Raw genomic sequence first — 105,111 nt, forward strand, 5'->3', positions numbered from 1 at the left:
GAGCTAATCGCCCGGACGCACCGCAAACATTACCGCATGTCAGCGGTGCTCCGTGACCACCCTCGGGCGGGCGGCGGACCGGCTCACTGGTCCTTGATGTTCCACGGCATGGTGAGGCCGTACTTCCACAGGTAGAACCCGATCAGCGCCGCCGCGATGGCGAGGCCGACGCTGGTGAGGATGATGTTGCGGCGCCGGACCTTCGGGTCGAGCGCCTTCTGCGCGGCCTCGGTGACCTTGCGCTTGGTCCAGCGCAGGACGAGGGAGGCCCAGGCGAACTCGGTGGCCCAGATCGCGAGGCCCGCGAAGATCGCGACCCAGCCGGGGCCGGGCAGGACGAGCATGGCGACGCCCGCGCCGATGACGGCGAGGCCGACGATGAAGACGCCGACCTGCCAGCTCAGGTGCAGGCTGCGGTTGGCCTTGATGAAGGCGGGCGCCTTCGACTCGTGCGGCGCCTCTTCGGCGGCCGGCTCGGTGTTGGCGGACTCGTTGGTTCCGCGGTCACTCCCCGTATTCATGGCTCGAATCTACCGGAGCCGGAAGCACACGTGAATGCCGGTTTGGATCCGCCGTCCGAGGGACCCAGAGGTCCGCAAAACGGTCAGAGGGGTTTACAACGGCACCGTAGGTGGCATGTCGATTTCGCCGACGTGCGAATCCCCGAGCGCACACTGAGCGAAAGGCCCTGGCGCTTATGAACACCACGGTCAGCTGCGAGCTGCACCTGCGCCTCGTTGTGTCGAGCGAGTCCTCACTGCCTGTTCCCGCGGGCCTGCGGTATGACACGGCCGACCCCTACGCCGTGCACGCCACCTTCCACACCGGCGCAGAGGAAACGGTCGAATGGGTGTTCGCCCGCGACCTCCTCGCGGAGGGCCTCCACCGGCCCACCGGTACCGGCGACGTCCGCGTCTGGCCGTCCCGCAGCCACGGTCAGGGCGTCGTCTGCATCGCCCTGAGCTCACCGGAGGGAGAAGCGCTGCTCGAGGCACCCGCCCGAGCCCTCGAGTCGTTCCTCAAGCGGACGGACGCCGCGGTCCCACCCGGGACCGAACACCGGCACTTCGACCTCGACAAGGAGCTGTCCCACATCCTGGCCGAAAGCTGAGCCAGGCCCCCAGCCCAGCACCGTCCGACTCGGGGCGACGGTGCGGGACGGACAACCACATACGGCAGTGCCGGCGCTGTCTCCGCGGAAGCCATCCGCGGGGGCGGCGCCGGTGTGCTCGGGTACCTTTCCCGCGGTAAGCGCTATTGTCGGCCCCCAGCGGGCGGCAGCGGCCCGCCGCCGCAAGGCCCGGCACCCAGGGAGCGACCCCGTGCAGATCCCCCACGACACCCGTCGCGCGCTCGACGTCGTCGTCGCGCTGGTGAACACCGCGGCCGAGCCGGAGCACCCCGACGGGCTGTCCGACATCGGGGCGCTGCGCGGCTTCGTCGAGGAGCACGCGATCAGCGACGTCGGCGAGCTGAGCGCCCGCGACCTCGCCGGGGTGCGGACGGTCCGGGGCAAGTTCGCCCAGGTCTTCGCGGCACCGAACTCCCGTGCGGCGGCCGCACTGATCAACGAGCTCGTGGCCACGGCCGGCACCACCCCGCAGCTGACCGACCACGACGGCTACGACTGGCACGTGCACTACTTCGCGCCGGGCGCCTCGGTGGGCGACCACCTGGCGGCGGACGGCGGCATGGCGCTGGCCTTCATCGTGGTCTCCGGCGAGCAGGAACGGCTGCGCCGCTGCGAGGCCCCGGACTGCCGGCGGGCCTTCGTGGACCTGTCCCGGAACCGCTCTCGCCGCTACTGCGACAGCCGGACCTGCGGGAACCGGCTGCACGTGGCCGCGTACCGGGCCCGCCGCAAGGAGGCGGACGGTCGGCCCGAGGTCTCAGAGCAGGTAGAGGTCGTGCAGGGCGGCGAGCAGCAGCAGGGTCCCGACCACCGCTAGGAAGATCATCAGCGGCGGCTGGGAGAGCGCGAAGAGACATCCGCGCGCCTCCGAAGCGGCGGAGGCCGTGGCGACGGTCGCGGCCTGGGGGGCCTCGGGAGCCAGAGTGGCGGCGGCCCGGGCGATGGGGGCCTCGGGGGCGGGAGCCGGCGGCTCACCCTGCGATGTGTCGAGCATGTCGGGGCGATGATCGCGCAGCGCGCCCCGGTCCCGCCCTCAACACGCCATGATCGCCCCGGCAGTTCGCCGTCTCTCGTCAGATCAGGTGGTTCCCCGCCGTTTCTCCCCCGCACCGGGCCCCGCATCCGCTACGAGGACCCGGTCGGCCGTGTGTCGGTCGCGGGCCCGGCCGCCGGTGTGCGGGACGGTGGGCGCGGTGGGCGGCCGTCCGCACGCGACGGCCCCGGGCGCACGCGCGAGAGGCTCCGCATGACCGACGAGGACACCTTCCCGACCAGCCGGCGGGCCCTCCTGCTGACCGCCGGATCCGCCGGGATCGCCGCGCTGACGGCGGCCTGCGCCCGCCCGGCCACTCCCGGCAGGGCCGCGCCGGCGCCGTCGGGCGGCGCCACACCCGGCTGCGTGCTGGCGGTGACGTCGGGCGCGGGCCCGAACTACGTCGGCCGGGGCCGGACCCGCTCGGACGTCACCGAGGGGCGCGAGGGCGTACCGCTGCGGCTGGAGCTGACGGTGGTGCGCGTGGAGGACGGCTGCCGGCCGCTCGCGGGCGCCGCCGTCGACATCTGGCAGGCCGACGCGTCGGGCGTGTACTCGGAGGGCGGGCAGACCTGGCTGCGCGGGGTCCAGGTCACCGATGCCTCCGGCCGCTGCGTCTTCGGGACGATCGTGCCGGGCTGGTACGCGGGGCTGGCGCCGCACATCCACTTCAAGGTCCGCCCCGACGAGCGCTCCGAGACCACCTCCCAGTTCTTCCTGCCGGACGCCTTCCTGAAGGAGGTCTACGGGCGGCAGCCGTACGCGCGCCGCAAGGCCCCCCGCGACCCGAACGGCCACGACGACCGCTACCGGGCCGCCGGCGGGAAGATGACCCTGAGCCCCGCCCCGGACGGCACCGGCTACCGCGCGGCGTTCACCGTGGGCCTCGCGTAGGGGGTCAGATCCCGTGCTTCTTGAGGATCGCCTCGATGTCGGAGAAGTCGTCCGCCGGGGCCGCCGCGGGGGCCGGCCCGGCGCCCTGGCGGCCTCCCGTGCCCAGGGAGGGGACCGAGGCGCCCGGGGCGACGGCCTCCCGGCCGGGGGCGCCCTTGGCCGCCTTCGGGGCCTTGGGGGCCCTTCCCAGGCCCCGGCGCTCCACGGCCCGGGTGGTCATGAACAGCACCCAGGCCAGCCCCAGCAGGCCGAAGCCGATCCAGACGGTCGGCTTGAAGACCATCCCGGAGACCCACTGCACCACGCCGGTCAGCACCAGGCCCACCGGCACCAGCGAGTACGCCGCGATCCGCGCCGCGGCGAGGAAGCGCTTGCGGTACGCGGTCAGCGCGGCGATGCCCAGGCCCGCCGCGGACACCGCGGAACAAATGGTCTCGGCGAGCATGCGGTCCTCCGGCGGTCGGCGGTGGGTGATCTGTCCCTTCCATCCTGCACCGGCCCCCGCCGCGGAGGCCATGTCCACGGGCCCGCGCAGGCGGATCTCCGGGACATCTCGGGGTCGGATCTCCTCCTCAGGGGGTCTGGGAGACTGTCCACATGACCGATTCCGTGATCCTCGAAGTCTGGTGCGAACTCCAGTGCCCGGACTGCCACAGCGCCCTGGACGACGTGCGCGCCCTGCGGGCCCGCTACGGCGACCGGCTGGACGTCCGGCTGCGGCACTTCCCGCTGGAGAAGCACAAGCACGCCTTCGCCGCCGCGCAGGCCGCCGAGGAGGCCGCGGAACAGGGCCAGGGCTGGCCGTACGCGGAGGCCGTGCTCGCCCGCACCGCCGAACTGGGCGAGCGGGGCGAGGCCGTACTGCTGGACGTGGCGCGTGAACTCGGCCTGGACGCGGAGGAGTTCGACACCGCGCTGATCGACGGCCGGCACATCCTGATCGTCGACGCCGACCAGGCCGAGGGCAAGGCCATCGGTGTGACCGGCACCCCGACGTACGTGATCGGCGGCGAGCGCCTGGACGGCGGCAAGAGCCAGGAGGGCCTGCGCGCCCGCATCGAGGAGATCGCGGACCGGCTGCTCGCGGAAGGGACTGCCTAGGACCCGTCCCGCGCCACGGCGGGCGCGCCCGCTTCCGCCGTGGCGGGCGCACGGCCCGCGAGCCAGGCGGCGATCCGCCGCCTGAACTCGGGGTTGCCGTAGGGGTGGTCCCAGCCCGCGATCCACTCCAGGTGCCGCAGGACCTCCGCCGAGCGGTACGGGTGGGCCACCGCGACCACGTCGACGCCCCTCTCGCCCGTCGAGCAGATGATGTACACGCTGCTGTCGAGCGCCATCATGCCGAAGCCCGGGTGGCCCGCGTGCACGCCGAGGAACGCCGACCCCGCGCCCCGGCCCATGACGTCCCAGCTCTCCAGCAGCCGCACCCGCGTCCAGAGCGCGGGCGGCGCCACACGGGAGCTCTCGTGCGCGTACCGCAGGGAGGCGCTGTGCGTCCGGGTGCCCTGCGGGAGCATGACGAGGAACTCGCGCCGGTGGTCGAAGAGGCCCGTGGAGGCGGCGAGCCCGTACCACTCCTCGTTGAGCCGCTCCACGAGCCGCGGGGTGTCGTACGGGAGGGAGAAGGCCCCGGCGACGTCCTCGGCCCCGTACGAGGCGACGAACGGCATCACACCGTCCGGCACGGCGTCCGGGACCACCTCCAGACCGGCCCGCCGCAGCGGCCGGTACACCTTGCGCTCACGCTCTTCGATACCCATCGGTCACCGTTCTAGCAGGGCCGCCGCGCCGAGCGGCCGCCGGCCTAGATCAGCTCCTTGGCGTAGTTGAGGTGGGTCGGCCGGTAGCCGAGGGACTCGTACAGGCGCAGGGCCGGGGTGTTGGCGGTGAACACGTGGAGCGCCAGCGTCCGGTGGCCGGCGGCGATGGCCGTGCGCTCCGCGAGCAGCATCAGGTCGCGGCCGTATCCGTGGCCGCGGTGCTCCTCGGCGACGGCGACGTCGTAGACGTACGCGCCCTCTCCGGCGGCCGCCACCCACACGTGGCCGACGGGGGTGCCGGCCGCCTCCAGGACGGCGAAGGTGACCCCCGGGGTGGCGAGTCCCCGGGGGAGCTGCGCGTCGTGGTCGGCCTGCGATTTGGCCCGGGCGGCCTCCTGGGGCATCCCCCGCGCGACCCAGCTCGCCGCGTAGTCGGCGCGGGCCCGTGCGTCCCAGGCCTCGTACTCGTCCGGCGCCATGGGCCGGCCCAGGACCCCCTCGGAGAGGGCGGGCGGGGCGGCGGGGAGCTCCTTGGCCATGTTCCGGCTGTACTCGGCGTACCCGAGGGCCGCGGCGAGCCGCAGCCCGCCCGCGGAGCCTGCCGGGACGCGGATCCCCACCCGGCGGCACCCCCAGCCGCGCAGCACCTCCTCGGCGGCGAGCGCCGCGACGGTGGCGCGGCCGCGGCGGCGGTCCGGCTCGTCGATGGCCAGGTCCCGGATCTCCCCCACCGTCGGCCCGAAGGGCGTGTCGGCGGCGATCAGCAGCGCCCCGACGCGCCTGCTGTTGACGCGGACCTCGTACGGGCGCGAGCGCGCGCCGGAGTCGCTCTTCTGAAGCGGCCCGCTCGGCCGCAGGGTGGTGGTCATCGTCGAGTTCTACCCGCCCCGCGCCGCCGTGACCACGGGGCGTGGGACGCTCAGGGGTCGATGTCGGACGCGGCGCGCTCGTCGAAGACGCGCATGGCCTTGGCCGTGACGGGGCCGGGAGCGCCGGTCAGGACGCGCCCGTCGACGCGGTGCACGGCCTGTACGTCGCGCAGGGTGGAGGTCAGGAAGACCTCCTCGGCGCGCTCCAGGACGTCGAGGGGCAGGTCGGTCTCCTTCGCGCCGGTCCATTCGACGGCCAGCGCGCGGGTGATGCCCGCGAGGCAGCCCGAGGCGACGGGCGGGGTGTGGAGCTCGCCGTCGAGGACGACGAAGACGTTGGAGCCGGTGCCCTCGCAGAGCTGTCCGACGGTGTTGGCGAAGAGTGCCTCGGAGGCTCCCGCGCTGTTGGCCCGGGCGAGGGCGACCACGTTCTCGGCGTAGGAGGTGGTCTTGAGGCCGGTCAGCGCGGAGCGCTCGTTGCGGACCCACGGGACGGTGATCACGGCGGTGGTGTCGGGGCGGCGGGCGGTCTCGCCGACGGCGACGACCAGGGTGGGTCCGGTCTCGCCGCGGTCGGAGCCGAGCGGGGAGAGTCCGCCCGTGTAGGTGATCCGGAGCCGGCCGAGCGGGACGGGGTTGGCCTCCAGTACGGCGGCGCAGGCGCGGCGCACCTCGTCGAGGTCGGGGTCCGGCAGGCCCAGGCCGCGCGCGGAGCGGGTCAGCCGCTCCAGGTGGCGGGTGAGGGCGAAGAGGGTGCCGTCCTGGGCCTTGAGCGTCTCGAAGACCCCGTCGCCCACGGTCAGCCCGTGGTCCAGTACGGACACCCTCGCGTCATCGGCGTCGCGCAGCGTGCCGTCGAGCCAGATCCTCACCGTACGGTTCCTCCACTCAGGTCGTGCGTCTCGTGTACGCCGGGCAGGGGCCCGCCGGAGGCCAGTGCGACCAGCCGGGCGGCCTTCAGCTCGGTCTCGGCCCATTCCCGTTCGGGGTCGGAGCCCCAGGTGATCCCGGCGCCGGTGCCGAAGCTCAGGCGGGGGCCGCCGGGTGCCTCGCGGTCGATCCAGAAGGTGCGGATGCCCACGGCGAGCGCGGCGGTGCCCCGGTCGGCATCGACCCAGCCGATGCCCCCACAGTAGGGGCCGCGGGGGGCGGTCTCCAGCTCTTCGATGATCCGCAGGGCGGAGGACTTGGGGGCGCCGGTGACCGAGCCTGGCGGGAAGGTGGCGGTGAGCAGCTCGGGCCAGCCGGCGTCCTCGGCGAGCTCGCCGCTGACGGTGGAGACCAGGTGGACCAGGCCGGGGTGCTCCTCCAGGGCGCACAGCTCGGGGACGGCGACGGAGCCGGTGGAGCAGACGCGGCCGAGGTCGTTGCGCACGAGGTCCACGATCATCACGTTCTCGGCGTGGTCCTTGGGCAGCAGGTCGGCGGCGGTGCGGCCGGTTCCCTTGATGGGGCCGGACTCGATGTGGCGGCCGTCGCGGCTCAGGTAGAGCTCGGGGGAGGCGGTGGCGATCTCGACGCCGTGGGCCCTGAGCCGAATCGTTCCTGCATAGGGAGCCGGGTTGCCGCGCGCGAGGAGCGAGGTCAGGGCGTCCACGTCGGCGGCGGCCGGGTCCGGCAGGGGCGCGGACATCACACGGCAGAGATTGGCCTGGTAGACCTCCCCCGCCGCGATGTACTCGCGGATCCGCCGGACGCCCGCGACGTACGCGGAGCGGTCGAGCGAGGAGGACCACCGGTCGGCGGCCGGTCCGCGCCAGGCCCCGGGCACGGGCGCGGGTACGGGGTCGGCGCGTATGTCGCCGAAGCGCGCGCAGACCAGCCGGCCTTCGAAGTCTGCGGTCACCGCCCAGAACCCGGTGGAGTCGAGGGCCGAGGGGTCGCTGGTGACGTCTCGGAGGTCGGTCGCGAGAAGGCCGCCGAAGCGGGCCAGGGGAGGCAGGTCGTGCACGGCTGCGAGTCTATGACCGGTGGCGCGACGGCGCCGGTGAGGTGACCGACGGGTGACCTCCGGTGATCGGGTGGCAGCACGCTGCGGAAACGCGTTTTTGAGCTGGCCCGGGAATCCGCTAGAGTTCAACACGTCGCCAGGGAGCGCCGGGAAAAACCCCGGAGCGAACACGGTGACACTGCGGACGTAGCTCAGTTGGTAGAGCACCACCTTGCCAAGGTGGATGTCGCGAGTTCGAGTCTCGTCGTCCGCTCTGAGTGGGGGATCTTCCCGAGAACCCCTGCGCACTCCGAGGTGGAGTGGCCGAGAGGCGAGGCAACGGCCTGCAAAGCCGTCTACACGGGTTCAAATCCCGTCTCCACCTCCAAGGACGATTAGCTCAGCGGGAGAGCGCTTCCCTGACACGGAAGAGGTCACTGGTTCAATCCCAGTATCGTCCACTGGTCCGCAAGGACCTGATCCGCAAGGATCCCCCGCGCGATTAGCTCAGCGGGAGAGCGCTTCCCTGACACGGAAGAGGTCACTGGTTCAATCCCAGTATCGCGCACGCAACACCTGCAACACCTCGTTTGACCTGCGGTTCTTTACCGCAACCCGCGCGATTAGCTCAGCGGGAGAGCGCTTCCCTGACACGGAAGAGGTCACTGGTTCAATCCCAGTATCGCGCACCGCACCGGAAGCCCCGGCCGTCACGACGGCCGGGGCTTCCGCGTTGCAGCGCTTCCGTCGGCGCCGGGGAACGCGAAAAAGGGTGCTGCCCGTCCGACTCCCCAGTCGTACGGGCAGCACCCTTCACCTGCCGTCCGTCGCGCCCCCGTCCCCACGGGGTGCGACAGGCCGATGGCCCGGCCCGGACCGCTCTTCCGGGCCCGGGGCGCCGCTCAGCGCCCCAGCATCACGCCCACGGACGACGCCTGCGCCGCCACCTGCTCGAAGCCTCCGAAGAGGAAGAGCAGGAGGGCGGCCAGGGGGAGGACCATGGCCGCGGCCACCAGCGGGTGGCGCGTACCGGACTCATGGCCGTTGAACGCGAATGCCTTGCGTCCCTGCCGTGCGATGTCCGCCATGGTCCTCTCCCTGTCGTCTGGCAGCGGCGGGCTCGTGACCTCGGGGGACGAGTGCGCCACCCGCCGCTTGTCTTCAACACTAGGCGGCCTGAAGGCTCCTGGCCTCATGCCCTCGTACCCATTGCCGGGCCTCCAGGAGGATGACGAGGCCGGCTCCCGCGTACTCCCCTGGGTGGAGATCCCTCCCCCGTAGTGGGGGTCCTCCCGGAGGGGATTATCGGAGGGTAGTGACTTCGCTCACTTCCGTCACTCCCCGCACACACGTGTCTTCTTACGGGGTGTTGACGGCCCCGCCCGCCGGACCGGGCCGACCCCTCGGAGACAGGGCCGGTCGCGGGACCGACGGGGACGCCAATCCCCTTGGCCCGAGGGCCGTTTGGGACGGAGCGCCGACGTCGGGCGTCGGGCGGGGCCGGGAGCTGTCACACCCTCAAGTGGCCTGCCCGCACTGACAATCGAATCCCTTCGGGAGGGCGCGGCCTCTGAGCGCTCGTGCCGGATGGTCCGTAAGCTGTGCCAGGTCAGCAGGACGACCGTCAGCGGGGTGGACATGGCGATGATGCGGCTCCGGCGCGAGGACCCGCGTGTCGTCGGCTCGTTCAGACTGCACCGGCGGCTCGGTGCCGGCGGCATGGGCGTGGTCTACCTGGGGTCGGACCGGCGCGGCCAGCGCGTGGCCCTCAAGGTGATCCGGCCCGACCTGGCCGAGGACCAGGAGTTCCGCTCCCGGTTCGCCCGCGAGGTGTCCGCCGCCCGGCGGATCCGCGGCGGCTGCACGGCGCGGCTGGTGGCCGCCGATCTGGACGCGGAGCGCCCCTGGTTCGCCACCCAGTACGTGCCCGGCCCCTCGCTGCACGACAAGGTCGCCGAGGAAGGGCCCCTGGCGGCAGCGCAGATCGCCGCGATCGGTGCCGCGCTCTCCGAGGGCCTGGTCGCCGTGCACGAGGCGGGGGTGGTCCACCGGGACCTGAAGCCCTCGAACATCCTGCTCTCCCCCAAGGGCCCCCGGATCATCGACTTCGGCATCGCCTGGGCCACCGGGGCCAGCACCCTCACCCACGTGGGCACCGCCGTCGGCTCCCCCGGCTTCCTCGCGCCCGAGCAGGTGCGCGGCGCCGCCGTCACCCCGGCCACGGACGTGTTCGCGCTCGGCGCCACCCTCGCCTACGCGGCCACCGCCGACTCGCCCTTCGGGCACGGGAGTTCCGAGGTGATGCTGTACCGCGTGGTGCACGAGGAACCGCACCTGGTCGGCGTACCGGACGCGCTCGCGCCGCTGGTGCGGGCCTGCCTGGCCAAGGACCCCGAGGAACGGCCGACCACGCTCCAGCTGTCGATGCGGCTGAAGGAGATCGCCGCCCGCGAGGCGCAGGGGCTGGGCGACGGGCGCCCGCCGGCTCAGCGGGCCCGGGTCGAGCGGCCCGCGGCGCGGCCGGACGGGCGGGGGCCGGGCCAGGCGGACCGCAGCACGGAGCGGCGTACCGGGGGCGCGACCCCCGTCGCCAGGCCGCAGGGGCCCCACAGCGGGCCCCAGTCGCGGCCCTCGTCGTCCCGCAACCCCGGATCCACCGCCGGGCGTACGGGGGGCCGCCCCGGCCCGCGTACGACCGGCACCGGGCGCCGCCCGTCGCGGCCGGACCCGAAGCTGCTGCGGCAGCGGCTGATCGTGTTCGTCGTGGTCACCCTGATCGTGGCGCTGGGCATCGCCCTCGCCCAGAAGCTCTGAGCCGGGACTCCGTGCAGGAACCCCGAAGGGGGTGCCCCGCCTCGTCGGCGGGGCACCCCCTTCGGTCCGTTCCGGTGACTACGCGCGGCCGCTGCCGGCCACCGCGTAGAAGGCGACGGCCGCGGCGGCGCCCACGTTCAGCGAGTCCACGCCGTGCGCCATGGGGATGCGCACCCACTCGTCGGCGGCGACCAGTGCCTGCGTGGACAGCCCGTCGCCTTCCGCGCCCAGCATCAGCGCGACCCGGTCCAGGGTCTGCGGGGCGGCCACGTCGATCGGCGAGGCCTTCTCGTGCGGGGTGAGGGCGAGGAGCTTGAAGCCCGCCTCCCGTACCGTGTCCAGGCTCTTGGGCCAGGCCTCCAGGCGGGCGTAGGGGACGGAGAACACCGCGCCCATCGACACCTTCACCGAGCGGCGGTACAGCGGGTCCGCGCAGTCGGGCGACAGCAGCACCGCGTCCATGCCGAGGGCGGCGGCGCTGCGGAAGATGGCCCCGATGTTGGTGTGGTCGTTGACCGCCTCCATGACGGCGACCCGGCGGGCCGAGGCCAGCAGCTCCTGCGCCGTGGGCAGCGGCTTGCGCTGCATCGAGGCGAGGGCCCCGCGGTGCACGTGGTAGCCGGTGACCCGCTCGGCGAGGTCCGGGCTGACGGCGTAGACCGGGGCGGGGAGCTCGTCGATGACGTCGCGCATGACGTCGACCCACTTCGCCGAGAGCAGCATCGAGCGCATCTCGTACCCGGCGTCCTTGGCCCTCCGGATGACCTTCTCGCCCTCGGCGATGAACAGGCCCTCGGCGGGCTCGCGGCGGCGCCGGAGCTCGACGTCGGTCAGGCCCGTGTAATCGCGCAGGCGCGGGTCGTCGGGGTCTTCGATGGTGATGAGATCAGCCACAGGGTGATACTGCCTTGTCCTGGGTGCGGTGCCAACGGCCTGTCAGGCGCCGGCGAGGGGTGCGTTGACGCGGACGACGTCGCCGATCACGATGACGGCGGGCGGCCGGACCTCCTGCGCCTTGACCGTCTCGCCGACGGTCGCGAGGGTGGCGTCCACCCGGCGCTGGGTGGCGGTGGTGCCTTCCTGGACGACCGCGACGGGCGTGTCGGCGGAGCGGCCGTGGCGGACCAGGGCCTCGGCGATCAGGCCGATCTTGTCGACGCCCATGAGGATGACGATCGTGCCGGTGAGCTTGGCGAGGGCCGCCCAGTCGACGAGGGAACGCGGGTCGTCCGGTCCGACGTGACCACTGACCACGGTGAACTCGTGCGCCACCCCGCGGTGGGTGACGGGGATGCCGGCGGCGCTCGGCACCGAGATGGAGCTGGAGATGCCGGGCACGACGGTGCACGCGATCCCCTCCGCGGCGAGGGCCTGCAGCTCCTCCATGCCGCGGCCGAAGACGTACGGGTCCCCACCCTTGAGCCGGACCACGGCCTTGCCGGCCTTGGCGTGCTCGATCAGGGCGTTGTTGATGGCCTCCTGGGCCATGAAACGGCCGTACGGGATCTTCGCGGCGTCGATCACCTCGACGTGCGGCGGGAGCTCGTCGAGCAGGTCGCGGGGGCCGAGCCGGTCGGCGATGACCACGTCGGCCTCGGCGAGCAGGCGGCGGCCGCGCACGGTGATCAGGTCCGGGTCGCCGGGCCCGCCGCCGACGAGGGCGACACCGGGGACGCGGGGACGGGCGGCGGTGAGGGAGCCGTCGCGCAGCCCCTCGACGACCGCGTCGCGCACGGCGGCGGAGCGGCGGGGGTCGTTGCCGCTGAGCACCGCCACGGTGACGCCCTCCACCCGGCCGGTGGCCGGGGTCCAGGCGGTGGCGGCGTCGGCGTCGTCGGCGCGCACGCACCAGACGCGGCGGCTCTCGGCCTCGGCGGAGGCGGCGTCGTTGGCGGCCCGGTCCCGGGTCGCGATCAGCGCGTACCAGGCCCCGTCGAGGTCGCCGTCCTGGTAGCGGCGGCGCTCCCAGCGGATCTCGCCGGTCTCCGCCATCACGTCCACGGAGGGGGTCGCGGAGGGGGAGATCAGCAGCACGTCGGCACCGGCCGCGACGAGCGCGGGCAGCCGGCGCTGGGCGACCTGCCCGCCGCCGATGACGACGACGCGGCGCCCTGCCAGACGGAGTCCTACGGGGTAGGCGGGGTGTGCCGGGTTTGCCATGGCGGTTGCGGCTCCTGATGCGGCGGGTGTGGACGGCGGCGGCCGCTGCTGCGCTGGAGCGGCTGGTCGGGCACGCGGTGCGGGGCGCCCGTCCGGGACCACGATACGACCCATCGGCGCTGCTGGTACCTGCGGGGGCGAAGTTCGGGGAGGGGGTTTCGGCTGGTCGGGACCACGGGCACGGGATCCCCGCCGGCCCGGATCGGAGAAGGTCCGGGGGGTTCCCGTCAGTCCCATCGTCCTTCCGTGTCGTGCCGGCCTGTCAAGGGCGCTCCTTCGTCGCGTCGCTCCGCGATGGCCTTCGGCCACCTTTGACAGACCGTCCCGCCCCGGAAAGACAAGGACTGCCGGGAACCCCCCGAAGGAACGGTCACGGTCCAAGGGGGAGGGACGGCCCCTCAGCGATGAGGCGAGGGCCCGGGCGTCGGCCGGCCGGGCATCCGGGCCCCTGGATCCCTGGCCCGGGGCCGGGGCCGGGGGCCGGGGCCGGGGGCCGGGGCCGGGGGCCGGGCCCAGGGCCGGGATCGGGGCCGGGGCCGGGGCAGTCTGCTACCCGCGCCAACTGCCGACCGGATCCCCCTGCGGAGCACCCAGGCGCAGCAGATCGCTACGCGCTCCTCATTGCCTGGCGTCCGACGGCCGTCTTGTGCCGATACCCGCACGAGAGGACGACGAGACGGACCGCCGGACCCGACAGGCGCGGCGAAGGCTGTCCGGTTTGGCGTCCGAAAGCCCCTCCCGCTCCCTACCATCAGGGGCATGGCCTCTGAGTGGGAAGTTCGGTTCCGGTCGCTCGACGGTACGGAGCTGGAGGGGACGGTGACGGCTCCGTCCACGGCGGAGACGGCGGGGCTGGCCGTGCTGGTGCACGGCGCCGGTGTGACGAGAGAGGAAGGGGGCTTCTTCGGCCGACTGGCCAAGGGCCTCGCCGCAGTTGGCGTGCAGTCCCTGCGGTTCGACCTGCGAGCGCACGGGGCGAGCGGGGGCCGGCCACAGGACATCACCATCGCGGGGGTCGCCAACGACATCAGAGCCGCCGGAGATCACCTTCGCCGGGAAACGGGAGCAGCCGGCCCGCCGCACGTGATCGCAGCGTCCTTCTCCGGTGGAGCGGCCGCGCTGCACGCGGCGTGGCGGCCGCAGGACGTCGAGCGGCTGGTGCTCTTGAACCCTCGCCTGGACTACCGGGACCGCTACGTCGACAGCCGCCCGTACTTCGACGGTGACTACATCTCCGCCACTGCCGCCCGTGATCTGAACGCGCACGGCTATACCGAGAAGTCGCCGTTCGAGCTGGGCCGGGCCCTGCACAACGAGGTGTTCTACCTGGATCCGGAGGTCTACCTGAAGACGGTCCGAGCGCCCGTCCTCCTGGTGCACGGGACGAAGGACACCTTCGTCCCGGTGGAATCCTCCCGACGGTACCTGCCCGTCTTCGCGGCGGCCGAGCTGCTGGAGCTGGACGGTGCCCAGCACGGCTTCGCGATCCACGACGACCCCGGGTACGCCCACCCGCAGACGCAGATCTGGCAAGCCCAGGTCATCGACCGGGTGAGCGGATTCCTGTCCGCCTAGACGGTCACTGCTGTCAACGCCTGCCGGAGTTCTCGTACGGCGGGTCGTCGTGCGTGGGGGCGTAGCTGGGCGGCAGCGCGGCGAAGCTCGCCGAGGGCTTGTCCAAACCCAGGAGCGGCGGCGAGACGGAGCGCGGACATCCCGATGGCGGCTGCCTGGTCGGGTTCGCCTGCGGCAGCAAGGGCGCCGGAGAGGTGGGCGGTGAAGAACGCGCGGTCCCTCGGGGCGAACGCGCCATGGGCGAGGTGCTGTTGGAGGAGGTCGACGGCGCGGCCGGGCTGCCCGGCTTCGCGATGACTGATCGCGCTCTGCGCCATGAGCCGGTCCCGGGTGTATCCCGCGCACAGGGGTCCGGTGCAGCTCGCGGGTTCGGCTTCTCCTGCTTGGTCAAGCGCCTGATGGGCTCGGTCGAGGGTACGGGCGACGGTGTCCGGCGGCGCTCCGGTGAGGGCCAGAGCGCGTGCTTCTTGCTGAAGGGCCTCGGCCTGAGCCCGGGGCGGCAGCTTCCAGGGTCCATGGGCGGCAGCATGGGCGAGGTCGAACATGCGGGCGGCGTCGTGGCGATCGGTTGCCTGCGCCTTGCGCAGCAGAACGTAGGCGTGCATGGAACCGTCGCCGGTCACGGTCGCCCACTCGACGGCCCGGTCGTGGAAGAAGACCGTGACGTGCGCCGGGGCACCGGCGTCGCGATGGAGCCAGGCTGTGAACTCGGCCGCCCTCGCGCCTACTCCCAACAGCTCCTTCCGTACGGACGGGGAAGCCTCACGAGCAAGGTGGTCGACGACAGCCAGGAGCTCCGTCGCAGCCGGAAGGGCCTGCCGAGGCCCGGTGCTCCCATCAGCGCGGGCCGCCGCGTCCAGCGCGGTACGGAGGTGCCCGACCAGGGCGTGGTCACTGTAGCGGCGGGCCTGGGCCAGCGCGGCGGCCAGCCGGTCCTGCCCGGCCGGCCCGAGCAGGGATGCGGCGCCGAGTACCCCTTGCAGGAATGAACGCCTGCGCACCGCATCCTCCCCGGTCAGGTCCGAAGACTCCGCCCTCGCACTGTGGGGCGGGACGAAGCCGAGCTGCTCCAGTGGCAGCCCGAACATGGCGCGCAGCACCCGCCTCGCCTCGGTGTTGGGCCAGCCCGGCTTCGCCGACTCCCACCGTCGCACCTGCCGTACGTCGATGTGGCCCGGCTCGCCCAGGGCAGCCGCGTGGGCGGCGTAGGCGGCGGTCACGTCGGCCTGGCTGTGCCATCCGCGCTCCAGCCGGGCGGCACGAAAGGCCGGGTTTCCGGGAATCCGGGACATCGCTCCCCCAAGGGCGGACTGCAGCCGAGCTGCCAGATCTGAAGACGACGGTACTCCCGCGAGATGTCCTCTGATGTGTCCTCGTTGCATCCCACTGCCGCATCTACGGTCCCAGATGAGAGATCTGACGGGCCGCCCAACGGCCCCTCCGAGAGAGGATCCGGATGACCGCTTCCGCGCAGACCCGTACCTTCCGTGCCACGACGTCGGGGACCCCGATCGACACCACCTGCCGGCTCCACCTCGGACTGGCGGGCGACCTCTACGAAGGAGGGCGATGAACGACAACCCGCCATCTCCATCGCCTGGCTGCTGCGAACCGTCCTGCGAACTGATGGCCCGCGCCGCGCGCGGCCTGCAACGGTTCTTCGCCACGTTCCCCAGGCCGAACGACGACAACGGAGAACTCCCCGCAGGGGAAAGGCCGCCCAGTGCCTGACCACTACGAGTACGTGCCGCACCGCCTCCTTCGCCGCCGTGTCCGCGACATCGCCTCGGGCGTCGAAGGCGAGCTGATGGCCGTGATCAACGAGAACGTGTCGGACACCGGAATCGAACGCTGGATGGAGCTGGCCTACATCCGTGGAGCGTCCGGCCGGGAGTTCACGACCGCTGTCGACAACGTCCAGCCCGCCGACGACCAGCCCCAGACGGGCCGCGGACGCCCGGCCGGCAGGAGCGCGTAGCGATCTGCTGCGCCTGGGTGCTCCGCAGGGGGCTCTGGTCAACCTCTCGTGCAGGTAGCCGCACCCGCCGACCCGGAATCAGGACCATGTGGGCCCGGATGCCCGGCAGGCCGACCCCCGGCCCCGTCGCCTCATCACTGACAGGCCAGTCCCTTCCCTGTCCACCGTGACCATTCCTTTGGGGGCTTCCCGGCAGTCCTTGTCTTTCCGGGGCGGGACGGGTTGTCAAGGGTCGCCGAAGGCGATCACGCAGTGACGCGACCGCAGGGAGCGCCCTTGACTGGCCGGCCCGACACGGAAGGACGATGGGACTGACGGGAAGCCCCCAAACCATCCCTGACACCGCCCAGCCGGCACCCCGCTCCCCCACCCACCGCACCCGCACCCGCACCCGGGGAGGCGGGTGGGCAACCACCGCCCCGCCCCGGGGGGTCGAGGGGGAGATGGCGGGCCCGCACCGTGGCCGCGTACGGCAAAGCCCCCGCCCCCCGTTGAGCGGGGCGGGGGCTCAGGCCGGTGCCGGGGCTACTTCTCCGTCACGCCCGCCGAGTCGAACGTGGCCACCTCGTGCATCGCGCGGGCCGCGCTCTGGACCAGGGGGAGGGCCAGGAGGGCGCCGGTGCCCTCGCCGAGGCGGAGGTCCAGGTCGACCAGGGGGCGCAGGCCGAGCTTGTTGAGGGCGGCCACGTGGCCCGGTTCCGCGCTGCGGTGGCCCGCGATGCAGGCCGACAGGGCTTCGGGGGCGATGGCGCGGGCCACCAGGGCGGCCGCGCCGGCGCTCACGCCGTCCAGGATGACCGGCGTGCGCAGGGAGGCGCCGCCCAGGAGCAGGCCGACGATCGCAGCGTGCTCCAGGCCGCCGATGGCCGCCAGGACGCCGATCGGGTCGTTCGGGTCGGGCTGGTGCAGCTCCAGTGCACGCCGGACGACGTCGACCTTCCGCGCGTGCGTCTCGTCGTTGATGCCGGTACCGCGCCCGGTGACCTCGGCCGGGTCGACGCCCGTGAAGACCGAGATCAGGGCCGCCGACACCGTCGTGTTGGCGATGCCCATCTCGCCCGTCAGCAGCGCCTTGTTGCCCGCCGCGACGAGATCGCGCGCCGTCTCGATGCCGACCTCGATGGCCGCGATGGCCTCCTCGCGGGACATCGCGGGGCCGACGGACAGGTCGTCCGTGCCGGGGCGGACCTTGCGCGGCAGCAGGCCCGGGGTGGCGGGGAGGTCGCCGGCCACGCCGACGTCGATGACGCAGACCTCGGCGCCGACCTGGTTGGCGAAGGCGTTGCAGACGGCCCCGCCGCCGAGGAAGTTGGCCACCATCTGCGTGGTGACCTCCTGGGGCCACGGGGTGACGCCCTGGGCGTGGACACCGTGGTCACCGGCGAAGATCGCGACGGCGGCGGGCTCCGGGATCGGCGGCGGGCAGACCCGCGACAGGCCGGACAGCTGCGCGGAGATGATCTCCAGCATGCCGAGCGCGCCCGCCGGCTTCGTCATGCGCTTCTGCCGCTCCCAGGCCTCGCCGAGCGCCTTCGCGTCGAGCGGGCGGATGCTGGCGACGGTCTCGGAGAGCAGGTCGTGCGGGGCTTCGCCCGGCAGCGCGCGGCGGCCGTACGTCTCCTCGTGGACGACCCAGGCCAGCGGGCGGCGCTGGGACCAGCCAGCCTGCATCAGCTCCGGCTCCTCGGGGAACTCGTCCACGTACCCGACGCACAGGTAGGCGACGACCTCCAGGTGCTCGGGGAGCCCCAGCGCGCGGACCATCTCGCGCTCGTCGAAGAAGCTGACCCAGCCCACGCCGAGGCCTTCGGCGCGCGCGGCGAGCCAGAGGTTCTCGACGGCGAGGGCGGAGGAGTACGGGGCCATCTGCGGCTGGGTGTGCCGGCCGAGGGTGTGGCGGCCGCCGCGGGTGGGGTCGGCGGTGACGACGATGTTCACCGGGGTGTCGAGGATGGCCTCGATCTTCAGTTCCTTGAACTGCTTGGCCCGGCCCTTGGGCAGCGACTTGGCGTAGGCCTCGCGCTGCTTCTGGGCGAGCTCGTGCATCGTCCGGCGGGTCTCGGCGGAGCGGATGACGACGAAGTCCCAGGGCTGCGAGTGGCCGACGCTGGGCGCGGTGTGGGCCGCCTCCAGGACGCGCAGCAGCACCTCGTGCGGGATGGGGTCGGTACGGAAGCCCTTGCGGATGTCGCGGCGCTCGCGCATCACGCGCAGGACGGCCTCGCGCTCCGCGTCGGCGTAACCGGGGGCGGGCTCGCCCACGGGCTCCGCCGGGACGGCCGCCGCCTCGGCGGCTTCGGCGGCCTCGGCGGCTTCGGCTTCCGCGGGCTCCGGGGCCTCGGCGGGCTGCTGTACGGCCTCCACCGGCTCGGGCTGCGCCTCCACCGGCCCGGCGGCTTCGGCCGCGGGCTCAGGGGCGGCTTCGGCGGGGGCCTCGACCGGGACCTCGGCCTGCACCACCGTTTCTGCGGGGGCCTGCTCGACGCCCTCGGCCGGGCCCAGCGGCTCGGCGGGGACGGCCGGCACGGCGACGGGCGCCTCGCCCGGCCCGGCGGCCTGCGCCGGTTCGGCGGGCTCCGGGGCCTCGGGCGCGGCCTCGGCGGCGGGTGCGGCCTCCGGGGCCGGCGGCACGGCCTCGGCCGGGGTGTCGGCGGCGGGAACGGCGGCCTCGGGAGCCGCGGGGGCCTCCTCGACGGCCGGAGCGGCCTCGGCGGCGGCCTCCGGCGCCGGCTCGGCGGGAGCGGCGGGAGCGGCGGGAGCCTCGGCGGCAGCGGGAGCCTCGGCGGCCGGGGCGGCGGCCGGAACGGCGGGGGCCAGGACCACGACGGGCTCGGCGGCGGCAGCGGGGTCGGCCGGCGCGACCGTCCACGGGGTGCCGGCCTGCGGCGGGACCTCGCCGAGCTGCGGCGGGGCGGCCGGCAGGTCCAGGTACTCGGGGCCGGGGACGGCGGCGGGAGCGGCGACGGCAGCCGGGTCCACCGGCGCACCCTCGGGCCCCGGAACGGCCTCGGGACCCTGCGCGGCGGCCTCGGCGGCAGCCGCGACAGCGGCGGCAGCGGCTGCGGCCGCCACCTCGGGGGCCAGCACCACGACGGGCTCCGCGGCAACGGGCTCCGGCGCGACGGCGGCGGCTTCGACGGCTTCGACCGCCACGGCGGGCTCCGCGGCAACGGCCTCGGCCACGACGGGCTGCGCCTGCACAACGGCCTGCTCGGCGGGGACGGCCTGCTCGACGGGCGCCGCCTGCTCGACGGGAACGGCCTGCTCGGCGGGCGCGGCCTGGGGCACACCCGGGGCCGGCTGCGGCACCGCGGCGGCCATCGGCACGCCGGGGGCCACGGGCGCGGCCGGTGCCACGGCGACGGCGGGCGGCACCGGCGCGGCGGCCGGGCCCCGGTCCGCGAGGGAGCGTACGACTCCCCCGGTGGCGTCGGGCACGGGCGGGCCCATGTGCAGCGGGCGGCGCGGCGGCATCACGGCGGCGGCGGGCGGAACCTGCGCGGCGGCGGGGGCCGGGGGCGGGACCACGAGCCCGCCGAGGTCCAGGGAGCCGGAGTCGCGGCCGCCGGTCTCGTGCGCGCCCGCGCTGTACGCGGCGGGGTCGGCGAAGGAGCCGGGGGCGGGGTAGCCCGCCTCGGGGAAGCCGGGTGCGGGCTGTCCGGGCGCGGGGAAGGCCTCGGGGTAGCCGGGGTCCGGGAAGCCGAGGTGCCCGGGCTCGGGGTAACCGGCGGCGGGGGCCTGCGGGTACTCGGTGTAGACGGGCTCCGCCGGGAACTCGCCGGGGAAGGCCGGGACCGGCGGGACCACCTGGGGGTCGCTCCAGGAGCCCTGCCCGTGGCCGCTCGGCATCAGGAGCAGTTCCTCGTCCTCGGCCTCGGACGGGTCGTCCACGAGGTCCTGGAAGGCGTAGCCGGCCGGGGCCTGCGGCGGCATCGGGGGCAGGGGCGGCATCGGCGGGACCGGAGCGGGGATGCCCTGCTGATCCACCATGCCCGTGTTGTCCGGGTGACCCTCGCCCGGGACCTGGCCGGTGTCAGTCATGCGTACCCCTCGCCCATCGGTGTTGCCTCTTCGATCGCCCGGCCGCCCAACGGGCCCGCCGCGCGGACTTTGCCGTGCGGGGTCGTCGCGCGGTGCGCCGTCTCGCGTGCGCACGCACAACAACTCCTGAGCATTGTCGCGCTCGTCGGCCTCCGTGTCGGCCAGAAACCGGCACGGTCCGCTGTGGACTGCGCCACGTCGCGCGTCCACCAGGGCGGTACGACGATCGGCCAGCCTACCCCGGGCTCCGCGTCAGCGGTTCACGGGGCGTTCGCCTGCCAGCAGGAACACCACGGAACGCTCCTGTTCCGCCCAGGTCCGGGGGTCGAGGCCGACGGACTGGAGCAGCGCGCACTCGACGGCGTACCCGTGTTCGGTGAGGGTGCGTCCGATGGCCTCGGCCTCGTCGCGCGTGGAGGCGTGGCTGACGATCCGTTCGGGGCGCCGTTCGGCGACGGCGGCGATGACGGCGGGTCCGCCGCCGCCGACGCGGACCACGTCGGGTTCGGGGAGGTTCTCCAGTACGTGTGGAGCGCGGCCCGTGATCACCTGGATCTGGACACCGCGCCTGCGGGCGGCGGCGGTTACGCGTTCGCAGGCGCGCGGGTCGGCGTCGACGGCGATGACGGCGGCGCCGTGGGCCGCCGCGTCCACGGCGAGGGCTCCGGAGCCGGCTCCGATGTCCCAGACGAGGTCTCCGGTGCGGGGGCCGAGCCGGGCGAGCTGGGCGGCGCGCAGCTGGACGGATTCCCCTTCGCCGGGCCGGGGTCCGTCGGCGGCGGGCTGCGGGCGGGCCCAGCCGCGTACGGGGGCGGGTCCGGGGCCGCGGCCGAGCAGCCAGCCGGGGTCCGCGGTGGCGGGGGCGTGGCCGGCGCCGCCGATGACGATGACGACGTTGGGGTCGCGCCAGCTGTGGTCGGCGGCGGCGTCGGAGGTGAGGACGGTGACGCGTTCGCGGTCGGTGCCGAGTTCCTCGCAGATGACGAAGGTGCGGTGGATCCCTTCGAGGAGCAGGGCGAGTTCGGCGGGGCCGGCCCCGGGTGAGGTGAGGACGGCCACCTTGGTGTGGGCGCGGCAGACGTTGACGGCGCGGCGCAGGGTGCGGGGGTGGGCGACGACGACCTGCGCGTCGTCCCAGGGCATTCCGGCGCGGGCGAAGGCGGCGGCGACGGCGGAGACGGCGGGGACGACTTCGACTTCGAGGCCGTGTTCGGGGGCGCGCAGGGTGCGGACGACGCCGAAGAAGCCGGGGTCGCCGTCGGCGAGGACGACGGCGGTGCCGCGGTGGCCGGCGATGCGGCGGGCGGCGAGGCCGAGGCTGCCGAGGCGGATGCGTTCCGCGCCGGGCGGGATCTCGGGGAGCGCGAGGTGGTGGGCGGCTCCGGCCACGAGGGTGGCGGCGGAGAGCGCGGAGCGGGCGGCCGCGGTCAGGGGGGAGCCGTCCCATCCGATCACCGTGACCCGGTCGGCCATCGTCGTCGGTCTCCTGAGGTGGGGGGTGGGGGGCTGGGGGCGTCTCCGGCCGTGCCTTGCGGCGGCCGCGTCGGCGCTTCGGCCTCGTCAGGGGGTTTCAGGGGGGCACGGTGAGACTACCCGGTCATCGGGTCAGTGCCGGTCGGCGCCGACGGCGTAGCCGTGCGCGTCGGCGCGCTGGCGCAGGGGGTACCCGTCGTCGTGGCCGGGGCGCCCGGAGGGGCCGGGGTGGGCGTGGCGGCTCTCGTACACGTCGTACTCGTCGGCGTCGTCGAGGTCCTCGGGGACCAGGCTCCAGACGATGAGGTCGGTGCGGGCCTCGGCCCAGGCGCCGTCGGCCGTCTGGGTCCGCACTATCGCCACGTTGCGCAGGACGCCTTCGCTGATGCAGCCGATCTTCTGGGCCACCTGCTGGGAGGCGGTGTTGTCGGCGGCGGTGCGCAGTTCGAGTCTCTCGAAGCGCTGGTCGCGCAGGAGCCACTGGGCCACGGCAAGAACGGACTCGCTGGCGTAGCCCTCGCCGCGGGCCCAGGGGGCGGTGACGTAGCCGGCCTCGGTGGTGCGGGTGCGCCAGTTGGTGTTCTGGAGGTGCACGATGCCCACGAGGCGCTGGGTGAGGAACTCGGTGACGGCGAAGACGATGCCGCGGCCCTCGGTGCGCTCGGCGTGGGAGAGGAGGGTGGCCCAGGCGCGGGCGTCGGCGTGGGTGTAGGGGTGCGGGACGGTGGTCCAGGCGGTGACCTGCTCGTCGTTCATCATTTCGGCGAGCGCGGTGACGTCTTCCTCGTCGAAGGGGCGCAGCACCAGCCGGTCCGTGCTGATGGTGACGTCCGGGAAGGTGGTAGTCATGCGCAGCTCCATGCCTGGGACCGTGGTGCGGGACCGTTCGTGCGGGACCGTTCGTGCGGGTCGTAGGCCACAGCATGCAGCATCGGCCCGGTGATGTGCAGGGCCGGGCTGCCCGGAAGCGGGCAGACCCCGGGCAGCCCGCGGCCCCGCGCGCCCGAGGGGGTGCGCGGGGCCGGGAATCCGGCGTCTACCAGGCGGTCTTGGGTCAGGCGCCGGGGGTGCCGAAGGCCGGGATGACCGAGCCCTGGTACTTCTCCTCGATGAACTTCTTGACCTCGTCGGAGTTCAGGAGCTTGGCGAGCTTCTGGATGCGCGGGTCGTTCTGGTTGCCGTCCTTGACCGCCAGGAAGTTGGCGTACGGGTTGCCCTCGGCCTTCTCCAGGACCAGGGCGTCCTTGGCGGGCGAGAGCTTGGCTTCCAGGGCGTAGTTGCCGTTGATGACGGCGGCGTCGACGTCGTTCAGGGCGCGCGGGACCGTGGCGGCCTCCAGCTCCTTGAACTCCAGGCCCTTCTTGTCGGTGATGTCGGACAGCTTGGCGCTGGTGCCGACCCCGTCCTTGAGGGTGATCAGCTTGTTGGCGGCGAGCAGCTGGAGCGCGCGGCCCTCGTTGGTGGTGTCGTTGGGGACGGCGATGGTCTGGCCGGGCTTGATGTCCGAGAGGGCCTTGACCTTCTTGGAGTAGAGGCCGAGGGGCTCCAGGTGGACGTTCACGACGGGCACGATGTGCGTGCCGTTCTTCTTGTTGAAGTCGTCGAGGTACGGCTTGTGCTGGAAGTAGTTGCCGTCGACCTGGCCCTGATCGGTGGCGGTGTTGGGCAGGACGTAGTCCGTGAACTCCTTCACCTCCAGCTTGAGGCCGTCCTTGGCCGCGAGCTTGTCCTTGACGAAGTTCAGGATGTCGGCGTGCGGGCTCGGGGAGGCCGCGATGACCAGCGGCTTGGTCTCGTCGACCTTGCCGCCGTCGGTCTTGGCCGCCGTGGACGGGTCCGAGGAGCTGCCGCAGGCGGTGAGGCCGAGGGCGAGCGCGGCGGAGACGGCGGCGATGGCGGTGAGCTTGGTGTTCTTGCGCACGAAGAGTGCCTTTCTTGCTTTTCGCGGGTGTTTCGCGGGGTGGTGGCCCAAGCACGACAAGTGCGGGCTTTCCTTTGTGGGGAAGTCTGGGAGGTTCTCTCAGGCTGTCCGGCCGCGGCGCGCGAGGACGCGTACCACGCCGTCGCCGATCAGCTGGATCACCGTGACGAGGGCGATGAGGACGGCGACGGTGGCGAACATGAAGCCGGTCTCGAAGCGCTGGAAGCCGTAGGTGATGGCCTTGGAGCCGAGTCCTTCGCCGCCGACGGCGCCGGCCATGGCGGAGTAGCCGACGAGGGTGATCACGGTGGTGGTGACGCCGGCGACCAGGGAGGGCAGGGCCTGCGGGAGCAGGACCTTGCCGACGAGGGTGGGGACGCCGCCGCCCATGGACTCGACGGCCTCGATGAGGCCGTGGTCCACCTCGCGGACGGCCGTCTCGACGAGCCGGGCGAAGAAGGGGACGGCGCCGATGGCGAGCGGGACGATCATGGCGGTGGGGCCGATGAAGGTGCCGACGACGGCGGTGGTCACCGGGATCAGGAAGATCAGCAGGATGATGAACGGCAGCGAGCGGCCTATGTTCACGATCACGCCGAGGACCTTGTTGAGCGGCTGGTTCTGCAGGAGGCCGCCCTTGTCGGTGAGGACGAGGAGGATGCCGATGGGCAGTCCGCCGAGGACGGTCACCAGGGTGGACCACAGCACCATGTAGAGGGTGTCGTAGGTGCCCTGGGTGAGCAGGGGCTGCATCTCGGACCAGGTCACTTGGCACCATCCTTGACCAGTGCGGCGATCTCGGAGTCGAGGTCGGAGTCGTCGTCGACGATGTCGACCTGGAGGCCCTGCTCGCGCAGGAAGCCGACGGGCACCACGTTGTCCTCGTAGCGGCCGGGCAGTTCGATGCGCATGCGGCCGATCTGGCGGCCGGCGACGGTGTCCATCGCGGCGCCGAGGATCGAGATGTCGATGTTGTACGTGCGCGAGAGCTGGGAGATGACCGGCTGGGTGGCGGCCTCGCCGTGGAAGGTGACGTCGACGACGGTGCGGTCGGGGCCGGTGGCGGCGCCGCTGACCGGGAAGAGTTCGCTCGCGAGCTCGGAGCCGGGGGTGGCGAGCAGTTCGGCGACGGTGCCGGACTCGATGATCCGGCCCCGCTTCATGAGGGCGGCGGAGTCGCAGACGGCCTTGACCACGTCCATCTCGTGCGTGATGAGCAGGACGGTGAGGCCGAGCTGGCGGTTGAGGTCGCGCAGCAGCTGGAGGATGGAGCGGGTGGTCTCGGGGTCGAGGGCGCTGGTGGCCTCGTCGGAGAGGAGCACCTTGGGGTCGCCGGCCAGGGCGCGGGCGATGCCGACGCGCTGCTTCTGGCCGCCGGAGAGCTGGGTGGGGTAGGCCTTGGCCTTGTCGGCGAGGCCGACGAGGTCGAGGAGTTCCAGTGCCTTGCGGGAGCGTTCGCGGCCGGAGACGCCGAGGATCTCCAGGGGGAGCTCGATGTTGGCCTGGACGGTGCGCGAGGACAGCAGGTTGAAGTGCTGGAAGACCATGCCGATGCGGCTGCGGGCCTCGCGGAGTTCCCTGCCGGCGCGGCGGCCGCGGCCGGCGAGGGCGGTGAGCTCGACCCCGTCCACGGTGACGGTGCCGCTGGTGGGGCGCTCCAGCAGGTTCACGCAGCGGATGAGGGAGGACTTGCCGGCGCCGCTCTGGCCGATGACTCCGTAGACCTCGCCCTCGCGGACGTGCAGGTCGACGCCGTCCAGGGCGGTGACCTCGCGGCCACGGGACTGGTAGACCTTCGTGAGGCCCGATGTGGTGATCACAGGATTTCCGTCGCTGTCGAGTGCACGGGGTGCGGATGCCGTGCACGGGGCAAACATCTGGGGACGCGATACGGGTCTAACCGTCACAAAACGATGGGGTCGACGCGTGCGCGGGGCAGGAGCGGTCCGTACCGGGGATCAGTCGGCGGTGTGGTGCGACTGGGGTGGCGGAGTTGCTCGGCCGGTCTCGCTTCGGGGCGCGGGACTGCGTGAAGGGGCCCTCAGAAGGCGCACATTCGACACATACAACGAGCACCGGGCGTCATCGTCGCCTCGGTCGCAAGGGTGCGGCTGCTCGTCGTGGTCATGTGCCCCAGTAAAGCAGACATGGCGACTCACCGATCAATGCTGTCCGGATAGCGGACGTAATCCGGTCACATTCCGGACGGGATTGGACTGAACCAGTCAGCTTCGGCCCTCCGGCTCCAGCGCGAGTCCAGCACCGCTGACCAGCGCGGACACGGCCGGGAAGCCCCTGACGGCCGCGTCCGCGCCGGGCTCGGCGGCCGGGTGCCTTGTGGTCAAGGCCACGGCCCGCACGCGTTCCGGGGAAGCACGCGCGAGGGGCGGGCGCATCGGGTGTTTAGGCCCGTAATACCCTCGCTGCATGCTCGTCGCCCTGACGGTCGCCATCGGTGCGGCCGCACTCGCCCTCGCCGCCTGGTGCGGCCACGCCGCATGGCGGGACCAGCCGACCAAGGACTGGCACTTCATCGGCATGGCCGTGGTGACCGTGCTGGTCCTGGCGCAGCTGGTGATCGGCCTGGTCCAGCTGGCCCGGGGCGAGAAGCCCGGACAGGGCACGGTGATCTTCGTGGCCTACCTGCTGGGTGCCTTCGCGGCGGTCCCGGCGGCCGGAATGCTCTCGCTGACCGAGCGCACCAAGTGGGGCTCGGTGACGGTGGCCGCGGGCGCGGTCGTCCTCGCCGTGCTGGAAGTACGGCTCTACGACATCTGGGGATCCGGTGCCTGACACGACGACCGCCCCGCCCGCCGGGCGCAAGCGACTGGTCTCCGGTCCGGGGCTGCTGCTGGTGTGGCTCTACGGGGTGATGGTGGTCGGCGCGCTCTCGCGCTCGGCCTACCAGATCTCCACCGAGTTCGACCGGGCGCCGCTGGCGTACTCCCTGTCGGCGGCGGCGGCCGTGGCCTACGCCTTCATCACGTACTCGCTGGTGCGCGGCGGGGAGAAGGCCCGCCGGGCGGCGCTCGTGTGCTGCGCCGTCGAACTCGCCGGCGTGCTGGCCGTCGGGACCTGGACGCTGGTGCGGCCCGAGGCCTTCCCCGACGCGACCGTGTGGTCGGAGTTCGGGATGGGCTACCTCTTCATCCCGGTGATCCTGCCGGTCACCGGAATGCTCTGGCTCCGCTCCAAGCGCTGAGCCGTGCGGTCCCGGTGCCCTGAGGCCCCGGGACCGTGGAACCGGTCCGGGGGCGTCCCGCCGTCGCTGCGGAACACCCCCGGACCGGACGGCCGCTACGCGCTGACGGCGTAGTCGGTGTCCTTGGCGTCCTTCTCCAGGATGACCAGGCGCACGCCGTCGGAGGCGGTGCGGTTGCCGACCTGCGCGTAGCCGGCCTTGCGGTAGAGCCGCAGGTTGGACTCGCTCTTGTGGCCCGTGTGCAGGCGGAAGCGGGTCGTGCCGCCGTGCCCGGCGAGGGCCTCCTCGACCCCGCGCAGCAGCCGGGCGCCCAGCCCGTGGCCCTGCAGGCGCGGGTGTACGCACAGCTTGGCGATGCTCGCCGTGCCGTCCTCGCCGACGCTGCCGCGCACCGCGCCCACCACCTCGTCGCCGAGCCGGGCCACCAGGACGGTGTCCTCGGCCAGCTCCGCCTTCAGGGAGTCCAGGGACTGGGTGAGGGGCTGGATGAGGTAGTTGCCGTACAGCTCGGCCTCCCGCTGGAACGCCAGATACTGCAGCTTGAAAATCTGCTCGGCGTCTTCGGCGGCCGCCGCCGAAATGGTCACGCTCATGCCCATGTGCGCATGCCTCCCGCTCACCTGGTGGCTCTCCGGTCTACCGCTCCTTTCCCCACGGGTCAGGAACCGCAACCTCGACAGCCAGCATTCTGCGCAGACATCCCAGGCAACGGGAACGTACCGGTCCCAAACTTCCTTGTGAGATACCCAACTCTCCTGCGATTTCACGGTAAGTCAGGTCCCTGGGCGACAGAAGTGCGGCCATCAGCTCCGGACAGCGTCCCGGCAATCGGGCGACCGCCGATCGGAGGGCCCGGTTCTCCTCGCCGTGCAGCAGGGCGTCTTCGGGCTCGCCGGCCACGTCCGCCGGGGTCGCGCCGTACGGGACCTCCCGCCGCGCCCGCCGCCGGGCGAGCCGGGCCTCGGCACGCACCGCCCGCCGCAGCCAGCGGGCGCGGCCCGTGGGGAAGGAGGCGCGCGGGCCGCGCTCCAGCAACCGCACCCAGACGGCTTGTTCCAGGTCGGCGGCTTCCACTCCGGCGGCCGGGGCCTCCGCGGCGGCCTCGGCGGAGAGCAGCGGGCCCAGTTCCGTGAGCAGGTCGGGTTCCTGTATCAGGTCCATGCCGGGCGGGACGCGGGTGCCGGGCCGGGCGGTTTCCCCGCCGGGCCCGGCCCACCCGTTCGGGGGCGGGGGCCTAGCGGTTGACGCCGCGGCCGGGGCGGAAGGCCTCCGCGGCGAGGAGTCCGGTGTCCGGGTTGTCGGTGAAGATGCCGTCGATGCCCAGTTCGAAGTACTTCTTGAAGGCGCCGAAGGCGTCTCCGTAGCCGGCGGGGTCGGTGCCCTTGCGGTACTCGGCCGGCAGGAAGCTGTTCTCGTTGCGCGCGGTGTAGGGGTGCAGGACCAGGCCCTGTGCGTGGGCGTCGCGCACGAGGGTGGTGGGGGTCCCGAGCTTGCCGGCCGCGTCGCGCGGCACGACCAGGTCGAGGGTGGGGCCGATGCCCTGGGCGAAGCCGGCGATCCACTTGAGGCCTTCGGGCTTGACCAGGTCGGCGACCGTACGGGGGTCCTTGGCCACCTCGAAGTCCCAGGGGCGGGTGCCCGCGGCGGAGAGCAGCACCACGCGCGGGGCGGACACCAGGCGGGAGAGCCGCTGAACGCTGGAGGGCTCGAAGGACTGGAGGAACACGGCGGCGTCGCGGCCGTCACGCCCGTAGCGGCGCAGCAGCCTGGCGAGGGGCTCCTCCAGGCCGAGGCCCAGTCCCCGGAAATAGGTGGGGTGCTTGGTCTCGACGTGCAGCCAGATGCGCTTGTCGCGCAGCCGGCCCTCGCGGTTGGCCCAGCGCAGCACCTCTTCGAAGGTGGGCACCGCCCACCGCCCGTCGTAGAGGGTGTTGCGCTGGCGGACGGCGGGGATGCGTTCCTTCGCGCGCAGGGTCTTCAGCTCGGCGAGGGTGAAGTCCTCGGTGAACCAGCCGGTGACGGAGACCCCGTCGACGGTCTTGGTGGTGCGCCGGGCGGCGAACCCGGGGTGGTCGGCGACGTCGGTGGTGCCGCCGATCTCGTTCTCGTGGCGGCAGACGAGGTGGCCGTCCTTGGTGGGGACGAGGTCCTGCTCGATGACGTCGGCGCCGAGGTCGAGGGCCAGCTGGTAGGAGCCGAGGGTGTGCTCGGGGCGGTAGCCGCTCGCGCCGCGGTGGCCGATGACCAGCGGGACGGGCAGGTCGCGGTAGCCGCCGCCGTCGCCGTGTCCGTTCTCGCCCTGCCGCTCTCCCTGCTCGCCCGGGGCGGCCGAGGCGGTGCCCGCCGTCAGTCCGGTGATTCCGGTTCCGGCCGCCAGTACGGCCGCTCCGAGCACCGTGCGCCTCGCTGCCCCACCCTGTGTCATCAGTGCCACTCCTCGTTCTGGACCGGGCCCGCGGCCCCGGGATCTCCGGGGGGCGTGGAGGCCCCGATCGGCGTGGCGATGGTAGGCAAAGGAGGGTGGCGCGGGGGTGGGCTCCGCCGGAACATGGCGCAAACGTGTGTCAACACTGCGTATCCACCTCGTGAACCCGATGTGCCAACAGGGGCGACCCGCGAGTATCGTCCTCACCTGCACTACCGCCGTGTGGTGCGAAAGCCGCTTTTCGATGCCGGAGGGCTCACGTTGTTCCGTACCGCGCTCATCAAAGCCACTGTCGGACCGGTCATGCGCCTGATGTTCCGTACCAAGGTGGAGGGGCTCGACAACATCCCGGGGACGGGTCCGGTGATCCTCGCGGGCAATCACCTGACCTTCATCGACTCGATGATCCTGCCGCTGGTGTGCGACCGCACGGTCCACTTCATCGGCAAGGACGAGTACGTGACGGGCAAGGGCCTCAAGGGCCGCCTGATGGCGTGGTTCTTCACCGGCTCCGGCATGATCCCGGTGGACCGGGACGGTGCGAACGGCGGCGTCGCCGCACTGATGACGGGCCGGCGGATCCTGGAGGAGGGCAAGATCTTCGGGATCTACCCCGAGGGCACCCGCTCCCCCGACGGCCGGCTGTACCGCGGCCGCACCGGCATCGCCCGCCTGACCCTGATGACCGGCGCCCCGGTGGTCCCGTTCGCGGTGATCGGCACGGACAAGCTCCAGCCCGGCGGCGCGGGCATGCCGCGCCCGGGCCGGGTCACGATCCGCTTCGGGGAGCCGATGGAGTTCTCCCGCTACGAGGGCATGGACCGCGACCGCTACGTGCTGCGCGCCGTGACCGACTCGGTGATGGCCGAGGTCATGCGGCTGTCGGGCCAGGAGTACGTGGACATGTACGCGACCAAGGCGAAGGCGGCCTGAAGCCGGCTACTGCCGCTGGAGTGACCGGCTGACGCCCGCCGCCGTGGTGGTGGCGAGGACCCAGCCGGTCACGATCAGCAGGTACGACAGCCACTGGTACCAGCCGGCCGGCGCGAAGGCGCCCTCCTGGCCGAAGCCGATGATCGGCAGCATCAGGTCGAGGGTGTAGAAGAGCGGGTTGAACTCCGGCGCCTCCCCCGCCTTCAGCGCCCGCGGCGGTGTGATCCCGTACGCGACGGTCCCGGTGACCGTCAGCGCCAGCAGCCAGGCCGCCGCGCGCATCGGCCGGAAGCCGTAGCCGACGGTGGCGTCCTGGAGCAGGCCCCACAGCCGGGTGTGCCGGGGCTGGGTGCGCCGGTGGCGGCGCAGTTTGGCCAGCTGGGCGGTGCGGGCGCCCGCCTCGTCGCCGACGGTGCGGTAGGCGGCGGCCAGCTGCTCGTAGGCGTACGGCAGGTAGCCGTCCTCCTCGCGTTCCAGCAGCGGCAGGCGCTCCTCGGCCGGCAGGTGGGGGTGGAGCAGCCGGTAGCTGAGCCCGTCGGTGCGGACCAGGGGCGGCCAGACGGACGGTTCGGCCCAGAGCATGTCGAACTGGCTGCGGCGCAGGTTGACGATGCCGTCGATGGTGGGGGCCTTGCGCAGCCAGAACTCCCCCATGACCGCGGAGCTGGCGCGCAGCGCCACTTCGCCGGGGTTGGACAGGCTCGCGCGGCCCAGGAAGAGCTGGCCGGGGATGCGGGCGCCGGTGAGGTTGACCATGCCCTCGGCGTGCAGCCGGTGGCCGCGTACGTCGCTGCCGACGGTCAGCGTCTCGGCGTGCAGGGCGATGCCGCCGGGGTTGACGAGCCTGGCGCCGTCGAGGCTGATCTGGCCGGCGACGCCGGCTCCGTTGATGCGGAACTGGCCGTGGACGGTGAGGCCGTCGGCCATGATGTCCGTGCCTATCTCGGCGTGGTTCAGCTGGAGCGGCGGCTCGTCGGCCTCGTCGGGCTGGCTCCCCTGCCGGATGACGGCCCCCTGGAGGAAGAGACCTCCGGCGATCTTCGCGCCGGCGAGCCGGACGGGGCCGTCGATGCGGCAGCCGGAGAGCCTGAGCACGATCTCGACGCGTACGGTGGCGGCGGTCAGGCCCGGCAGGGTGGAGTCGCCGAGGACGAGGGCGCGCAGCTGGGCGCCGTACATCATGGGTTTGCGTTCGAACCAGCAGGACCGCATCCGGATCGGGTGGTCCACGACCGCGTACTTCAGGTCGAGCTTGCCGGTGATCCTCGCGCCGTAGAGCTTGATCCCGGCGACGTGCCCCTCGTCGGCGGCGCCCCCGACGAGGAGGTTGCGCAGCACCTCGGCGCGGACGGTGCGCCCGGGGCCCCAGGCGGCTCCGTCGTGGGAGGTCTCGTCGGGGTTCTCGCGGAAGTCGACCGCCTCGCCGCGCGGGAAGGCGTCGACGACGCGGCGTTCGGCCGGGGTCAGGTCGTTGATCTCCATCGCCGGGATGGTGTCCCGGCGTCCGACGGGCTGTCAATTCCGCGAAATCCGTCCGGGGTAGCGCCGCCTGGCGGTGCGTCAGTGCTCGACGCCCTCCTGGAGCTCCTGGCCCTTGAGCAGGAACCAGGCGGCCGCGGCGGTGGCCAGCAGGACGGCGGCGCCGACGCCCGAGGCGAGCCGCAGGCCGTCCACGAAGGCCTCCTGGGCCGCGCCGACCATGGTGTGGGCGGTCTGCGGGTCCAGGGCGCGGGCGGCCTCCACGGCGCCGCCGAGCGATTCGTGCGCGGCGTCGGCCACCGGGGCGGGGACCGAGGCCGGGGCGGTGAAGCCCTGGTAGACGCCGGTGACGACGGAGCCGAGCAGGGCGATGCCGAGGGCGGCGCCGAGTTCGTACGCGGTCTCGGAGACGGCGGAGGCCGAACCGGCCTGCTCCTTGGGGACGCTGGAGAGGATCACGTCGGCGGTGACGGTGAAGGAGAAGCCCGCGCCGAGGCCGACGACGAGCAGGGCGGCGCCGAGCAGCGGGTACCCGGTCTCGCGGTGGATCACGGTGAGCGCCGACAGGGCCAGGCCTATGGCGGCGAGGCCGCCGGTGACGATGACGCGTACGGAGTACTTGCGGGCGTACTTGCCGGCGACCAGGCCGGTGGCCACCGCGCCGATGGCGGCGGGCAGTTCGGCGAGTCCGGCTTCCAGGGGGTCGCGGCCCTGCACCAGCTGGAAGAACTGGGAGAGGAAGAAGACGAGCCCGGAGAGGCCGAAGACGGTCAGCAGGTCGGCGAGGACCGCGCCGGAGAAGCCGCGGTGCTTGAAGAGCCGCATGTCGAGCAGCGGGGAGGCCAGGGCGAACTGGCGGCGTACGAAGGCGTAGAGGCAGGCGGCGCCGAGGGCGGCGGCGGTCCAGACGCCGGGGGTCGCGCCGTGGGTGGCGGCTTCCTTGACGGCGTAGACGACGCCGATGACGCCGACGAGGGACAGGGCGACGCTGATCAGGTCCCAGGGGCCCGCGACGGGGTTCTTGGACTCGGGCAGCAGCCGGATGCCGACGAGGACCAGGGCGATCATCACCGGGAGGTTGATGAGGAAGACCGAGCCCCACCAGAAGTGCTGGAGCAGGGCTCCGCCGACGACGGGGCCGACGGCCGCGCCGGCGGAGGCGGTGGCGCCCCAGATGCCGATGGCGAGGCTGCGTTCGCGCGGGTCGTGGAAGATGTTGCGGATCAGCGCGAGGGTGGACGGCATCAGCGTGGCGCCGGCCACGCCGAGCAGGGCACGGGCGGCGATCATCATCTCGGGGCTGGTCGCGTAGGCGTTCAGGACCGAGACCGCGCCGAAGGCGGTGGCGCCGGCGAGGAGGAGCTTCTTGCGGCCTATCCGGTCGCCGAGGGAGCCCATGGAGACGAGCAGGCCGGCGATGACGAAGGAGTAGATGTCGCCGATCCACAGCAGCTGGGTGCCGGACGGCTTGAGGTCCTCGCTGAGGGAGGGGGTCGCGAGGCCGAGTACGGTGGCGTCGACCGCGACCAGCAGGACGGCCAGGACGAGCACGGAGAGGGCGAGCCAGCGCCCCCTGCTCTTCTCCTCCGCCCCCGTCCCCCGCTTCAGCTGTTCGGTTCGGCTCATCACTCCACACTCCGTCGTGCGCCACCGAGCAGCAACTCGGTGATCATGTACTGGAAGTCCTTGGCCGCGACCCGGCCGTCCATGACGGCCCAGGCGCAGCTGCCGACGAGGCCGTAGAGGGCCTCGGTGAGCCATGCGGGGCTCAGGTCGATGCGGATGTCGCCCTCCTGCTGTCCGCGCTTGAAGAGCGCGTTGACGCGGGTGTCGAGGCGGGCCCAGCCCTCGTTGACCTGGTCGCCCTCGAAGAGCTGGTTCTCGGTGACGAGGAAGGCCAGCAGCTGGGCGTTGGGCTCGGTCTCGGCGATCAGCCGCCTGATGGCGTCCACGGCGGTGCCCTCGTCCAGGCGGGCCCGGTCGAAGGCCCCCTCGAACTCGCGGATGCCGAGGTCTTCGAGGGCGCGCACGAGGGCGTCGCGTCCGGCGAAGTGCCGGTGGAGGGTGGCGCGGCCGATGCCGGCGGCGCGGGCGACCTCGTCCATCGTCGCGGTCGACTTGCGGGAAAGCAGGGCCGCCGCGTCGCGGAGCACCTGGTCACGATCCATGGCCATGAGACAAGCATAACCCGAATGAGACGTCACCGTCTCATTCCTTCAACCGGATCAAGGAAAACAGGCTGCCCGAGGGGCAGCCCGAGAGGAAACCTGGAGTCATGAAGCCACTGCTGCTGATCGACGTCGACGGCCCCCTGAACCCTTACGCCGCCCAGGCCCAGCGCCGCCCCGAGGGCTACACCACCCACCGGATGCGGCCCACGGGCTTCACCGAGGGCAAGCCGCTGCGGGTCTGGCTGAACCACGGCCACGGGGCGGAGCTGCTCGCGCTGGCCGACTCGTACGACCTGGTCTGGGCCACCACCTGGAAGGACGAGGCGAACGACTGGATAGGGCCGCACCTGGGGCTGTCCCGGCTCCCCTTCATCGACTGGCCGGTGATGCACGGCCGGGCGCCGCGCGGCACCTTCTGGAAGACGCAGTACGTCCTGGAGTACGCGGGCCCGCGGCCCTTCGCGTGGATCGACGACGACATCACGGCCATGGACCGCGAGTACGTGGACCAGCGCCACCCGGCACACGCCTTGCTGATGTACGTGGACGAGCGGATCGGCCTGACCGGGGCGGACTTCGACGCCCTCGCGGACTGGACCGACGGCCAGACCGGTTGATCTTCTCGGGTGAGGCCCCGTGACCGGTCACCGTCGTCCGCCGGCAACGCCGAAAGGGCGGGGGAGCCCCTCGGCTCCCCCGCCCCCGGCGCGCCGGCTACTGCTTGTGGATCGCCCAGGCGTGCTGGATGACCAGGTCCGCCTTCAGCTCGGTGAGCTGGACCGCGACCGCCGAGGGGGCGGTGCCGCCCCGGCCGTTGCGGGAGGCCAGCGCGCCGGGCACGTTGAGGACGGTGCGGACCTCGGGGGTCAGGTGCTCCGAGATCTTCGCGAACTGCTCGTCCGTGAGTTCGTCCAGCTCGATGCCGAGCCCCTCGCACTCCTTGACGCACTCGCCGGCGACCTCGTGCGCGACCCGGAAGGGCACGCCCTGCTTGACCAGCCACTCGGCGATGTCGGTGGCGAGCGAGAAGCCCGCCGGAGCCAGCTCCTCCATCCGCTCCCGGTTGACCGTGAGGGTGGCCATCATCCCGGTGAAGGCCGGCAGCAGCACCTCCAGGGTGTCGCAGGAGTCGAAGACCGGCTCCTTGTCCTCCTGGAGGTCCCGGTTGTAGGCGAGGGGCAGCGCCTTGAGGGTGGCCAGCAGGCCGGTCAGGTTGCCGATGAGGCGGCCCGACTTGCCGCGCGCCAGCTCCGCGATGTCCGGGTTCTTCTTCTGCGGCATGATCGACGAGCCGGTGGAGAAGGCGTCGTGGAGGGTGACGAAGGAGAACTCCTTCGTGTTCCACAGGATGATCTCCTCCGCGATCCGGGACAGGTTGATCCCGATCATCGCGGTGACGAAGGCGAACTCGGCGACGAAGTCGCGCGAGGCCGTGCCGTCGATCGAGTTGCCGACCGAGCCGCGCTCGAAGCCGAGGTCGGCCGCCACCGCCTCCGGGTCCAGGCCGAGCGAGGAGCCGGCCAGGGCGCCCGAGCCGTACGGGGAGACCGCGGTCCGGGTGTCCCACTGCCGCAGCCGCTCCGCGTCCCGGGACAGGGACTGCACGTGGGCCAGTACGTGGTGGGCGAACAGGACGGGCTGGGCGTGCTGGAGGTGCGTCCGGCCCGGCATCGCCACGTCCGGGTGCGCCTCGGCGAGGCCGACCAGCGCGTCCTGGAGGTCGGCCACCAGCCCGCCGATGATCCGCGCGTGGTCGCGCAGGTACATGCGGAAGAGGGTGGCCACCTGGTCGTTGCGGGAGCGGCCGGCGCGCAGCTTGCCGCCGAGGTCGGGGCCGAGCCGCTCCAGCAGGCCGCGCTCCAGGGCGGTGTGCACGTCCTCGTCGGCGATGGTGCCGGTGAAGGAGCCGTCGGCCACGTCCGCCTCCAGCTGGTCGAGGCCCGCGGTCATGCGGTCGAGCTCCTCGGCCGTGAGCAGGCCCGCCTTGGCGAGCACGCGGGCGTGGGCGCGCGAGCCGGCGATGTCGTACGGCGCGAGGCGCCAGTCGAAGTGGACCGACGCGGACAGCTTCGCGAGGGCCTCGGACGGGCCGTCGGCGAACCGGCCGCCCCAGAGCCGGACGTCACCGTTGTTGCTGCTCACAGCTACTGCTCCTCATGAGGGTGGTGGTGCGACGGTCTCCCCGCCGCGCAGGAAGCGGGGAGGCCGTCTCGGTACAGCGTCAAACGATTCACGGCGCGACGCGACGCGCCGTCGTGACCGGCCGCAGTATTGGCATAACTATGCATTGCTCCGTATGTTTCGTCAATCGAGGGGTGGGGCCACGCCGCTGACCTGCCCGTATATCGGGCGCGTGCTCCGCCCGCGGCCGCCTACGATCGGGCGCAAACGATCCGGGGAGGGCGCATGTGGAGCGCGGCCGAGAACGCGTCATGGGGGCACAAGGTGGCCGAGGGGCTGCTGGAGGGGGACGCCTCCCGGGTAGCCGACCGGCTCCGGGGCAACGGCCCGGAGGCCTGGATCGCCTTCGACGAGGAGGTGCGCCGCCTCCAGCGTTCCTCCCACGGGCCGACGGCCGGCAGCGGCCGGCTGGAGGCCCGGCTGTGCCACCCCGACGGGCGGATGCGCGCGGCCGCGCTCGCCGCGTGGCGGTTCCCGCCGCTCGAGCTCGTCCTGATCCGGTGCGCCGACTGGGTCCCGCAGGTCCGCGACCGCGCCCGCAGGGTCCTCGGCAGGCTGGTGGCCAAGTACCCCGCCGAGGTGCTGACCGGCATCACCCCGTTCGTCCTGCGGATGGGCGGCCGCGAGCACGGCGGCTGGGCGGTGGAGCAGCTGGAGGCCGCCCTGTCCGGGCGCTACTCCCTCCTCGCCGCCTGGTGGCGCCCCGGTCGGCCCTGTACGACGTGGAGCTGGAACGCGCTGACGCCCGGGCAGCGCGACGGCCTGCTGGAGCGCATGTGCGGGGCGGCCGACCTGACGACCCGCCGCTTCGGCGCCCGCCTCACCCTCGCCGCCGGGCGGCTCGGCGTACGGGAGACGGCCCGGCGGGCCGCCACCGAGCCCGACCCGGTGACGGCCCGGGCGTGGACCGACGCCGCGCTGGCGGCGATGGCCGCCGGCGGGCCGGACGACGGGGCGGTCGACGCCCTGCTCGGCTCCCGCTTCGCGGCGGTGCGGGCCGCCGGGGTCACCGCGCTGCGCCGGGCCGGGCGGGCGGCCGAGGCCGTCGACCACCTCGCGGACCCGTCCGTCCGGGTCCGGGCCTGCGCGCGCTGGCTGCTGGGCCAGGACGGCGGCGACCCGTACGCGCACTACCTCGCGCTCGTCACGGACCCGGACCGGGTGACCGGGCACGCGGTGACCGGCTTCCGCGAGGTGGCCGAACACGACGACGACGGGCCGCAGCTGTACCCCCTGCTGGACCACCCCGACGGCGCGGTACGGGCCGCCGCCCTCGCCGCGCTGCGCCGGCTGGGCCTCGCCGTCGAGGACGCGGTGCTGCTCGCGCTGCTGGAGGACCCGTCGGCGGCGGTGGCCCGGGAGGCCGCGCTGTGCCTGTGCACGTGGCCCGCGCCCGAGCGGCTGGACCCCGCCGCGCTGGCCGCCCTGACCGGCCCCGAGCGGCCCGCGCACACCCGCAGGGCCGCGTTCCGGCTGCTGCGCGGCCGGGGCGGGAGCGCCGAACTGCGGGCCGCCGTCGCCATGCTGACGGACCCGGATCCGGGCCTGCACCGGCAGGCGCAGAGCACCGTGGTCCACTGGAACTGGCTCAGCACCCTCGACGAGGGGGAGGCGCACCACGCGGAACTCGGCGTTCTGCTGGCGCGGGCGGCCCGGATCCTGGGCGTCCGCCACCTGTACCTCTGACGCCGCCGCGCGGCCTGCCTGCGCGTCCGGCGCCCCCGCCGGCCGTACGGTCTGACATGTGCTGCGTACCGCCCTGCTCACGGGCTCGCTGATCCTCGCCGGGCTCTTCCCGTACGGCCCCGACCCGCTGCCCGAACGCCTCGCCGACACCGGCGGCGGCACCCAGCTGATCACCGCCGTCGCCCCCGCGCCCGGGTCCACGACGGGGGTGCTGACCTGGTGGGACCGGCGCGCGGGCCGCTGGTTCGAGGCGGGCAGCGCGCCCGCCCGGTTCGGGGCGAACGGCCTGACCGAGGGCACGACCCGGGTCCAGGGCACGAACACCACCCCGGCGGGCCTGTACGGGCTGCCGTACGCCTTCGGCATCGCGCACGCCCCGGCCGGAACGGAGTACGCCTACCGGCGGGTGACGGACCGTTCGTGGTGGTGCCAGGACAACGCCTCGGCCGCCTACAACCGCTGGACGGAGCCGCTGCCCGCCGACTGCGCGCCGGGCGAGTCCGAGCACCTGGTGACGTACGAGCAGCAGTACGCGCACGCCCTGGTCATCGGCTTCAACTACGAGCAGCCGGTACGCGGCCGCGGCGCGGGCATCTTCCTGCACGTGGACGGCAAGGGCGCCACGGCCGGCTGCGTCTCCGTCCCCCGTGGCGCCATGCGCGAGCTGCTGCGCTGGGCCGACCCGCGCCGCCGCCCGCACATCGCGATCGGCACGGAGACCGGCGCCCTGGCGGTCACCCGGTACTGAGGACGGCCTAACCCTCCTTCTGCGCCAGGCGCAGCAGGTGGTCGGCCAGGGCCTGGCCGCCGGCCGGGTCGCGGCTGATGAGCATCAGGGTGTCGTCGCCCGCGATGGTGCCGAGGATCGCCTGGAGTTCGGCCTGGTCGATCGCCGAGGCGAGGAACTGGGCCGCGCCGGGCGGGGTGCGCAGGACCACGAGGTTCGCGGAGGCCTCCGCGGAGATCAGCAGTTCGCCGGAGAGGCGCCGCATGCGCTCCTCCTTCGCCGACTCGCCGAGCGGGGCCTGCGGGGTGCGGAAGCCGCCCTCGCTGGGGACCGCGTAGATCAGCTCGCCGCCGGTGTTGCGGATCTTGACCGCGCCCAGCTCGTCGAGGTCGCGGGAGAGCGTCGCCTGGGTGACGCTCAGCCCGTCGTCGGCGAGCAGTTTGGCCAGCTGGCTCTGGGAGCGGACCGGCTGCCGGTTGAGGATGTCCACGATCCGGCGGTGGCGGGCGGTGCGGGTCTGCGGAACGGAGGGACCGCCGTTCTGCTCGGGTTCCTGCGCCTGGCTCATCGTCGTCTCATTCTCCGGATCGTCCCGCTTCGTCGAGGATGCCGGGAAGTGCCCGGACGAACGCGTCGACCTCGGCCTCGGTGATGACGAACGGCGGCATCAGCCGTACCACGTCGGGGGCGGGCGCGTTGACCAGGAATCCGGCCTGCTGGGCCGCGAGCTGCACCTTCGGTGCGAGCGGCTCCGTCAGCACGATACCCAGCAACAGACCCGACCCGCGGACGTGGGAGACCAGCCCGTGGCCGGAAGCTTCGATTCCGGAGCGCAGCCGCTCACCCCGGGCCTTGACCCGGTCGAGCAGTCCCTCGGCGGCGATGGTGTCGATCACGGCGAGGCCGGCGGCACAGGCGACCGGGTTCCCGCCGAAGGTGGTGCCGTGCTGGCCGGGCTGGAGCAGGTCCGCGGCCGGGCCGAAGGCGGCCACCGCGCCGATGGGCAGGCCGCCGCCGAGGCCCTTCGCGAGCGTGACGAGGTCGGGCTCGACCCCCTCGTGCTGCTGGTACTCGAACCAGCTGCCGCAGCGGCCGATGCCGGTCTGCACCTCGTCGAGGGCGAGCAGCGTCCCGGTGGCCCGGGTGATCTCGCGGGCGGCCGTCAGGTAGCCGGCGGGCGGGACGACCACGCCGTTCTCGCCCTGGACCGGCTCGATGAGGACGAAGGCGGTCTCCTCGGTGACGGCGGCCCGCAGGGCCTCCACGTCGCCGTAGGGGACGTGCGTCACATCGCCGGGCAGCGGCAGGAAGGGCGTCTGCTTCCCGGGCTGGCCGGTGAGGGCGAGGGCGCCCATGGTCCGGCCGTGGAAGCCGCCGCCGGTGGCGACCATGTGGGTCCGCCCGGTCAGCCGACCGATCTTGTAGACGGCCTCGACCGCTTCCGCACCGGAGTTGCAGAAGAACACGCGCCCCTCGCGGCCGAAGAGCTGGAGCAGCCGCTCGCCGAGCGCGAGGACCGGCTCGGAGGCGTAGAGGTTGGAGACGTGGCCGAGGGTGGTGATCTGCTCGGTCACGGCGGAGACGACGGCCGGGTGGGCGTGGCCGAGGGCGTTCACCGCGATGCCGCCGACGAAGTCGGTGTACTGCTTGCCGTCCGCGTCCCAGACCTGCGCGCCCGCACCGCGTACGAGGGCCAGCGCGGGGGTGCCGTAGTTGTTGGTCAGCGCCCCCTTCCAGCGGGAAGCGTAGCGCTGGTTGCCGGTCTCCTGGTTGCCGCTCACTTGCTGTCCCCTCCCTGTGCGTCGGGCACGACCATCGTGCCGATTCCCTCGTCGGTGAAGATCTCCAGCAGGATCGAGTGCTGGACCCGCCCGTCGATCACGCGGGCGGTGCTGACGCCGCCGCGCACCGCGTGCAGGCAGCCCTCCATCTTCGGCACCATGCCGCTGGACAGCTCGGGCAGCAGCTTCTCCAGCTCGCTGACGGTGAGCCGGCTGATGACCTCGTCGCTGTTGGGCCAGTCCGCGTAGAGGCCCTCGACGTCGGTGAGGACCATCAGCGTCTCGGCGCCGAGCGCGGCGGCGAGCGCGGCGGCGGCCGTGTCGGCGTTCACGTTGTACACGTGGCCGTCGTCGGCGCTGCGCGCGATGGAGGAGATGACCGGGATCCGGCCGTCCGCGAGCAGGGCCTCGATGGCGCCGGTGTCGATGGCGGTGATCTCGCCGACCCGGCCGATGTCGACGGCCTCGCCCTCGATCTGCGGGGTGTGCTTGGTGGCGGTGATGGTGTGGGCGTCCTCGCCGGTCATCCCGACGGCGAGCGGCCCGTGCTGGTTGAGCAGGCCGACCAGCTCCCGCTGGACCTGGCCCGCCAGGACCATGCGTACGACGTCCATGGCCTCCGGGGTGGTGACCCGCAGGCCGGCCTTGAACTCGCTGACCAGGCCCTGCTTGTCGAGCTGGGCGTTGATCTGCGGGCCGCCGCCGTGGACGACGACGGGCCGCAGGCCGGCCTGGCGCAGGAAGACCACGTCCTGGGCGAAGGCCGCCTTCAGGTCCTCGTCGATCATGGCGTTGCCGCCGAACTTGATCACGACGATCTTGCCGTTGTGCCGGGTGAGCCAGGGCAGCGCCTCGATGAGGATCTCGGCCTTGGGGAGCGCGGTGTGGCGCCTCGCGGTGCTCATGAGCTGTACGCGCTGTTCTCGTGGACGTACTCGGCCGTCAGGTCGTTGGCCCAGATGACCGCGGACTCGGAGCCGGTGGACAGGTCCGCGGTGATGCGCACCTCCCGGTCCTTCATGCTCACCAGGTCGCGGTCCTCACCGACGGAGCCGTTCTTGCAGACCCAGACGCCGTTGATGGCGACGTTGAGCCGGTCCGGGTCGAAGGCCGCCCCAGTGGTGCCGATGGCGGACAGGACGCGGCCCCAGTTGGGGTCCTCGCCGTGGATGGCGCACTTGAGCAGGTTGTTGCGGGCGATGGACCGGCCGACCTCGACCGCGTCCTGCTCGCTGGCCGCGCCGACGACCTCGATGCGGATGTCCTTGCTGGCGCCCTCGGCGTCGCCGATCAGCTGGCGGGCGAGGTCGTCGCAGACGGTCCGTACGGCGTCGGCGAAGGCCTCGTACGCGGGGACCTGGCCGGAGGCGCCGGAGGCGAGCAGCAGCACGGTGTCGTTGGTGGACATGCAGCCGTCGGAGTCGACCCGGTCGAAGGTGGTGCGGGTCGCGTCCCGCAGCGCCTTGTCGAGGGTGGCGCTGTCCAGGTCGGCGTCCGTGGTGAGGACGACGAGCATGGTGGCCAGGCCCGGGGCGAGCATGCCCGCGCCCTTGGCCATGCCGCCCACGGTCCAGCCCTCCTGGGTGACGGTGGCCGTCTTGTGCACGGTGTCGGTGGTCTTGATGGCGATGGCCGCGTCCTCGCCGCCGTCGGCGGAGAGGGCGGCGGCGGCCGTCTCGATACCGGGGAGCAGCTTGTCCATGGGGAGCAGGACGCCGATCAGGCCGGTGGAGGCCACGGCGATCTCGCCTGCGTTGTGCTCGCCACCCAGGACCTCGGCCACCTTCTCGGCGGTGGCGTGGGTGTCCTGGAAGCCCTTGGGGCCGGTGCAGGCGTTCGCGCCGCCGGAGTTGAGGACGACCGCGCTGACGGTCGCGCCGCGCAGGACCTGCTCGGACCAGCGCACGGGGGCGGCCTTGACGCGGTTGGAGGTGAAGACGCCCGCTGCGGCCAGTCGCGGCCCGTTGTTGACCACGAGGGCCAGGTCGGGGTTGCCGTTCGCCTTGATCCCGGCGGCGATGCCCGCCGCCGTGAATCCCTGTGCAGCCGTCACGCTCACGGCGCCACTCCAATCGTGGAAAGACCCAGCGCCTCGGGGAGCCCGAGGGCGATGTTCATGCTCTGCACCGCACCGCCGGCGGTGCCCTTGGTGAGGTTGTCGATCGCGCTGATGGCGATGATCCGCTGGGCGGACTCGTCGTACGCGACCTGGACGTGGACGGCGTTGGAGCCGTACACGGCCTTGGTGGTGGGCCACTGGCCCTCGGGGAGGAGCCGGACGAAGGGCTCGTCGGCGTAGGCCTTCTCGTACGCGGCGCGCAGCGAATCCGCGGTGGTGCCGGGCAGGGCCTTGGCGGAGCAGGTGGCGAGGATGCCGCGCGGCATCGGCACGAGGTTCGGGGTGAAGGAGACGGAGACCCGCTCCCCGGCGAGCGGGGAGAGGTTCTGCACCATCTCGGGGGTGTGCCGGTGGACGCCGCCGACGCCGTACGGGGTGACGGTGCCCATGACCTCGGAGCCGAGCAGGTGCGGCTTGAGCGCCTTGCCGGCGCCGGAGGTGCCGGTGGCGGCGACGATCACGGCCTCGGGCGCGGCGAGGCGCGCCTGGTAGGCGGGGTAGAGGGCGAGCGAGACGGCGGTCGGGAAGCAGCCGGGGACGGCGATGCGCTTGGTGCCGGCCAGGGCGGCGCGGCCGCCGGGGAGCTCGGGGAGCCCGTAGGGCCAGGTGCCGGCGTGCGGGGCGCCGTAGAACTCGTCCCAGTCGGCGGAGTCCTTCAGCCGGTGGTCGGCGCCCATGTCGACGACGAGGACGTCATCGCCGAGCTGCGCGGCGACGGCGGCGGACTGCCCGTGGGGCAGGGCCAGGAAGACGACGTCGTGGCCGGCGAGGACCTCGGGCGTGGTGGCCTCCAGGGTCCGTCCGGCGAGCGGGACGAGGTGCGGCTGGAGGGGGCCGAAGGGCTGTCCGGCGTTGGAGTGGCCGGTCAGCGCGCCGATCTCCACCTCGGGGTGCGAGAGCAGCAGGCGCAGGACTTCACCGCCCGCGTATCCGCTCGCTCCGGCCACCGCTACACGTACCACCATCGGACCCTCCTCCTCGATGGCATGACTATACGTACCTATGCAGTTTTATGCAAAGAGCTTCTTCCGGTGGCGGGACGGCGTGCCCGGGGTGCTCGCGCCGCTCGCAGAACCGGGCCGCTGCGGCACCGGCTCCTTCGCCGTGGCCCTTGCCTGTAGCCCTGGTCGTGCTGCGACACCTTCCCGTTCCATGCTCCCGCCCCGGACAGGGGGTGTCGACCGGGCGGGCGCCCGCCCCGCAACCCGGCTCCGTCCTCCGCTTCCGCGCATCCGCGCATTCAGGGAGTGGCGCTCGCCCTCGCGAGCGAGCGCTGCAAGGCGCCGTGGCACGGGTCCCGGCTCAGCACTCCCGCTCGTACTCGACCTGTTCGAGCGGGCGGCCGTCGCCGAAGTCCGTACCCCGTACCGCCCCGGTCCCGGCGAAGCCGCACTTGGCGTAGAAGCCGCGGGACCTCGGGGTGTCCCGCAGCGTCCACAGGTGGGCGCGGGCGAAGCCGTCCGCGCGCAGCCGGGCCAGCGTCGCGTCCATCAGCACGGCGGCGACGCCGGTGCCCCAGCCGTCGGGGTGGGCGTAGAAGCTGAGGATCTCCGCGAGGCCCTGCCGGGTCCCGGAGGCGGTGGACCAGGACATGGCCAGGGGGCGGCCGCCGGCCTCGGCCAGCAGGAGCGTCCGCGGGTCCTCCACGAGCCGCGCGTGCCAGCGGGTGCGCCTGCCGCGGACGCCCTCGGCGGCGAACTCCGGCGCGAAGAAGGGGGCGTACGCGGCCTCCCAGGCGGCGGCGTGGATCTCGCCGAGGGCGTCGCCGTCGCCCGGGCCGGCGGCCCGGACCGTGATCATCCGGACACCGTCGCGGCGGCGCCGAGCGGGTGGCGCACCCAGATGTTCGGCTCCACGTAGACCGCGCGGTCGTGCTCCGGGTCGCAGTGGACGGTGCTGAGCGCCCCGGGTACGCGGACCGGGCCCGGGGTGTCGAAGGGCAGTCCGGTCCACTGCCGCCACTGGTCGAGGGTGCCGCTGATGGTCATCGACACCGGGGCCACCGAGTCGATGACCGCCCCCGCGCGCACGTGGACCCGCAGCCACGGGTCGTACGGCAGCCCGTCCTCGCGGGTGCGGTACGCGTACTCCGCCATCGGGGTCTCGGGCTCGGCGTGCTTCCCGCTGGGCCGGAGCGGGGCCACGACCTCGGTGAACCCGCCGGCGCGGGCCCCCTCGCGCATGGCGGTGAGCATCCGGCCGGACAGGCCCTCGCCCTGCCGGCCGCGGGCGATCGAGATCTCCAGGGCGCTGACCGTGTCCGGCCGGACGCCCCGCCGCTGGTCGGAGAAGGCCCACAGCAGGACCCGGTCCCAGCCCTGCCCGGGCAGCACCCCGCCGCGCTCGGGCGTGTGCAGCGCGAAGGGGACGCTGAAGGCCCGGGCCACCACCTCGTCGCCGTCGGTGGCGATGAAGACGTACTCGGGGAACTCGGCGACCAGGCGGGGGTAGAGGAGCCAGGCGATGGGATCGTTCTGGGCGAACTCCGGCCAGGAGTCCTCCATGTCCCAGAGCCGGGGGGCCAGTTCGGGACGGACGGCCAGGGAGGTGATCACTATCTCGGTCATACCCGCAGGTTAGGGCCGCTTCACTCGCCGTTCAACGGGGATTGCGCGCCCCGGCCGCCCCGCCGAGCAGCCCCCCGGGCAGCCCGCCCCGCAGCCGCTGCACGGCCTCCACCAGCTCCCCCGGCCCCGACACCCCGGCGAAGCTCAACCGGACGTGCGCGGCGGGCGGTTCGGCGCAGAAGTACGGGCGGCCCGGCGTGACCGCGACTCCGGCGCGCAGGGCGGCCGCCGCGAAGCCTGCGTCGTCGCCGTCCCCGCCGGGGCGCACCCAGAGCTGGAAGCCGCCCGAGGGCAGGTGGGTGAGCTCGGCGCCGGGCAGCTCCCGCCGCAGGGCGCCCGCGAGGACCTCGCGCCGGTGGCGCAACTCGGCGGCGACGGCCCGCAGGTGGCGGGGCCAGGCGGGGGCGCCGACGAGTTCGAGCGCGGCCTCCTGGAGGGGCCGGGGCACGAAGAAGCTGTCGACGACCTGGATGGCCCGCAACCGGTCCAGCACCGGCCCCCGGGCGGCGAGCGCGCCGACCCGCAGGCTGGGCGAGGTGGCCTTGGTCAGGGACCGGACGTGGACCACGACCCCGTCGGAGTCCTGGGCGGCGAGCGTCGCGGGCAGCGGGCCCGCGTCCTCGTGGGCGAGGTTGCGCGCGTAGTCGTCCTCGATGACGAAGGCCCCGGCGGCCCGCGCGATGCGCAGCACCTCGGTGCGCCGCGCGGCGGACAGCACGGCCCCGGTCGGGTTCTGGAACAGCGGCTGGCATACGAAGACCCGCGCGCCGGTGGCTTCGAAGGCGGCGGCCAGCAGCTCCGGCCGGACCCCTTCGGCGTCCATGGGGACGGGTACCGGGCGGCAGCCGGAGGCGCGGGCGATGGCCAGCAGCCCGGGGTAGGTGGGCGATTCGACCAGGATCGGCGCGCCGGGCGGGGCCAGCGCCCGTACGGCGGTGGTCAGCGCGCTCTGCCCGCCGGCGGTGATCAGCACGTCGGCGGCGACGACCGACCCGACGGCGCCCCCGATCTCGCGGGCGAACCAGTCGCGCAGCTCGGGCAGCCCCTCCATGGGCGGCCGCCCCCACGCCCCGGGCCGGCGTCCGGCGCGGGCCAGGGCCGCCGCCATGGCCCGCTCGGGCTGGAGCGAGGGGTGCAGGTAGCCGCCGTTGAGCTCGATGACCCCGGCGGGCGGTACGGCGAGGGAGTTCGCGACCCCGGTGGCGTCCACGGAGCGCGGGACGACCTCCCCGGCGCCTTCGGCGCTGAGGGCGACTTCCTGCCAGGAGGTGTCCCCGGGCGCGGGGCCGCTCGTGCGCGGGTGCGCCCGGAAGGCCCCGGCGCCGGGCCGGGTGACGACGAGCCCCTCGGCGGCGAGCTGCGCGAGGGCCCGGGAGACGGTGACGGGGCTGACCCTGTATCGCTCCACCATGGCCCGGCTCGACGGGAGCTTTCCACCCACCGGGTAGCGGTCGAGTTCCGATCGCAGGGATTCTGCCAGCTCGGCCACACTGCTACGCTCATACATGACAGCACAGAATAGCGCTACTCACCCGACCTCGATAGCGGTGCAGGTGGGGGGCGGTCGTACCGCCGCGCGCAGCGGTACGACCCTCGCCATGCTCGGAGTGGTCACCTTCTCGCTGACCTTCCCCGCCACCGCCTGGGGTCTGGAGAGCTTCGGCCCCTGGTCCCTCGTCGCGCTGCGCAGCGTCCTGGCCGCCGCCGTCGCGGGCGCCTTCCTGCTGGCCGGGCGGGTGCCGCTGCCGGCCCGGGAGCACTGGGCCGGGCTCGCCGTGGTGGCGGGCGGGGTGGTGGTGGGCTTCCCGCTGCTGACCACGCTGGCCCTGCGGACCTCCACCACCTCGCACGCCGCCGTCGTGGTGGGTCTGCTGCCGCTGACCACCGCCGCCTTCTCGGCGCTGCGTACGGGCAACCGCCCGTCGGGCCGCTTCTGGGCGGCGGCCGTCGCCGGGGCCGTGGTGATCCTGGTCTTCACCCTGGCCCAGAGCGGCGGCGCCCCCTCCGCCGGCGACGCCTGCCTGTTCGGGGCCCTGCTGGTGTGCGCGGCCGGCTACACCGAGGGCGGGCGGCTGGCACGCTCGCTGCCCGGCTGGCAGGTGATCGGCTGGGCGCTGGTGCTGTGCCTGCCGCTGGGCCTGGCGGGCGCGGCGTTCGCGCTGGCGTCCGAGCCGGTGCACCTGACCTGGCACGGGGTGACCGGTCTGGTGTGGGTGGCCGCGGGCTCGAACTTCTTCGGGCTGTACGTCTGGTACCGGGGCATGGCCGAGATCGGCACCGCGCGCGCCAGCCAGCTCCAGCTCGCCCAGCCGCTGCTGACCCTGGTGTGGTCGGTGGCGCTGCTCGGCGAGCACCTGTCCCCGGCCACACCGCTGGCCGCCTGCGCGGTCCTCGTCTGCATCACCGTGACTCAACGGGTCAAATAGCCTCGGATCGGCCTAAACTACTGGCACCGGATCGGACCGGCTCCGAGGGAGGTCAGCAGATGCGCGCGACCGAGGGCGACCAGCTGGTGCAGCACGGCAGGGTCGTTGGCCAGCACGACAGGGTGGGCGAGATCGTCGAGGTCCTGGGCGAGAACGGCGCCCCTCCGTACCGGGTCCACTTCCCGGACGGGCACGACGCCGTCATGTCCCCCGGCCCCGACTGCGTCGTACGCCATCCGGACGAGCCCGAGGGCAAGTCCGCCACCTGGCGCTGACTCAGCGCGGCGGCACGGCCGTCGGGTAGTGGTCGGCGACGACCCTGGCCAGCGCTCCATTGGGGTCCGCGACCACGTACTTCCCCGAGAAGTAGGAGTGGCCGCGGACCTCCGCGTACCGGCGGGCGAGGGTCAGGTGCCGGGACAGCTCGGCGGGATCCCGCCAGGCGGCGGTGGAGCTGCGGGCGTCGCAGCGGTACAGCGCCTCGCCCACGTACAGGTCCACCCCGGTGCCGGCGACCGTCTGCGCCCACCAGCGCACGACCTCGGCGTAGTCGGCCGCCGCGTACCCGATGTGCCAGTACGCCTGCGGGGCGATGTAGTCGACCCAGCCCTCCAGGACCCATTTGCGGGTGTCCGCGTAGAGGTCGTCGTACGTCTGGAGCGCCCGGGTGGCCGAGCCGAGCCGGTCGGTTCCCTGGTTGCGCCACACCGCGAAGGGGCTGATGCCGAACCGCACCGCCGGACTGCGCCCCCGCAGCTTCCGCGACATCTCGCGGACGAGGGTGTCGGTGTTGTCGCGGCGCCAGGCGGCCCGGGAGGTGAAGGAGCCGCCGTGCTCCGCGAAGGCGTCGTCGTCGTCGAAGTACTCCCCCGCTACGGGGTAGGGGTAGAAGTAGTCGTCCCAGTGCACCGCGTCGACGGGGTAGCGGGAGACGGCGTCGAGCATCGCCTCCTGGACGAAGAACCGCACCTCGGGCAGTCCCGGGTTGTAGTACAGCTTGCCGCCGTAGGCGACGGTCCAGCCCGGGTTGCGGCGGGCCGGGTGCGAGGGCGCGAGCCGGGAGGGCTCGGTGTGGTTGGCCACCCGGTACGGGTTGAACCAGGCGTGCAGCTCCAGCCCGCGCGCGTGCGCTTCGGTGACGGCCGTGCCCAGCGGGTCCCAGCCCGGGTCCCGGCCCTGCACCCCGGTCAGCCACTGCGACCAGGGCTCGCGCGTCGAGGGCCAGAACGCGTCGGCGGCCGGCCGGACCTGGAGGATGACCGCGTTGAGCCGGCGCGCCACCGCCGTGTCGAGGAGCTTGATCAGCTCCGTGCGCTGCTCCCGGGCGGACAGCCCGCTCTCGGAGGGCCAGTCGACGTTCTGTACGGTCGCGATCCACATCCCCCGGAACTCCGCGGTCCCCGCCCGGCCGCCGGCGGCGGCGCGCGCCGGGAGCGCCCCCGGTGGCCCTGCCGGTCCCCGTACCCCCGCTGCCGTCCCCGGCTGCGCCGCCCCCGCCGCCGCGGGGCCCGCGGCCGTCGTGGCCAGCGCTCCCGCCGCTCCCGCCAGCACTCCCCGCCGTCCGATGTGCGCCATGTGACGACTCCGTTCCTCTCCGTGACAATGCCCTGCGTGGGCACAGCATGCCCCGCCCCGGCCCGCCGCCGGGGGCAACGCGGGAGTAACGTCGGGGGGCGTGGCGGGCGCCGGGATGCAGTTACCACTGCCGAACACGGGGGACCCGCGATGGATGAGCAGCGAAAGGCACGATGTGACGGACCTCTCTACCCTCCCGACCGACATCACCAAGGTCGGCGTGGTGGGCTGTGGCCAGATGGGCGCGGGCATCGCGGAGGTGTGCGCCCGCAGCGGTCTTGAGGTGAGGGTCGCCGAGACCACCGGGGAGGCCCTGGAGATCGGGCGCACCCGGCTGCACAACTCGCTGACCAAGGCCGCCGAACGCGGCAAGATCAGCGAGGAGGAGCGGGACGCCACCCTGGCCCGGCTCACCTTCACCACCGACCTCGGCGAGTTCGCCGACCGCGACCTCGTCATCGAGGCCGTCGTCGAGAACGAGCAGGTCAAGACGGAGATCTTCCAGGTCCTGGACCAGGTGATCACCCGCCCGGACGCGATCCTCGCCTCCAACACCTCCTCGATCCCGCTGGTCAAGCTGGCCGTCGCGACCTCGCGGCCCGACCAGGTCATCGGCATCCACTTCTTCAACCCGGCGCCCGTGCAGCGGCTCGTCGAGCTGATCCCGGCGCTGACGACGAGCGAGGAGACCGTCAAGCGGTCCGAGGCCCTGGTGCGGGACGTGCTGAAGAAGCACGCCGTCCGCGCCCAGGACCGGTCCGGCTTCGTCGTCAACGCGCTCCTGGTGCCGTACCTGCTGTCCGCGATCCGGATGTTCGAGTCGGGCATCGCGAGCCGCGAGGACATCGACAACGGCATGGAGCTGGGCTGCGCCCACCCGATGGGCCCGCTCAAGCTGTCCGACCTGATCGGCCTGGACACCATCGTCTCGATCGCCGATTCGATGTACGCCGAGTACAAGGAGCCGCTGTACGCCGCTCCCCCGCTGCTCCAGCGCATGGTGGACGCGGGCCGCCTGGGCCGCAAGACGGGCTCGGGCTTCTACCCGTACGGCTGAACCACCCGGACACCCCCTAGGGGCGGCCCAGCCTCAGGTGGTGCAGCAGGAGGAGCCCGGCCGCCATGTTGGCGGCCGGGACCTCCCCGCGCGCGATCATGTCCGGGACCAGCTTGAGCGGGACCCACTCCCGGCGCGAGGACTCGAAGGCGTCCTCCGGTTCGCCGACGTACGCGGCCCCGTCCGCCCAGTAGAGGTGGTGGCGGGCGTCGGTCAGCCCGTTGGAGGGCTCCACGGTCATCAGGTGGTGAAGCGGGCCGGGCCGCCAGCCCGACTCCTCCTCCATCTCCCGCGCGGCCGCCGCCTCGACCGACTCCCCGTCCTCGACCACCCCGGCGGGCAGCTCCCAGCCCCAGCTGCCGGTGATGAACCGGTGCCGCCACAGCAGCAGCACCTCGTCGGCCTCGTTGACGGCCGTGGCGACGGCGACCGGCCGCAGCCGGATCACCAAGTGGTCCAGGTGCCGGCCGTCGGGGAGTTCCACGTCCGCGAGGTTCACATCGAACCAGCGGTTCTTGTACACGGTCTGCTCACTCAGGTTCGTCCACTGCACGGTAATGCCACCTTCCGCATCCGTTGGTGGCAACATGGCAGCAGCAGACGCCCTCAGAGGGGAACGCGCAGCGCCCCGTCGATGAGGTACGCGGTCTCCTCCGCACCGGAGCACCCGCTGCTCAGCAGCTGCTCCCGGACGGTCCGCAGCCGGTCCCGCAGGCGCAGCGACTCCATCCCCTGGGCCCGCTCGGCCATTTCGGCCGCCGAAGCCACCGCCCTCTCGGCCTCCCCCTGCCGCAGCTGGATCTCGCACAGCATCGCGAGGCGGTGCACCCGCCCCCGGTCGTGCGCCGGGGTCCCCACCGCCTCGGCCGCCTGCTCGTGCGCCCCCGCGAGGTCCCCCAGGCTCAACAGCGCCTCCGCCACCTGTACGTTGACCAGGCCGGGCTGGACGTAGCCGGTCTCGGCGGGCTCGCTGCCGGGCCTGATCCGCTCGGCCGCCGCCTCGGCGCGCCGGATGCACGCCAACGCGGCCGGGGTGTCGCCGAGTTGCGCATAGGCCTTGGCCTGCATCGCGTACAGGTCGGCCCCCAGCGCCGGGGTGGTGTCCGGGCCGGCGGCGCGCAGCGCGGCCTCGGCGAAGGCCAGGGCCTGGCGGTACTCCTTCAGGTGCAGGGACTGGTTGACCAGCAGGGCGATCACGTACGCCCCGAGCCCCCGGTCCCCGCTGGCCTTGGCGAGCCGCAGCGCCTGGTGGAAGTAGCGCTGGGCGAGGCCGTGGGCGTCGGAGTCGTACGCGCAGATCCCCGCGACGGCCACCAGGGACCCGGTGGCCCGGTGCAGCGGGCGGCCGACCTCGTCGGAGTAGCTCCCGCGCAGCATCGGGGCGGTCTCGCTGCCGAGGAAGCGCACGATCCGGGCCCGGGTGGCCATCCCGCCGGCCCGGCGGTACATCAGCTCGTAGTGCACCCGGGCGGCGCGCAGGATCTCGATGTGCTCGGGCCCGATCCGGTGCCGCCCCACCCGGGACACGTCGGCGTCCTCGGGCGGGTTCTCCCACTCCCACACCGGGATCACGGCCGGGGTGCCGGTGAGGGCCTGCGCCGTGAGCTGCGCGGGCCGGCCCAGCTCGTCGGAGAGCCACAGGGCGGTGGCGCGGTCGACGAAGCCGCTGAGCCGGGTGCCGTGCGGGCTCTGCCGGCCGGGGATCCCGAGCCCGATGTCGTCGAGCCCGACGGGGCGTTGCAGCCGGCCGCCCAGCACCTCGCAGATCAGGTCGGGCACCTGGCCGCGGGGGCGCTGCCCCTTCAGCCAGCGGGAGACCGCGGTGTGTTCGTAGCGCAGCGCGAGTCCGCGGGACCGGCCCGCCTGGTTGACATGCGCGGCGAGTCCGGCGTGGGACATGCCCGCCTCGGCGAGGAGGGCGTCGAGCAGTGCATTGGGCTGCATGGGCCGCTCCAAGGGCTCGTCGGATTCAGGCTAGTGGCTGAGCGGTGCGCGCGGGGGCGTTCCGCGTTTCCTTCACACGGGGTGTGAACCGAGTGCGCGCATAAATGCGTTGCGCACCCTGCCGTTCGGGGGCCTGGAGGCGGTTCACTTAAGAGCCTCGCCAAGGAGGCCGCCCGGTCGTCGGCTCCCCCTCGTACAGTGCGACGACCCGGCACCGCGCCGCCCGCCCCGCTGTCTGCCCGACACTCCATGGCGGGCGCGGGCGGCGCACCACGGCTCCGCCGCGGTCCGGTTGGTCGCCGGACCCCGCCGGAGCCGGGCCGGTTCCGTACCGGGTCCGTCCACCGGCCCGGTGCGGAGCGGCTCCGCCGGTGACACGGATCCGCCCGGGCCGTACCACTCCCCCCGGGCCGGGCGGGTCCGCACCGGTCGGCCGCGGCCGCGGCGCGGCACCCCGGGGGCGGCGTCGGCGGTGGGGCCGCCCTCCCGGTGCCGCGGCACGGCGCGCACGCCCGCAGCCAGCCGCGCGGGTGTGCCCGTGCCCGGGTGCACCGCTGCGCGGGGCCGCCGATGCGGCACGGCGCGCCCGCCAGCCGCGCGGGCGCGTGCGCGTGCGTGCGTGCCGCTGCGCGGGGCCGGTCCCCTACCCGCCCTTCCACCGTGCCCTGGGGGCTCCGCCCCCAGACCCTCCCCCAGCTACCGCTGGGAGGGAGGTGCCCCCAGCGCCTCGAACGCCGGCGGGGTCCGGGGGCGGAGCCCCGGGTCTTCGAGCCGCGCCGGCGACTGAGGCGAGAACGGTTGAAGGGCGGGTAGGGGACCGGCCCGGGCAGGGCACCCGTAGGCCACCCGAACGGGTGAGGGGCGCGCCCGGGGATCCGGACGCGCCCCTCAGCGGGACTCAAAGCGGCAGCGCTACGCGCCCCGCAGCACCGCCCCGGTCCGCTCGCCGGCCAGTGCCACCGCCGCGTCGCGCGCGGCCGTGGACTCCTCGGCGGTCAGCGTCCGGTCGGCCGCGCGGAAGCGCAGCGCGTACGCGAGGGACTTCTTGCCCTCGCCGACCTGCTCACCGGTGAACACGTCGAACAGCCGCAGGGACTCCAGCAGTTCGCCGGCGCCCTTGCGCAGCGCGTCCTCCACCGCCGCGGCGGGGACGGAGGCGTCCACGATCAGCGCGACGTCCTGGGTCGCCACCGGGAAGGTGGAGATCCGGGGCGCCTGCACGGCCTCGCCGCCGGCCGCCGCGAGGCGGTCCAGGTCGAGCTCCATGGCGCTGGTGCGGGCGGGCAGGCCCATGGCCTTGACCACGCGCGGGTGCAGCTCGCCGGCGTGGCCGATGACCTGCTCGACACCGTCGACGGTGACGACCAGCTCGGCGCAGCGGCCCGGGTGCCAGGGGCCGTACTGGCCCTGGCGGACGACCAGCTCGGCGCCGGCCTCGACGGCCAGCGCGCGGGCGGCCTGGACGGCGTCCGCCCAGTCGGCCGGACGGCCCTTGCCCCACCAGCCGGCCTGCTCGCGCGCACCGGCCAGCACGACCGCGGCGTACCGCGGCTGCGCGGGCAGGGCCGCGTCGAGGGTGGCGACCTCCTCGTCCGTGGGACGCCGGTCGACGGGCAGGCGTACGGCGACGCCCGCCTCGGCGGCGGCGCGGAAGACCGAGCCGGTCTCGAAGAGCGCGAGGTCGTGGCTGCCCCGGCTGTCGTTGCGGCGCAGCGCGCCGAGCAGGCCCGGCAGCAGCGTGGTGCGCAGCGCCGGCTCCTCGTCGGACAGTGGGTTGACCAGCTTGACGACCTGGCGGCTCGCGTCGTGCGCGGGCAGCTGGAGCTGGTCGAAGACGGCCTCGCCGATGAACGGGTAGCTCAGCGCCTCGACGTAGCCGGCGCCGGCCAGCGCGCGGCCGACCCGGCGGTGCAGCTGCTGGCGCGCGGTCAGGCCGCGGCCGGAGGGCACCTGCGGGAGGGTGGACGGGAGGTTCCCGTAGCCCTCCAGCCGGATGACCTCTTCGGCGAGGTCGTTGGGCTCGGCGAGGTCGGGCCGCCACGAGGGGACGGTGACGACGAGCTCGTCCTGGCCGTAGACGTCGCAGCCGACCTCCTGGAGGCGGCGCACGACGGTCTCGCGGCCGTACTCCATGCCCGCGACCCGGTCCGGGTGGTCGGCGCTCATCGCGATGGTGCGCGGGGCGCCCGGGGCGGTGAGCTCGGTGACGCCGGCCTCGGCGGTGCCGCCGGCGAGCAGCACGAGGAGGTCGACGGTCCGCTGCGCGGCCGCGGCGGCGGCCTGCGGGTCGACGCCCCGCTCGAAGCGCTTGGAGGCCTCCGAGGAGAGCTTCAGGCGGCGGGCGGTGCGCGAGATCGACACGGAGTCGAAGTGCGCGGCCTCGATCACCACGTCCGTGGTGCCGGTGACGGCGCCCGTCTCCGGGTCGGTGACGGAGTCGGCGATCTCGGTGTTGGCGCCGCCCATGACACCGGCGAGCCCGATCGGGCCGCTGCTGTCGGTGATCACCAGGTCCTCGGCGTCGAGCGTGCGCTTGACGCCGTCGAGGGTGGTGAACTTCTCGCCCTGCTCGGCACGGCGGACGCCGATCGCGCCGTCGAGGCGCGCGCGGTCGTAGGCGTGCAGCGGCTGGCCGAGCTCCAGCATCACGTAGTTGGTGATGTCCACGGCCAGCGAGATCGGGCGCATGCCCGCCTTCTGGAGGCGGCGCGTGAGCCAGATCGGGGACCGCGCCTCGGGGTCGAGGCCGGTCACCGTGCGGGCGGTGAAGCGGTCGCAGCCGGCCGGGTCGGAGATCTGCACGGCGTAGCCGTACGAGTTCGGCGCAGGCACGTCGAGCAGCGCCGGGTCGCGCAGCGGCAGGCCGTAGGCGGTGGCGGCCTCGCGGGCCACACCGCGCATGGACATGCAGTAGCCGCGGTCCGGGGTGATGTCGATGTCGAGGACCTCGTCGACGAGCTGGAGCAGCTCGATCGCGTCGGTGCCGGGCTCGTACTCCGGCGGCAGCACGATGATGCCGTGCGTGCCGTCGTCGCCCATGCCGAGCTCTTCGCCGGAGCAGATCATGCCGTGCGAGGTCTTGCCGTACGTCTTGCGCGAGGCGATCGCGAAGTCGCCGGGCAGGACGGCGCCGGGCAGGACCACGACGACCTTGTCGCCGACGGAGAAGTTCCGGGCGCCGCAGACGATCTCCTGCGGCTCGCCGGTGCCGTTGGCGGTGCCGACGTCGACCGTGCAGAAGCGGATCGGCTTGCGGAAGCCCTCGAGCTCCTCGATGGTCAGCACCTGGCCGACGACGAGGGGGCCCTTGAGGCCGGCGCCGAGCGTCTCGACGGTCTCGACCTCGAGGCCGGCGTCGACCAGCTTGGCGGCCACGTCACGGCCGGTCTCGCCCGCGGGGAGGTCGACGTACTCCCGCAGCCAGGAAAGCGGGACGCGCATCAGATCTCACTCCCGAACGGCCGGGTGAAGCGCACGTCACCCTCGACCATGTCTCGCATGTCTTCAACGTTGTGACGGAACATCAGCATCCGCTCGATGCCGAAGCCGAAGGCGAACCCGCTGTACTTCTCCGGGTCCACACCGCAGGCGGTGAGCACCTTCGGGTTGACCATGCCGCAGCCGCCGAGCTCGATCCAGCCCTCGCTGGAGCAGGTACGGCAGGGACGGTCGGGGTTGCCCACCGACTCGCCGCGGCAGACGTAGCACTGCATGTCCATCTCGGCGGACGGCTCGGTGAAGGGGAAGAAGTGCGGGCGCAGCCGGGTGGTGGTCTGCTCCCCGAAGAGCTCCTTGACCATGTGGTCGATGGTGCCCTTGAGGTCGGCCATGGTCAGGCCCTCGTCCACGGCGAGCAGCTCGACCTGGTGGAAGACCGGGGTGTGCGTCGCGTCGAGCTCGTCGGTGCGGTACACGCGGCCCGGGCAGACGATGTAGACGGGGGGCTTGCGCTCCAGCAGCGAGCGCGCCTGCACCGGGGAGGTGTGGGTGCGCAGCACGACGCCGGACTCGTCGCCCCGGGTGCCCTCGGGGCCCCGGACGAAGAAGGTGTCCTGCATCTGGCGCGCCGGGTGGTCGGGCGTGAAGTTGAGGGCGTCGAAGTTGAACCACTCCGCCTCGACCTCGGGGCCTTCCGCGACCTCGTAGCCCATGCCGACGAAGATGTCCGCGATGCGGTCCATCAGCGTGGTCAGGGGGTGGCGGGCGCCGGCGGGCACGCGGTCGTAGGGCAGCGTGACGTCCACCGCCTCCTCGACCAGCACCCGCTCGTCGCGCTCGGCCTCCAGCTGGACCGTGCGGGCCCCGAAGGCCTTGTTCACGGCGCCGCGGGCCTGTCCGACGCGCTTGCCCGCCTCGGCCTTGGCCTGGGGCGGCAGGGCGCCGATCTCGCGGTTGGCGAGCGCCAGGGGCGAGCGGTCGCCCATGTGCGCGGTCTTCGCCTCGCGGAGCTCGTCGAGGTCGCCGGCGGACGCGAAGGCGGCGAGCGCCTCGTCCCGCATGCGCTCGATCTCTTCCGGTTTCAGTGCCTCGACCTCGACAGGGTCGTACGACTTGTTCGGTGCCGACATCTCTTCCCGTACTTCCGATGGCTGGCTGGTGGGTCCCCGCGCGACGTGATCGAAACGCCTCGGGCTCGATCGGCACAAGGACACAAAGGTGCCAAAGGACGAGTCTAAGGGCCGCCGGGGGTGGAGGAGCCCGTGGGCCGCCCGGTGAGACTCTCCGCAGGGTTACTGCGTGAGGTAGGCCGGGGCGCTCACGGGCAGGATAAATCGGAACTCGGCGCCGCCTCCGGGGCCGCGGCCGACCGTGATGGCGCCGCCGTGGGCCTCCACGATGCCCTTGACGATGTACAGGCCCAGGCCGGTGCCGCCGCGCTTGCTCCCCCGCCAGAAGCGGGTGAAGACGCGGGCCATCGACTCCTCGGGGATCCCGGGGCCTTCGTCGGTCACGGTGACGGCTGTTCCCTTCTCGTGCGGTGCTACGTCGATGGTGACCGTTCCGTCACCGTGGCGCACCGCATTTTCGAGGAGGTTGCCGAGGATCTGGTCGATCTTGTCCGGGTCGGCCCAGCAGTCGGGCAGCGGGCTGCTGACCCGTACGAGGAACCGCTCGGGCGCCTGGCCGTTCGCGGTGAGCGCCTGGACGTGGCGGCCCACGGCAGCGGCGAGGTCGACCGGCTGGCGGCGGACCTCCAGGCGGCCGGAGTCGATGCGGGAGATGTCGAGGAGTTCGGCGATCAGCCGGGTGACGCGGTTGGCGTCGGCGTCGACGGTCTCCAGCATCAGCCGCTTCTGGTCGTCGGTGAACCGCTCCCACTTGGCGAGCAGGGTGGCGGTGAAGCCCTTCACCGAGGTCAGCGGGGAGCGCAGCTCGTGCGCGACCGTCGCGATCAGCTCGGCGTGGCTGCGCTCGGTGCGGCGCCGGGCCTCGGTGCCGCGCAGGGTGACCACGAGGCGGCTGAGGGGGCCGGTGGGGTGGGTGCGCACGTAGCGGGCGGAGACGAGCACCTCGCGCCCGCCGGGCAGCAGCAGGTTCCGCTCGGGCTGGCCGCGCCGGGTGGCGAGCCCGCCGTACGGGTCGGTCAGCGCCCACCAGCGGCGGCCTTCGAGGTCCTCCAGCGGCAGCGCGCGCTCGATGCGGGCGCCGATGGCCTGGCCGGCGGGGATGGCGGTGATCCGGGAGGCGGCCCGGTTGAAGCAGACGACGTGTCCGGTGTGGTCGGCGACGACGAGCCCGTCGGGCAGTTCGTCGGGGTCGATGACGGGGTCCGGGGCGGTCGCGCCCGGACGGGCCGGGCCGTCCGCCGGCCGCCCGGCGGCCTCGCGGTCCTGGGCGCGCCCCGCCTGCGGCGGTACGAAGCCCAGGGAGTCCGGGGCCGCCGCCGGGGGGCCGGGGGCGGCCGGCGGCGCGGGCGCGCCGGGACCCGTGGGTCCGGCGGCGTCCCCGAACCGCTCCTCGGCCGTGCCGGCGGCCCCTGGCGAGCTGTTCGTACCGACGGTCATGTCCCCGTACCCCACATCTCCGGGTAGCTCAGTGGGCCCCCGGGCGGCCACATTACTAGCTGGGGGTCACGGAGCGGCACCCTCCGGGCGCCCGCTGTGCACGCGCGGACGCGTAGAGGCACACGGCGGCGGCCGTCGCGAGGTTCAGGCTCTCGGCCTTGCCGTGGATCGGGACCCGCACGACGGCGTCCGCGAGCGCCCGGGTCTCCTCGGGCAGGCCCCAGGCCTCGTTGCCGAAGACCCATGCGGAGGGCCCGCCCATGGTGCCCGCGTCCAGCTCGGCGTCCAGGTCGTCCTCTCCGGCCCCGTCGGCGGCGAGGATCCGTACTCCGGCGGCCCGCAGCCCCTCCACGGCCTGCTCCACCGGCACGCCGACGGCCACCGGAAGGTGGAAGAGGGAGCCCACTGAGGCCCGTACGGACTTCGGGTTGTACAGGTCGACGGAGGCGTCGGTCAGCACCACGGCGTCGGCGCCGGCGGCGTCCGCGCAGCGCAGCACCGTGCCGGCGTTCCCGGGGTCGCGGACGTGGGCGAGGACGGCGACCAGGCGGGGCCCGGCCTTGATGATCTCCTCGAACGGGGAGTCCAGGAAGTGGCAGACGCCCACCAGGCCCTGCGGGGTCACGGTCTGCGAGACCTCCGCGAGCACCTCGTCGGAGGCGTAGTGCACCCGGGCCCCGGCCAGCAGCGCGGCCTCGACGATGTCGGCGTAGCGCTCGGCGGCCTCGACGGTGGCGAACAGCTCGATCAGGGTCGCGCCCTGGGCCCCCCGGTGCTCGACCGCCTCGCGGACGGCCTGCGGGCCCTCGGCGATGAACCGGCGCTCCTTGGTGCGGAAGTTGCGCCGCGCCAGCCGCCGGGCGGCGGCCACCCGCGGGGATCGGGGGGAGATCAGCTCGTGGTGACCCAGGTCGGCCATGGTCTCTGCGGTCCCTCTCGGGGTGCGGGGCGCGCGGGGCGCGAGCGGTGCGGGCACGGGCGGTGCGGGGGCACCTCTGCCGTGCGGGGAAAACACTCGGACCCGCAGGCGAATCGCCTGCGGGTCCGAGGATGCCGACTGCTTACGCGGCCGGCCAGGCCTTAGGCAGCGGCCTTGGGCGCGTTGACGTCGGCCGGGAGGGCCTTCTGCGCGACCTCGACCAGCGCGGCGAACGCGTTGGCGTCGTTGACGGCCAGCTCCGCGAGGATCTTGCGGTCCACCTCGATGTTGGCGGCCTTCAGACCCTGGATGAGGCGGTTGTACGTCATGCCGTTCTGGCGGGCAGCGGCGTTGATGCGCTGGATCCACAGCTGACGGAAGTCGCCCTTGCGCTTCTTGCGGTCGTTGAAGTTGTAGACCAGCGAGTGGGTGACCTGCTCCTTGGCCTTGCGGTACAGGCGCGAACGCTGACCGCGGTAGCCGGAGGCCGCCTCGAGGATCGCCCGGCGCTTCTTGTGGGCGTTTACTGCCCGCTTGACGCGTGCCACTTTTTACTCCTTGTAGCGGGGCCGTGGATGTGGTCACACGACCCGAAATTCGATGGGGTCCCGGTCTTGACGTCCCGCTCCCCGGGGGGAGCGGAGGACATCAGATGCCGAGAAGCTTCTTGATCTTCGCGGCGTCGCCGGGAGCCATCTCCGCGTTGCCGGTCAGGCGACGGGTGATGCGGGACGACTTGTGCTCGAGCAGGTGGCGCTTGCCGGCGCGCTCACGGAGCACCTTGCCGGAGCCGGTGACCTTGAAGCGCTTCTTGGTACCGCTGTGCGTCTTGTTCTTCGGCATGGCGCCGTTATCTCCTCGTCGGTGGCGCTCCCGCCGGTCCGGGGACCGGCTCGCGGGAGCGTCATGTTGTTGGGTGATCCGGAACGGGCTGTCCCGGGATCAGGCCTCGGCGTTCGCCTCGGCGGAGCCGTCGGCCTCGACCTCGACCTCGGCCTCGACGACCTCGGCGGCCTCGGCCTCGGCCTCGGCCGGAGCGGCGTCGGCGGCGGTACCGCCCTGGCGCTCGGCCTTGCGCGCGGCCTGCGCCTCACGGGCCTCGGCCATCGCCTCGGTCTTCTTCTTGTGCGGACCGAGAACCATGATCATGTTTCGGCCGTCCTGCTTCGGGTTCGACTCGATGAAGCCGAGCTCCTCGACGTCCGAAGCGAGACGCTGCAGCAGTCGGTAGCCGAGTTCCGGCCGGGACTGCTCGCGACCACGGAACATGATCGTGATCTTGACCTTGTCGCCCTGCTTGAGGAACCGAACGACGTGACCCTTCTTGGTGTCATAGTCGTGCGGGTCGATCTTCGGCCGGAGCTTCATCTCCTTGATGACCGTGTGCGCCTGGTTCTTGCGCGCCTCACGGGCCTTCATGGCCGACTCGTACTTGAACTTGCCGTAGTCCATGAGCTTGCAGACCGGCGGGCGAGCGGAGGCCGCGACCTCGACCAGGTCCAGGTCGTACTCCTGCGCGAGCTCAAGCGCCTTCGCAAGCGGAACAATGCCCACCTGTTCGCCGCTGGGACCGACGAGTCGCACCTCAGGGACTCGAATCCGATCGTTGATGCGGGGCTCGGTGCTGATGGATCCTCCTCGGTAGCACCACACGGCTGCCTGGCAGACAACCGCTGACGTCTTTTGTCGTCAGACCTCACCACGGCGGAGAATGCAAAAAGCCCCGCCGGGCACAGGCAGGGGCTCCAAAACAACCGGAGCACCGCCGCGTGCGAACCGCGGGGCGCAGATCGGCGGCTTTCCATCGTCCGTACGGAACGATGGATACCGCCTGACCGGATGACCCGCCTCCCCGGAGGGTGGTCGGGTGGGAGATCGGAGCCTCCACTTGTGGGCCGGGCACGCATGTGTCCGGCCGGTCGATGTACATAGTACCCCACGCATTGCAAGGCCGCCGCACGACCTATCGTGGAGCGCATGACTGACGCGACGCCCTCCGATTCCACCACTCCCGACTACGACGAGATGACCCGCGACATCGCGGACGTCCCGGCCGTCGAGGTCATCACCACGGTGGCCGTCCACCTGCTGAGCGCCGCGGCGGTCAACCTGGGCCTGGACAAGCCGGACTCCGAGCACAAGGACCTCGACGAGGCCCGCAAGCTGATCACCGCCCTGGCCGGCCTGGTGACCGCCAGCGCCACCGAGATCAGCTCCTTCCACGCCGCCCCGCTGCGCGACGGCCTGAAGTCGCTCCAGCTGGCCTTCCGCGAGGCCTCGATCGTCCAGGACGAACCGGGCCAGGGCCCGGGCGAGAAGTTCACGGGTCCGGTCTACGCCTGACCGGTTCCGCTTCCGCGCACCTCTCACACCGGAGGGCCGCCCGCGAGGTTCCGCGGGCGGCCCTCCGGCACGTCCGGCGTACGGACCTCAGCGCGTGAAGAGCGCGTCCCCCGGCGGGACCGGGCCGCCGGCCGGGAGCAGGGCCAGGTCCAGGCCGCGTACGAGCCGGCCCCGCAGGGTCTCGTCCGCCGCCAGCGCCTCGGCCACCCGGCGGGCCGCCGGAGCGGGCTCGGCGTCGGCGGAGAGCACGATGGCCAGGGTGCCGTCCGCGTCGGCGCCGCCCCGGCCCAGGTGGGCGCGGAGCACCGCGGGCTCGGCGGCCACGGCCGCCCGTACCGCCTCGCGCACGGCGGGGTCCGCCAGCGGGTCGGCGTCCGTGCGGCCCTCGGCCAGCGCGAGCAGCGCGGGGCCGGTCAGCTGGTACGGGACGGGGCCCGCCAGGTCGATGACGACGGTGTCGGCCTTCTCGTGCGCGGCGGCGGCCAGCGCCTGGTGCAGCGGGACCGCCACCGGGCGGGCCGCCGGGTCCCACAGGGCCAGCGAGGCGATCGAGGTGAAGGCGGGCAGCGCCCGCCGGTTCCCCGCCGTCAGGGTGGGCACGGCCATGTCGCTGGTCTTCTCGCGCTTGAGGCCGGTCTCCGGGTCCGTCTCGACCTCGCCGAGCATCGCCACGACGGGCACCAGCAGCCGGGCGTCCTTCAGCGCCGCCAGCAGCTGCGGTTCGGCCGCCCGGTCGGCCGCCCAGGCGGCCAGGGCGGCGCTCAGCCGGGGGTCCGCGGTGCCGTCGTCGTCGGAGAAACCGGGGTCTGGAATGTTCTTGGTCGCCACAATCAACCGACCCTATCCCGACGTGTCCCGGCGTGCGGCGCGCGGGCGCCGGGCCAGTACGGCGGCCAGCACCAGAAGGGCCGCTCCCCCGGCCGCGGCCGCCGGGACCCCGGGCACCTTCCGGCGCCCGCCGGGGCGGGCCTGCTCGGGGCCGGGGCCGAAGTACCGCCGCCCGGCGGGGACGGCGGCCGGGACGGGCGCCTCGGGGCGCAGCGCGGAGCCGGCCTGGAGCGCGGCGACGGCGTCGACCGTGCCGTGACCCCGGCCGTCGTCGCGGCCGCCGGCCGGGCGCTCGGCGGCGGTGTCCTCCAGCAGTTTCTTGACCTGCGCCGGGGACAGACCCGGGTGGGCGGCCTTGACGAGGGCCACGGCGCCGGACACGAAGGCCGCGGCGGCGCTGGTGCCCCAGCCCTCGTAGTAGGAGCGGTCGGGGTCGGCGATGACCACGTCGACGCCGGGGGCGCTGACGGTGGCGTACCAGTGGCGGGTGGAGAAGGGCGCCTTGCGGCCCTGGCGGTCGACGGCCGCGACGGCGATGACGCCGGGGTAGGCGGCGGGGTAGGAGGTGTGGTCCCCGCGTTCGCCGCCGTTGCCCGCGGAGGCGACGACGACCACGCCCTTGCCGAGTGCGTACTGGACGGCCTCGTCCTCGGCGGCCTCGTGGTGCGCGGAGTCGCTGTCGTCGCCGAGCGAGAGGTTGATCACGTCTGCGCCGTGGTCGGCGGCCCAGCGGATGCCCTCGGCGAGGGCGCCGGACTTGCTGTCGCGGGCCTTGTTCCGGCCCGGGTCGCCCTCCTCCAGGATCACCCGGACCGGCAGGATCTTCGCGTGGGGCGCGATGCCGAGGACCCCTTGCGAGCGGTCGGGGCCGTGGCCCCGGCCCGCGATGATGCTGGCCATCGCGGTGCCGTGGCGGGCCCAGGCGCGGTCGCCGCGGCCGGCACCCATGCCGACGAGGTCGGTGCCGTCGAGGACCTGGCCGGTGAGGTCGGGGTGGGTGGCGTCCACGCCGGTGTCGAGGACGGCGACGGTGACCCCCTCGCCCTGGGTGGTGCCCCAGGCCTCCTCGGCGCGCAGGGCGAGCAGTCCCCACTGCCGGTCGCGGATGGTGTCGGCGGCGGCGGGGTGGGCGGCGGTCACGGCGAGGAGGGCGGCGGCGAGGCCGGCGGCGGCTGCGGCGCGGAGGGGGTTCGGGTTCATCGGGCGGACCCCTTCGACGGTGCCGCGCCCGGCGCCGCGTCCGGGGCGGCGAGGGCGGTGAGGGCCTGTACGACCCGGTCGGCGGCGGCCTTGGCGTCGTGGCCGAGCCCGGCTTCGGCGACGGTCCCGGTGGCGCCCTGGCGGACCGCTTCCTCGGCGGGGACGGGCGCGTCGACGGTACGGCCGTCGGCGAAGGCGGAGACGGCGTAGACGACGGCCGGGGCCTCGGCGGAGACCGTCGCCGTCCAGGCGGCGCGGCGCGCGTCGGCGTACTCGTAGGCGGGCGGGACGCCCAGGCGGCCCCGGAGGGCGGCCATGGCGGCGGCGTCGGCGGGGGTGAAGACCAGGCCGACGCTGACGAGGGAGCTGCGGGTGGCGTCGGTGTAGGTGGCGCGGAGCACGCGGGTGCAGCCGGTGGCGGCGAGCGCGGTCCGCCAGTCGGCGGGCAGGGCGGCCGCGCAGTCGGCGTCGGGCGCGAGGGCGATACGGGTCCAGCTGCGGTCGGCGCCGCCGGGGCCGGCTTCGGGGGCGTCCAGTACGGGGGGCAGGAGGCTGTCCACGGGGGCCGACCGCCACAGCGAGGCGGCCTGGCGGTAGGCGGCGCCGGGGGGCAGGGGGCGGTGCGCGGCGCGGTGGTCGCTCCAGGCGGTGGCGGCGGCGCTGGCGAGGAGGGCGGTGCCGAGGAGGGCGCACGCCGCGGCCGTGACGACCCTGACGGGGTGGCGGCGGGGCCGGTGCGGCGGCGGGCCGGGGGCGTCCAGGACCTCGGTCCGTGGTGTCGTCGTGGTCATGCGGCGGCTCCGCCCCCCGTTCCGTACGGCTGCCTGCCCGTACTCTACGGGGCCGTTGCCCCGGCGGGGCCCTGGCCCCGGTGGGCGCCGGCCCCGCCGGCCGCACCGCTGCGCGGGGCCGTCCCCTACCCGCCCTTCCACCGTTCCCCGGGCCGCGCCCGGACCCGTCCTGGGGGTCCGCCCCCGGACCCCCGCGCCCCAAACGCCGGCGAGGCTGGATTTCGCGCAGCGGAGTTCCAGCCCTCGCGGTGTTTGAGCGCAACGGAGCCCGCGGCACTCCCAGCCCCGCCGGCGCTTGAGGCGCGGGGTCAGGGGCAGCGCCCCTGGGAACGGTGGAAGGGCGGGTAGGGGACCTCGCCCCGCGCAGCGGCGGCACCCGCACACCGCCCGGCCGGGGCAAGGGCCTACCCACCGGTAGAAGCGTCTGGCAAGCTGCCGCCCATGACTTCGGACCGGGCCCGGTACGACCGGGCGACCGCGCATCTGGACGCGCCCCTCGCCATCGTGGACCTGGACGCCTTCGACGCCAACGCCGACGACCTCGTCCGGCGGGCCGGCGGGAAGCCGGTGCGGGTGGCCAGCAAGTCCGTGCGGTGCCGGGCGCTGCTCGAACGGGTCCTGGCGCGGCCCGGGTTCGCGGGGATCATGTCCTACACCCTCGCCGAGTCGTTGTGGCTCGCGCGGTCCGGGTTCGAGGACGTGCTGCTCGCCTATCCGTCCGCCGACCGGGCCGGTTTCGCGGAGCTGGCCGGGGACGCGAAGCTGGCGCGGGCGGTCACCGTGATGGTGGACGACCCGGCGCAGCTGGAGCTGATCGACCGGGCGCGGGACGGCGGGGCCGAGGAGGTCCGGGTCTGCCTGGAACTGGACACCGCCCTGTGGTTGTTCGGGGGGCGGGTGCGGGTCGGGGCGCGGCGGTCGCCGCTGCGGGAGCCCGGGCAGCTGGCGGAGCTGGCGCGGGCGGTGGCGTCGCGTCCGGGGTTCCGGGTGGTCGGCCTGATGGGCTACGAGGGGCACGTCGCCGGGGTCGGGGACGCGCCGGCCGGGCGGCCGGTGCGGTCGCGGATGATCCGGCTGATGCAGAGCACGGCCCGCAAGGAGCTGGCCGTGCGGCGGGCGGAGGCGGTGCGCGCGGTACGGGCGGTGGTGCCGGACCTGGAGTTCGTCAACGGCGGCGGTACGGGGAGCGTGGCGGAGACCGCGGCCGAGGGGGCGGTGACGGAGATCGCCGCCGGGTCGGGGCTGTACGTGCCCCGGCTGTTCGACAACTACACGACGTTCCGGGGGCGTCCGGCCGCGCTGTTCGCGCAGCCCGTGGTGCGGCGGCCCGGGGTGGGGGTGGTGACGGTGCTGGGCGGGGGCTATCCGGCCTCGGGGGCGGCGGGCGCCGACCGGCTGCCGGTGCCGTACCTGCCGGCGGGGCTGCGCTACGACCCGCAGGAGGGTGCGGGCGAGGTGCAGACCCCGCTGCTGGGGAGCCCGGCCGACGACCTGCTGATCGGCGACCGGGTCTGGTTCCGGCACGCGAAGGCCGGGGAGCTGTGCGAGCGGTTCGACACCCTGCACCTGGTCGAGGGGGACCGGGTGACCGCTTCCGTTCCGACCTACCGGGGTGAGGGGCGGACCTTCCTCTAGCCCCTTCCTCCAGCCCCTTCCTCTAGAAGACGGTGTCCGTCTGGTCGGGGACGACGCTGCCGTCGCCCCGGCGGACGGGTCCCTGCGTGCCGTCGTGGTCGGTGTACCCGGTGGTGGAGCAGGGGTAGGGGCCGGTCTTCTGCTTCTTCGGTTCGATGAACATCGGGTTCACGATCCACTTGCCGTCGCTGTCGTCGTAGGCGCGGCACATGAGCTCGTTCTTGTTGCGGTTGAGCACCAGGCGCAGGGCGGTGGCGTCGCGCAGGAAGGAGACGTCGGTGTCGGAGTCGCCCGCGGCGAAGACCTGGCGGCGGGCGGCCGGCTGGACCTTCTCGGCGGCCTTGCCGCGGACGCCGAAGATCTCCTTGTTGATCCAGCAGCGCTTGCCGTCGATGTAGGTGGTCATCGTGTCGGCGCCGTCGGGGACGGATCCGCAGCCCTGGAGGTGGGCGGTGAGCCTGCCGTCGCGGGTGGTGTTGCGTATGCCGATGACGTGGTCGGCGTCGATGCCGGCGCCCCGGGCCCAGACCTCGACGACGGGCTGCGGGGACGCGGAGCTGATCCAGACGTCGAAGCCGGCGCGCCGGAGCTTCCCGATCAGGTCGCGCTGCTGGTCGTAGTAGCGGACCCAGCCGGTGGCGGTGCCGGTGCCGACCTGCTGCTTGGTGCCGATGGGCGCGGCGAGGTTCTCGGTGCGGGCGGCGGCCGCGAAGCCGCGTACCTCGCGGGCGGTCCAGCCCTGCGTCAGCTGGGCCAGCCAGGCGTAGCCGGGTTCGGTCGTGCGGCGGTCCCAGCCGGCGAAGGCGGCTGTGCCGGTACGCGTGGCGGCGGTGCCGTAGACGGCGTTGATCTCGTCGGCGCAGGCGGCGCCGGCGGGGGTGCCGGTGGGCAGGGGGGTACCGGGGCGGGCGAGGGGGCCGCAGGCGGTGGCGAGGGCCCGGGCGGCGGCCGGGGTGAGGTGGCGGCTGGTGGTGGTCCAGTCGCCGCCGGCGGGCTGGCGGATCTTCCCGTTGCGCAGGAGCCAGAACATGGTGGCGTCGCCGACGTCGTTCTTGACGACGGTGTTGTCCCAGTCGAAGACGGCGACGGGCTTGGCGCGGCCTGGGCGGTACGGGTCGCAGCTGCCGTACCGGTCGATGAGCTGCTGGAGGCGGGCCTGGTTGTCGCCGTACCAGCCGGCGGCGAGCTTCGGGGTGGTGCAGGCGGGGTGGGCGGCCCGGGCGGGGCCGGCGGCGGCGAGGGCGCCCGTGGCGATGAGGGCGGCGGCGCCGGCGGCCTGGAACCGGCGTCTGGTGCTGGGTCGGGGCACTGGCACTCCTTGTGGGGGGCGTCGCGGACGGTGGAGCACGACAGCCGGGCGTCGTGCGACGCCCGGCTGTCGGGTGGGGGGTGCGGGGTGTGGGGCCCGGGGTCTACAGGGGGGTGACGTACGCGCCGGAGATGCCGCCGTCGACCAGGAAGTCGGTGGCGTTGATGAAGGAGGAGTCGTCGCTGGCGAGGAAGGCGACGGCGGCGGCGATCTCGGTGGGTTCGGCGAACCGGCCGAGCGGGATGTGCACCAGGCGGCGGGCGGCGCGCTCGGGGTCCTTGGCGAACAGCTCCTGGAGCAGCGGGGTGTTCACGGGTCCCGGGCAGAGGGCGTTGACGCGGATGCCCTCGCGGGCGAACTGGACGCCGAGTTCGCGGGACATGGCGAGGACGCCGCCCTTGGAGGCGGTGTAGGAGATCTGGGAGGTGGCGGCGCCCATGATGGCCACGAAGGAGGCGGTGTTGATGATGGAGCCGCGGCCCTGGCGCTGCATGTAGGGGAGGGCGGCCTTGCAGCAGAGGTAGACGGAGGTGAGGTTGACGTCCTGGACGCGGCGCCAGGCGTCGAGCTCGGTGGTGAGGATGGAGTCGTCGTCCGGGGGCGAGATGCCGGCGTTGTTGAAGGCGATGTCGACGGAGCCGTAGGTGTCGAAGGCCGTCTTGAAGAGGGCGTCGACCTGCTCCTTGTCGGTGACGTCGACCTGGACGAAGGTGCCGCCGACCTCTTCGGCGGCGGCCTTGCCGGCGGCGGGGTCGATGTCGGCGCAGACGACGTTGGCGCCCTCGGAGGCGAGGCGGCGGGCGGTGGCGAGGCCGATGCCGCTGCCTGCTCCGGTGATGACGGCGGTGCGGCCGACCAGGCGGCGGCAGACGATCTCTTCGGTGCGGTCGGTCATGGGGTTCAGGCCTCCGTGCTGATGAAGACGTTCTTGGTCTCGGTGAAAGCGGTGAGTGCGTCGGGTCCGAGCTCGCGGCCGAGTCCGGACTGCTTGTATCCGCCGAAGGGGGTCCAGTAGCGGACGCTGCTGTGGGAGTTGACGGAGAGGTTGCCGGCCCGGACGGCGCGGGAGACGCGCAGGGCGCGGCCGACGTCCCGGGTCCACAGGGAGCCGGAGAGGCCGTACTCGGTCGCGTTGGCCAGGCGTACGGCGTCCTCCTCGTCCTCGAAGGGCAGGATGACGGCGACCGGGCCGAAGACCTCCTCGGCGGCGACGGGCGCGGTGGGGTCGACGTCCGTGACGAGGGTGGGCGGGTACCAGAAGCCGGGTCCCTCGGGGGCCTTGCCGCGGACGGCGGTGAGGTCGTCGGTGACGTAGGAGCGGACGCGGTCGAGCTGGGCGCGGGAGATGAGCGGGCCCATCTGGGTCTTCTCGTCGAGCGGGTCGCCGACGGCCACCGACTCGATGCCGGGGGCGACGAGTTCGAGGAAGCGGTCGTAGGCGGAGCGCTGTACGAGGATCCGGGTGCGGGCGCAGCAGTCCTGGCCGGTGTTGTCGAGGAAGGCCATGGGGGCCGCCGCGGCCGCGGCTTCGAGGTCGGCGTCGGCGAAGACGATGTTGGGGCTCTTGCCGCCGAGTTCGAGGGTGACGCGCTTCACCCGGTCGGCGCACTTGGCCATGATCTGCTTGCCGACGCGGGTGGATCCGGTGAAGACGATCTTCGCGACGCCGGGGTGTTCGACGAGCGCGTCGCCGGCGACCGCTCCGTGGCCGGGGAGCACCTGGAAGAGGTGTTCGGGGATCCCGGCTTCGAGGGCGAGTTCGGCGAGGCGCAGGGCGGTGAGGGGGGTGGTCTCGGCGGGCTTGAGGATGACGGCGTTGCCGGCGGCGAGGGCGGGTGCCAGGCCCCAGGCGGCGATCGGCATCGGGAAGTTCCAGGGGGCGATCACGCCGATGACGCCGAGGGGTTCGAGGAAGGTGACGTCGATGCCGCCGGCCACGGGGATCTGGCGGCCGGAGAGGCGTTCCACTCCCCCGGCGGCGAAGTCCAGGAGGTCGCGGACGTTGCCGGCTTCCCAGCGGGCGTTGCCGATGGTGTGGCCTGCTTCGCGGACCTCCAGCTGCGCCAGTTCCTCGATGTGTCCGTCGACGACCGCGGCGAAGCGGCGCAGGAGCCGGGCCCGGTCCGCGGGGGGTGCCGCCGCCCAGGCGCGCTGGGCCCTGGCGGCCCGGGCGACGGCGGCGTCGACGTCGTCCCGTGTGGCGGCCGGGACGACGGCGACGGTTTCCTCGGTGGCCGGATTCAACACTTCCAGCGCATCGGACACGTGGGTGCCTCTCTGGTTTCGGTTCGTGGGGTCTTACAGGCGTTCGAAGGAGCGGCGCAGCTCCCAGTCGGTGACCGCGGAGTCGTACGCGTCGAGTTCGACGCGGGCCATGTTGCGGTAGTGGGCGACGACCTCGGGGCCGAAGGCGGCCTTGGCGATCTCGCTGTTCTCCCAGAGTTCCGCGGCCTCGCGCAGGGTGGCGGGGACGTGGGCGTAGTCGGCGGTGTAGGCGTTGCCGGTGCAGGGCTCGGGGAGTTCCAGGCGGTTCTCGATGCCGTAGATGCCCGCCGCGACCAGGCCCGCGACGGCGAGGTAGGGGTTGACGTCGCCGCCGGGGAGGCGGTTCTCGAAGCGGGTGGAGCGGCCGTGGCCGACGACGCGCAGGGCGCAGGTGCGGTTGTCGAAGCCCCAGGCGACCGCGGTGGGGGCGAAGGATCCCGGGCGGAAACGCTTGTACGAGTTGATGTTCGGGGCGTAGAGAAGGGAGAAGTCGCGCAGTGCGGCCAGCTGGCCGGCCAGGAAGTGGCGCATCACGGTGGACATGCCGTGTTCCTGGTCGCCGTCGGTGCCGGCCATGGCGTTGCGTCCGTCGGAGTCGGTGAGCGAGAGGTGGATGTGGCAGGAGTTGCCCTCGCGCTCGTCGTACTTGGCCATGAAGGTGAGCGAGACGCCCTCTTGGGCGGCGATCTCCTTGGCGCCGGTCTTGTAGACGGCGTGCTGGTCGCAGGTGGTGAGCGCCTCGTCGTAGCGGAAGGCGATCTCGTGCTGTCCGAGGTTGCACTCGCCCTTGGCGGACTCGACGACCAGGCCGGCGGCCTGCATCTCGTTGCGGATGCGGCGCAGGAGGGGCTCGACGCGGCCGGTGCCGAGGACGGAGTAGTCGATGTTGTACTGGTTGGCGGGGGTCAGGCCGCGGTAGTTGGTGTTCCAGGCCTGTTCGTAGGTGTCCTGGAAGACCATGAACTCCAGCTCGGTGCCGACCATGGCGGTGTAGCCGAGTTCGCCGAGGCGCTCCAGCTGGCGGCGCAGGATCTGCCGGGGAGCGGCGACGACCGGGGAGCGGTCGTTCCAGGCCAGGTCGGCCATGATGAAGGCGCTGCCGGGGTTCCACGGGATGCGGCGCAGGGTGGCGGTGTCGGGGTGCATGGCGAAGTCGCCGTAGCCCCGGTCCCAGGAGGACATCTCGTAGCCGTCGACGGTGTTCATGTCGGTGTCGACGGCGAGGAGGTAGTTGCAGCCCTCGGTGCCGTGGGCGAGGACCTCGTCGAGGAAGAACTGTGCGGCGAACCGCTTGCCCTGAAGACGTCCCTGCATGTCGGGGAAGGCCAGGACGACTGTGTCGATCTCACCGCTCGCGACGAGGGCACGGAGCTCCTCGGGCGCGAGCGGCGGCATGCGGTCTACCACTGGAATCTCTCCTTCGGTGAGCCGAGGAGGCCTAAGGTATTGAATAGAACCATTGCTTGGGAAGGGGAGGAACCGAGATGACCGACACGGAGAGCGGCGGTGGCGCGATCGCGCGGCTGAATCCCGTGCTGCGGCAGGTGCGGGCGGGCAACGGTTTCGAGGAGGCCCTGGAGCAGATCCTCCAGGTCGTCCGGCTGGGTCTGGTGCCGGGCGGGGAACGGCTTCCGCCCGAGCGGGAGCTGGCGGAGCGGATGGGGATCAGCCGGGTCACCCTGCGCGAGGTGCTCAAGGTGCTGCAGGACCAGGGCCTGGTGGAGGCCCGGCGCGGCCGGTACGGCGGAACGTTCGTCCTGGCCCGCCCCGACACCCCGGCCGGCGGCACCGAGGAGGAGCTGCGGCGGCGCGTGGCGGGGGTGGACATCGAGGACGTGCTGCGCTTCCGCGAGGTGCTGGAGGTGGGCGCGGCCGGGCTGTGCGCCTCGCAGGGGCTGTCCGGGGAGGAGGCCGGGCGGCTGCTGGCCGCGCTGGCGGCCACCCACGACGCCCCGCTCTCCGAGTACCGCCGCCAGGACACCCTCTTCCACCTCGCGCTGTGCGAACTGGCCGGCTCCGCCACGCTGACGGCCCAGTACGCGGCCGTCCGGGCGACCGTGAACGACCTGCTGGACTGCATCCCGCTGCTGGTGCGCAACCTGGAGCACTCGCAGCAGCAGCACACGGCCCTGGTGGAGGCGGTGCTGGAGCGGGACGCCGAGGGGGCCCGGGCGGTGATGCGCGAGCACTGCTGCGGGACGGCGGCCCTGCTGCGCGGGTTCCTGGCCTGAGGCGGGCGGGGCGGGCGGGGCTCCGGGGGCGGGTGGTGACGGCGGGGGCGGGGAGGTTTTCGTAACCGCTGTTTAACGCAGGGGTCTTGCGCGCTCCCCACCCTTGACGCAAAGGTACGCCTCACAACCATTGCCCTAGGCAGGAGCGCACATGGCCGACGACATCGCACCCGTGCCCGTATCCGCACCACCCGCCGCGAAGGGCGACGCCGACGCCGAGTACCTGGAGCGCCGGACCCTGCGCCGCGGCAGCGCCGGCTGGCTGCTGCTGACCGGGCTCGGCGTCGCGTACGTCGTCTCCGGCGACTTCTCCGGCTGGAACGTGGGCCTGGACAAGGGCGGTTTCGGCGGCCTGGCCATCGCCACCGTCCTCATGGGCGCCATGTACGCCTGCCTCGTCTTCTCCCTCGCCGAACTGTCGACGATCCTGCCGACGGCGGGCGGCGGCTACGGCTTCGCCCGCCGCGCCCTCGGCCCCTGGGGCGGCTTCCTCACCGGCACCGCCATCCTCATCGAGTACATCCTGGCCCCGGCGGCCATCGTCATCTTCATCGGCGACTACGTCGAATCACTGGGCCTGTTCGGGCTGACCTCCAGCTGGCCGGTCTACCTCGGCTGCTTCGTCATCTTCATCGGCGTGCACCTGTGGGGCGTGGGCGAGGCGCTGCGCTTCAGCCTCGTCGTCACCGCCGTGGCGGTGGCCGCGCTGCTGATCTTCGCGCTCGGCGCCCTCACCGAGTTCGACGCGGGCTCCCTGGACGACATCGCCGTCGACACCAGCGCCTTCGGGTCGAGCTCCTGGCTGCCCTTCGGGGTCCTCGGCATCTGGGCCGCCTTCCCCTTCGGCATGTGGTTCTTCCTCGGCGTCGAGGGCGTGCCGCTGGCCGCCGAGGAGGCCAAGGACCCGGTCCGTTCCATGCCGAAGGCGCTCGCCATCTCCATGGGCATCCTCGCCCTGCTCGCCCTGATCACCTTCTTCGCCGCCACCGGCGCCCAGGGCGCCGACGCCGTCAAGACCGCGGGCAACCCCCTCGTCGTCGCCCTGGAGGGGGACGGCGGGCCGACCGCGCTCAGCCGCTTCGTCAACTACGCCGGACTCGCCGGGCTGGTCGCCTCCTTCTTCTCCCTCATCTACGCCGGCTCCCGCCAGCTCTTCGCCCTCTCCCGGGCCGGCTACCTGCCGCGCTTCCTTTCACTCACCTCCGAGCGCAAGGCCCCGTACCTCGGACTGGTGATTCCGGGCGCCATGGGATTCGCCCTCGCGGCGGCCACCGGCAACGGTGCGCGGATGCTGAACATCGCGGTGTTCGGCGCGACGATCTCGTACGCCCTGATGGCCCTGTCCCACATCGTGCTGCGCCGCCGCGAGCCCGGCCTGGACCGGCCGTACCGCACCCCCGGAGGGGTCCTGACCTCCTCCGTCGCCTTCGTGCTCGCCCTTTCGGCCCTCGTCGCCACCTTCCTGGTGGACAAGGACGCGGCACTGATCGCACTCGCCGTGTACGCCGTCGCCCTCGCCTACTTCGCGATCTACAGTCGGCACCACCTCGTGGCCTCGGCACCTGAAGAAGAGTTCGCCGCGCTTGCGGAAGCCGAGGCGGAGTTGACCCGCGACTGAGAGCCTTGTCCCGCCCCTTGATACGGCACCATCCTGGAGGTAATCCGTGCCCAGGCCGCTCATCGGCATCACCACCTACGTGGAGGAATCCACCCGTTACAACGTGTGGGACCTTCCGACGTCCCTCGTCCCCTCCGGGTACTACGAGCTGGTCCAGGCGGCGGGCGGCGCGGCCGTGCTGCTGCCGCCGGACGAACCGGAGCGGGCGGCGGAGGTGCTGAGCCGGCTCGACGGCCTCATCGTCTCGGGCGGCCCGGACGTGGACCCGGTGCGCTACGGGGCCGCGCGCGACCCCCGTACGGGTCCCCCCGCGCGGGTCCGCGACGAGTGGGAACTCGCCCTGATCGGGGCCGCCCTGGACTCCGACCTCCCCGTGCTGGGCATCTGCCGCGGCATGCAGGCGCTGAACGTGGCCCTGGGCGGAACGCTGATCCAGCACATCGACGGCCACGTCCACACCCCGGGCGTCACCTCCTGGCACCCCGTCAACCCGGTGGCCGGCACCCGCTACGCGGAGCTGGTCCCGGAGAAGGCGGAGGTCCCGACCTACCACCACCAGGCCGTGGACCTCGTGGGGCGCGGCCTGGTCGTCTCGGCGTACGCGGACGACGGCACGGTGGAGGCGATCGAGGACCCCGACCGCTCCCGCTACGTCCTGGGCGTCCAGTGGCACCCCGAGCGGGACAAGGACACCCGGGTGATGGCCTCCTTCGTCGAGGCGGCCGGCGCCCGCCGGACCGAGCCCGTGCCGGTCCCGGTCCCGGTCCCGGTCCCGGTCTCCTGACGTCCGCCCGCGGGCCGCACGGATCCCCGTCGTGCGGCCCGCGGGCACGAATGGCCCCGCCGGCGGGCGGCGCGCACGCTGGGAGGGTGCGCGCGGAAGGCTACGGCACGGCCACCGGTCCGGTGTCCGGGTTCCTGGGGAACCCGGTCGTCGGGATGGCGCCGTGGATCGTCTTCTCCCTGCTGGTCGGACGGGGACGGTTCGAGATCGCGGTGGGGACCGCCCTGGGGGCGGCCCTCGCCCTGGTCGTCCTGGGCCGGCTGGTGCACCGCGGCAGCTCCTGGAAGCTGCTGGAGGTGGCCGACGTGGTGTTCTTCGCCGCCCTCGCCGTCATCGGCGCCCTGGCGAGCGACGGCACGCTGCGCTGGCTGGAGACGTACGCCGGGGAGATCGCGAACCTCACCCTGACGGTGATCGCCTTCGGCTCCATGGCGGTCCGGATGCCCTTCACCCTCCAGTACGCCCGCGAGCAGGTCGACCCCGCGCTGTGGCACGCGCCGGCCTTCCTCCGCACCAACTACGTGATCACCGGTGTGTGGGGCCTGGCCTTCCTGGTGGCGGCCCTCGCGGGCGGCTACGGGGACCTGGTGCTGCACAACCCCGACAACATCTGGACCGGCTGGATCATCCAGGTCCTGGCGATCGTCGCCGCCCTGCGGTTCACCGTCTGGTACCCGGACGTCGTCCGCGCCCGCGCGCGCGGCGAGGCGGCACCGGGCGGGGCCTCGATGCTGCTGCCGCTGGCGGGGCTGCTGGTGCCGGTCGGCATCGCGGTGCTGGTCTTCGACGGCAACGTGTGGTGGCTGGGCGTGGCCCTGATCGTCGCGGGCGGGCTGCTGACGAAGGCCCTCCGGGCCCGGACCTGAGCCGGGCCACGCCCTGCCCCGCCGGACAGCCCTCAGCGCCTCCGGGTCAGCGACAGCAGGTCACGGGCCGGCCCCGCCGGGCGGGTGCCCGTCGGCCAGACGGCACGCAGGGCGCGGGCCAGGGCGGCGCCCGGCACGGGGACCGAAACCAGGCGGCGGGCCGCCAGCTCGTCCACCAGCGCCAGCTCCGACAGGACGCACGGCCCGGCCCCGCTCAGCGCCGCCGCCTTGACGGCGGTCGTGGAGGCCAGCTCCAGCAGCGGCTGGGCCAGCCCCCCGCAACCGGCGAGCGCGGCGTCCAGGACCTGCCGCGTACCCGAGCCCCGTTCCCGCAGGATCAGCGGGCTGCGGGCCAGCTCCGCCGGATCCACCCCCTTCGAGCGGCGCGCCCACGGGTGCGTCGGGGCCACCGCCACCACCAGGCGGTCCTGCGCGATGACGGCCGAGTCCAGCCCGTCCGGGACGCTCAGCCCCTCCACGAAGCCGAGGTCGGCCTCGTGCGCCAGGACCCGCTGGGCGACGTCGGCGGAGTTCCCGGCGTGCAGGGACACCGCGGTGTCGGGCCGCTCCCCGCGCAGGGCGATCAGCCACCCGGGCAGCAGGTACTCGGCGATGGTCATGCTGGCCGCCACCCGCAGCCGCGAGTCCCGCCGGCCCCGCAGCGCCTGCGCGCCCGCGTCGAAGGCCTCGGCCGCCTCCACCACCCGCCGCGCCCAGTCGGTGACGAGCGCGCCCTCCGCCGTCAGCGTCGAGCCGCGCGGCGAGCGGTCCACCAGCGCCACCCCGAGCCGCGCCTCCATGGCGCGGATGCGGCTGCTCGCCGCCGGCTGCGTGATGCCCAGCCGCCGTGCGGCCCCGCTCAGGCTGCCGACCCGGGCCACCGTGAGCAGCAGTTCCAGCGCGCCCAGGTCCGGCACGCGGTGCGCGAGCGGGACCGACTCCTCGTTACCCATAACATCAGTTTATGGCCTCATAGACATGTGGCCTCTGCCGTACGGCCCGCCCCGCCGGGACGCTGGACCCATGGCCACCACCGTCCTGCGCCCCCGCACCACCGCCGCACCCGTCCTGCGGACCCACAAGGTCCCGCGGCTGCGCCACCTCGCCCCGAACTGGTACGCCTCCGTCATGGGCACGGCGATCATCGCCAACGCCGGCGCGACCCTCCCGTACCAGCTCCCCGGTCAGCGCGTGGCCTGCCAGCTCGTCTGGGCGCTGTCCGCCGCGGCCCTCGCCGTGCTGCTGACCGCCCGCGCCGGGCACTGGAGGCACCACCGCGACCAGGCCCGCGCCCACCTCCTCGACCCCGCCGTCGCCCCCTTCTACGGCTGCCTCGCGATGGCCCTGCTGGCCGTCGGCGGCGGCACCCTGATCGTCGGCAAGGACCTGATCGGGACCTCCGCCGCCATAGCCGTCGACGCCGTGCTCTTCACCGCCGGCACCGTGATCGGCCTGGTCATGGCCGTGGTGGTGCCCTACCTGATGGTGGTGCGGCACAAGGTGGAGGCCTCCCAGGCCACCCCCGTGTGGCTGCTGCCCGTGGTCTCCCCCATGGTCTCCGCCGCCGTCGGACCCCTGCTGGTCCCCCACCTGCCCGCCGGCCAGGCCCGCGAGGGGCTGCTGCTGGCCTGCTACGCCATGTTCGGCATCAGCCTGCTGGCCACCCTGCTGCTGCTCCCCCTGGTCTTCGGCCGGCTGATCGTGAGCGGGCCCCTGCCCCTGGCGCTGACCCCGACCCTGTTCCTGGTCCTCGGCCCCCTCGGCCAGTCCACCACCGCCGTGAACCAGCTGGCCGACGTGGCCCCCGGCGCCATCGACGCCCCCTACGCCGGTGCCCTCGGCGCCTTCGCCGTGGTCTACGGGGTCCCCGTGATGGGCTTCGCCCTGCTGTGGCTGGCCCTCGCCGCGTCGATGCTGGTCCGGGCCGCCCGCGGCGGCATGGGTTTCGCGATGACCTGGTGGGCGCTGACCTTCCCCGTCGGCACCTGCGTCACCGGCGCCGCCGGCCTGGCCCGCCACACCGGACTGGACGCCTTCTCCTGGCTGGCCGCCGCCCTGTTCCTGGGGCTGCTGACCGCCTGGCTGCTCGCCGCCGTCCACACCCTGCGCGGCCTGTTCGCCGGCCGCCTGCTCCCCGCCGCCTAGGCCCTGTCCGGGCGATCTTCGCGGGCCCGCGACGTCCGGCACGGCACCTCGCCGCGTTGTCGGAGCGCGCGAGTACGGCCGAGTACGAGCTGCGCTCCTCCGCCTTGCGATGCACCGCACCAGACCCCGCGGCCTGATCCACGAAGATCGCCCGGACAGGACCTAGGGGGTGACCGCCGCAACGGCCGCCGCCAGCACCCGGGGGGCCTCCGCCAGGGAGGGCCCGTACCAGGTCAGGTGGCGGCCGCTGACGAGTGCGGCGGGCAGGCCCGGGAAGGCCTCCGGGCCGTCGTCGGCGGTGAAGGCGTACGGCTCGTCCGGGAGCACCACCAGGTCGCAGCCGCTCGCGGCGAGCTCCGCCACCGGCACCTTCGGGTACCGATCGGGGTGACCGGCGTAGGCGTTGCGCACCCCGAGCCGGGCGAGCAGGTCGCCCGCGAAGGTGTCGCGGCCGAGCACCATCCAGGGCCGCCGCCAGATCGGCACGAAGGCGGTGAGGTCACCGACGGGTTCCACCGCGGCCCAGGCCGCCTCGGCCCGGTCCAGCCACTCGGGCCGCTCCAGCCCCAGCGCCCCCACCAGCACCCGGTCCAGCTCGGCCAGCGCCTGCGGCAGGTCCCGGATCTCCGTGACCAGCACCTCCACCCCGGCCGCGCGCAGCGCCTCCAGGTCGGGGGCCCGGTTCTCCTCCTCGTTGGCGATCACCAGGTCGGGGCGCAGTTCCACGACCGCGCGTACGTCCGGGTTCTTCGTCCCCCCGATCCGCACCGCGCCCCCGAGGCCGGCCGGGTGCGTGCACCAGTCGGTGACCCCCGCCAGCACGCCGGGCGCGCTGACGGCCACCGCCTCGGTCAGGGACGGCACGAGCGAGACGACGCGCACCGGATCAGCGCCCCGGCGAGGGCGGCTCGGAGGTGGCGTGGATGTGGTCTCCGACGGCGACGACCAGCAGCCGGGTGTCCTCGCTGACCGCCCGCCAGCGGTGGCGCACCCCGCCCGACAGGAACAGCGCGTCCCCGCTCTCCAGCCGGTACGCCCGCCCCTCGGCCTCCACCTGGCAGGCGCCGGAGACCACGTACATCAGCTCGTCGTTGCGGTGCTGGTACTCGCGGCCGGCGTCCTGGTCGCCGGTGAACTCCAGCGCGTGCAGCTGGTGGTGGCCGCGCACGAGGGGGCGTACGCCCATCACCGGGGTGAACCCGGACTCGTCGCCGGCCCGTACGAGGTCCACGGTGCGCGCCGTGTCGGAGGCGGCCAGCAGCTCCACGGCCGTGGTCTCCAGCGCGTCCGCGACCCGCTCCAGCGAACGCATGCTGGGGCGGGCGCGCTCGTTCTCTATCTGGCTCAGGAAGGGGACGGACAGTCCGCTGCGCGCCGATACGGCGGCGAGGGTCAGGTGCAGCGCGCGGCGACGTTTGCGCACGGCGACGCCCACCCGCAGCGGCTCCTTGGAGTCCTTCTCCTTGTCGTTGGCGTCGGTCGCGCCCGCCCGCGCGGGCGCGTACTCCCTGCCGTCCGTGGCGTCCGCGATGCTTCCGTCTTCCTTGCCGTTCATGTCGGGGCTGCCCTCCCCTGTCCTCGTCGCACATCGGTGTGCTGTAAGCACCTTACGCAGCAACCGCCCCCGGATTCGCGCGCAAGAGCCCACCGGGCCGCGACCCGGTGGATTCCCGTGGTTCCCCGGTCACCCTACGTGGCCCCCGCCGGCGCGCCACAGCGCACGGTCGCCGTCGAGGACCACCACGTCACCGGCGGGGCGGACCAGCAGCCGGGCGCCGGGGTGGCCCGCGGTGCCGCTGCTCCACAGGTTCACGCCCGCGGCGGTGCGTACGCCCAGGTCGCCGTCGGCGGAGAAGACGGCCTCGTTCCCGGTGCCCTCGGTGCCCGCGCTCCACAGGCGGGTGCCGCCGGAGTCGAGCAGGACGAGGTCCCCGTCGGTCTGGAGGGCCAGGCGTACGCTGCCCGCGTCGAGGACGTCGCCGGCGCGCAGGACGGTGCCGCGGTGGACCTCCACGGAGCGGTCGAGCTCGCCTTCGGCCAGGGCGCGCAGGGTGGGCAGTGAGGGCGTGAAGGCGTAGAGGGCGCCCTCGGTGCGGACGAACCGGCCGAAGCCCAGGGTGGTGGCGCGGCTGCCGGTCGCGGACTCGGTCTCGAAGGTGACGGGGGATTCCGGGCCGAGGACCGGGTCGGCTCCCACGCGGGGGTTGCGGGCGGGCGGGAAGTCGAGGTCGTTGATCCACCGCTTGGTGAGGAACTCGAACTGCTGCACGAGGTCGGCCTGGTAGCCGACGAACACCAGGCCGCGCGGGGCCTTCTGCTCGTGGGCGGGGCGGTCGAAGTCGTAGGCGGGGCCGTACGGGATGCCGCGCCGGATGATCCGCCGTCCGTCCAGGTCGGCGGCGGCCAGCGGGGGCCGGCCCGGGACGGTGACGAGGCCGTCGCGCGGGTTGCCCTTGCGGATGTGCGCGAACAGCGGGGTGTGCCAGCCGTCGGGGTCGCCCGCGTACTTCAGGGCGGCGTCCGGGTCCGTGCCGAGGGGGGCGGGCTGCTCGGCGAGCGGGCAGCCCGCGACGGGGGTGCCGCCGGGCCAGCGGCCGACCAGGCGGGCGGCGACCCAGGTCGCGGTGGCCTCCGGCGGCGCGGCCCCGGCCTTCTTCAGTTCGGCCAGCCGCTCCCGTGCCTGGGCCCACCAGCCGGGGACGTCCTGGGCGAGCCGGCGGACCACCTGGAAGGAGCCCCCGGTGGCCCAGGCGGGCAGTCCGGCGGGCCGCCGCCCGGCCTTCTCCTGTCCCACGAGGAACTCCCCGGGCGGCACCAGCCGGGTCCCGGGCCTGCCCTTCACGGTGGTCGCGTCGGCCGGGTCGGGGGCGTGGAAGCCGCGTACGCCGGGCTGGCTGATGCCGTCGGAGAAGCCGAAGTGCTCGTGCCCCTTCAGCGCCCCGGGGAGCTTGCCGGCGTTCTGCCGGAAGACGACCTCGCCGCCGGCCGGGCCGAGGGCCTTCTTGTGGCGGGCGACCGCGGCGGCGAGCCGGGCGGGGTCGTCCGCGGAGAGGCTGAGTACGGCGTGCACGGCGCGTTCGGGCTCCTCGGCGCCGAACAGCCAGGAGCCGGGGGCGCTGTCGCCGGTGTCGCCGAGCTCCTCCGCGCGCTCGGCGGGTCCCTGCGCGAACGCCTCGGCGGTGCTGCCGGGGGGCAGGGCCGGGAAGGGCTCGCGACCGGCGAGCAGGCGCAGTCCGGCGTGGGTCAGGGACAGCCCGGTCCACTGGGCGGAGAGCCCGGCCGGGTCGGCGCCGCCCGCCTTGAGCCGGGCCGCGCTGAAGGCGGCGTTGAAGCGGGCCATCTCCTCGGTGGTGGAGATGTCCGGCAGCAGCCGGCCCAGCCAGGTCCGGGCCCGCGCGGCGTCGTGGAAGTGCAGGAGCAGCAGACAGGCGTGGTCCTTGCGGGAGCCCGCGAGGATGTCGCCCTGTGTGGTGCGGTCGGCGCGCAGGGGCAGGGCGGCGGACTGGGCGGGGGCCGGGGCGGGCCGGGCCGCCGTCCCCGGCGCTGCCGTCGCCGCCGGCGCCGCCGTCGCCCCGCCCGCGGCGTACGGGCACACGGCGAGCGCGGCGGCGGCCGCCGCCCCGGCCCGGATGACGGTTCTGCGGGCGGGGGTGAGGGGCTGCACGTCGTCCATCGGGTCTCCTGGGTGTGGGGCGGAGGAGGGCGGGAGGGGCGGTGGTCGGATCGGGTCGGGGGGTGACGGGTCGGCGGGTCGGGTCGGGTCGGGTCGGGTCGGGTCAGGTCAGGTCAGGTCGGGTCAGGTCAGGTCAGCCGGATCCAGCGCGCGACGCTGGGCACGCCCCTCGCGTCGAGGAGGAAGAGCATGTGGTGGCCGGGGGCCGCGTACGCGGACGGCGGCGGGGCCTGGAGGGTGAGGAGTCCGCCCTCCCTCCGCTCGATGCGCAGTTCGGCCTGCCTGCGGCCGGCGCCGGCGGCGTGCGGGGCGCCGGCCGGGGCCAGCAGCACGGCTCGCCGTACCCGGTCCGGGGTGCCGGTGCGCACCAGGAAGCGGTCCCCGGGGGCGAGGGGCACGGCCGGCACCTCGTCGAGCTCGGGCCGGGGCCCCTGGTGCAGGTAGGCGGGCTCGTAGATCTCGATGGTGCCGTGCATGCCGTCCCGGAGGTCCGCGTCGTGGGCGGTCTGCTGGAGTTCGTCGCCGGTGATCACGACGCGGCCGTCGGGCAGGACCAGGGCGCTGGAGTGGTGACCGCGGGGCAGCCGCTGCACCGGACCGAGCCGCCAGCCGCCCTTGGTGTCGCGCAGCTCCAGCTGGCGGTACCTCAGATCGGGTGCGGGGCTGAGCAGGCCGCTCGCGTAGTCGTGGATGTCGTAGGCGCCGCTCGCGGTGAGCAGGGTCCCGTCCGGCATCAGGACGGTGTTGTCGCCGGGGCGGCCGGCGGCGGGCGCGTACGAGGGGCCGGCGGCCGCGACGGGGTGCCCGAGCACGGGGAAGCGTTCCACCGCCGGGGCCCTGGTCCCCCACAGCGGCCCGGCCCCGCCCGGGAAGGCCGTCCGGCGGGCGGTGGCCGCCTCCTGCTCGCGGCTCCAGGTCTCGGTCCACGGGTCGAAGACCAGCGAGAGCCCGCTCCCGGCGGTGCCGCCGAAGACGCCGAGCCGGCCGCTGGGCAGGAGGGAGTGGCCGGTGCGGAAGAAGAGGCCGGTCGGGGGCGGGGTGACCTTCGTGAACGACCCGGCCCCGGTGCCCTTCGCGGGGTCCCAGAGGAAGGCGCGGCCGGCGCCGGTGTGCTCGAAGGAGAACAGCAGCACCTTGCCGGTGGGCAGCAGGGCGGTGTGCGCGCCGAAGTCCGGGGAGTCGAAGTACTCCGTGAACGCGCCGTACACGGCCGGGCGGAAGCCCGCGTTCGCCCTGGCTTGAGACTCCGTCAGGGACTTGAGGCGGGCCGCCCTGGCGGCGTCCGGGCGGTCGGCCTCGTCGCGCATCGCGAGGCGGGTACGGGCGTGCGCCTCGGCGTGCTCGGGGCCCAGGCCGCGCGACTCCGCCGGCGAGACCTCCCGGCGGACCCGCTCGCGCAGCTCGCCGGGGGTCTGCCGGGCGGGCGCGGCCGGATCCGGGGGCCCGTCGTGGGCCGCGGCGGAGCCGGCGGGGAGCAGGGACAGCACGGTGCTCGCGACGAGGGCGCGGGCGACTCCGCGACGGGGCATGCGGAACCCTCACAGGACGGGGGACGGGCACGGCCGGACGGGCGGAGCGCCCTGCCGGTGATCCACACCCTCCGCGAGGGTTCGCGAACGCGCGCGCCGGGCGAACTGTTTGAGTGATGATCAGGTCACCCGGGGTGACCCCGGGCGCGCCGTCGGCGGTGCGGCATCATCGTCTGCGTGACGACACGACGCCTGATGCTCCTGGACACCGCCTCCCTCTACTACCGCGCCTACTTCGGCGTGCCGGACTCCGTGAAGGCCCCCGACGGCACGCCCGTCAACGCCGTGCGCGGTCTGCTCGACTTCATCGGGCGGCTGGTGCAGGACCACCGCCCGGACGACCTGGTGGCCTGCATGGACGCCGACTGGCGGCCGCACTGGCGGGTGGAGCTGATCCCCTCCTACAAGGCGCACCGGGTCGCGGAGGAGACGGAGACCGGCCCGGACGTGGAGGAGACCCCGGACACCCTGGCCCCGCAGGTGCCGATCATCGAGGCGGCGCTGGACGCGTTCGGCATCGCCCGGGTGGGGGTCGCCGGGTACGAGGCGGACGACGTGATCGGCACCCTCACCGCGCGCGCCACCGGGCCGGTGGACATCGTCACCGGTGACCGGGACCTCTACCAGCTGGTGGACGACGCCCGGCAGCGCCGGGTGCTGTACCCGCTCAAGGGCGTGGGGAGCCTCCAGGTGACCGACGAGGCGTGGCTGCGCGAGAAGTACGGGGTGGACGGCCCCGGGTACGCGGACCTCGCGCTGCTGCGCGGTGACCCGAGCGACGGCCTGCCGGGCGTGCCGGGCATCGGCGAGAAGACGGCGGCCAAGCTGCTGGACGCGTACGGGGACCTGGCCGGGATCATCGCGGCGGTCGGCGACCCGAAGTCGAAGCTGACCCCCACCCAGCGCAGGCGCCTGGACGAGTCCCGCCCGTACCTCGCCGTCGCCCCGAAGGTCGTCCAGGTGGCCTCGGACGTCCCGCTGCCGGCCTTCGACCCGGCCCTCCCCCAGTCCCCCGCCCGCCCCGAAATGGTCGACGCGCTCGCCCATCGGTGGGGTCTGGGAGGAGCGATCTCACGCCTGAGCAGCGCGCTGCGCTCATGAGGTGCTAAGTTAGGTAATCCTAAGCTTCGTAAGGCGTAAGGGGAGACACCGTGGCAGAAGGACGCGCCCGCACCGTCGGCACCGCAGTCGTCGTACGCACCGAACGACTGACGCCGCACATGGTCCGCCTCGTACTGGGCGGCGACGGGCTGGCCGGTTTCGGCGTGGGCGCGTACTCGGACCACTACGTGAAACTCCTCTTCGCACCCGAGGGCGTGCGGTACGCCGAGCCGTGGGACATGGACGTCATCCGCGCGACGCACCACCGCGAGGCCTGGCCCCGCCAGCGCGCGTACACCGTCCGGGCCTGGGACCCGGCCCGGCTGGAACTGACGCTCGACTTCGTGGTCCACGGCGACGAGGGCCTGGCCGGCCCCTGGGCCGCCCGCGTCCAGCCCGGCGAACTCGTCCACTTCCTCGGCCCCGGCGGCGGCTACTCCCCCGACCCCCGGGCGGGCTGGCACCTCCTCGCCGGCGACGAGAGCGCGCTGCCCGGGATCGCGGCGTCGATGGAGCGGATGCCGGCGGGCGCGGTGGTGCACGCCTTCATCGAGATCGACGGCCCGGCGGACGAGCAGGACATCCGCACCCCGGACGGCATCACCCCGGTGTGGCTGCACCGCGGCGACCGCCCGGTGGGCGCGGCCCTGCTGGAAGCGGTCACCTCCCTGCACTTCCCCTCCTCGGACGTCCACGCCTTCGTCCACGGCGAGGCGGGCTTCGTGAAGGAACTCCGCCGCCACCTCCGCCTGGACCGGGGCGTCGCGCGCGATCGGCTGTCGATCTCGGGGTACTGGCGCCTGGGCGAGACGGACGAGGGCTGGCGCGCGATCAAGCGCGACTGGAACGCCACCGTCGAAGCCGAACAGGACCGCCGCACCCCGGCCGCCGCCTGATCCCTTCCTTCCCCACGCGCCGCTCGCACGGCTCGGCCGCGAGCGGCGCGTCGAGAAGCCCGGGCGCACAATGGGTGCATGCGTACGCTCCGCGCAGCCGGACTCGTCGGGGCCGCGGTGCTGCTGGCCTCCGCCGGTGCCCCGGCCGGGGCACCGGCGGGACCCGCTCCCCCGCCGCCGCCCGGGCCCCGGCTCTCCGACGCCGCTGTCGCCACCGCGGTGGCCCGGCTCGACGCCACCGTCGCCGACGGCATGCGCCGCACCGGTGTCCCGGGCGTCTCCGTGGCCGTCGTCCACGACGACGAGGTGGTCTACCTCAAGGGCTTCGGTCTCCGCCGCACCGGCGACACCGCCAAGGTCGGCCCCGACACCGTCTTCCAGCTGGCCTCCGTCTCCAAGCCCGTCGCCTCCACCGTCGTCGCCGGCGCCCTGGCCGACCCCGGTGACTGGGACGAGCCCCTCGCCGGCTCCCTCCCCGGCTTCTCCCTCAAGGACCCCTGGGTCACCTCGCACGTCACCCCCGCCGACCTGTTCTCGCACCGCAGCGGCCTCCCCGACCACGCCGGGGACCTCCTGGAGGACCTCGGCTACGACCGGACGTACATCCTCGGCCACCTGCGCGAAGAGCCGCTGACCCCCTTCCGCTCGAGCTACGCGTACACCAACTTCGGGCTCACCGCCGCCGCCGAGGCCGTCGCCCGCGACCACGGCGTGAGCTGGCAGAAGCTCAGCGAGGACACCCTCTTCAAGCCCGCCGGGATGACCCGCACCAGTACCGAGTTCTCCGCCTACGCCAAGGCCCCCGACCGGGCGTCCGGCCACGTGAAGAACCCCGACGGCACCTGGAGCCCCCGCTACGTCCGCGACGCCGATGCCCAGACCCCGGCCGGCGGGGCCAGTTCCACCGCCCGCGACATGGCCCGCTGGCTGCGGCTCCAGCTGAACACCGGCACCCTCGACGGCAAGCGCGTCATCCCCGCCGACGCCCTCGACCGCACCCGCGTCCCCGAGATCGTCTCCCAGGCCCAGACCCCCCGCGGCACCCCGCAGTTCTACGGGCTCGGCTGGAACGTCAACTACGACGACGCGGGCCGGCTGCGCCTGAGCCACTCCGGGGGCTTCGAGCTCGGCGCCAACACCAACGTCACGATGGTCCCGCTGGAGCGCCTCGGCATCGTCGTCCTGACCAACGGTGCGCCCGTGGGCCTGGCGGACTCCGTCGCCCTGGACTTCTTCGACATCGCCGAGCACGGCAAGCCGACCGCCGACTGGCTGGCGATCATCGCCGCCACCTACCAGCAGCTGGACGCCGCGCTCCGGTCCGACACCGACTACGCCCGCCCCCCGGCCGGCGCGAAGCCCGCCCGCGCCGACAGCTCCTACACCGGCACGTACGACAACCCGTACTACGGCCCCCTCACCGTCACCGCGGACCCCGCCGGCAAGGGCCTCGTCCTCTCCCTCGGACCGAAGCCCCTGCGCTTCCCCCTGGCGCACTACGACGGCGACACCTTCAGCTTCGAGACCACCGGCGAGAACGCCGTCGGCCGCACCGGCGTGTTCTTCTCCGACGGCTCGGTCCGCGTCGAGTACCTCGACCAGAACCACCTCGGCACGTTCGCCCGGCGGTAGCCGCCTACCCTGGTCCCGATGACCCGCAGATCCCACATCCCGCCCGCGCCCCTCCCCCAGCAGGCCGGTATCGACCCGGTCCGGATGCGGCTGCCCCCCGACCACGAGGGCCGGTGGCCGACGCTCGGCGCCTACCTGACCGAGCGGTACGCCGGCACGCGCGGCTCCGAGTCCATGGCCCGGCTGCTCGCCGACGGCCGGGTGCTGGGCGAGGGCGGTCGGGTGCTGCGGCACGAGGACCCGTACGAGCCGGGCGGCTGGCTCTGGTTCCACCGGGACATGCCGCCCGAGCCGCCCGTCCCCTTCCCGATCCGCGTGGTCCACCGCGACCGGCACCTCCTGGTGGTGGACAAGCCGCACTTCCTGGCGACCACCCCGCGCGGCACCCACGTCACCGAGACCGCCCTGGCCCGGCTGCGCCGGGAGCTGGACCTGCCGGCGCTGAGCCCCGCGCACCGCCTGGACCGGATGACGGCCGGGCTGGTGATGTTCAGCATCCGGCCCGAGGACCGCGGCGCCTACCAGCTGCTGTTCCAGCAGCGGCGGGTGCGCAAGGAGTACGAGGCCCTCGCGCCGCACGATCCTTCGCTGGAGCTGCCCCGGCTGGTCCGCAGCCACATCGAGAAGACCCGCGGGGTGATGGCGGCGGTCGAGGTGCCCGGCGCCGAGCCGAACGCCGAGAGCCTGGTCGAACTCACCGGGGTCCGGGACGGGCTGGGCCGCTACCGGCTGACCCCGCACACCGGGCGCACCCACCAGCTGCGGGTGCACATGAACTCCCTGGGCCTGCCCATCCTGGGCGACCCCGTCTACCCGGTGGTGGCCCGGGCGGCGGATCCGGCGGACTACCGGCGCCCGCTCCAGCTGCTGGCCCGGACCCTGGCCTTCACCGACCCGGTCACCGGCGCCCGGCACCGGCTGGAGACCGGGCTCACCCTCCAGGCGTGGCGGGACCGCGCGGGCTGGGAGGCGGGACCGGCGGCGTGAGCCCCGCGATCCGCAGGGCGGCGTCGGCGGCGGCCTCAGCGAAGGCCGCGACCGGCCGCTCCGGATCGGAGCGGCGGACCAGCACGACGCCCTCGATCAGGCCGAAGACCAGGTCGTTGCGCAGGGCCAGCCCGCCCCGGTCCCGGGCCAGTTCGGCGCCGGCCGGGGTGTCGGCGAGCAACGCCCGGTAGCCGTCGCGCAGTTCGCCGCGCATCCGCCGGAACCCCGCCAGCCGCGGCCCCCTCAGCTCGGGCAGCAGGTAGAGGGCTCCCAGGTCGTACGGGCCCCCGCACAGCAGCAGCACTTCCGCGCGGCACAGTTCCCACAGCCTCAGGGCGGCGGGCCGGCCGGTGTCGGCCAGCAGCCGGCGGGAGAGCGCCAGCGAGGGCGCGACCGTGGACTCCAGGAGTTCGGCGAGGAGTTCCTCCTTGCCGCCGAAGTAGTGGTACATCGTGGCCTGGCGCATTCCGGCCCGTTCGGCCACGGCCCGGGTGGTGGTGGCCGCGTACCCGCGGACGGTGAACAGTTCGGCCGCCGCGCAGAGGAGTTCCTCGCGCGGCGGCCGGCCGCTGTCCGGTCTCAGCTGGTCGGCGCGCGGCCGACCGACCCGTCTCGGACCTTCGCCCGTTCCCCCGCTCATACGCCGATCGTCGCACAGGACACGCTGAAACGATCATGGCAAGAGATGAGATCCGGCCATCAGGGGCTTCGGACGAAGCCCCAAAAGCGCCTAGCCGACCGAGCTGTAGGCCACTACGCCCCGCAAGAGGGCGTCGACGGCCTTGCGCGCGTTCCGTGCCACCGTGCTCCCGCCCGCCGAGGAGGGCGGGGCCGTGGAGGCCGGGGCCGCCTGCGCGATCTGCCCGAGGACGTCGATGACCTGCTTGCACCAGCGCACGAAGTCGCCGGCCGGCATCTCCGCCTCGCGGAGCACCTCGTCCAGGCTCTTGTCGGAGGCCCACTGGTAGGCCGCCCACGCGAAGCCGAGGTCCGGCTCGCGCTGGCCCACGCCCTCCGCCTGGTTGATGCGGTGCTCCTCCTCCAGCGCGTCGAGCCGGCCCCAGATGCGGACCATCTCGCCCAGCGCCGTCTTCGCCGCGCCGTTCGGCACCTTGGGCGGGGCCGCGTCGTCGGACTGCCGCGCCTCGAAGACCAACGCCGAGACGCAGGCCGCCAGTTCGGCGGGGTTCAGGCCTTCCCAGACGCCCTCGCGCAGACACTCCGAGGCCAGCAGGTCCAGCTCGCCGTAGAGCCGGGCCAGGCGCTTGCCGTGCACGGTGACCTCGTCCTCGCGCAGGTAGTCCAGCTCGGTGAGCAGCGCGTGGATCCGGTCGAAGGTGCGGGCGATGGTGTTCGTCCGGCCCTCGATGCGCCGCTCCAGCTGCTGCGTGTCCCGCTTGAGCCGGTGGTAGCGCTCCGCCCAGCGGGCGTGGTCCTCGCGCTCGTCGCAGCCGTGGCAGGGGTGCGCCCGCAGTTCGGCGCGCAGCCGGGCGATCTCGCGGTCGTCGGCCGCGGCGGCCCGGCCCGGCCGGTGCCGCTGCGGGTCGATGTGGCCGGCCTTGTTGCGCAGCGCCGTCGCCAGGTCCCTGCGGGACTGCGGGGAGCGTGGGTTGAAGGTCTTGGGGATCCGCATCCGGTCGACGGCCTCGACCGGGACCGGGAAGTCGATCGCGGCGAGCCGCTTGACCTGCCGTTCGGCGGTGAGCACCAGCGGGCGCGGGCCCTCGTGGTACTCGTACCCACGGTGCCCGTTGCTCCGTCCGCCCGGCACGCCCGGGTCCAGGACCAGCGCGAGCCCTGCGAACTTGCCCGTCGGCACGTGGATGACGTCGCCCGGCTTGAGCTTCTCCAGCGAACTGGCCGCCTGGGCCCGGCGCTGGGCCGCGCCCTGCTTGGCGAGCTCGGTCTCGCGGTCCTTGAGGTCGCGGCGCAGCCGCGCGTACTCCTCGAAGTCCCCGAGGTGGCAGGTCATGCCCTCCCGGTAGCCGTCCAGACCCTCCTCGTTGCGCTGGACCTGCCGGGAGATCCCGACGACCGAGCGGTCGGCCTGGAACTGCGCGAAGGAGGTCTCCAGCAGTTCGCGGGAGCGGTGCCGGCCGAACTGGGAGACCAGGTTGACGGCCATGTTGTACGAGGGCTTGAAGCTGGAGCGCAGCGGATAGGTGCGGGTGCCGGCGAGCCCGGCGAGCTGCACCGGGTCCATGCCGCGCTGCCACAGCACCACCGCGTGGCCCTCGACGTCGATGCCGCGCCGCCCGGCCCGGCCGGTGAGCTGCGTGTACTCGCCGGGGGTGATGTCGGCGTGCTGCTCGCCGTTCCACTTGACGAGCTTCTCCAGGATGACCGTGCGCGCGGGCATGTTGATGCCGAGCGCGAGGGTCTCGGTGGCGAAGACGGCCTTGACGAGGCCGCGTACGAACAGCTCCTCGACGACCTCCTTGAAGGTGGGCAGCATGCCCGCGTGGTGCGCGGCGATGCCCCGCTCCAGGCCTTCGAGCCACTCGTAGTAGCCCAGGACGTGCAGGTCCTCGGCGGGGATGGACGCGGTCCGCTCCTCGACGATCTCACGGACCTTCAGGCGCGCGGTGTCGTCGTTGAGCCGCAGGCCCGCGTACAGGCACTGCTGGACGGCGGCCTCGCAGCCGGCCCGGCTGAAGATGAAGTTGATGGCGGGCAGCAGGTCGTCGTTGTCCAGGCGCGCGATCACCTCGGGGCGGCCCGGGGTCCAGATCCGGCTGCGGGAGCGGCGCTCGCGCTCGCGGTCGGCCTCGCGGACCATCTTGCCGCGCCGCCGGTCCTTGGGGCTGTAGCCGCGGCTGTTCTCCTCGCGGGCCATGCGCAGCAGGTCGGGGTTGACCTCGCGGCGGGCGGAGCCGCGGCCTCCGTGGTCGGACTCCTCCTCGAAGAGGTCGTAGATCCGCCGGCCGGCCATCACGTGCTGCCACAGCGGTACGGGCCGCTCCTCGGAGACGATGACCTCGGTGTCGCCGCGGACGGTGTCGAGCCAGTCGCCGAACTCCTCGGCGTTGGAGACGGTCGCGGACAGCGAGACGAGGGTCACCGACGCGGGGAGGTGGATGATCACTTCCTCCCAGACGGCGCCGCGGAACCGGTCGGAGAGGTAGTGCACCTCGTCCATCACCACGTATCCGAGGCCGCTGAGCGCCTGGGAGCCCGCGTAGAGCATGTTGCGGAGCACCTCGGTGGTCATCACGACCACGGGGGCGTCGCCGTTGACGCTGTTGTCGCCGGTCAGCAGGCCCACCTTGGCGGCGCCGTAGCGCTTGACGAGGTCGGCGTACTTCTGGTTGGACAGGGCCTTGATGGGCGTCGTGTAGAAGCACTTGCGGCCCTGCTGGAGGGCGAGGTGCACGGCGAACTCGCCCACGATGGTCTTGCCCGAGCCGGTCGGGGCGGCCACCAGGACGCCCTTGCCGGCCTCCAGTGCCTTACAGGCCTCGATCTGGTACGGGTCCAGGTCGAATTCGTACATCTCGCGGAAGGGGGCCAGGGCGGAGGCCTCTTCGGCGGCGCGGATCCGGGCAGCGGCGTACCGCTCGGCGGGTGAGAGTTCTTCGGTCATCTTGTCTTCGAGCCTACCCGCCGCCTCTGACAACAGTCGCGATCATTTAAGTGAGGAGCCGGACCGCCCCCGGGACGCACTCGGCGGTCACCGGGAGGGGCCCCAGCGGCTCCCCGTCGGCGTAGGCGGTCAGGTCCGGGGCTTCGAGGGTGACCTTGGCGGCGCGGTGGACGGTGACCTTGGGGTGGGACAGGTGCGTCCCCCGGTAGACCTGCGGGAAGACCTTGAGCAGGGTGGCGCGCCCGCAGTCGCCGACCACGGTGACGTCGAAGAGCCCGTCGTCGGGCACGGCCTCGGCGCATATGCGCATGCCGCCCCCGTACGAGGTGCCGTTGCCGACGGCGACGAGGGTGGCCTCCGTCTCGATGACCGGGCCGTCGTCGAGGGTGATCCGGTACGGGAAGGGCCGGAAGGCGGCCAGCTCCAGGGCGATGGCCAGGTCGTACTTGAAGCGGCCCAGGGGCAGCCGGGTCCGGTTGCCGCGGTCGTTGACCCGCGAGTCGAAGCCGGAGCAGAGCACGGTGCCGTACCAGGTGCCGGCGGCCCGGCCGAGGTCGATCTCCCGGATCCGGCTCTCCTTGAGGGCCTCGGCGGCCAGCCGCCCGGCCCCGGCGGGGTCGCGCACGGGCAGCCCGAGCGAGCGGGCGAAGTCGTTGCCGGTGCCGACCGCCACCACCCCGAGCGGGACCAGCGTCCCGGCGAGGGCCTGGAGGGCGAGGGAGACCATCCCGTCGCCGCCCACCGCGATCACCGCTCCGGTGCCCTCGCGGACGGCGGCGCGCAGCCGGGCCAGGGCGTCGGCGGCGTCGGCGCCGACGACGGTCCGTACGGAGAACCCGGCCGCCCGGAGCGCGGAAGCGGCCGGCTGCGCGGCGTGCGCGCCCCGGCCGCGTCCCGCGGTGGGATTGACGAAGAGGGTGATCTCAGCGCTCACCCACCGGAATCTACCTGTCAGGTGGCGTCGTCGTAACCGTTGATCTGGCGGCGTCCGCCGTCGTCCTGGCCGGGCACTGCGGAGGCGGACGGGGCCGCTTCCGTCGCACCGATCGGGGCCGGGGTCAGGTCCAGCTCGGAGGCCTCGTCGTCGTCAAGCCCGGCGTCGGGGTCGTTGCGCCGGCGCCTGCGGTCGTTCAGCAGGCAGATGCCGAGGGCGATGAAGTACAGGGCCACGATCGGGGCGGCCAGCGTCAGCATGGTCACCGGGTCACCGGTGGGCGTCGCGAACGCGGCGAACACCGTGATGCCGAGCACCATGGCGCGCCACCAGCTGCCCAGCCGCTTCGCGGTGAGGACTCCGGTGAAGTTCAGCAGCACCAGCATCAGCGGCAGCTCGAAGGCGAGGCCGAAGACCACGACCATGCGCGTGACCAGGTCGAGGTAGTCGTCGACCGGGAGCAGGTTCTTGACGTGGTCGGGGGTGAAGCCGAGGAGGATCTCCGCCGTCTGCGGCAGGATCTTGTACGCGAGGACCGCGCCGGCGATGAAGAGGGGCGCGCCGACGGCGACGAAGCTCAGCGCGTACTTCTTCTCGTTGCGGTGCAGGCCGGGGGCGGCGAAGGCCCACAGCTGGTACAGCCAGACCGGGGCGGACAGCACGATGCCCGCGGACAGGCCGACCTTCAGCGCGATGGAGAAGGGCGCGGTCAGGCCGTTGGTGGTCATCTCGGCGCAGGGGGCGCCGTTGCGCTGGTGCGTGGCGCCGTTGGTGCAGCCCACGGACGACAGCATCGGCTCCAGCAGGAAGTCGATGATCGGCCGGTAGAAGTAGGCCGCGACGACCGTGACCACGATGATCGCCAGAACCGACTTCAGCAGCCGGTTCCTCAGCTCACGCAGGTGCTCGACCAGCGGCATCCGCCCTTCGGCGTCCTTCGCCTGCCGGTCTTGTTTCCCCTGCTTGCGGGCAGACTTGAGCAACCCACGTCCCTTGTCTCGTTGCAGATGACTGTCGTGACGGGCGACCGCCGCGCGTCAGCCCTGGGTGGTGCGGTTCGTCTCGTTCACGGGCCGGGCGCTGGTGACGTCACCGGGCGCGGCCTGGATGGTGCGCGGGGCCACGGGCTGCTGCGCGGCCTGGTCGGCGGCGGGAGCGGCGGCGTCGGCCTCGGCCTCGCCGTCCTTCTTCATCGCCTTGGCCTCGCTCTTGAGGATGCGGGCCGACTTGCCGAGCGAGCGGGCCATCTCGGGGAGCTTCTTGGCGCCGAACAGCAGAACGATGACAGCGATGATCAGAAGGATCTCAAGGGGCTTCAGATTGCCGATCATGTGTGTCTTCCTTACTCACCGAAACGGCTGGTTTGTGGTGGCCTGGCGATAACGGACAAAGATCCGGTACCGCTCTGACATGGATCGTAACCCCCGCGGGTTAACGCCCGGCAATCCCCGGGGGTCTCCACGATTGCCTGCCGCACCGACGGTACGGGTCCGGCTCCGCGGTTTCCATATCCAGAGGACTACGTGCTCGTGGCGCCACCGCTACGGAGCCGCCGCCCGCCCGGCCCGGGCGAGGTCGGCGGCGGCCCGTTCCAGGTCGCCCGAGGCCTCCGTGATGCGGCGGCTGGCCAGCGCGACCTGCCCGGACAGCCGCCGCACCTCCAGGAAGACCCGCAGGGCGAGGACGGACAGGACGGCGAGCCCGAGGAATCCCAGGGCGATCGCGAGCATCGGCCACAGCATGCCAAGAGCCTAGCGCCCCGCCCTCACACGCTGCGCAGGGTGCTCACTCCCCCGCCCGTCAGCAGCTCCACGATGCGCTCACCGGCCGGTTTGCGGACGGCCGCCGCGCACTCGGGGCAGGTGAAGGAGTAGAAGGTGGTGCGCCGGCTGCCGCCGATCGCCAGGCGCAGCGCGTCCGCCGCGAGCTCGAAGCGCGCCCGGCACTCGGGACAGGCCGCCTTGAACGTGACCGGTACGAGACCTGCTGATCGCGACATCGCTCCCCGCTCCCTCTAGACCTGTTCCCCGTACCCCGCGAGTGCTTCTCCAGCCGCCTTCCGGGCGCTGTCCGCCAGCTCCGGCGGCGACACGATCCGCCCGTCGCGGCCCAGGCGCAGCGCGAGCCGGCGCAGCGAGGCCGGATCGGGGCTGCGCAGCGTGATCCGCAGCCCGCCGCCGGCCAGCTCCTCGGCGCTGTCGTGCGGGTAGTACTCGGCGACCCAGCGCCCGCCGGGGCCCACCTCGACCACCACCTCCGGGTCCTCGGCGGCCGGCTGCACCAGCCCTTCGGACAGGTCCCGGGGCTCGATGGCGGGCGGCTCGGCCCGCTCGTCGAGCAGCCGGATCTCCGCGACCCGGTCGAGCCGGAAGGTGCGCCGGGCCTCGGAGAGGTGGCACCACCCCTCCAGGTACGTGTGCCCGACCGCGAAGAGCCGGATCGGGTCGACGGTGCGCTCGGTGAGCTCGTCGCGGGCCGGCGAGTAGTAGCGCAGCCAGAGCCGGCGCCGCTCGGAGATGGCCCGGTCGACGTCGGCGAAGACCCCGCCCTCGGACTCGAAGGTCACCGACAGCCGGGAGCTGGCCCCGGCGGCCTCGCCGGCGGCGGCCTCCAGCTTGGCGGTGGCCCGCAGCAGCGCGTCCCGGTCGCTCTCGCGCAGCCCCGGCAGGGTCGCGACCGCCCGGGCGGCGACCAGCAGGGAGGTGGCCTCGTCGGCGGCGAGCCGCAGCGGCTCGGCGGTGGACTCCCCCGAGGCGTCGGCGTTGTGCCACCAGATGCGGTCGCCGTCGGTGTCGATGTCCAGCAGGTCCCCGCCGCGGAAGCTGGTGCCGCACATGGGCAGCACGTCGAGGTCCGAGATCAGCTCGTCCTCGGTGATCCCGAAGGCGCGGGCGACGTCCGCGACGTGCGCGCCCGGGCGCTCGCGCAGGTAGGTCACCAGGGACAGCATCCGGCGGGTCTGGTCGATGGCGTTGGCGGCCATGCTGCTACGTCTCCCCCTCAGGGCGTTGCTGCTGTTGTTGTTCGGGTTCAGCCCTGGGCGACGGCGCGCAGCCGGTCCACCACGTCGGCCCGCAGGTCGGCCGGCCCCACCACGACCACGTCCGGGCCGAACTCCACGAGCCAGGCGTCCAGCCCGTGCCCGTAGGGGATCTCCAGCTCGTCCCAGCCGTCGCCGCCCTCGCGCACGGCGGTGGCCTTGGCCCGCAGCGGGTAGCCCGCCCCGGAGCGCAGCCGGATCAGCGCCGAACGCTGGGCGCCCTCGCCGGCCCAGGCCGCCACGGTCTCGCGCACGGTCACCACGTCCGGTACGTCCGCGGTGTACTTCCCGGCCCGGGAGCGGACCTTGCCGGTGATCCGGGAGAGCCGGAAGACCCGCTCCGCCCCGCGGTCGCGGTCGTAGCCGGCCAGGTACCAGTGGCCCCGCCAGCACTCCAGGGCCCACGGCTCCACCTGGCGCGGCTCGGGGCGGGCCGCGTTGGACTTGCGGTACTCGAAGACCACCGGCCGCCGGTCGCGGCAGGCCAGCATCAAGGGCTCGAAGGCCGCCTCGTGGACGGGGATCCGCGGCTCGATGGCGCTGTGCTGGCCCTCGTACGGATCACCGGCCTCCGGCATCCCGCCCGCACGGAGCTTCTGCAGCGCGCCGCTGGCCGCCCCGGCCAGGCGGGCCTGCTGCCACACCTTGGCCGCCAGCCCCAGGGCGGCGGCCTCCTCGGCGTCGAGGGAGACGGGCGGCAGCCGGTTGCTGTCCCGGCGGGCCAGGTAGCCGGTCTCGCCCTCCAGGTTCTCCACGGTCTCGATCACCAGACCGAGTTCGCGCAGATCGTCCTTGTCGCGCTCGAACATCCGGTTGAAGGACTCGTCGTTCCCTGCTTCGAGGTAGGCCTCGATGGAACCGCGCAGCTCACGCTTGCTGAGGGGACGGCGCGTCCCCAGCAGGCACAGCGCCAGGTTCATCAGCCGCTCGGCCTTGGCGATCGCCATCGACGCCCTTCCCCCCACTCTTCGGCACACACTCGTGACCGTTGACCGTACCGCCCCTGCGGTCCCCGGCAAAAGCGAGGGCCCCCGCCTCACGGCGGGGGCCCTCGATGATCACAGCGGGTGAGATCAGACGCCCATCAGGTCGCAGACGAAGATCAGCGTCTCGCCCGGCTTGATGGCGCCGCCGGCGCCACGGTCGCCGTAGGCGAGCTCGGCGGGGATCGTCAGCTTGCGACGGCCGCCGACCTTCATGCCCTGGACGCCCTGGTCCCAGCCCGGGATGACCTGGCCGATGCCCAGGATGAACTGCAGCGGGGCGCCGCGGTTCCAGGAGGCGTCGAACTCCTCACCGGAGGAGAAGGCCACGCCCACGTAGTGGACGGAGACCTTCTTGCCGGCCTCGGCCACCGGGCCGTCGCCCTCCCAGATGTCCTCGATGACCAGGTCGGTCGGGGCCGGGCCCTCGGGGAAGTCGATCTCGGGCTTCTCGAGCTCGCGCACGGAACTGCTCCTCATACGTACGAAACGATGTACAACCGGAACAGTCTTACACTGCTCCGACGATGTCCACGACGAAGACGAGGGTGGAGTTGGCCGGCAGGTCCTCACCCTTGGCCTGGTCCTTGTACGCCTGCTCCGGCGGGATCACCAGCAGCACGCGGCTGCCGACCTTCTTGCCCACCAGGCCCTTGTCCCAGCCCTCGATGACCTGACCCTGGCCGATCTTCGTCGAGAACGGCTGCCCGGTCTTCCACGAGGTGTCGAAGAGCTTCGCCGCGTCCTTGCCCTGGTTCGGGGCCCACGCCGCACCGCTGTACTGCATGTAGACGGTCTGGCCGTTCTTGACCTCCGGGCCCTTGCCCTCGATCAGGACCTTGTCGACCAGCTCCTTCGGCGGGTCGTTCTTCGGGATCGTGATCGTGGCGGCCTTCTCCTCGTCGGCCTTCACCTGCGGGAGGTCGGACGGGATCGGCGCCTGGGTGCCCTCGGCCTTCTTCGGCAGGACGGAGTCCACGTCGAGGACGAACACCAGGTTGTCCTTCGGGCCGACACCCAGCTGCGGCTGGCCCTGCTCGCCGAAGGCCGCCGCCGGCGGGGCGACGACCAGCACGCGGCTGCCGACCTTCTTGCCCAGCACCGCGTCACTGAACAGCGGCAGGATCTGCGGCGAACCGGCCGGGACGACCAGCGGCTGGCCGTCCGGGTCGTAGGAGCCGCTCAGCTCCTTGCCGCTCTTCCAGACCTTGCCCGTGTACCTGGTCACCACGAGATCGTCCTTCTTGATCTCCGGGCCGGTGCCCTCCTTGAGGGTGTTCACCACGAACTTGCCACTGGGCTCGCCCTTGGGAACGGTGATCTCCGCCTTCTTGCCGGCCTCGCCGGCGACCGTCGGCATCGGGTCGGCCGACGCCACCGGCTTCGGCACCTCGGTCTTGCCGGCACTGGCCGACGGGGACGCCGAGGACTCCTTCTTCGAGTCGTCGCCCCCTCCGCAGGCCGCGGTGAGCATCAGAGCCGGCACGATGAGCGCGGCAGCAAGTCGGCGTCGCACAATGGTCCTCAGGGTCGCTGGAATGGTCCGTCGTAGCGGCCCACTCTACGGGCTGACCCCTGCGCGACAAGGCGGTGGCGTGCGGGAACCCCGTACGCCACCGCGTACGGGGTTCCCTGCCGCACCGCGTCACATGCCGGCGATGAGCTTCTCCACCCGGTCGTCCACCGACCGGAACGGGTCCTTGCACAGCACCGTCCGCTGCGCCTGGTCATTGAGCTTCAGGTGCACCCAGTCGACCGTGAAGTCCCGCCGCTGCTCCTGCGCCCGGCGGATGAAGTCTCCGCGCAGCCTGGCCCGGGTGGTCTGCGGAGGCACCGACTTGCCTTCGAAGATCTTCAGGTCGTTGCACACCCGCGCCGCCTGCCCCTTGCGCTCCAGCAGGTAGTACAGGCCCCGGCGGCGGTGGATGTCGTGGTACGCGAGGTCTATCTGGGCGACCCGCGGATTGGACATGGTCATGTTGTGCTTGGCCCGGTACCGCTCGATCAGCTGGTACTTCATCACCCAGTCGATCTCGGTGCCGATCCGGTCCAGGTCCTGCGCCTCGACGGCCTCCAGGGTGCGGCCCCACAGCTCCAGGACCTGCGCCACCACCCCGGTGTTGATGCCCCGCCGGTCGGCGAAGTCGAGGGCCTTGTCGAAGTACTCCCGCTGGATCTCCAGCGCCGAGGCCTCCCGGCCGCTGGCCAGGCGCACCTTGCGCTGGCCCGTGATGTCGTGGCTGACCTCCCGGATCGCCCGGATCGGGTTCTCCAGGGTCAGGTCCCGCATCACCGTCCCCGCCTCGATCATGCGCAGCACGAGGTCGGTGGCGCCCACCTTGAGCAGCATGGTCGTCTCGGACATGTTCGAGTCGCCGACGATGACGTGGAGCCTGCGGTAGCGCTCCGCGTCGGCGTGCGGCTCGTCGCGGGTGTTGATGATCGGCCGGGAGCGGGTCGTGGCGGAGCTGACGCCCTCCCAGATGTGCTCGGCCCGCTGGCTGACGCAGTAGACCGCGCCCCTGGGCGTCTGCAGCACCTTGCCCGCGCCACAGATCAGCTGGCGCGTGACGAGGAACGGAATCAGGATGTCCGCGAGGCGGGAGAATTCTCCGTGCCGGGCCACGAGATAGTTCTCATGACAGCCGTACGAATTGCCCGCCGAGTCGGTGTTGTTCTTGAAGAGGTAGACGTCGCCCGCGATTCCCTCCTCGTGCAGGCGGCGTTCGGCGTCGACGAGCAGGCCTTCGAGAATGCGCTCGCCCGCCTTGTCGTGAGTGACCAGTTCGGTCAGGTTGTCGCATTCGGGTGTTGCATATTCCGGATGCGAACCCACGTCGAGGTAGAGGCGGGCGCCGTTCCGCAGGAAGACATTGCTGCTGCGGCCCCATGACACAACACGGCGGAAGAGGTAGCGCGCCACTTCGTCAGGAGACAGTCGGCGCTGTCCCCTGAACGTGCACGTGACGCCGTACTCGTTCTCCAGCCCGAAAATGCGGCGGTCCATGACTGAACATTACGCCTTCTGCACTCTTCTGAAACCGAGTTCGAGAACGGCGTTCCGGTCAGTTTTTGATCAACGGCTCCGCGACGGCCTCCGCCGCACGCTCCGCCGACCCCGCCACCGCCCGGCTGCGGCCCGCACCGGCCAGCGCCCGCTGAGTCAGCATCAGCACCATCAGGGCCGCCGCGCCACCGCCGCAGGCCACCGCGAAACCGGCCGCCGTACCCCCCAGTTCCAGCGCCGGACCCGCCGCCGCCGTACCGATCGCGGCGCCGACCCCGAAGAAGGTCACCAGCCAGGAGAAGGCCTCCGTCACCGTGCCGGCCGGCGCGTGCCGGTCCACCACGATGAACGCGCACGCCAGCGAAGGCGCCAGGAACACACCCGCCAGCGCCGACAGCGCCGTCATCGCCACCGGGCCCACGTCCAGCATCAACGGCAGGTAGCAGACGGCCAGCAGCGCCACCAGCAGCCGCAGCCGCCGCTCCGGCGCCCCCGCCCACTGCCGCGCCCCGTAGAACACACCGCCGACCAGCGCGCCCAGACCCAGCGCCGCCATCAGCCAGCCGTACACCGCCTGCCCGCCGTTCTCATCGGCGTACGCCACCGCCGCCACCGCGATCGAGCCCAGCGCCATGCCGACGAAGAAGAACGCGCCCAGCAGCGCCAGCAGCCCGCGCGAGCGCAGCGCGCCCAGCCAGTGCGCCTCGCGCGGCGCGGAGCGCCAGGTCCGCGAGGGCTCCGAGACCACCACCGAGAGCACGCCCAGCACGCCGACACCGTTCAGCACCAGCAGCGCCACCGCCGGGGACCACAGCGCCACGCACAGGGTCACCAGCAGCGGCCCGACCGTGTACATGACCTCCTGGGCCACCGCGTCCATCGCGTACGCCGCGTGCACCCGCTCCTCGCGGCCGCCGAGCACCCCCGGCCACAGCGCCCGCAGACCGCCCTCCAGCGGAGGGGTGAACAGACCGGCGAGCACCATCGCCGCGTACGCGGCCGCCACCGAGCCGGTACCGGCCAGCGCCAGCCAGACCATGCCCGCCGCCGACACCAGCGCCGCGGGCAACTGCACGCGCGGCTGCCCGTACAGGTCCACCGCCCGGCCCAGCAGCGGCTGGCCGACGGCGTTGGCGAGCCCGTACACGGCCGCCAGCGCGCCCGCCAGGCTGTAGCTGCCGCCCTGGTCCCGGACGAAGAGGACGATCGCGATCGCCGCCGTGCCGTTCGGCAGCCGGCCTATCAGCGTGCCCACCAGCAGCCTCGCGGCGTACCTGGTCCTGAGCAGCTCCGCGTAACCCGCGGCCATGACCGCCCCCTTCTGCCCGGATCCATCCGGGGTAATACGTATAACGAGACACGTCATACGTACCATGGCGGCAGACCCGGGGTCCACCCGGCGAACCGCCCGAACCCGCCCCACCTCGCATTTCAGGAGCTACCTGTGACGAGACCCACCAGCCGCGACGTCGCCACCGCCGCCGGGGTCTCCCAGGCCACCGTCTCCCTCGTCCTCGGCGACAAATGGCGCGGCCGCGTCTCCGAACGCACCGCCGGCCTCGTCCGCGAAGCCGCCGCCACCCTCGGCTACCGCCCCAACCTCGCCGCCCGCAACCTCCGCCTCGGCAGCACCCGCACCGCCCTCCTCGTCGTCCCCGCCCTCACCAACGAGTTCTTCGCCCGCGTCTACACCGGCGCCGCCCGCGTCGCCGCCGAACACGGCTTCGGAGTCGTCCTCTACCCCTCCCCCGAAGGCACCGGCCCCGCCCGTGACCCCTTCGCCTCCGCCCGCGCCGCCCTCGACGGCGTCATCGCCTCCTCCATGGCCACCGACGCCCTCGACGCCCTCGGCGGCGACGGCCTCCCCCTCGTCATGCTCGACAGCGACCCCGCCTCCGGCCGCGCCGCCGCCCACGTCAACCTCGCCATCACCGACGGCATGCGCCAGGTCACCGAGCACCTCCTCGGCCTCGGCCACCGCCGCTTCCTCCACCTCGCCGCCGACGTCGACTCCTGGACCTTCGACATCCGCGCCGAAGCCCTCGCCGCCCTCCTGCGCCCCCACGCCGCCCTGCGCACCGCCCGGGCCGCGCTCACCGTCGACGCCGCCCGTGCCGTCGCCGGGACCGCCCTGGCCGGCCCCCGGGACCGGCCCACCGCCGTCGTCTGCGACGACGACATCCTCGCCGCCGGCGTCTGCAAGGCCGCCCGGCGCCTGGGCCTGCGCGTCCCCGAGGACCTCTCCGTCACCGGCGTCGACGACCTCGCCCTCGCCACCGCCGTGGAACCCGAGCTCACGACCGTCCGCCTGCCCGCGGAGCGCGTCGGCGAACAGGGCATGACCGCCCTCCTCGCCGTCCTCGACGGCACCCCCTGGACCGCCCCCGAGATCCCGGTCGAACTCACCGTCCGCGACTCCACCGGGCCCGCCCCCGCCCTCTAGGAACGCGGAAGCCCCGGCCCACCCCCATCGGGGCGGACCGGGGCCCACGCACCACGGCCTACTCGGCGTCGTCGTCCGGCACCTCGTCGTTCGAGACGGCATCCGCCTGCGCGGCCGCCGGAACGTCCGCCTCCAGCAGCCGCGCCAGCTGCCGGCCCCGGATCCGCTTGAACTTGCGCTGCTGCGACCGCGTCCGGTCCAGCACCGCGACCTCCAGCCGCTCCGCCGGGATGGTCTTGTCCGCACCGTTCGCCTGGCTCGACAGCGCCTGCACCGCCAGCTTCAGCGCGTCGGGCAGGGTCATCCCGTCCTGGTGGCGCTGGTCGAGGTAGGTGCTGATCTGCTCGGCGTTGCCGCCGACCGCGACCGAGCCGTGCTCGTCCACGATCGAGCCGTCGTGCGGCAGCCGGTAGATCTGGTCCCCGGCCGCCGTCGCGCCGACCTCGGCCACCACCAGCTCCACCTCGTACGGCTTCTCGCCGGCCGAGGAGAAGATGGTGCCGAGCGTCTGCGCGTACACGTTCGCCAGCCCACGCGCCGTCACGTCGTCACGGTCGTAGGTGTATCCGCGCAGATCGGCGTAGCGCACGCCGCCGATCCGCAGGTTCTCGTACTCGTTGTACTTGCCGGCGGCCGCGAAGCCGATCCGGTCGTAGATCTCGCTGAACTTGTGCAGCGCACGGGACGGGTTCTCGCCGACGAACACGATGCCGTCGGCGTACTGCAGCACGACGAGGCTGCGGCCGCGGGCGATGCCCTTCCGGGCGTATTCCGCCCGGTCGGCCATGGCCTGCTGGGGTGACACATAGAACGGAGTCGACACCGGTTATCCGTCCCTTTCTTCTGGGCGACGAGAGGAGGAGTGGTCAGAGCAGGGCGGCACGCGGTCCGTCGGGCTCCTGGAGCCGGCGGTCCGTCACCTTGCGGGCGAGCTCCTGCGACTCGTCCTCGTCCAGCCGGCGGAAGCCCTCGTCGGTGATGACGGTGACGATGGGGTAGATGTGGCGGTACAGGTCCGGCCCGCCGGTCGCCGAGTCGTCGTCGGCGGCGTCGTACAGCGCCTGCACGACCAGCGTGGTGGCCTGCTCCTCCGACAGGTCGGGGCGGTAGAGCTTCTTCATGGAGCCCCGGGCGAAGATCGAACCGGAACCGGTGGCGGCGTAACCGTGCTCCTCGGAGCGGCCGCCGGTCACGTCGTAGGAGAAGATCCGGCCCTTCTCCTTGGCCTCGTCGTACCCCGCGAAGAGCGGGACCACGGCCAGACCCTGCATGGCCATCCCCAGATTGCTCCGGATCATGGTCGAGAGCCGGTTCGCCTTGCCCTCCAGGGAGAGGGTCGCGCCCTCCACCTTCTCGAAGTGCTCCAGCTCCAGCTGGAACAGCTTCACCATCTCCACGGCCAGGCCGGCCGTACCGGCGATGCCGACCGCGGAGTACTCGTCGGCCGGGAACACCTTCTCGATGTCCCGCTGCGCGATCATGTTCCCCATGGTCGCCCGCCGGTCACCGGCGAGCACGACCCCGCCGGGGAAGGTCGCCGCGACGATGGTCGTCCCGTGCGGCGCCTCGACGATCCCCTCGGGCAGCCGCCGGTTCCCCGGCAGCATCTCGGGCGCGTGCGCACCCAGGAAGTCCATGAAGGACGACGACCCCGGCGTCAGGAAGGCTGCCGGTAGACGCCCTGTGCTACGAGTGTTGGGTTCCACAGGTTTCCTTCCACGTAAGCGGCTGCACGCCGTATGACGTCCGGCCGATCCTTGAACTGCCCCAAGGCTGCGTTGCAGCTGAAGCACAGTACGCCTCGGACCTTACCCGTCTGATGATCGTGATCCACGTGCTCGGCGGGAGCGTTCTGGCAGAGCAGACACATCCCGCCCTGAGCCGCGATCATCTCGTCGCGCTGCGCTTCAGTGATGCCGTGGGAACGCTTGAGATGACCTGCCCGACCCTCGATCGCACGGCACGCCTTGCAGCGTGTAGACAATCCGTCCGAGGCCGTCGCATCGCGATGCCACTCGGAGTGCGGCTTCACCTCACCGCAGCGCGGACAGAGCTCGTGCCCCTCGGGCACTTCCACCCTTTGGCGCACTTGCCGCCCAAGGGATATCTGGCGGTCGCGGTGATAGTTGGCCATGCAATCGCGGCATTCGCGTTGCAGGCCGTCCAGGTTCGACCGCTTGATCGCGAAGGCTGCGCGCGGCTTCTCTTCGCCGCACCGCGCGCAACGCTTCGGACCTCGCCTTCCGAGCACCTACCCCACCCCTTGCCTTCGATTCGAAGGCTACTGGCCACCTTTTTGAACGAAGCTTCGAACGAAGTCCTCGGCGTTCTCCTCCAAGACATCGTCGATCTCGTCCAGAACCGAGTCGACGTCGTCGGAGAGCTTCTCCTGCCGCTCCTTGAGGTCGGCGCTCGCCTCGGCGGTCGTCTCCTCGACCTCCTCGGTCGAGCGCGTCGCCTTCTGCTGTCCGCCGCCGGTGTCCTTGGTCGCCATGTCTACCTCACCCCGCTCGGTTCGCACGCTCACATGGAGAGACCCCGGGATTCGGGACCTCTCAAGATCAGACCCTACGCCGGACCCTACAAGGAGGGTCCGGCATTCGTCCCCGTACTTTCACAACGTCCGGGTGCCTTCATGATTCCCGGGCCGGAGGCCTTTCAGGCCACCTCACTGCCCCGAAAGCACCCGGACCAGGTCCTCCGCCGTACGGCAGCGGTCCAGGAGCTCCTTGACGTGGTTCCGGGTCCCCCGGAGGGGTTCCAGGGTCGGGACCCGCTGGAGGGAGTCGCGGCCAGGGAGGTCGAAGATCACCGAGTCCCAGGACGCAGCCGCCACGTCGTCCGCGTACTGCTCCAGACAGCGGCCGCGGAAGTAGGCCCGGGTGTCCTCCGGCGGCTTGCCCTCGGCCCGCTCCACGGCCGGCTCCTCCACCAGCCGCTTCATCTTCCCGCGGGCGACGAGGCGGTTGTACAGGCCCTTCTCGGGCCGCACGTCCGAGTACTGGAGGTCCACCAGGTGCAGCCGCGCCGCGTCCCAGCCGAGTCCGTCGCGCCTGCGGTAGCCCTCCAGGATCTCCCGCTTGGCGATCCAGTCCAGCTCCCCCGCCAGGCTCATCGGGTCGGTCTCCAGCCGGCCCAGTACGTCCTCCCAGCGCCCCAGGACGTCCTTGGTCTGCTCGTCCGCGTCCGTCCCGAACCGCTCGTCCACGTACTTCCTGGCCAGCTCGAAGTACTCCATCTGGAGCTGTACGGCGGTCAGCGTGCGCCCGCTGCGCAGCGTGATGAGGTGCTGGAGGTCCGGGTCGTGGGAGACCTGGTGGAGGGTGCGCACGGGCTGGTCCACGGCGAGGTCGACGTTGATGAAGCCGTCCTCGATCATGGACAGGACGAGAGAGGTCGTGCCCAGCTTGAGGTACGTGGAGATCTCGGAGAGGTTCGCGTCGCCGATGATCACGTGGAGGCGGCGGTACTTCTCGGCGTCCGAGTGGGGCTCGTCGCGGGTGTTGATGATGGGGCGCTTGAGGGTGGTCTCCAGCCCGACCTCGACCTCGAAGTAGTCCGCCCGCTGGCTGATCTGGAAGCCGTGCTCGCGGCCGTCCTGGCCGATGCCGACGCGGCCGGCCCCGGTGACGACCTGACGGGAGACGAAGAAGGGGGTCAGGTGGCGCACGATCTCCGAGAAGGGGGTCTCCCGCTTCATCAGGTAGTTCTCGTGCGTGCCGTAGGAGGCGCCCTTGTTGTCGGTGTTGTTCTTGTAGAGGTGGATCGGCTGGGCGCCGGGCAGCTGGGCGGCCCGCTCGGCGGCCTCGGCCATGATCCGCTCGCCGGCCTTGTCCCAGAGCACGGCGTCGAGGGGGTTGGTGACCTCGGGCGAGCTGTACTCGGGGTGGGCGTGGTCGACGTAGAGGCGCGCGCCGTTCGTGAGGATGACATTGGCGAGGCCGATGTCCTCGTCGGTGAGCTGGCTGCTGTCGGCGGCCTCGCGGGCGAGGTCGAAGCCGCGGGCGTCCCGCAGCGGATTCTCCTCCTCGAAATCCCAGCGGGCGCGTCGCGCCCGGTGCATCGCCGCCGCGTAGGCATTGACGATCTGGGACGAGGTGAGCATGGCATTGGCGTTCGGGTGCCCCGGAACGGAGATCCCGTACTCCGTTTCGATCCCCATTACTCGCCGTACGGTCATGCGGCCCTCCTTGCCCGGCGGCGCTCCCGTTCGGGAGCGGCGCTCAAGTACCGCTGGTGCTCCGGTGCGTCGTGTGCGGTGCCCGTCCCCGCACTGCGCGACCGGCGGTACGGAAGAGCCTAGAACCACTCCGCGCTGGTGGGGAGATCATTTCAGTCATTGACTTCGCCTTGTCACCGGCTGAAAAAGGCGGGCTTAAGGCTGGCGGTAATACGGCGGTAAAGCAGTCGGCCGGGGGGGGGGGGGGGGGGGGGGGGGGGGGGGGGGCCCACCCCCCCTCCGCCCCCCCCCTGTTTTTCCCTGTTTTTGAGGGGGGCTGTTTTTTTTCCCT

100 protein-coding genes and 6 tRNA genes (1 of these 106 cut by a window edge) are annotated in these 105,111 nt (G+C 73.2%); 33 read left to right on the forward strand and 73 right to left on the reverse strand.

The window, feature by feature from the left end:
- Positions 1-13: transfer RNA gene (locus ACZ7IF_RS13605), tRNA-Val, on the reverse strand (it extends 59 nt beyond the left edge of the window).
- A 70-nt stretch (positions 14-83) separates the two neighbouring features.
- Positions 84-521 carry a TIGR02611 family protein gene (locus ACZ7IF_RS13610; RefSeq protein WP_470968815.1) on the reverse strand — a complete coding sequence of 146 codons (438 nt, stop codon included), beginning with the start codon at positions 519-521 and terminating at the stop codon, positions 84-86.
- Between the two features lie 176 nt (positions 522-697).
- On the opposite strand from ACZ7IF_RS13610, the gene ACZ7IF_RS13615 reads away from it, so the two are divergent.
- Entirely contained in the window at positions 698-1,111 is a 414-nt protein-coding gene (locus ACZ7IF_RS13615; protein ID WP_030011909.1) for an SsgA family sporulation/cell division regulator, read from the forward strand.
- A 211-nt stretch (positions 1,112-1,322) separates the two neighbouring features.
- The gene (locus tag ACZ7IF_RS13620) at positions 1,323-1,949 is read left to right on the forward strand and encodes a CGNR zinc finger domain-containing protein (protein ID WP_470968820.1); all 627 of its coding nucleotides are present in this window, start codon (positions 1,323-1,325) and stop codon (positions 1,947-1,949) included.
- Here ACZ7IF_RS13620 and ACZ7IF_RS13625 read toward each other — a convergent pair.
- On the reverse strand, positions 1,890-2,126 hold the full coding sequence (locus tag ACZ7IF_RS13625) for a hypothetical protein (protein ID WP_470968825.1): 237 nt from the start codon (positions 2,124-2,126) through the stop codon (positions 1,890-1,892). The genes ACZ7IF_RS13620 and ACZ7IF_RS13625 overlap by 60 nt on opposite strands.
- Before the next feature lie 252 nt (positions 2,127-2,378).
- On the opposite strand from ACZ7IF_RS13625, the gene ACZ7IF_RS13630 reads away from it, so the two are divergent.
- Entirely contained in the window at positions 2,379-3,059 is a 681-nt protein-coding gene (locus ACZ7IF_RS13630) for a dioxygenase family protein (RefSeq protein WP_470968831.1), read from the forward strand.
- A gap of 4 nt (positions 3,060-3,063) precedes the next feature.
- Here ACZ7IF_RS13630 and ACZ7IF_RS13635 read toward each other — a convergent pair whose 3' ends face one another.
- Positions 3,064-3,504, reverse strand: coding sequence for a hypothetical protein (locus ACZ7IF_RS13635; protein ID WP_470968837.1), 441 nt, complete (start codon positions 3,502-3,504; stop codon positions 3,064-3,066).
- A gap of 152 nt (positions 3,505-3,656) precedes the next feature.
- Between ACZ7IF_RS13635 and ACZ7IF_RS13640 the strand changes: the two genes are divergently transcribed.
- Positions 3,657-4,160, forward strand: a complete 504-nt coding sequence (locus tag ACZ7IF_RS13640; protein WP_470968844.1) for a DsbA family protein — start codon at positions 3,657-3,659, stop codon at positions 4,158-4,160.
- Here the strand turns inward: ACZ7IF_RS13640 and ACZ7IF_RS13645 are convergent.
- Genes ACZ7IF_RS13645 through ACZ7IF_RS13660 form a run of 4 tightly spaced genes read right to left on the reverse strand, consistent with a single transcriptional unit; the run spans position 4,157 to position 7,639 of the window.
- A complete protein-coding gene (locus ACZ7IF_RS13645; RefSeq protein ID WP_470968847.1) occupies positions 4,157-4,819 on the reverse strand; it encodes a hypothetical protein in 663 nt (220 codons plus the stop codon). The two genes, ACZ7IF_RS13640 and ACZ7IF_RS13645, sit on opposite strands and share 4 nt — an antisense overlap.
- A 44-nt stretch (positions 4,820-4,863) precedes the next feature.
- The gene (locus ACZ7IF_RS13650) at positions 4,864-5,688 is read right to left on the reverse strand and encodes a GNAT family N-acetyltransferase (protein ID WP_470968852.1); all 825 of its coding nucleotides are present in this window, start codon (positions 5,686-5,688) and stop codon (positions 4,864-4,866) included.
- Positions 5,689-5,738: 50 nt separating this feature from the next.
- Complete coding sequence (locus ACZ7IF_RS13655; protein WP_470968856.1) at positions 5,739-6,560, reverse strand: aminotransferase class IV; 822 nt, start codon at positions 6,558-6,560, stop codon at positions 5,739-5,741.
- A complete protein-coding gene (locus ACZ7IF_RS13660) occupies positions 6,557-7,639 on the reverse strand; it encodes a chorismate-binding protein (RefSeq protein WP_470968859.1) in 1,083 nt (360 codons plus the stop codon). Before ACZ7IF_RS13660 ends, ACZ7IF_RS13655 begins: the two co-directional genes overlap by 4 nt.
- Positions 7,640-7,819: 180 nt before the next feature.
- Here ACZ7IF_RS13660 and ACZ7IF_RS13665 point away from each other — a divergent pair.
- The 5 genes from ACZ7IF_RS13665 to ACZ7IF_RS13685 all read left to right on the forward strand — a co-directional run bounded on the left by ACZ7IF_RS13665 (position 7,820) and on the right by ACZ7IF_RS13685 (position 8,307).
- Positions 7,820-7,892, forward strand: a tRNA-Gly gene (locus ACZ7IF_RS13665).
- Positions 7,893-7,932: 40 nt separating this feature from the next.
- Positions 7,933-8,006, forward strand: a tRNA-Cys gene (locus tag ACZ7IF_RS13670).
- 1 nt (position 8,007) lies between these two features.
- A tRNA-Val gene (locus ACZ7IF_RS13675) sits at positions 8,008-8,079 on the forward strand.
- 35 nt (positions 8,080-8,114) lie between these two features.
- Positions 8,115-8,186: transfer RNA gene (locus ACZ7IF_RS13680), tRNA-Val, on the forward strand.
- A 49-nt stretch (positions 8,187-8,235) separates the two neighbouring features.
- Positions 8,236-8,307: transfer RNA gene (locus ACZ7IF_RS13685), tRNA-Val, on the forward strand.
- A gap of 213 nt (positions 8,308-8,520) precedes the next feature.
- Here the strand turns inward: ACZ7IF_RS13685 and ACZ7IF_RS13690 are convergent.
- Positions 8,521-8,730 carry a hypothetical protein gene (locus ACZ7IF_RS13690; protein WP_386382226.1) on the reverse strand — a complete coding sequence of 70 codons (210 nt, stop codon included), beginning with the start codon at positions 8,728-8,730 and terminating at the stop codon, positions 8,521-8,523.
- A gap of 526 nt (positions 8,731-9,256) precedes the next feature.
- Between ACZ7IF_RS13690 and ACZ7IF_RS13695 the strand changes: the two genes are divergently transcribed.
- Entirely contained in the window at positions 9,257-10,432 is a 1,176-nt protein-coding gene (locus tag ACZ7IF_RS13695) for a serine/threonine-protein kinase (RefSeq protein ID WP_470969314.1), read from the forward strand.
- A gap of 78 nt (positions 10,433-10,510) precedes the next feature.
- On the opposite strand, the gene ACZ7IF_RS13700 is transcribed toward ACZ7IF_RS13695, so the two are convergent.
- Positions 10,511-11,326 carry a TrmH family RNA methyltransferase gene (locus tag ACZ7IF_RS13700; RefSeq protein WP_007263096.1) on the reverse strand — a complete coding sequence of 272 codons (816 nt, stop codon included), beginning with the start codon at positions 11,324-11,326 and terminating at the stop codon, positions 10,511-10,513.
- Between the two features lie 42 nt (positions 11,327-11,368).
- Positions 11,369-12,592, reverse strand: a complete 1,224-nt coding sequence (gene cobA, locus ACZ7IF_RS13705; protein ID WP_405981554.1) for a uroporphyrinogen-III C-methyltransferase — start codon at positions 12,590-12,592, stop codon at positions 11,369-11,371.
- A gap of 759 nt (positions 12,593-13,351) precedes the next feature.
- Here cobA and ACZ7IF_RS13710 point away from each other — a divergent pair.
- Positions 13,352-14,167 carry an alpha/beta hydrolase gene (locus ACZ7IF_RS13710; RefSeq protein ID WP_470968868.1) on the forward strand — a complete coding sequence of 272 codons (816 nt, stop codon included), beginning with the start codon at positions 13,352-13,354 and terminating at the stop codon, positions 14,165-14,167.
- Here ACZ7IF_RS13710 and ACZ7IF_RS13715 read toward each other — a convergent pair.
- Positions 14,164-15,459 carry an XRE family transcriptional regulator gene (locus ACZ7IF_RS13715; RefSeq protein WP_470968874.1) on the reverse strand — a complete coding sequence of 432 codons (1,296 nt, stop codon included), beginning with the start codon at positions 15,457-15,459 and terminating at the stop codon, positions 14,164-14,166. The genes ACZ7IF_RS13710 and ACZ7IF_RS13715 overlap by 4 nt on opposite strands.
- Before the next feature lie 431 nt (positions 15,460-15,890).
- Here ACZ7IF_RS13715 and ACZ7IF_RS13720 point away from each other — a divergent pair, with 431 nt between their 5' ends.
- A complete protein-coding gene (locus ACZ7IF_RS13720) occupies positions 15,891-16,145 on the forward strand; it encodes a hypothetical protein (protein WP_470968879.1) in 255 nt (84 codons plus the stop codon).
- Between the two features lie 525 nt (positions 16,146-16,670).
- Here the strand turns inward: ACZ7IF_RS13720 and cobT are convergent.
- The 6 genes from cobT to ACZ7IF_RS13750 all read right to left on the reverse strand — a co-directional run bounded on the left by cobT (position 16,671) and on the right by ACZ7IF_RS13750 (position 25,400).
- Positions 16,671-20,186, reverse strand: coding sequence for a nicotinate-nucleotide--dimethylbenzimidazole phosphoribosyltransferase (cobT, locus tag ACZ7IF_RS13725; RefSeq protein WP_470968883.1), 3,516 nt, complete (start codon positions 20,184-20,186; stop codon positions 16,671-16,673).
- Between the two features lie 252 nt (positions 20,187-20,438).
- The gene (gene cbiE / locus ACZ7IF_RS13730; RefSeq protein ID WP_470968889.1) at positions 20,439-21,659 is read right to left on the reverse strand and encodes a precorrin-6y C5,15-methyltransferase (decarboxylating) subunit CbiE; all 1,221 of its coding nucleotides are present in this window, start codon (positions 21,657-21,659) and stop codon (positions 20,439-20,441) included.
- A gap of 132 nt (positions 21,660-21,791) precedes the next feature.
- Complete coding sequence (locus ACZ7IF_RS13735; RefSeq protein ID WP_470968896.1) at positions 21,792-22,508, reverse strand: GNAT family N-acetyltransferase; 717 nt, start codon at positions 22,506-22,508, stop codon at positions 21,792-21,794.
- Between the two features lie 205 nt (positions 22,509-22,713).
- On the reverse strand, positions 22,714-23,580 hold the full coding sequence (locus ACZ7IF_RS13740; protein WP_470968902.1) for a MetQ/NlpA family ABC transporter substrate-binding protein: 867 nt from the start codon (positions 23,578-23,580) through the stop codon (positions 22,714-22,716).
- 99 nt (positions 23,581-23,679) lie between these two features.
- The gene (locus tag ACZ7IF_RS13745) at positions 23,680-24,348 is read right to left on the reverse strand and encodes a methionine ABC transporter permease (protein ID WP_470968908.1); all 669 of its coding nucleotides are present in this window, start codon (positions 24,346-24,348) and stop codon (positions 23,680-23,682) included.
- The gene (locus ACZ7IF_RS13750) at positions 24,345-25,400 is read right to left on the reverse strand and encodes a methionine ABC transporter ATP-binding protein (RefSeq protein ID WP_470968911.1); all 1,056 of its coding nucleotides are present in this window, start codon (positions 25,398-25,400) and stop codon (positions 24,345-24,347) included. Before ACZ7IF_RS13750 ends, ACZ7IF_RS13745 begins: the two co-directional genes overlap by 4 nt.
- Before the next feature lie 607 nt (positions 25,401-26,007).
- On the opposite strand from ACZ7IF_RS13750, the gene ACZ7IF_RS13755 reads away from it, so the two are divergent.
- Both ACZ7IF_RS13755 and ACZ7IF_RS13760 read left to right on the forward strand, forming a co-directional pair.
- Positions 26,008-26,373, forward strand: a complete 366-nt coding sequence (locus tag ACZ7IF_RS13755) for a hypothetical protein (RefSeq protein WP_470968916.1) — start codon at positions 26,008-26,010, stop codon at positions 26,371-26,373.
- Positions 26,366-26,782 (forward strand): hypothetical protein, encoded by a 417-nt coding sequence (locus ACZ7IF_RS13760; protein ID WP_470968919.1) that lies wholly within the window; start codon positions 26,366-26,368, stop codon positions 26,780-26,782. Before ACZ7IF_RS13755 ends, ACZ7IF_RS13760 begins: the two co-directional genes overlap by 8 nt.
- A 95-nt stretch (positions 26,783-26,877) precedes the next feature.
- On the opposite strand, the gene ACZ7IF_RS13765 is transcribed toward ACZ7IF_RS13760, so the two are convergent.
- The 3 genes from ACZ7IF_RS13765 to ACZ7IF_RS13775 form a co-directional block, all read right to left on the reverse strand.
- Positions 26,878-27,381, reverse strand: coding sequence for a GNAT family N-acetyltransferase (locus ACZ7IF_RS13765; protein WP_470968922.1), 504 nt, complete (start codon positions 27,379-27,381; stop codon positions 26,878-26,880).
- A gap of 37 nt (positions 27,382-27,418) precedes the next feature.
- Positions 27,419-27,943 (reverse strand): RNA polymerase sigma factor, encoded by a 525-nt coding sequence (locus ACZ7IF_RS13770; protein WP_470968925.1) that lies wholly within the window; start codon positions 27,941-27,943, stop codon positions 27,419-27,421.
- Between the two features lie 73 nt (positions 27,944-28,016).
- Positions 28,017-29,207, reverse strand: coding sequence for a glycerophosphodiester phosphodiesterase (locus ACZ7IF_RS13775; protein ID WP_470968928.1), 1,191 nt, complete (start codon positions 29,205-29,207; stop codon positions 28,017-28,019).
- Positions 29,208-29,519: 312 nt separating this feature from the next.
- On the opposite strand from ACZ7IF_RS13775, the gene ACZ7IF_RS13780 reads away from it, so the two are divergent.
- Positions 29,520-30,140, forward strand: a complete 621-nt coding sequence (locus tag ACZ7IF_RS13780) for a lysophospholipid acyltransferase family protein (protein ID WP_470968931.1) — start codon at positions 29,520-29,522, stop codon at positions 30,138-30,140.
- A 6-nt stretch (positions 30,141-30,146) separates the two neighbouring features.
- Here ACZ7IF_RS13780 and ACZ7IF_RS13785 read toward each other — a convergent pair whose 3' ends face one another.
- The 3 genes from ACZ7IF_RS13785 to ACZ7IF_RS13795 form a co-directional block, all read right to left on the reverse strand.
- The gene (locus ACZ7IF_RS13785) at positions 30,147-31,622 is read right to left on the reverse strand and encodes a membrane-associated oxidoreductase (protein ID WP_470968935.1); all 1,476 of its coding nucleotides are present in this window, start codon (positions 31,620-31,622) and stop codon (positions 30,147-30,149) included.
- Between the two features lie 78 nt (positions 31,623-31,700).
- Complete coding sequence (locus tag ACZ7IF_RS13790) at positions 31,701-33,245, reverse strand: MFS transporter (protein WP_470968938.1); 1,545 nt, start codon at positions 33,243-33,245, stop codon at positions 31,701-31,703.
- Positions 33,245-33,793, reverse strand: coding sequence for a TetR/AcrR family transcriptional regulator (locus tag ACZ7IF_RS13795; RefSeq protein WP_125820565.1), 549 nt, complete (start codon positions 33,791-33,793; stop codon positions 33,245-33,247). Before ACZ7IF_RS13795 ends, ACZ7IF_RS13790 begins: the two co-directional genes overlap by 1 nt.
- 101 nt (positions 33,794-33,894) lie before the next feature.
- On the opposite strand from ACZ7IF_RS13795, the gene ACZ7IF_RS13800 reads away from it, so the two are divergent.
- Complete coding sequence (locus tag ACZ7IF_RS13800; protein ID WP_470968945.1) at positions 33,895-34,407, forward strand: HAD domain-containing protein; 513 nt, start codon at positions 33,895-33,897, stop codon at positions 34,405-34,407.
- Positions 34,408-34,504: 97 nt separating this feature from the next.
- On the opposite strand, the gene argH is transcribed toward ACZ7IF_RS13800, so the two are convergent.
- Complete coding sequence (gene argH / locus ACZ7IF_RS13805; protein WP_470968949.1) at positions 34,505-35,932, reverse strand: argininosuccinate lyase; 1,428 nt, start codon at positions 35,930-35,932, stop codon at positions 34,505-34,507.
- 264 nt (positions 35,933-36,196) lie between these two features.
- Here argH and ACZ7IF_RS13810 point away from each other — a divergent pair, with 264 nt between their 5' ends.
- Positions 36,197-37,657: a hypothetical protein gene (locus tag ACZ7IF_RS13810; RefSeq protein ID WP_470968952.1), complete on the forward strand. Its 1,461-nt coding sequence runs from the start codon at positions 36,197-36,199 to the stop codon at positions 37,655-37,657.
- A 61-nt stretch (positions 37,658-37,718) separates the two neighbouring features.
- Positions 37,719-38,405 (forward strand): L,D-transpeptidase family protein, encoded by a 687-nt coding sequence (locus ACZ7IF_RS13815; protein WP_470969318.1) that lies wholly within the window; start codon positions 37,719-37,721, stop codon positions 38,403-38,405.
- Positions 38,406-38,412: 7 nt separating this feature from the next.
- On the opposite strand, the gene ACZ7IF_RS13820 is transcribed toward ACZ7IF_RS13815, so the two are convergent.
- The 8 genes from ACZ7IF_RS13820 to ACZ7IF_RS13855 form a co-directional block, all read right to left on the reverse strand.
- Positions 38,413-38,952: an arginine repressor gene (locus tag ACZ7IF_RS13820; RefSeq protein ID WP_388944993.1), complete on the reverse strand. Its 540-nt coding sequence runs from the start codon at positions 38,950-38,952 to the stop codon at positions 38,413-38,415.
- Positions 38,953-38,959: 7 nt separating this feature from the next.
- Complete coding sequence (locus tag ACZ7IF_RS13825) at positions 38,960-40,165, reverse strand: acetylornithine transaminase (RefSeq protein WP_470968955.1); 1,206 nt, start codon at positions 40,163-40,165, stop codon at positions 38,960-38,962.
- On the reverse strand, positions 40,162-41,070 hold the full coding sequence (argB, locus tag ACZ7IF_RS13830; protein WP_470968958.1) for an acetylglutamate kinase: 909 nt from the start codon (positions 41,068-41,070) through the stop codon (positions 40,162-40,164). Before argB ends, ACZ7IF_RS13825 begins: the two co-directional genes overlap by 4 nt.
- The gene (gene argJ, locus ACZ7IF_RS13835) at positions 41,067-42,224 is read right to left on the reverse strand and encodes a bifunctional glutamate N-acetyltransferase/amino-acid acetyltransferase ArgJ (RefSeq protein ID WP_470968961.1); all 1,158 of its coding nucleotides are present in this window, start codon (positions 42,222-42,224) and stop codon (positions 41,067-41,069) included. Before argJ ends, argB begins: the two co-directional genes overlap by 4 nt.
- A complete protein-coding gene (argC, locus tag ACZ7IF_RS13840) occupies positions 42,221-43,249 on the reverse strand; it encodes an N-acetyl-gamma-glutamyl-phosphate reductase (RefSeq protein WP_470968964.1) in 1,029 nt (342 codons plus the stop codon). The genes argJ and argC overlap by 4 nt, the downstream gene beginning before the upstream one ends.
- A 337-nt stretch (positions 43,250-43,586) precedes the next feature.
- Positions 43,587-44,084, reverse strand: coding sequence for a GNAT family N-acetyltransferase (locus ACZ7IF_RS13845; RefSeq protein WP_470968967.1), 498 nt, complete (start codon positions 44,082-44,084; stop codon positions 43,587-43,589).
- Positions 44,081-44,851 carry an N-acetyltransferase gene (locus tag ACZ7IF_RS13850; RefSeq protein WP_470968973.1) on the reverse strand — a complete coding sequence of 257 codons (771 nt, stop codon included), beginning with the start codon at positions 44,849-44,851 and terminating at the stop codon, positions 44,081-44,083. The genes ACZ7IF_RS13845 and ACZ7IF_RS13850 overlap by 4 nt, the downstream gene beginning before the upstream one ends.
- A gap of 31 nt (positions 44,852-44,882) precedes the next feature.
- Positions 44,883-46,358 (reverse strand): aminotransferase-like domain-containing protein, encoded by a 1,476-nt coding sequence (locus ACZ7IF_RS13855; protein ID WP_470968980.1) that lies wholly within the window; start codon positions 46,356-46,358, stop codon positions 44,883-44,885.
- On the opposite strand from ACZ7IF_RS13855, the gene ACZ7IF_RS13860 reads away from it, so the two are divergent.
- Both ACZ7IF_RS13860 and ACZ7IF_RS13865 read left to right on the forward strand, forming a co-directional pair.
- Positions 46,357-47,277 carry a DMT family transporter gene (locus tag ACZ7IF_RS13860; RefSeq protein ID WP_470968985.1) on the forward strand — a complete coding sequence of 307 codons (921 nt, stop codon included), beginning with the start codon at positions 46,357-46,359 and terminating at the stop codon, positions 47,275-47,277. The two genes, ACZ7IF_RS13855 and ACZ7IF_RS13860, sit on opposite strands and share 2 nt — an antisense overlap.
- 59 nt (positions 47,278-47,336) lie before the next feature.
- Positions 47,337-47,552, forward strand: coding sequence for a DUF1918 domain-containing protein (locus ACZ7IF_RS13865; protein ID WP_401249015.1), 216 nt, complete (start codon positions 47,337-47,339; stop codon positions 47,550-47,552).
- A 1-nt stretch (position 47,553) separates the two neighbouring features.
- Here ACZ7IF_RS13865 and ACZ7IF_RS13870 read toward each other — a convergent pair whose 3' ends face one another.
- Positions 47,554-48,852, reverse strand: a complete 1,299-nt coding sequence (locus tag ACZ7IF_RS13870) for a glycoside hydrolase family 10-like protein (protein ID WP_470968992.1) — start codon at positions 48,850-48,852, stop codon at positions 47,554-47,556.
- A 154-nt stretch (positions 48,853-49,006) separates the two neighbouring features.
- On the opposite strand from ACZ7IF_RS13870, the gene ACZ7IF_RS13875 reads away from it, so the two are divergent.
- Entirely contained in the window at positions 49,007-49,909 is a 903-nt protein-coding gene (locus ACZ7IF_RS13875) for a 3-hydroxybutyryl-CoA dehydrogenase (protein ID WP_470968996.1), read from the forward strand.
- Between the two features lie 16 nt (positions 49,910-49,925).
- Here the strand turns inward: ACZ7IF_RS13875 and ACZ7IF_RS13880 are convergent, their stop codons facing one another.
- The 9 genes from ACZ7IF_RS13880 to infC form a co-directional block, all read right to left on the reverse strand.
- On the reverse strand, positions 49,926-50,462 hold the full coding sequence (locus ACZ7IF_RS13880) for an NUDIX hydrolase (RefSeq protein ID WP_470969003.1): 537 nt from the start codon (positions 50,460-50,462) through the stop codon (positions 49,926-49,928).
- 53 nt (positions 50,463-50,515) lie between these two features.
- Positions 50,516-51,853 carry a transcriptional regulator gene (locus ACZ7IF_RS13885; protein WP_470969008.1) on the reverse strand — a complete coding sequence of 446 codons (1,338 nt, stop codon included), beginning with the start codon at positions 51,851-51,853 and terminating at the stop codon, positions 50,516-50,518.
- 912 nt (positions 51,854-52,765) lie between these two features.
- Complete coding sequence (pheT, locus tag ACZ7IF_RS13890; protein WP_470969014.1) at positions 52,766-55,294, reverse strand: phenylalanine--tRNA ligase subunit beta; 2,529 nt, start codon at positions 55,292-55,294, stop codon at positions 52,766-52,768.
- Positions 55,294-56,421, reverse strand: coding sequence for a phenylalanine--tRNA ligase subunit alpha (gene pheS / locus ACZ7IF_RS13895; protein WP_470969017.1), 1,128 nt, complete (start codon positions 56,419-56,421; stop codon positions 55,294-55,296). Before pheS ends, pheT begins: the two co-directional genes overlap by 1 nt.
- Before the next feature lie 162 nt (positions 56,422-56,583).
- A complete protein-coding gene (locus ACZ7IF_RS13900; RefSeq protein ID WP_470969022.1) occupies positions 56,584-57,858 on the reverse strand; it encodes a sensor histidine kinase in 1,275 nt (424 codons plus the stop codon).
- A 55-nt stretch (positions 57,859-57,913) separates the two neighbouring features.
- Positions 57,914-58,768: a TrmH family RNA methyltransferase gene (locus ACZ7IF_RS13905; protein WP_470969322.1), complete on the reverse strand. Its 855-nt coding sequence runs from the start codon at positions 58,766-58,768 to the stop codon at positions 57,914-57,916.
- A gap of 170 nt (positions 58,769-58,938) precedes the next feature.
- Positions 58,939-59,325, reverse strand: a complete 387-nt coding sequence (gene rplT / locus ACZ7IF_RS13910) for a 50S ribosomal protein L20 (protein ID WP_007263143.1) — start codon at positions 59,323-59,325, stop codon at positions 58,939-58,941.
- Between the two features lie 100 nt (positions 59,326-59,425).
- Positions 59,426-59,620, reverse strand: coding sequence for a 50S ribosomal protein L35 (rpmI, locus tag ACZ7IF_RS13915; RefSeq protein WP_007263144.1), 195 nt, complete (start codon positions 59,618-59,620; stop codon positions 59,426-59,428).
- 99 nt (positions 59,621-59,719) lie between these two features.
- Entirely contained in the window at positions 59,720-60,430 is a 711-nt protein-coding gene (gene infC / locus ACZ7IF_RS13920; protein WP_470969027.1) for a translation initiation factor IF-3, read from the reverse strand.
- Positions 60,431-60,754: 324 nt separating this feature from the next.
- Between infC and ACZ7IF_RS13925 the strand changes: the two genes are divergently transcribed.
- Complete coding sequence (locus ACZ7IF_RS13925) at positions 60,755-61,120, forward strand: DUF1844 domain-containing protein (RefSeq protein WP_042800665.1); 366 nt, start codon at positions 60,755-60,757, stop codon at positions 61,118-61,120.
- Between the two features lie 87 nt (positions 61,121-61,207).
- Here ACZ7IF_RS13925 and ACZ7IF_RS13930 read toward each other — a convergent pair whose 3' ends face one another.
- From ACZ7IF_RS13930 to ACZ7IF_RS13940, 3 genes are read right to left on the reverse strand one after another with little or no spacing between them, the layout of a single operon-like run.
- A complete protein-coding gene (locus ACZ7IF_RS13930; RefSeq protein WP_470969030.1) occupies positions 61,208-61,948 on the reverse strand; it encodes an SseB family protein in 741 nt (246 codons plus the stop codon).
- 12 nt (positions 61,949-61,960) lie between these two features.
- Positions 61,961-63,148, reverse strand: coding sequence for a type VII secretion-associated serine protease mycosin (gene mycP, locus ACZ7IF_RS13935; RefSeq protein ID WP_470969034.1), 1,188 nt, complete (start codon positions 63,146-63,148; stop codon positions 61,961-61,963).
- On the reverse strand, positions 63,145-63,939 hold the full coding sequence (locus ACZ7IF_RS13940) for a hypothetical protein (protein WP_470969041.1): 795 nt from the start codon (positions 63,937-63,939) through the stop codon (positions 63,145-63,147). Before ACZ7IF_RS13940 ends, mycP begins: the two co-directional genes overlap by 4 nt.
- A gap of 441 nt (positions 63,940-64,380) precedes the next feature.
- Between ACZ7IF_RS13940 and ACZ7IF_RS13945 the strand changes: the two genes are divergently transcribed.
- The gene (locus tag ACZ7IF_RS13945; protein WP_470969047.1) at positions 64,381-65,574 is read left to right on the forward strand and encodes an amino acid deaminase/aldolase; all 1,194 of its coding nucleotides are present in this window, start codon (positions 64,381-64,383) and stop codon (positions 65,572-65,574) included.
- A 22-nt stretch (positions 65,575-65,596) separates the two neighbouring features.
- On the opposite strand, the gene ACZ7IF_RS13950 is transcribed toward ACZ7IF_RS13945, so the two are convergent.
- The 4 genes from ACZ7IF_RS13950 to ACZ7IF_RS13965 all read right to left on the reverse strand — a co-directional run bounded on the left by ACZ7IF_RS13950 (position 65,597) and on the right by ACZ7IF_RS13965 (position 70,555).
- Positions 65,597-66,889: a haloacid dehalogenase-like hydrolase gene (locus ACZ7IF_RS13950; protein WP_470969051.1), complete on the reverse strand. Its 1,293-nt coding sequence runs from the start codon at positions 66,887-66,889 to the stop codon at positions 65,597-65,599.
- Between the two features lie 97 nt (positions 66,890-66,986).
- Complete coding sequence (locus ACZ7IF_RS13955) at positions 66,987-67,778, reverse strand: 3-oxoacyl-ACP reductase (protein ID WP_470969057.1); 792 nt, start codon at positions 67,776-67,778, stop codon at positions 66,987-66,989.
- Positions 67,779-67,783: 5 nt separating this feature from the next.
- Positions 67,784-69,148 (reverse strand): aldehyde dehydrogenase family protein, encoded by a 1,365-nt coding sequence (locus tag ACZ7IF_RS13960; protein WP_470969062.1) that lies wholly within the window; start codon positions 69,146-69,148, stop codon positions 67,784-67,786.
- Positions 69,149-69,181: 33 nt separating this feature from the next.
- The gene (locus ACZ7IF_RS13965) at positions 69,182-70,555 is read right to left on the reverse strand and encodes a glutamine synthetase family protein (protein ID WP_470969069.1); all 1,374 of its coding nucleotides are present in this window, start codon (positions 70,553-70,555) and stop codon (positions 69,182-69,184) included.
- 77 nt (positions 70,556-70,632) lie between these two features.
- On the opposite strand from ACZ7IF_RS13965, the gene ACZ7IF_RS13970 reads away from it, so the two are divergent.
- The 4 genes from ACZ7IF_RS13970 to ACZ7IF_RS13985 all read left to right on the forward strand — a co-directional run bounded on the left by ACZ7IF_RS13970 (position 70,633) and on the right by ACZ7IF_RS13985 (position 74,647).
- Positions 70,633-71,379, forward strand: a complete 747-nt coding sequence (locus ACZ7IF_RS13970; protein ID WP_470969076.1) for a FadR/GntR family transcriptional regulator — start codon at positions 70,633-70,635, stop codon at positions 71,377-71,379.
- Positions 71,380-71,530: 151 nt separating this feature from the next.
- Entirely contained in the window at positions 71,531-72,997 is a 1,467-nt protein-coding gene (gene eat, locus ACZ7IF_RS13975; protein WP_470969083.1) for an ethanolamine permease, read from the forward strand.
- A gap of 46 nt (positions 72,998-73,043) precedes the next feature.
- Entirely contained in the window at positions 73,044-73,781 is a 738-nt protein-coding gene (locus ACZ7IF_RS13980) for a gamma-glutamyl-gamma-aminobutyrate hydrolase family protein (RefSeq protein ID WP_470969090.1), read from the forward strand.
- 86 nt (positions 73,782-73,867) lie between these two features.
- A complete protein-coding gene (locus ACZ7IF_RS13985; protein WP_470969096.1) occupies positions 73,868-74,647 on the forward strand; it encodes a hypothetical protein in 780 nt (259 codons plus the stop codon).
- A gap of 32 nt (positions 74,648-74,679) precedes the next feature.
- On the opposite strand, the gene ACZ7IF_RS13990 is transcribed toward ACZ7IF_RS13985, so the two are convergent.
- Entirely contained in the window at positions 74,680-75,600 is a 921-nt protein-coding gene (locus ACZ7IF_RS13990) for a LysR family transcriptional regulator (RefSeq protein WP_470969101.1), read from the reverse strand.
- Between the two features lie 70 nt (positions 75,601-75,670).
- On the opposite strand from ACZ7IF_RS13990, the gene ACZ7IF_RS13995 reads away from it, so the two are divergent.
- The gene (locus tag ACZ7IF_RS13995; protein ID WP_470969108.1) at positions 75,671-76,792 is read left to right on the forward strand and encodes a TDT family transporter; all 1,122 of its coding nucleotides are present in this window, start codon (positions 75,671-75,673) and stop codon (positions 76,790-76,792) included.
- A 162-nt stretch (positions 76,793-76,954) separates the two neighbouring features.
- On the opposite strand, the gene ACZ7IF_RS14000 is transcribed toward ACZ7IF_RS13995, so the two are convergent.
- From ACZ7IF_RS14000 to ACZ7IF_RS14015, 4 genes are all read right to left on the reverse strand, one after another.
- Positions 76,955-77,674, reverse strand: coding sequence for a helical backbone metal receptor (locus tag ACZ7IF_RS14000; RefSeq protein WP_470969113.1), 720 nt, complete (start codon positions 77,672-77,674; stop codon positions 76,955-76,957).
- A 4-nt stretch (positions 77,675-77,678) separates the two neighbouring features.
- The gene (locus ACZ7IF_RS14005) at positions 77,679-78,227 is read right to left on the reverse strand and encodes a helix-turn-helix domain-containing protein (protein ID WP_470969327.1); all 549 of its coding nucleotides are present in this window, start codon (positions 78,225-78,227) and stop codon (positions 77,679-77,681) included.
- A 249-nt stretch (positions 78,228-78,476) separates the two neighbouring features.
- Positions 78,477-80,465, reverse strand: coding sequence for a Dyp-type peroxidase (locus ACZ7IF_RS14010; RefSeq protein ID WP_470969118.1), 1,989 nt, complete (start codon positions 80,463-80,465; stop codon positions 78,477-78,479).
- 128 nt (positions 80,466-80,593) lie between these two features.
- Positions 80,594-81,994, reverse strand: coding sequence for a galactose oxidase-like domain-containing protein (locus ACZ7IF_RS14015; RefSeq protein WP_470969124.1), 1,401 nt, complete (start codon positions 81,992-81,994; stop codon positions 80,594-80,596).
- A gap of 195 nt (positions 81,995-82,189) precedes the next feature.
- On the opposite strand from ACZ7IF_RS14015, the gene ACZ7IF_RS14020 reads away from it, so the two are divergent.
- The 4 genes from ACZ7IF_RS14020 to ACZ7IF_RS14035 all read left to right on the forward strand — a co-directional run bounded on the left by ACZ7IF_RS14020 (position 82,190) and on the right by ACZ7IF_RS14035 (position 86,610).
- Positions 82,190-83,095, forward strand: coding sequence for a 5'-3' exonuclease (locus ACZ7IF_RS14020; protein WP_470969332.1), 906 nt, complete (start codon positions 82,190-82,192; stop codon positions 83,093-83,095).
- A 50-nt stretch (positions 83,096-83,145) separates the two neighbouring features.
- Positions 83,146-83,991 carry a siderophore-interacting protein gene (locus tag ACZ7IF_RS14025; protein ID WP_470969133.1) on the forward strand — a complete coding sequence of 282 codons (846 nt, stop codon included), beginning with the start codon at positions 83,146-83,148 and terminating at the stop codon, positions 83,989-83,991.
- 78 nt (positions 83,992-84,069) lie between these two features.
- Positions 84,070-85,623, forward strand: coding sequence for a serine hydrolase (locus ACZ7IF_RS14030; protein WP_470969138.1), 1,554 nt, complete (start codon positions 84,070-84,072; stop codon positions 85,621-85,623).
- Between the two features lie 18 nt (positions 85,624-85,641).
- Positions 85,642-86,610: a pseudouridine synthase gene (locus ACZ7IF_RS14035; protein WP_470969142.1), complete on the forward strand. Its 969-nt coding sequence runs from the start codon at positions 85,642-85,644 to the stop codon at positions 86,608-86,610.
- On the opposite strand, the gene ACZ7IF_RS14040 is transcribed toward ACZ7IF_RS14035, so the two are convergent.
- The 13 genes from ACZ7IF_RS14040 to ACZ7IF_RS14100 all read right to left on the reverse strand — a co-directional run bounded on the left by ACZ7IF_RS14040 (position 86,555) and on the right by ACZ7IF_RS14100 (position 99,466).
- Complete coding sequence (locus ACZ7IF_RS14040) at positions 86,555-87,250, reverse strand: TetR/AcrR family transcriptional regulator (protein WP_470969149.1); 696 nt, start codon at positions 87,248-87,250, stop codon at positions 86,555-86,557. The genes ACZ7IF_RS14035 and ACZ7IF_RS14040 overlap by 56 nt on opposite strands.
- Positions 87,251-87,340: 90 nt before the next feature.
- Positions 87,341-90,193, reverse strand: coding sequence for a DEAD/DEAH box helicase (locus tag ACZ7IF_RS14045; RefSeq protein ID WP_470969156.1), 2,853 nt, complete (start codon positions 90,191-90,193; stop codon positions 87,341-87,343).
- Between the two features lie 46 nt (positions 90,194-90,239).
- Positions 90,240-91,127 carry a diacylglycerol kinase gene (locus tag ACZ7IF_RS14050; RefSeq protein ID WP_470969162.1) on the reverse strand — a complete coding sequence of 296 codons (888 nt, stop codon included), beginning with the start codon at positions 91,125-91,127 and terminating at the stop codon, positions 90,240-90,242.
- Between the two features lie 17 nt (positions 91,128-91,144).
- On the reverse strand, positions 91,145-92,110 hold the full coding sequence (gene tatC, locus ACZ7IF_RS14055; RefSeq protein WP_470969167.1) for a twin-arginine translocase subunit TatC: 966 nt from the start codon (positions 92,108-92,110) through the stop codon (positions 91,145-91,147).
- 54 nt (positions 92,111-92,164) lie between these two features.
- Positions 92,165-92,458, reverse strand: a complete 294-nt coding sequence (tatA, locus tag ACZ7IF_RS14060) for a Sec-independent protein translocase subunit TatA (RefSeq protein WP_470969173.1) — start codon at positions 92,456-92,458, stop codon at positions 92,165-92,167.
- Between the two features lie 210 nt (positions 92,459-92,668).
- Positions 92,669-92,869: a hypothetical protein gene (locus tag ACZ7IF_RS14065; RefSeq protein ID WP_362472120.1), complete on the reverse strand. Its 201-nt coding sequence runs from the start codon at positions 92,867-92,869 to the stop codon at positions 92,669-92,671.
- Positions 92,870-92,892: 23 nt separating this feature from the next.
- Positions 92,893-93,126 (reverse strand): CpXC domain-containing protein, encoded by a 234-nt coding sequence (locus tag ACZ7IF_RS14070; RefSeq protein ID WP_388945279.1) that lies wholly within the window; start codon positions 93,124-93,126, stop codon positions 92,893-92,895.
- A 15-nt stretch (positions 93,127-93,141) separates the two neighbouring features.
- The gene (locus ACZ7IF_RS14075) at positions 93,142-94,110 is read right to left on the reverse strand and encodes a helix-turn-helix transcriptional regulator (protein WP_470969182.1); all 969 of its coding nucleotides are present in this window, start codon (positions 94,108-94,110) and stop codon (positions 93,142-93,144) included.
- Positions 94,111-94,157: 47 nt separating this feature from the next.
- Entirely contained in the window at positions 94,158-95,114 is a 957-nt protein-coding gene (locus ACZ7IF_RS14080) for a helix-turn-helix transcriptional regulator (protein WP_470969188.1), read from the reverse strand.
- 126 nt (positions 95,115-95,240) lie between these two features.
- Positions 95,241-95,615, reverse strand: a complete 375-nt coding sequence (locus ACZ7IF_RS14085) for an FKBP-type peptidyl-prolyl cis-trans isomerase (RefSeq protein WP_470969195.1) — start codon at positions 95,613-95,615, stop codon at positions 95,241-95,243.
- Positions 95,616-95,661: 46 nt separating this feature from the next.
- Positions 95,662-96,666: an FKBP-type peptidyl-prolyl cis-trans isomerase gene (locus ACZ7IF_RS14090; RefSeq protein WP_470969201.1), complete on the reverse strand. Its 1,005-nt coding sequence runs from the start codon at positions 96,664-96,666 to the stop codon at positions 95,662-95,664.
- A gap of 129 nt (positions 96,667-96,795) precedes the next feature.
- Entirely contained in the window at positions 96,796-98,157 is a 1,362-nt protein-coding gene (pafA, locus tag ACZ7IF_RS14095; protein ID WP_007263177.1) for a Pup--protein ligase, read from the reverse strand.
- Positions 98,158-98,215: 58 nt separating this feature from the next.
- Entirely contained in the window at positions 98,216-99,466 is a 1,251-nt protein-coding gene (locus ACZ7IF_RS14100) for an MFS transporter (protein ID WP_470969213.1), read from the reverse strand.
- A gap of 135 nt (positions 99,467-99,601) precedes the next feature.
- Here ACZ7IF_RS14100 and ACZ7IF_RS14105 point away from each other — a divergent pair, with 135 nt between their 5' ends.
- Positions 99,602-100,600, forward strand: a complete 999-nt coding sequence (locus ACZ7IF_RS14105; protein WP_470969219.1) for a LacI family DNA-binding transcriptional regulator — start codon at positions 99,602-99,604, stop codon at positions 100,598-100,600.
- Between the two features lie 58 nt (positions 100,601-100,658).
- Here the strand turns inward: ACZ7IF_RS14105 and prcA are convergent, their stop codons facing one another.
- From prcA to dop, 5 genes are all read right to left on the reverse strand, one after another.
- Entirely contained in the window at positions 100,659-101,423 is a 765-nt protein-coding gene (prcA, locus tag ACZ7IF_RS14110; RefSeq protein WP_470969226.1) for a proteasome subunit alpha, read from the reverse strand.
- A gap of 43 nt (positions 101,424-101,466) precedes the next feature.
- Positions 101,467-102,306 (reverse strand): proteasome subunit beta, encoded by an 840-nt coding sequence (gene prcB, locus ACZ7IF_RS14115; RefSeq protein ID WP_285346291.1) that lies wholly within the window; start codon positions 102,304-102,306, stop codon positions 101,467-101,469.
- Positions 102,258-102,851, reverse strand: a complete 594-nt coding sequence (locus ACZ7IF_RS14120; protein ID WP_470969231.1) for an endonuclease VII domain-containing protein — start codon at positions 102,849-102,851, stop codon at positions 102,258-102,260. The genes prcB and ACZ7IF_RS14120 overlap by 49 nt, the downstream gene beginning before the upstream one ends.
- Positions 102,852-102,881: 30 nt before the next feature.
- Positions 102,882-103,094, reverse strand: a complete 213-nt coding sequence (locus tag ACZ7IF_RS14125) for a ubiquitin-like protein Pup (RefSeq protein WP_469115121.1) — start codon at positions 103,092-103,094, stop codon at positions 102,882-102,884.
- A gap of 174 nt (positions 103,095-103,268) precedes the next feature.
- Positions 103,269-104,780, reverse strand: coding sequence for a depupylase/deamidase Dop (gene dop / locus ACZ7IF_RS14130; RefSeq protein WP_470969236.1), 1,512 nt, complete (start codon positions 104,778-104,780; stop codon positions 103,269-103,271).
- Positions 104,781-105,111: the final 331 nt, after the last annotated feature.

The organism is Streptomyces sp. NPDC037421 (genome assembly GCF_055602105.1).

Coding starts and splice junctions, on each gene's coding strand:
- ACZ7IF_RS13625 (WP_470968825.1), bottom strand. CDS start 2,126: ATGCTCGACACATCGCAGGGTGAGCCGCCGGCTCCCGCCCCCGAGGCC.
- ACZ7IF_RS13875 (WP_470968996.1), top strand. CDS start 49,007: ATGAGCAGCGAAAGGCACGATGTGACGGACCTCTCTACCCTCCCGACC.
- ACZ7IF_RS13630 (WP_470968831.1), top strand. CDS start 2,379: ATGACCGACGAGGACACCTTCCCGACCAGCCGGCGGGCCCTCCTGCTG.
- ACZ7IF_RS13780 (WP_470968931.1), top strand. CDS start 29,520: ATGTTCCGTACCAAGGTGGAGGGGCTCGACAACATCCCGGGGACGGGT.
- ACZ7IF_RS14075 (WP_470969182.1), bottom strand. CDS start 94,110: ATGGCCGCCAACGCCATCGACCAGACCCGCCGGATGCTGTCCCTGGTG.
- ACZ7IF_RS13970 (WP_470969076.1), top strand. CDS start 70,633: ATGACCGACACGGAGAGCGGCGGTGGCGCGATCGCGCGGCTGAATCCC.
- dop (WP_470969236.1), bottom strand. CDS start 104,780: ATGACCGTACGGCGAGTAATGGGGATCGAAACGGAGTACGGGATCTCC.
- eat (WP_470969083.1), top strand. CDS start 71,531: ATGGCCGACGACATCGCACCCGTGCCCGTATCCGCACCACCCGCCGCG.
- ACZ7IF_RS13945 (WP_470969047.1), top strand. CDS start 64,381: ATGACTTCGGACCGGGCCCGGTACGACCGGGCGACCGCGCATCTGGAC.
- ACZ7IF_RS13615 (WP_030011909.1), top strand. CDS start 698: ATGAACACCACGGTCAGCTGCGAGCTGCACCTGCGCCTCGTTGTGTCG.
- argC (WP_470968964.1), bottom strand. CDS start 43,249: ATGGTGGTACGTGTAGCGGTGGCCGGAGCGAGCGGATACGCGGGCGGT.
- ACZ7IF_RS13795 (WP_125820565.1), bottom strand. CDS start 33,793: ATGGCCATGGATCGTGACCAGGTGCTCCGCGACGCGGCGGCCCTGCTT.
- ACZ7IF_RS14020 (WP_470969332.1), top strand. CDS start 82,190: ATGCTCCTGGACACCGCCTCCCTCTACTACCGCGCCTACTTCGGCGTG.
- ACZ7IF_RS14015 (WP_470969124.1), bottom strand. CDS start 81,994: ATGCCCCGTCGCGGAGTCGCCCGCGCCCTCGTCGCGAGCACCGTGCTG.
- ACZ7IF_RS14045 (WP_470969156.1), bottom strand. CDS start 90,193: ATGACCGAAGAACTCTCACCCGCCGAGCGGTACGCCGCTGCCCGGATC.
- ACZ7IF_RS13845 (WP_470968967.1), bottom strand. CDS start 44,084: ATGATCACGGTCCGGGCCGCCGGCCCGGGCGACGGCGACGCCCTCGGC.
- ACZ7IF_RS13715 (WP_470968874.1), bottom strand. CDS start 15,459: ATGTCCCGGATTCCCGGAAACCCGGCCTTTCGTGCCGCCCGGCTGGAG.
- ACZ7IF_RS13645 (WP_470968847.1), bottom strand. CDS start 4,819: ATGGGTATCGAAGAGCGTGAGCGCAAGGTGTACCGGCCGCTGCGGCGG.
- ACZ7IF_RS14035 (WP_470969142.1), top strand. CDS start 85,642: ATGACCCGCAGATCCCACATCCCGCCCGCGCCCCTCCCCCAGCAGGCC.
- ACZ7IF_RS13810 (WP_470968952.1), top strand. CDS start 36,197: ATGTGGAGCGCGGCCGAGAACGCGTCATGGGGGCACAAGGTGGCCGAG.
- pheS (WP_470969017.1), bottom strand. CDS start 56,421: ATGTCGGCACCGAACAAGTCGTACGACCCTGTCGAGGTCGAGGCACTG.
- ACZ7IF_RS13610 (WP_470968815.1), bottom strand. CDS start 521: ATGAATACGGGGAGTGACCGCGGAACCAACGAGTCCGCCAACACCGAG.
- argB (WP_470968958.1), bottom strand. CDS start 41,070: ATGAGCACCGCGAGGCGCCACACCGCGCTCCCCAAGGCCGAGATCCTC.
- ACZ7IF_RS14125 (WP_469115121.1), bottom strand. CDS start 103,094: ATGGCGACCAAGGACACCGGCGGCGGACAGCAGAAGGCGACGCGCTCG.
- ACZ7IF_RS13940 (WP_470969041.1), bottom strand. CDS start 63,939: ATGACCACGACGACACCACGGACCGAGGTCCTGGACGCCCCCGGCCCG.
- tatA (WP_470969173.1), bottom strand. CDS start 92,458: ATGATCGGCAATCTGAAGCCCCTTGAGATCCTTCTGATCATCGCTGTC.
- ACZ7IF_RS13885 (WP_470969008.1), bottom strand. CDS start 51,853: ATGCAGCCCAATGCACTGCTCGACGCCCTCCTCGCCGAGGCGGGCATG.
- ACZ7IF_RS13785 (WP_470968935.1), bottom strand. CDS start 31,622: ATGGAGATCAACGACCTGACCCCGGCCGAACGCCGCGTCGTCGACGCC.
- ACZ7IF_RS13755 (WP_470968916.1), top strand. CDS start 26,008: ATGCTCGTCGCCCTGACGGTCGCCATCGGTGCGGCCGCACTCGCCCTC.
- ACZ7IF_RS13775 (WP_470968928.1), bottom strand. CDS start 29,207: ATGACACAGGGTGGGGCAGCGAGGCGCACGGTGCTCGGAGCGGCCGTA.
- ACZ7IF_RS13800 (WP_470968945.1), top strand. CDS start 33,895: ATGAAGCCACTGCTGCTGATCGACGTCGACGGCCCCCTGAACCCTTAC.
- ACZ7IF_RS13770 (WP_470968925.1), bottom strand. CDS start 27,943: ATGGACCTGATACAGGAACCCGACCTGCTCACGGAACTGGGCCCGCTG.
- ACZ7IF_RS14070 (WP_388945279.1), bottom strand. CDS start 93,126: ATGTCGCGATCAGCAGGTCTCGTACCGGTCACGTTCAAGGCGGCCTGT.
- ACZ7IF_RS13870 (WP_470968992.1), bottom strand. CDS start 48,852: ATGGCGCACATCGGACGGCGGGGAGTGCTGGCGGGAGCGGCGGGAGCG.
- ACZ7IF_RS13790 (WP_470968938.1), bottom strand. CDS start 33,245: ATGAGCCGAACCGAACAGCTGAAGCGGGGGACGGGGGCGGAGGAGAAG.
- ACZ7IF_RS13635 (WP_470968837.1), bottom strand. CDS start 3,504: ATGCTCGCCGAGACCATTTGTTCCGCGGTGTCCGCGGCGGGCCTGGGC.
- ACZ7IF_RS13820 (WP_388944993.1), bottom strand. CDS start 38,952: ATGAGCCAGGCGCAGGAACCCGAGCAGAACGGCGGTCCCTCCGTTCCG.
- rpmI (WP_007263144.1), bottom strand. CDS start 59,620: ATGCCGAAGAACAAGACGCACAGCGGTACCAAGAAGCGCTTCAAGGTC.
- ACZ7IF_RS14040 (WP_470969149.1), bottom strand. CDS start 87,250: ATGAGCGGGGGAACGGGCGAAGGTCCGAGACGGGTCGGTCGGCCGCGC.
- ACZ7IF_RS13860 (WP_470968985.1), top strand. CDS start 46,357: ATGACAGCACAGAATAGCGCTACTCACCCGACCTCGATAGCGGTGCAG.
- cbiE (WP_470968889.1), bottom strand. CDS start 21,659: ATGGCCGACCGGGTCACGGTGATCGGATGGGACGGCTCCCCCCTGACC.
- ACZ7IF_RS13900 (WP_470969022.1), bottom strand. CDS start 57,858: ATGACCGTCGGTACGAACAGCTCGCCAGGGGCCGCCGGCACGGCCGAG.
- ACZ7IF_RS13710 (WP_470968868.1), top strand. CDS start 13,352: ATGGCCTCTGAGTGGGAAGTTCGGTTCCGGTCGCTCGACGGTACGGAG.
- ACZ7IF_RS13640 (WP_470968844.1), top strand. CDS start 3,657: ATGACCGATTCCGTGATCCTCGAAGTCTGGTGCGAACTCCAGTGCCCG.
- pafA (WP_007263177.1), bottom strand. CDS start 98,157: ATGGACCGCCGCATTTTCGGGCTGGAGAACGAGTACGGCGTCACGTGC.
- ACZ7IF_RS13650 (WP_470968852.1), bottom strand. CDS start 5,688: ATGACCACCACCCTGCGGCCGAGCGGGCCGCTTCAGAAGAGCGACTCC.
- pheT (WP_470969014.1), bottom strand. CDS start 55,294: ATGCGCGTCCCGCTTTCCTGGCTGCGGGAGTACGTCGACCTCCCCGCG.
- ACZ7IF_RS14080 (WP_470969188.1), bottom strand. CDS start 95,114: ATGGCGATCGCCAAGGCCGAGCGGCTGATGAACCTGGCGCTGTGCCTG.
- ACZ7IF_RS13865 (WP_401249015.1), top strand. CDS start 47,337: ATGCGCGCGACCGAGGGCGACCAGCTGGTGCAGCACGGCAGGGTCGTT.
- ACZ7IF_RS13695 (WP_470969314.1), top strand. CDS start 9,257: ATGGCGATGATGCGGCTCCGGCGCGAGGACCCGCGTGTCGTCGGCTCG.
- ACZ7IF_RS13850 (WP_470968973.1), bottom strand. CDS start 44,851: ATGACCGAGATAGTGATCACCTCCCTGGCCGTCCGTCCCGAACTGGCC.
- ACZ7IF_RS14100 (WP_470969213.1), bottom strand. CDS start 99,466: ATGGCCGCGGGTTACGCGGAGCTGCTCAGGACCAGGTACGCCGCGAGG.
- ACZ7IF_RS13995 (WP_470969108.1), top strand. CDS start 75,671: ATGGCCACCACCGTCCTGCGCCCCCGCACCACCGCCGCACCCGTCCTG.
- ACZ7IF_RS13925 (WP_042800665.1), top strand. CDS start 60,755: ATGACTGACGCGACGCCCTCCGATTCCACCACTCCCGACTACGACGAG.
- ACZ7IF_RS13855 (WP_470968980.1), bottom strand. CDS start 46,358: ATGTATGAGCGTAGCAGTGTGGCCGAGCTGGCAGAATCCCTGCGATCG.
- ACZ7IF_RS13955 (WP_470969057.1), bottom strand. CDS start 67,778: ATGACCGACCGCACCGAAGAGATCGTCTGCCGCCGCCTGGTCGGCCGC.
- ACZ7IF_RS13735 (WP_470968896.1), bottom strand. CDS start 22,508: ATGACTACCACCTTCCCGGACGTCACCATCAGCACGGACCGGCTGGTG.
- cobA (WP_405981554.1), bottom strand. CDS start 12,592: ATGGCAAACCCGGCACACCCCGCCTACCCCGTAGGACTCCGTCTGGCA.
- ACZ7IF_RS13765 (WP_470968922.1), bottom strand. CDS start 27,381: ATGGGCATGAGCGTGACCATTTCGGCGGCGGCCGCCGAAGACGCCGAG.
- ACZ7IF_RS14030 (WP_470969138.1), top strand. CDS start 84,070: ATGCGTACGCTCCGCGCAGCCGGACTCGTCGGGGCCGCGGTGCTGCTG.
- ACZ7IF_RS13990 (WP_470969101.1), bottom strand. CDS start 75,600: ATGGGTAACGAGGAGTCGGTCCCGCTCGCGCACCGCGTGCCGGACCTG.
- mycP (WP_470969034.1), bottom strand. CDS start 63,148: ATGAACCCGAACCCCCTCCGCGCCGCAGCCGCCGCCGGCCTCGCCGCC.
- ACZ7IF_RS14065 (WP_362472120.1), bottom strand. CDS start 92,869: ATGCTGTGGCCGATGCTCGCGATCGCCCTGGGATTCCTCGGGCTCGCC.
- ACZ7IF_RS14010 (WP_470969118.1), bottom strand. CDS start 80,465: ATGGACGACGTGCAGCCCCTCACCCCCGCCCGCAGAACCGTCATCCGG.
- cobT (WP_470968883.1), bottom strand. CDS start 20,186: ATGACTGACACCGGCCAGGTCCCGGGCGAGGGTCACCCGGACAACACG.